93 protein-coding genes, 5 pseudogenes and 1 riboswitch (1 of these 99 running past the window's edge) are annotated in these 115,343 nt (G+C 71.6%); of the genes and pseudogenes, 30 read left to right on the forward strand and 68 right to left on the reverse strand.

Annotation, left to right across the window (positions count from 1 at the left end):
* The first annotated feature begins 263 nt into the window (after window positions 1-263).
* Window positions 264-1,133, forward strand: a complete 870-nt coding sequence (locus ACGFIO_RS29165; RefSeq protein ID WP_392830511.1) for a hypothetical protein — start codon at window positions 264-266, stop codon at window positions 1,131-1,133.
* A gap of 193 nt (window positions 1,134-1,326) precedes the next feature.
* Here the strand turns inward: ACGFIO_RS29165 and hisF are convergent, their stop codons facing one another.
* From hisF to hisD, 9 genes are all read right to left on the reverse strand, one after another.
* A complete protein-coding gene (gene hisF, locus ACGFIO_RS29170) occupies window positions 1,327-2,082 on the reverse strand; it encodes an imidazole glycerol phosphate synthase subunit HisF (RefSeq protein WP_392830514.1) in 756 nt (251 codons plus the stop codon).
* On the reverse strand, window positions 2,079-2,414 hold the full coding sequence (locus ACGFIO_RS29175; RefSeq protein WP_392830517.1) for a Rid family hydrolase: 336 nt from the start codon (window positions 2,412-2,414) through the stop codon (window positions 2,079-2,081). The genes hisF and ACGFIO_RS29175 overlap by 4 nt, the downstream gene beginning before the upstream one ends.
* Complete coding sequence (priA, locus tag ACGFIO_RS29180) at window positions 2,411-3,136, reverse strand: bifunctional 1-(5-phosphoribosyl)-5-((5-phosphoribosylamino)methylideneamino)imidazole-4-carboxamide isomerase/phosphoribosylanthranilate isomerase PriA (protein WP_392830520.1); 726 nt, start codon at window positions 3,134-3,136, stop codon at window positions 2,411-2,413. The genes ACGFIO_RS29175 and priA overlap by 4 nt, the downstream gene beginning before the upstream one ends.
* Before the next feature lie 16 nt (window positions 3,137-3,152).
* Window positions 3,153-3,470 (reverse strand): hypothetical protein, encoded by a 318-nt coding sequence (locus ACGFIO_RS29185; RefSeq protein WP_392830523.1) that lies wholly within the window; start codon window positions 3,468-3,470, stop codon window positions 3,153-3,155.
* A 295-nt stretch (window positions 3,471-3,765) separates the two neighbouring features.
* Window positions 3,766-4,392, reverse strand: coding sequence for an imidazole glycerol phosphate synthase subunit HisH (gene hisH, locus ACGFIO_RS29190; protein ID WP_392830525.1), 627 nt, complete (start codon window positions 4,390-4,392; stop codon window positions 3,766-3,768).
* A complete protein-coding gene (locus ACGFIO_RS29195; protein WP_392830528.1) occupies window positions 4,392-4,550 on the reverse strand; it encodes a hypothetical protein in 159 nt (52 codons plus the stop codon). The genes hisH and ACGFIO_RS29195 overlap by 1 nt, the downstream gene beginning before the upstream one ends.
* Window positions 4,550-5,161 (reverse strand): imidazoleglycerol-phosphate dehydratase HisB, encoded by a 612-nt coding sequence (gene hisB / locus ACGFIO_RS29200; RefSeq protein ID WP_392830531.1) that lies wholly within the window; start codon window positions 5,159-5,161, stop codon window positions 4,550-4,552. Before hisB ends, ACGFIO_RS29195 begins: the two co-directional genes overlap by 1 nt.
* Entirely contained in the window at window positions 5,158-6,348 is a 1,191-nt protein-coding gene (locus ACGFIO_RS29205) for a histidinol-phosphate transaminase (RefSeq protein ID WP_392830533.1), read from the reverse strand. Before ACGFIO_RS29205 ends, hisB begins: the two co-directional genes overlap by 4 nt.
* Window positions 6,345-7,655 carry a histidinol dehydrogenase gene (gene hisD, locus ACGFIO_RS29210; RefSeq protein WP_392830535.1) on the reverse strand — a complete coding sequence of 437 codons (1,311 nt, stop codon included), beginning with the start codon at window positions 7,653-7,655 and terminating at the stop codon, window positions 6,345-6,347. The genes ACGFIO_RS29205 and hisD overlap by 4 nt, the downstream gene beginning before the upstream one ends.
* Window positions 7,656-7,846: 191 nt before the next feature.
* On the opposite strand from hisD, the gene ACGFIO_RS29215 reads away from it, so the two are divergent.
* Complete coding sequence (locus ACGFIO_RS29215) at window positions 7,847-8,560, forward strand: LON peptidase substrate-binding domain-containing protein (RefSeq protein ID WP_392830537.1); 714 nt, start codon at window positions 7,847-7,849, stop codon at window positions 8,558-8,560.
* On the opposite strand, the gene ACGFIO_RS29220 is transcribed toward ACGFIO_RS29215, so the two are convergent.
* The 3 genes and pseudogenes from ACGFIO_RS29220 to ACGFIO_RS29230 form a co-directional block, all read right to left on the reverse strand.
* The gene (locus ACGFIO_RS29220) at window positions 8,475-9,203 is read right to left on the reverse strand and encodes a hypothetical protein (protein ID WP_392830539.1); all 729 of its coding nucleotides are present in this window, start codon (window positions 9,201-9,203) and stop codon (window positions 8,475-8,477) included. The genes ACGFIO_RS29215 and ACGFIO_RS29220 overlap by 86 nt on opposite strands.
* Before the next feature lie 22 nt (window positions 9,204-9,225).
* Window positions 9,226-12,753 (reverse strand): DNA polymerase III subunit alpha, encoded by a 3,528-nt coding sequence (dnaE, locus tag ACGFIO_RS29225; RefSeq protein ID WP_392830541.1) that lies wholly within the window; start codon window positions 12,751-12,753, stop codon window positions 9,226-9,228.
* A 78-nt stretch (window positions 12,754-12,831) separates the two neighbouring features.
* Window positions 12,832-13,959, reverse strand: a pseudogene (locus tag ACGFIO_RS29230) (MinD/ParA family protein); the annotation flags it as partial.
* A 62-nt stretch (window positions 13,960-14,021) separates the two neighbouring features.
* Here ACGFIO_RS29230 and ACGFIO_RS29235 point away from each other — a divergent pair.
* Window positions 14,022-14,102 (forward strand): annotated as a pseudogene (locus ACGFIO_RS29235) (hypothetical protein); the annotation flags it as partial.
* A gap of 544 nt (window positions 14,103-14,646) precedes the next feature.
* Here ACGFIO_RS29235 and ACGFIO_RS29240 read toward each other — a convergent pair.
* The 26 genes and pseudogenes from ACGFIO_RS29240 to ACGFIO_RS29365 form a co-directional block, all read right to left on the reverse strand.
* The gene (locus ACGFIO_RS29240; RefSeq protein ID WP_392830544.1) at window positions 14,647-15,624 is read right to left on the reverse strand and encodes a hypothetical protein; all 978 of its coding nucleotides are present in this window, start codon (window positions 15,622-15,624) and stop codon (window positions 14,647-14,649) included.
* Between the two features lie 18 nt (window positions 15,625-15,642).
* A complete protein-coding gene (locus ACGFIO_RS29245; protein ID WP_392831040.1) occupies window positions 15,643-16,527 on the reverse strand; it encodes an RluA family pseudouridine synthase in 885 nt (294 codons plus the stop codon).
* 38 nt (window positions 16,528-16,565) lie between these two features.
* Entirely contained in the window at window positions 16,566-17,114 is a 549-nt protein-coding gene (lspA, locus tag ACGFIO_RS29250) for a signal peptidase II (protein WP_392830546.1), read from the reverse strand.
* Window positions 17,115-17,134: 20 nt separating this feature from the next.
* The gene (locus ACGFIO_RS29255; RefSeq protein WP_392830549.1) at window positions 17,135-17,539 is read right to left on the reverse strand and encodes a TraR/DksA family transcriptional regulator; all 405 of its coding nucleotides are present in this window, start codon (window positions 17,537-17,539) and stop codon (window positions 17,135-17,137) included.
* A 312-nt stretch (window positions 17,540-17,851) separates the two neighbouring features.
* Entirely contained in the window at window positions 17,852-19,387 is a 1,536-nt protein-coding gene (locus ACGFIO_RS29260) for a potassium/proton antiporter (protein ID WP_392830551.1), read from the reverse strand.
* A 9-nt stretch (window positions 19,388-19,396) separates the two neighbouring features.
* Complete coding sequence (locus tag ACGFIO_RS29265; protein WP_392830554.1) at window positions 19,397-19,747, reverse strand: DUF167 domain-containing protein; 351 nt, start codon at window positions 19,745-19,747, stop codon at window positions 19,397-19,399.
* 144 nt (window positions 19,748-19,891) lie between these two features.
* Entirely contained in the window at window positions 19,892-20,041 is a 150-nt protein-coding gene (locus ACGFIO_RS29270; RefSeq protein WP_392830557.1) for a hypothetical protein, read from the reverse strand.
* 115 nt (window positions 20,042-20,156) lie between these two features.
* Window positions 20,157-21,656, reverse strand: coding sequence for a hypothetical protein (locus ACGFIO_RS29275; RefSeq protein ID WP_392831073.1), 1,500 nt, complete (start codon window positions 21,654-21,656; stop codon window positions 20,157-20,159).
* A 44-nt stretch (window positions 21,657-21,700) separates the two neighbouring features.
* Window positions 21,701-22,519: a DivIVA domain-containing protein gene (locus tag ACGFIO_RS29280; RefSeq protein WP_392830559.1), complete on the reverse strand. Its 819-nt coding sequence runs from the start codon at window positions 22,517-22,519 to the stop codon at window positions 21,701-21,703.
* 43 nt (window positions 22,520-22,562) lie between these two features.
* The gene (locus tag ACGFIO_RS29285; protein WP_392830561.1) at window positions 22,563-22,871 is read right to left on the reverse strand and encodes a YggT family protein; all 309 of its coding nucleotides are present in this window, start codon (window positions 22,869-22,871) and stop codon (window positions 22,563-22,565) included.
* A 23-nt stretch (window positions 22,872-22,894) separates the two neighbouring features.
* Complete coding sequence (locus tag ACGFIO_RS29290) at window positions 22,895-23,611, reverse strand: cell division protein SepF (protein WP_392830562.1); 717 nt, start codon at window positions 23,609-23,611, stop codon at window positions 22,895-22,897.
* A gap of 199 nt (window positions 23,612-23,810) precedes the next feature.
* Window positions 23,811-24,521, reverse strand: a complete 711-nt coding sequence (locus ACGFIO_RS29295; protein WP_392830564.1) for a YggS family pyridoxal phosphate-dependent enzyme — start codon at window positions 24,519-24,521, stop codon at window positions 23,811-23,813.
* A 54-nt stretch (window positions 24,522-24,575) separates the two neighbouring features.
* Window positions 24,576-25,706 (reverse strand): cell division protein FtsZ, encoded by a 1,131-nt coding sequence (ftsZ, locus tag ACGFIO_RS29300; RefSeq protein WP_392830567.1) that lies wholly within the window; start codon window positions 25,704-25,706, stop codon window positions 24,576-24,578.
* A gap of 304 nt (window positions 25,707-26,010) precedes the next feature.
* Entirely contained in the window at window positions 26,011-26,778 is a 768-nt protein-coding gene (locus ACGFIO_RS29305) for a cell division protein FtsQ/DivIB (protein WP_392831043.1), read from the reverse strand.
* Between the two features lie 7 nt (window positions 26,779-26,785).
* On the reverse strand, window positions 26,786-28,279 hold the full coding sequence (gene murC / locus ACGFIO_RS29310) for a UDP-N-acetylmuramate--L-alanine ligase (protein ID WP_392830569.1): 1,494 nt from the start codon (window positions 28,277-28,279) through the stop codon (window positions 26,786-26,788).
* Window positions 28,276-28,509, reverse strand: coding sequence for a hypothetical protein (locus ACGFIO_RS29315; protein WP_392830571.1), 234 nt, complete (start codon window positions 28,507-28,509; stop codon window positions 28,276-28,278). The genes murC and ACGFIO_RS29315 overlap by 4 nt, the downstream gene beginning before the upstream one ends.
* Window positions 28,506-29,615 carry an undecaprenyldiphospho-muramoylpentapeptide beta-N-acetylglucosaminyltransferase gene (murG, locus tag ACGFIO_RS29320; RefSeq protein ID WP_392830574.1) on the reverse strand — a complete coding sequence of 370 codons (1,110 nt, stop codon included), beginning with the start codon at window positions 29,613-29,615 and terminating at the stop codon, window positions 28,506-28,508. The genes ACGFIO_RS29315 and murG overlap by 4 nt, the downstream gene beginning before the upstream one ends.
* Complete coding sequence (locus ACGFIO_RS29325) at window positions 29,615-30,988, reverse strand: FtsW/RodA/SpoVE family cell cycle protein (RefSeq protein ID WP_392830576.1); 1,374 nt, start codon at window positions 30,986-30,988, stop codon at window positions 29,615-29,617. Before ACGFIO_RS29325 ends, murG begins: the two co-directional genes overlap by 1 nt.
* 64 nt (window positions 30,989-31,052) lie before the next feature.
* The gene (gene mraY / locus ACGFIO_RS29330) at window positions 31,053-32,156 is read right to left on the reverse strand and encodes a phospho-N-acetylmuramoyl-pentapeptide-transferase (RefSeq protein WP_392830579.1); all 1,104 of its coding nucleotides are present in this window, start codon (window positions 32,154-32,156) and stop codon (window positions 31,053-31,055) included.
* Window positions 32,153-33,505: a UDP-N-acetylmuramoyl-tripeptide--D-alanyl-D-alanine ligase gene (gene murF, locus ACGFIO_RS29335; protein WP_392830581.1), complete on the reverse strand. Its 1,353-nt coding sequence runs from the start codon at window positions 33,503-33,505 to the stop codon at window positions 32,153-32,155. Before murF ends, mraY begins: the two co-directional genes overlap by 4 nt.
* Window positions 33,502-35,004 carry a UDP-N-acetylmuramoyl-L-alanyl-D-glutamate--2,6-diaminopimelate ligase gene (locus ACGFIO_RS29340; RefSeq protein ID WP_392830583.1) on the reverse strand — a complete coding sequence of 501 codons (1,503 nt, stop codon included), beginning with the start codon at window positions 35,002-35,004 and terminating at the stop codon, window positions 33,502-33,504. The genes murF and ACGFIO_RS29340 overlap by 4 nt, the downstream gene beginning before the upstream one ends.
* A 21-nt stretch (window positions 35,005-35,025) precedes the next feature.
* A complete protein-coding gene (locus ACGFIO_RS29345; RefSeq protein ID WP_392830585.1) occupies window positions 35,026-37,266 on the reverse strand; it encodes a penicillin-binding transpeptidase domain-containing protein in 2,241 nt (746 codons plus the stop codon).
* Between the two features lie 134 nt (window positions 37,267-37,400).
* Window positions 37,401-37,949: pseudogene (locus tag ACGFIO_RS29350) on the reverse strand (hypothetical protein); the annotation flags it as partial.
* The gene (gene rsmH, locus ACGFIO_RS29355) at window positions 37,946-39,013 is read right to left on the reverse strand and encodes a 16S rRNA (cytosine(1402)-N(4))-methyltransferase RsmH (RefSeq protein ID WP_392831045.1); all 1,068 of its coding nucleotides are present in this window, start codon (window positions 39,011-39,013) and stop codon (window positions 37,946-37,948) included. The pseudogene ACGFIO_RS29350 and the gene rsmH, both read right to left, overlap by 4 nt.
* Window positions 39,014-39,204: 191 nt before the next feature.
* Complete coding sequence (gene mraZ / locus ACGFIO_RS29360; protein WP_392830588.1) at window positions 39,205-39,636, reverse strand: division/cell wall cluster transcriptional repressor MraZ; 432 nt, start codon at window positions 39,634-39,636, stop codon at window positions 39,205-39,207.
* Window positions 39,637-40,028: 392 nt separating this feature from the next.
* Window positions 40,029-40,832 carry a C40 family peptidase gene (locus ACGFIO_RS29365; RefSeq protein ID WP_392830590.1) on the reverse strand — a complete coding sequence of 268 codons (804 nt, stop codon included), beginning with the start codon at window positions 40,830-40,832 and terminating at the stop codon, window positions 40,029-40,031.
* Window positions 40,833-40,838: 6 nt separating this feature from the next.
* A riboswitch (cyclic di-AMP (ydaO/yuaA leader) is annotated at window positions 40,839-41,020 on the reverse strand.
* Between the two features lie 363 nt (window positions 41,021-41,383).
* Here ACGFIO_RS29365 and ACGFIO_RS29370 point away from each other — a divergent pair.
* The 4 genes from ACGFIO_RS29370 to ACGFIO_RS29385 all read left to right on the forward strand — a co-directional run bounded on the left by ACGFIO_RS29370 (window position 41,384) and on the right by ACGFIO_RS29385 (window position 45,353).
* Window positions 41,384-42,607, forward strand: coding sequence for a MurT ligase domain-containing protein (locus ACGFIO_RS29370; RefSeq protein ID WP_392831047.1), 1,224 nt, complete (start codon window positions 41,384-41,386; stop codon window positions 42,605-42,607).
* Window positions 42,597-43,310, forward strand: a complete 714-nt coding sequence (locus ACGFIO_RS29375; RefSeq protein WP_392830593.1) for a type 1 glutamine amidotransferase — start codon at window positions 42,597-42,599, stop codon at window positions 43,308-43,310. The genes ACGFIO_RS29370 and ACGFIO_RS29375 overlap by 11 nt, the downstream gene beginning before the upstream one ends.
* Before the next feature lie 42 nt (window positions 43,311-43,352).
* Window positions 43,353-44,090 carry a TVP38/TMEM64 family protein gene (locus tag ACGFIO_RS29380; protein ID WP_392830595.1) on the forward strand — a complete coding sequence of 246 codons (738 nt, stop codon included), beginning with the start codon at window positions 43,353-43,355 and terminating at the stop codon, window positions 44,088-44,090.
* A gap of 639 nt (window positions 44,091-44,729) precedes the next feature.
* The gene (locus ACGFIO_RS29385) at window positions 44,730-45,353 is read left to right on the forward strand and encodes a maleylpyruvate isomerase N-terminal domain-containing protein (protein WP_392830597.1); all 624 of its coding nucleotides are present in this window, start codon (window positions 44,730-44,732) and stop codon (window positions 45,351-45,353) included.
* A gap of 282 nt (window positions 45,354-45,635) precedes the next feature.
* On the opposite strand, the gene leuS is transcribed toward ACGFIO_RS29385, so the two are convergent.
* Entirely contained in the window at window positions 45,636-48,449 is a 2,814-nt protein-coding gene (gene leuS, locus ACGFIO_RS29390) for a leucine--tRNA ligase (protein WP_392830600.1), read from the reverse strand.
* Between the two features lie 209 nt (window positions 48,450-48,658).
* On the reverse strand, window positions 48,659-51,499 hold the full coding sequence (locus tag ACGFIO_RS29395; protein ID WP_392830603.1) for a M36 family metallopeptidase: 2,841 nt from the start codon (window positions 51,497-51,499) through the stop codon (window positions 48,659-48,661).
* 342 nt (window positions 51,500-51,841) lie between these two features.
* On the opposite strand from ACGFIO_RS29395, the gene ACGFIO_RS29400 reads away from it, so the two are divergent.
* From ACGFIO_RS29400 to ACGFIO_RS29410, 3 genes are all read left to right on the forward strand, one after another.
* Window positions 51,842-52,891 carry an AAA family ATPase gene (locus ACGFIO_RS29400; RefSeq protein ID WP_392830605.1) on the forward strand — a complete coding sequence of 350 codons (1,050 nt, stop codon included), beginning with the start codon at window positions 51,842-51,844 and terminating at the stop codon, window positions 52,889-52,891.
* 3 nt (window positions 52,892-52,894) lie between these two features.
* Entirely contained in the window at window positions 52,895-54,199 is a 1,305-nt protein-coding gene (locus ACGFIO_RS29405) for a DUF58 domain-containing protein (protein WP_392830607.1), read from the forward strand.
* Between the two features lie 77 nt (window positions 54,200-54,276).
* Window positions 54,277-56,718 (forward strand): DUF3488 and DUF4129 domain-containing transglutaminase family protein, encoded by a 2,442-nt coding sequence (locus tag ACGFIO_RS29410; protein ID WP_392830609.1) that lies wholly within the window; start codon window positions 54,277-54,279, stop codon window positions 56,716-56,718.
* Between the two features lie 84 nt (window positions 56,719-56,802).
* On the opposite strand, the gene ACGFIO_RS29415 is transcribed toward ACGFIO_RS29410, so the two are convergent.
* Complete coding sequence (locus ACGFIO_RS29415) at window positions 56,803-57,762, reverse strand: aldo/keto reductase (protein ID WP_392830611.1); 960 nt, start codon at window positions 57,760-57,762, stop codon at window positions 56,803-56,805.
* A gap of 97 nt (window positions 57,763-57,859) precedes the next feature.
* On the opposite strand from ACGFIO_RS29415, the gene ACGFIO_RS29420 reads away from it, so the two are divergent.
* Window positions 57,860-58,489 carry a TetR/AcrR family transcriptional regulator gene (locus ACGFIO_RS29420; RefSeq protein ID WP_392830612.1) on the forward strand — a complete coding sequence of 210 codons (630 nt, stop codon included), beginning with the start codon at window positions 57,860-57,862 and terminating at the stop codon, window positions 58,487-58,489.
* 299 nt (window positions 58,490-58,788) lie between these two features.
* Here the strand turns inward: ACGFIO_RS29420 and ACGFIO_RS29425 are convergent, their stop codons facing one another.
* The 8 genes from ACGFIO_RS29425 to ACGFIO_RS29460 form a co-directional block, all read right to left on the reverse strand.
* Complete coding sequence (locus tag ACGFIO_RS29425; RefSeq protein WP_392830614.1) at window positions 58,789-59,178, reverse strand: DUF3040 domain-containing protein; 390 nt, start codon at window positions 59,176-59,178, stop codon at window positions 58,789-58,791.
* 175 nt (window positions 59,179-59,353) lie between these two features.
* The gene (dinB, locus tag ACGFIO_RS29430; protein ID WP_392830617.1) at window positions 59,354-60,649 is read right to left on the reverse strand and encodes a DNA polymerase IV; all 1,296 of its coding nucleotides are present in this window, start codon (window positions 60,647-60,649) and stop codon (window positions 59,354-59,356) included.
* Between the two features lie 12 nt (window positions 60,650-60,661).
* Complete coding sequence (locus ACGFIO_RS29435) at window positions 60,662-61,870, reverse strand: alkaline phosphatase family protein (RefSeq protein ID WP_392830620.1); 1,209 nt, start codon at window positions 61,868-61,870, stop codon at window positions 60,662-60,664.
* Window positions 61,867-62,523 carry a methyltransferase domain-containing protein gene (locus tag ACGFIO_RS29440; RefSeq protein ID WP_392831050.1) on the reverse strand — a complete coding sequence of 219 codons (657 nt, stop codon included), beginning with the start codon at window positions 62,521-62,523 and terminating at the stop codon, window positions 61,867-61,869. The genes ACGFIO_RS29435 and ACGFIO_RS29440 overlap by 4 nt, the downstream gene beginning before the upstream one ends.
* A 577-nt stretch (window positions 62,524-63,100) precedes the next feature.
* Window positions 63,101-64,828, reverse strand: a complete 1,728-nt coding sequence (locus ACGFIO_RS29445; protein ID WP_392830622.1) for a protein kinase — start codon at window positions 64,826-64,828, stop codon at window positions 63,101-63,103.
* A 10-nt stretch (window positions 64,829-64,838) separates the two neighbouring features.
* Entirely contained in the window at window positions 64,839-66,044 is a 1,206-nt protein-coding gene (locus ACGFIO_RS29450) for an ABC transporter permease (protein WP_392830624.1), read from the reverse strand.
* Entirely contained in the window at window positions 66,041-66,700 is a 660-nt protein-coding gene (locus ACGFIO_RS29455; RefSeq protein ID WP_392830626.1) for an ABC transporter ATP-binding protein, read from the reverse strand. Before ACGFIO_RS29455 ends, ACGFIO_RS29450 begins: the two co-directional genes overlap by 4 nt.
* Window positions 66,697-67,950 (reverse strand): hypothetical protein, encoded by a 1,254-nt coding sequence (locus ACGFIO_RS29460; protein WP_392830627.1) that lies wholly within the window; start codon window positions 67,948-67,950, stop codon window positions 66,697-66,699. Before ACGFIO_RS29460 ends, ACGFIO_RS29455 begins: the two co-directional genes overlap by 4 nt.
* A 459-nt stretch (window positions 67,951-68,409) precedes the next feature.
* Between ACGFIO_RS29460 and ACGFIO_RS29465 the strand changes: the two genes are divergently transcribed.
* Window positions 68,410-68,691, forward strand: a complete 282-nt coding sequence (locus tag ACGFIO_RS29465; RefSeq protein ID WP_392830628.1) for a hypothetical protein — start codon at window positions 68,410-68,412, stop codon at window positions 68,689-68,691.
* Window positions 68,688-69,224, forward strand: coding sequence for a hypothetical protein (locus ACGFIO_RS29470; protein WP_392830629.1), 537 nt, complete (start codon window positions 68,688-68,690; stop codon window positions 69,222-69,224). The genes ACGFIO_RS29465 and ACGFIO_RS29470 overlap by 4 nt, the downstream gene beginning before the upstream one ends.
* Here the strand turns inward: ACGFIO_RS29470 and ACGFIO_RS29475 are convergent.
* From ACGFIO_RS29475 to ACGFIO_RS29505, 7 genes and pseudogenes are all read right to left on the reverse strand, one after another.
* Complete coding sequence (locus tag ACGFIO_RS29475) at window positions 69,214-70,986, reverse strand: sensor histidine kinase (protein ID WP_392830632.1); 1,773 nt, start codon at window positions 70,984-70,986, stop codon at window positions 69,214-69,216. The two genes, ACGFIO_RS29470 and ACGFIO_RS29475, sit on opposite strands and share 11 nt — an antisense overlap.
* On the reverse strand, window positions 70,983-71,660 hold the full coding sequence (locus ACGFIO_RS29480; protein WP_392830634.1) for a response regulator transcription factor: 678 nt from the start codon (window positions 71,658-71,660) through the stop codon (window positions 70,983-70,985). The genes ACGFIO_RS29475 and ACGFIO_RS29480 overlap by 4 nt, the downstream gene beginning before the upstream one ends.
* A 65-nt stretch (window positions 71,661-71,725) precedes the next feature.
* On the reverse strand, window positions 71,726-72,139 hold the full coding sequence (locus ACGFIO_RS29485; RefSeq protein WP_392830636.1) for an SSI family serine proteinase inhibitor: 414 nt from the start codon (window positions 72,137-72,139) through the stop codon (window positions 71,726-71,728).
* A gap of 226 nt (window positions 72,140-72,365) precedes the next feature.
* A complete protein-coding gene (locus ACGFIO_RS29490) occupies window positions 72,366-75,713 on the reverse strand; it encodes an error-prone DNA polymerase (RefSeq protein WP_392830639.1) in 3,348 nt (1,115 codons plus the stop codon).
* 618 nt (window positions 75,714-76,331) lie between these two features.
* A pseudogene (locus ACGFIO_RS29495) lies at window positions 76,332-77,789 on the reverse strand (DNA polymerase Y family protein); the annotation flags it as partial.
* A gap of 737 nt (window positions 77,790-78,526) precedes the next feature.
* A pseudogene (locus tag ACGFIO_RS29500) lies at window positions 78,527-79,345 on the reverse strand (hypothetical protein); the annotation flags it as partial.
* A gap of 73 nt (window positions 79,346-79,418) precedes the next feature.
* Window positions 79,419-79,922 carry an SAV_6107 family HEPN domain-containing protein gene (locus ACGFIO_RS29505; protein ID WP_392830641.1) on the reverse strand — a complete coding sequence of 168 codons (504 nt, stop codon included), beginning with the start codon at window positions 79,920-79,922 and terminating at the stop codon, window positions 79,419-79,421.
* Window positions 79,923-80,438: 516 nt separating this feature from the next.
* Between ACGFIO_RS29505 and helR the strand changes: the two genes are divergently transcribed.
* Window positions 80,439-82,445: an RNA polymerase recycling motor ATPase HelR gene (gene helR / locus ACGFIO_RS29510; RefSeq protein WP_392831051.1), complete on the forward strand. Its 2,007-nt coding sequence runs from the start codon at window positions 80,439-80,441 to the stop codon at window positions 82,443-82,445.
* On the opposite strand, the gene ACGFIO_RS29515 is transcribed toward helR, so the two are convergent.
* A complete protein-coding gene (locus ACGFIO_RS29515) occupies window positions 82,387-84,342 on the reverse strand; it encodes an amino acid transporter (RefSeq protein ID WP_392830643.1) in 1,956 nt (651 codons plus the stop codon). The two genes, helR and ACGFIO_RS29515, sit on opposite strands and share 59 nt — an antisense overlap.
* A 71-nt stretch (window positions 84,343-84,413) precedes the next feature.
* On the opposite strand from ACGFIO_RS29515, the gene ACGFIO_RS29520 reads away from it, so the two are divergent.
* The 6 genes from ACGFIO_RS29520 (at window position 84,414) to ACGFIO_RS29545 (ending at window position 90,061) form a co-directional block, all read left to right on the forward strand.
* Window positions 84,414-85,223, forward strand: a complete 810-nt coding sequence (locus ACGFIO_RS29520; protein ID WP_392830644.1) for an SDR family NAD(P)-dependent oxidoreductase — start codon at window positions 84,414-84,416, stop codon at window positions 85,221-85,223.
* 101 nt (window positions 85,224-85,324) lie between these two features.
* Window positions 85,325-85,942 (forward strand): monooxygenase, encoded by a 618-nt coding sequence (locus tag ACGFIO_RS29525; protein ID WP_392830647.1) that lies wholly within the window; start codon window positions 85,325-85,327, stop codon window positions 85,940-85,942.
* A complete protein-coding gene (locus tag ACGFIO_RS29530) occupies window positions 85,939-86,514 on the forward strand; it encodes a GNAT family N-acetyltransferase (RefSeq protein WP_392830650.1) in 576 nt (191 codons plus the stop codon). Before ACGFIO_RS29525 ends, ACGFIO_RS29530 begins: the two co-directional genes overlap by 4 nt.
* Complete coding sequence (locus tag ACGFIO_RS29535) at window positions 86,514-87,236, forward strand: carotenoid biosynthesis protein (protein WP_392830652.1); 723 nt, start codon at window positions 86,514-86,516, stop codon at window positions 87,234-87,236. The genes ACGFIO_RS29530 and ACGFIO_RS29535 overlap by 1 nt, the downstream gene beginning before the upstream one ends.
* 76 nt (window positions 87,237-87,312) lie before the next feature.
* Window positions 87,313-88,380, forward strand: coding sequence for a glycosyltransferase (locus tag ACGFIO_RS29540; protein WP_392830654.1), 1,068 nt, complete (start codon window positions 87,313-87,315; stop codon window positions 88,378-88,380).
* A 40-nt stretch (window positions 88,381-88,420) separates the two neighbouring features.
* Window positions 88,421-90,061, forward strand: coding sequence for an FAD-dependent oxidoreductase (locus ACGFIO_RS29545; protein WP_392830656.1), 1,641 nt, complete (start codon window positions 88,421-88,423; stop codon window positions 90,059-90,061).
* Window positions 90,062-90,296: 235 nt separating this feature from the next.
* Here ACGFIO_RS29545 and ACGFIO_RS29550 read toward each other — a convergent pair whose 3' ends face one another.
* Window positions 90,297-91,169, reverse strand: coding sequence for an AraC family transcriptional regulator N-terminal domain-containing protein (locus ACGFIO_RS29550; protein ID WP_392830658.1), 873 nt, complete (start codon window positions 91,167-91,169; stop codon window positions 90,297-90,299).
* A gap of 22 nt (window positions 91,170-91,191) precedes the next feature.
* Entirely contained in the window at window positions 91,192-92,127 is a 936-nt protein-coding gene (locus ACGFIO_RS29555; protein WP_392830660.1) for an alpha/beta hydrolase, read from the reverse strand.
* A gap of 255 nt (window positions 92,128-92,382) precedes the next feature.
* Here ACGFIO_RS29555 and ACGFIO_RS29560 point away from each other — a divergent pair, with 255 nt between their 5' ends.
* The gene (locus ACGFIO_RS29560) at window positions 92,383-93,891 is read left to right on the forward strand and encodes a diguanylate cyclase (protein WP_392830663.1); all 1,509 of its coding nucleotides are present in this window, start codon (window positions 92,383-92,385) and stop codon (window positions 93,889-93,891) included.
* A 234-nt stretch (window positions 93,892-94,125) separates the two neighbouring features.
* Here the strand turns inward: ACGFIO_RS29560 and ACGFIO_RS29565 are convergent, their stop codons facing one another.
* A complete protein-coding gene (locus ACGFIO_RS29565; protein ID WP_392830665.1) occupies window positions 94,126-95,103 on the reverse strand; it encodes a DUF5937 family protein in 978 nt (325 codons plus the stop codon).
* A gap of 58 nt (window positions 95,104-95,161) precedes the next feature.
* Between ACGFIO_RS29565 and ACGFIO_RS29570 the strand changes: the two genes are divergently transcribed.
* A complete protein-coding gene (locus ACGFIO_RS29570) occupies window positions 95,162-96,541 on the forward strand; it encodes an MFS transporter (RefSeq protein ID WP_392830667.1) in 1,380 nt (459 codons plus the stop codon).
* Window positions 96,542-96,761: 220 nt separating this feature from the next.
* Here the strand turns inward: ACGFIO_RS29570 and ACGFIO_RS29575 are convergent, their stop codons facing one another.
* A complete protein-coding gene (locus ACGFIO_RS29575; protein ID WP_392830668.1) occupies window positions 96,762-98,513 on the reverse strand; it encodes an alpha/beta hydrolase in 1,752 nt (583 codons plus the stop codon).
* A gap of 87 nt (window positions 98,514-98,600) precedes the next feature.
* Window positions 98,601-99,212 (reverse strand): TetR/AcrR family transcriptional regulator, encoded by a 612-nt coding sequence (locus ACGFIO_RS29580; RefSeq protein WP_392830670.1) that lies wholly within the window; start codon window positions 99,210-99,212, stop codon window positions 98,601-98,603.
* Window positions 99,213-99,288: 76 nt separating this feature from the next.
* Between ACGFIO_RS29580 and ACGFIO_RS29585 the strand changes: the two genes are divergently transcribed.
* On the forward strand, window positions 99,289-99,756 hold the full coding sequence (locus ACGFIO_RS29585) for a nitroreductase family deazaflavin-dependent oxidoreductase (protein ID WP_392830673.1): 468 nt from the start codon (window positions 99,289-99,291) through the stop codon (window positions 99,754-99,756).
* Between the two features lie 45 nt (window positions 99,757-99,801).
* Here the strand turns inward: ACGFIO_RS29585 and ACGFIO_RS29590 are convergent, their stop codons facing one another.
* Together ACGFIO_RS29590 and ACGFIO_RS29595 are read right to left on the reverse strand one after the other, a co-directional pair.
* On the reverse strand, window positions 99,802-101,784 hold the full coding sequence (locus ACGFIO_RS29590) for a tachylectin-related carbohydrate-binding protein (protein ID WP_392830675.1): 1,983 nt from the start codon (window positions 101,782-101,784) through the stop codon (window positions 99,802-99,804).
* Window positions 101,785-101,862: 78 nt separating this feature from the next.
* Window positions 101,863-102,798 (reverse strand): LysR family transcriptional regulator, encoded by a 936-nt coding sequence (locus ACGFIO_RS29595; RefSeq protein WP_392831053.1) that lies wholly within the window; start codon window positions 102,796-102,798, stop codon window positions 101,863-101,865.
* An 81-nt stretch (window positions 102,799-102,879) separates the two neighbouring features.
* On the opposite strand from ACGFIO_RS29595, the gene ACGFIO_RS29600 reads away from it, so the two are divergent.
* Genes ACGFIO_RS29600 through ACGFIO_RS29610 form a run of 3 tightly spaced genes read left to right on the forward strand, consistent with a single transcriptional unit; the run spans window position 102,880 to window position 106,258 of the window.
* Window positions 102,880-103,584 (forward strand): succinate dehydrogenase cytochrome b subunit, encoded by a 705-nt coding sequence (locus ACGFIO_RS29600; RefSeq protein ID WP_392831055.1) that lies wholly within the window; start codon window positions 102,880-102,882, stop codon window positions 103,582-103,584.
* Between the two features lie 2 nt (window positions 103,585-103,586).
* The gene (locus tag ACGFIO_RS29605) at window positions 103,587-105,515 is read left to right on the forward strand and encodes a fumarate reductase/succinate dehydrogenase flavoprotein subunit (RefSeq protein WP_392830677.1); all 1,929 of its coding nucleotides are present in this window, start codon (window positions 103,587-103,589) and stop codon (window positions 105,513-105,515) included.
* The gene (locus ACGFIO_RS29610; RefSeq protein ID WP_392830680.1) at window positions 105,515-106,258 is read left to right on the forward strand and encodes a succinate dehydrogenase/fumarate reductase iron-sulfur subunit; all 744 of its coding nucleotides are present in this window, start codon (window positions 105,515-105,517) and stop codon (window positions 106,256-106,258) included. The genes ACGFIO_RS29605 and ACGFIO_RS29610 overlap by 1 nt, the downstream gene beginning before the upstream one ends.
* Window positions 106,259-106,392: 134 nt before the next feature.
* Here ACGFIO_RS29610 and ACGFIO_RS29615 read toward each other — a convergent pair whose 3' ends face one another.
* A complete protein-coding gene (locus ACGFIO_RS29615; RefSeq protein WP_392830683.1) occupies window positions 106,393-106,953 on the reverse strand; it encodes a TetR/AcrR family transcriptional regulator in 561 nt (186 codons plus the stop codon).
* Window positions 106,954-106,981: 28 nt separating this feature from the next.
* On the opposite strand from ACGFIO_RS29615, the gene ACGFIO_RS29620 reads away from it, so the two are divergent.
* The gene (locus ACGFIO_RS29620) at window positions 106,982-108,361 is read left to right on the forward strand and encodes an FAD-dependent monooxygenase (protein WP_392830686.1); all 1,380 of its coding nucleotides are present in this window, start codon (window positions 106,982-106,984) and stop codon (window positions 108,359-108,361) included.
* On the opposite strand, the gene ACGFIO_RS29625 is transcribed toward ACGFIO_RS29620, so the two are convergent.
* Complete coding sequence (locus tag ACGFIO_RS29625; protein WP_392830688.1) at window positions 108,334-108,993, reverse strand: TetR/AcrR family transcriptional regulator; 660 nt, start codon at window positions 108,991-108,993, stop codon at window positions 108,334-108,336. The genes ACGFIO_RS29620 and ACGFIO_RS29625 overlap by 28 nt on opposite strands.
* 102 nt (window positions 108,994-109,095) lie before the next feature.
* Between ACGFIO_RS29625 and ACGFIO_RS29630 the strand changes: the two genes are divergently transcribed.
* Window positions 109,096-109,875: an SDR family NAD(P)-dependent oxidoreductase gene (locus ACGFIO_RS29630; RefSeq protein WP_392830691.1), complete on the forward strand. Its 780-nt coding sequence runs from the start codon at window positions 109,096-109,098 to the stop codon at window positions 109,873-109,875.
* A 239-nt stretch (window positions 109,876-110,114) separates the two neighbouring features.
* Here the strand turns inward: ACGFIO_RS29630 and ACGFIO_RS29635 are convergent, their stop codons facing one another.
* Window positions 110,115-111,776 carry a discoidin domain-containing protein gene (locus ACGFIO_RS29635; protein WP_392830693.1) on the reverse strand — a complete coding sequence of 554 codons (1,662 nt, stop codon included), beginning with the start codon at window positions 111,774-111,776 and terminating at the stop codon, window positions 110,115-110,117.
* 298 nt (window positions 111,777-112,074) lie between these two features.
* Between ACGFIO_RS29635 and ACGFIO_RS29640 the strand changes: the two genes are divergently transcribed.
* Entirely contained in the window at window positions 112,075-112,539 is a 465-nt protein-coding gene (locus ACGFIO_RS29640) for a MarR family winged helix-turn-helix transcriptional regulator (protein WP_392830696.1), read from the forward strand.
* Window positions 112,540-112,587: 48 nt separating this feature from the next.
* The gene (locus tag ACGFIO_RS29645; RefSeq protein ID WP_392830699.1) at window positions 112,588-113,958 is read left to right on the forward strand and encodes an MFS transporter; all 1,371 of its coding nucleotides are present in this window, start codon (window positions 112,588-112,590) and stop codon (window positions 113,956-113,958) included.
* 355 nt (window positions 113,959-114,313) lie between these two features.
* On the opposite strand, the gene ACGFIO_RS29650 is transcribed toward ACGFIO_RS29645, so the two are convergent.
* Window positions 114,314-115,343, reverse strand: the 3' portion of a protein-coding gene (locus ACGFIO_RS29650) for an alpha/beta hydrolase (RefSeq protein ID WP_392830702.1). Its footprint extends 734 nt past the window's final position; 1,030 of the gene's 1,764 nt are visible here — the last part of the coding sequence; its start codon lies beyond the right edge, outside the window; the stop codon is at window positions 114,314-114,316.

A 115,343-nucleotide genomic window follows, 5' to 3' on the forward strand; every position in this document is an offset into this window, starting at 1 on the left:
CGATCAACGCCTTCGCCATCACATTCGGTGACCGCTGGCCGGCCGCCGAAACTTACTAACCGAAGAGCCAGAAACACCGTCCACGTTACGGACCCGGTGCGGCGGGCGAGGGGGTGGTAGCGGATGTGCGGCGTGACTGGGGTTGCGTGGCTCTCGCTGTGAGGGTGCTGAGTGTTCGGCGGGATGTCGGATCGGCGACGGTTTGGATGGGGGTGGGCTTCTAGGCTCTGCTGTGGACTCGTCTGCCCATGGGAGGAGACCTGATGTCGTTGCGTTCGCGGGTGCCTGTCGCGTTGACCGCCGCGGCTGCGGCTGTGCTGGTCGGTGCGACGGCGGCTGGCGCCGAGGATCGGGCCATCGAGATCACGGGGGTGTCGTTCAGCGTTGCGCACGTCGACGTGACGAGTGGCGACGCCGATGTGGTGCTGACCTGGACGGTTACCGACGTCGACCCGGCTGCGCTCGAGGTCAGCGGGTCGGTGGAGCTTCGGCAGTTCGCGGGGGCCACGGCGGTGGGGGCGACCACGTTCATCCCGTACGACGCGGTGCTGGTCGGTGTCGCGCCGGGTGAAGCGCCCCGGGCCACGTCGCGGGTGCACCTGCCGGTGCCACGGTACGGTTCCACGTCCGAGGCGGTCTGGCGGGTCACCAAGCTGACCGCGCACGACGGGAACGGGAACTTCCGGGCATTGCGAGGTGACGGGGTGGCCGAGTTCGGGGTGACCCAGCTGGTCGAGACGGACGGGCCGGTGCTCGACCAGATCGCGCTCGCCCCTGGCCAGAACGCGAAAGTCGTCGACACCGGCGGCGGGGTGACGCTCGACTACCGGATCACGGCGTCCGATCTGCAGGCGGGGCTGTGGAAAGGACGGCTGACGCTGGCGGGGCCGGACGGGCGGCGGGTCAGTTCGCTGTTCTCGGTCGCGTCCGACGGGCGTCACCTGACCTGCGGCTTCGGGAGTCTGATCAACAACATCTACGACCGGGTCGAATGCGCCGCCCAGGTCGACATTCCGGCCGGTACGCCGGCGGGGACCTGGACGCCGGCCCGGCTGGCACTGACCGATCAGGCCGGCAACACCCGGATCCTCAACCACCTGTCCGGTCCGGCGATAACCGTCACCGCTGCCTGAGCGGCGGGCAGAGCAAGGCCATCAAACCGTCACCGCTGCCTGAACGGCGCGAAAAGCAAGGCCATCAAACCGTCACCGCTGCCTGAACGGCGCGAAAGCAACGCGATCGAAGAGCCAGGCGGCAGTGCGGAAAGCGGGCAAAGTGCACGGCGCCCGGCGAGAACCCTGACCGATTGGCCGCCCGCGGATACCGTCAGCGGACCGGACTGCCCGCCTCGCGTAGCGCGTCCTTCACCTCGCCGATCGAGAGGTCTCCGAAGTGGAAGACGCTCGCCGCCAGCACCGCGTCAGCCCCGGCCTCGACCGCCGGCGGAAAGTGGGCCACCGCCCCGGCCCCGCCGCTGGCGATCACCGGAATGTCGACCACCGAGCGGACCGCCTGGATCAGCGGCAGGTCGAAACCGGCCTTCGTGCCGTCGGCGTCCATCGAGTTGAGGAGGATCTCGCCGGCACCGAGGGTCGCCACCCGCTCGGCCCACTCGATCGCGTCCAGGCCGGCGCTGCGGCGGCCGCCGTGGGTCGTGACCTCCCATGATCCGTCGTCCTTCTCGCGGACGTCCAGGGACAGCACCAACACCTGGTTGCCGAAACGGTCGGCGATCTCGCTGATCAGGGACGGGCGGCTGATGGCGGCGGTGTTGACACCGACCTTGTCCGCGCCGGCACGGAGCAGCACGTCGACGTCGTTGACCGAGCGGACTCCCCCGCCGACGGTCAGCGGGATGAACACCGTCTCGGCCGTGCGGCGTACGACGTCCAGCATGGTGCCGCGGGCGTCCGACGAGGCGGTCACGTCGAGGAAGGTGAGCTCGTCGGCGCCGGCCGCATCGTACGCGGAAGCAAGCTCGACCGGATCGCCCGCGTCGCGCAGGTCGACGAAGTTGACGCCCTTGACCACCCGGCCGGCGTCCACGTCCAGGCAGGGGATGACCCGCACCGCGACCGTCACAGCTGCGCCTCCACCTCGACCTCGACCAGCAGCGACTCGTCGATCAGGCCGGCCACGACCACCATCGTGGTGACCGGCCGGACCGCGCCGAACAGCGAACTGTGCACCTGCCCGACCTCGTCCGCGAACGCGCGATCGGTGATGTACATCCTGGTCCGCACCACGTCGGAGGCCGAGGCGCCGTGAGCGGCCAGGGCGTCCAGCGCGATGCCGAAGGCGGCGGTCGCCTGCGCCGCGGCGGTGGGACCGGGCGCGGTGGTGCCGGAGGTGATGATCCGGTCACCGGTACGCACGGCCCGCTGGTAGCCGTACAGCGACTCCCACCTGCTCATGCGCCGGCCAGCACGTCGAGCGCGGCACGGACGGTGAACGCGCCGGCGTAGAGCGCCTTGCCCGCGATCACGCCCTCGACCCCGACCGGCTCCAGCGCGGCCAGGGCGCGCAGGTCGTCCAGGGTGGACACGCCGCCGCTGGCGATCACCGGGCGGTCGGTCTGCTCGCACACCGAGCGCAGCAGGTCGACGTTGGGGCCGCGCATCGTGCCGTCCTTGGTGATGTCGGTGACGACGTAGCGTGCGGCGCCGGCCTTGTCCAGACGGGCCAGCACCTCGTACAGGTCACCGCCGTCGCGGGTCCAGCCCCGGGCCGAGAGGGTACGCCCGCGCACGTCGAGCCCTATGGCCACGCGGTCGCCGTACTCGCCGACGATCCGGTCGCACCACTCGGGGTCTTCGAGGGCGGCCGTGCCGATGTTGACCCGTGCCGCGCCGGTGGCGAGCGCCCGGGTGAGCGACTCGTCGTCCCGGATCCCGCCGGACAGTTCGACCTTCACGTCCAGCCGGCCGACCACGCCGGCCAGCAACGCCGCGTTGGACCCGCGGCCGAACGCGGCGTCGAGGTCGACCAGATGCACCCACTCGGCACCGTCGGACTGCCACGCCAGCGCCGCGTCCAGCGGATCGCCGTAGGCCGTCTCCGACCCGGCCGCCCCCTGGACCAGGCGCACGGCCTGACCGTCAGCGACATCGACAGCGGGCAGCAGTTCGAGCGTCACAACAACTCCATCTTTTTCACCGGCGGCCGAGGATGACGGCCGTCAGAGCGGGCAGAACCAACAAGATCAATGCGATGAGTACGATGCGGAGCGCGATGTCCGGCACCAGTGACCAGACCGCCGCGGCCGCCACCAACGGCACCACGACCAGCCCGATTCGCTCGGCCCGGCGGAATCGGTAGACGGTCCCGGTCCGCCCGCGCCGCTTCGGGGTGATCTTGCGCACCACCTCGCGCCGCGCCTGCCGCCGGGCGACCTTGCGCGCCCGCACGGCTTTCTCCCGCTCCAGCACGGCCAGCCGCTCGGCCCGCCGCTTCGCCCTTTCCTTGCTCATCGAACGAGCCCCGCAAGCGAGACGCCCACGACCAACCCGCGCGGGAACCCCGCACCCAAGACCATTCGGCGCAGCGAACGCGCACCGCCGACCAACCCACGCGAGAACCCCGCACCCAAGACCATTCGGCGCGACGAACGCGCACCGCCGACCAACCCACGCGAGAACCCCGCACCCACGACCAGCGCGTCACCGCGGGCGAGTTCCGGGTCGACGCGCAAGAAATCCGCGCCCCCGGCCACCGCGCGCAAGGAACCCGCACGCGCGGCCGCACCACGAGAGAGGACCGGCCGCCTCATGACAGCTGCGCGACCCAGTTGCGCAGCAGCGCGTACCCGGCGTCGCCGGATTTCTCGGGATGGAACTGGGCAGCGCTGAGCGACCCCAGTTCGACGGCCGCCGCGAACGGCTCGTCGTGGGCCGCCGTCGTCACGAGCGCGCCGGCCCCGGTGAGCAGATCGAGATCCGAGGCCGCGTACGAGTGGACGAAGTAATACCGCTCCCCCGCCGGCGCGTCACCCAGCAGCCTGGAGGAAGACGGCGCCGAGACAGTGTTCCAGCCCATGTGCGGGATGCGCGTGGCGGTGAGCCGGGTCACCGCCCCGGGCAGCAGCCCGATGCCCTTGGTCTCGACCCCGTGCTCGACCCCGGACTCGAACAGGATCTGCATGCCGACACAGATGCCCAGCACCGGCCGGCCCCGCTCCACCCGGGAGGCGATGACCGGCCCGGCGCCGAGCGACTCGATCCCGGCCATGCACGCGGCGTAGGCGCCGACCCCGGGTACGACCAGGCCGTCGGCGGTGGCCGCCTCGGACAGGGACGACGTGACGGTCACCGCGGCGCCGGTGCGGGCGAGGGCCCGCTCGGCCGAGCGGAGGTTGCCCGAACCGTAGTCGAGGACCACGACGGAGGGTGGCATCAGCTGTCCCCGGGCATCAGCCAGAGCACGCCACCGGTCGCGGCCAGCACCGCCAGCACCGCGACGACCCCGATGCTGAACTTGGTGGCGCCCTGCCTGACCAGCGAGATCACGCCGCCGAGGAGGATGCCGGCGAGGGCGAACAACGCGATCGCCATCAGAGCACGCCCTTGGTCGACGGCAGCTGGCCGGCGTTGCGCGGGTCGATCTCGACGGCCTCGCGCAGCGCCCGGCTGAACGCCTTGAACTGTGCCTCGACCACGTGGTGGGCGTCCGGTTTGCCGCCGTCACGGGCCGCCCGGAGCACGCTGACGTGCAGGGTGACCTTGGCGGCGAGGCCGAACGACTCGAAGATGTGCCGGGTCATGCTGGTCGGGTAGACCGGGCCGATGTACGGCGCCAGCTCCGGTTCGTCGTGTACCACGTACGCCCGGCCGGAGAGATCCACGGCGGCCCGGCACAGCACCTCGTCCATCGGGATGGTGGCCGACCCGTACCGCCGGATGCCGGCCTTGTCACCGAGCGCACGCGCGAACGCCTCGCCCAGCGCCAGCGCGGTGTCCTCCATCGTGTGGTGGGCGTCGATCTCCAGGTCGCCCTCGCAGCGCACCAGCAGGTCGAAGCCACCGTGCTTGGCCAGCTGGTTGAGCATGTGGTCGTAGAAGCCGACACCGGTGGCCAGGTCGCCCTGCCCGGTCCCGTCGAGGTCGATCTCGACGAGCACCTTGGTCTCGTTGGTGACGCGCTCGACGCGCGCGGTGCGGCTCACGGCAGTGCCTCCAGAAACGCTGAATTCTCGGCGGGGGTCCCGGCGGTCACGCGCAGCCAGCCGGGCAGGCCGACGTCACGCACCAGCACCCCATTGTCCAGCATCTGCTGCCAGGCGACGCGCTGGTCACCGCCGACCTCGAAGAGCACGAAGTTGGCGTCGCTGTCGGCCACCCGGAACCCGCGGGCGCGGAGGGCGCCGACGATGCGGTCACGCTCGGCCTTGATCGCGTCGACGTTCGCGAGCAGGGCGGTGCGGTGCGCGAGGGCGGCGCGGGCGGCGGCCTGGGTGAGGGACGACAGGTGGTACGGCAACCGTACGAGCTGCACGGCGTCGACCACGGCGGGCGAGGCGGCCAGGTAGCCCAGCCGGCCGCCGGCGAACCCGAACGCCTTGCTCATCGTCCGCGTCACCACGAGCCGCTTGTGCGCGGGCAGCAGCGTCAGCGCCGGCACCGTGCCGGGCCGGGCGAACTCCGCGTAGGCCTCGTCGACGATCACCATGCCCCGGGCCGCGTCCAGCACCGCGTCGATCACCGCGGGGTCGAGCGCGGTGCCCGTCGGGTTGTTGGGCGAGCAGAGGAAGACCAGGTCGGGATCGTGCTCGGCCACGGCCTCGGCGGCCGCGGAGGGCGACAGACCGAAGTCGGGGTCGCGGAAGGCGCCGACCCAGCGGGTGCCGGTCCCGGCGGAGAGGAGCGGATGCATCGAGTACGACGGGCCGAATCCCAGTGCCGTGCGCCCCGGGCCGCCGAAGGCCTGCAGCAGCTGCTGCTGAACCTCGTTCGACCCGTTGGCCGCCCACACGTGGGCGGCCGTCAGACCGTGCCCGGCGTAGGCGGCGAGGTCAGCGCGCAGCAGGGAGGCGTCGCGGTCGGGGTAGCGGTTGAGGTCGCGCAGCTCGGCCCGCAGCGCCTTGCCGATCGCGTCCACCACCTCGTCCGGCAGCGGGTACGAGTTCTCGTTGGTGTTGAGGCGCACCGCCACGTCGAGCTGCGGGGCGCCGTAAGGCTGCTGGCCGCGAAGATCGTCGCGGATGGGGAGGTCGTCGAGGGTGGGGCGCGCCGTCGGGGAGCCGGCCGCCGAGGCCGAGGCGGCTCCCGAGGCGGGGGCGGAGGCGGAGGACGCAGCCGCCGAGGCAGAGGAGGCTACCGAGGCGGAGGACGCAGCTGCGGAGGCGGCGCTCATGACGGGAACCGTGCGGTGACGGCTTGGCCGTGGGCGGGCAGATCTTCCGCGTTGGCCAGGGCGACGACGTGCGGGGCGGCCTCGCGCAGGGCGTCGCGCGTGTAGTCGACGACGTGGATGCCGCGCAGGAACGACTGCACCGACAGCCCGGACGAGTGCCGCGCGCAGCCGCCGGTGGGCAGCACGTGGTTGGACCCGGCCGCGTAGTCGCCCAGCGACACCGGTGACCAGGCGCCGACGAAGATCGCGCCGGCGTTGCGGACGCGCAGGGCCAGGTCGCGCGGGTCACGCGTCTGGATCTCGAGGTGTTCGGCCGCGTACGCGTCGACGACGGCGAGCCCCTGGTCGAGGTCGGCCACGAGCACCACCCCGGACTGCCGGCCGGTCAGCGCCTCGCGTACCCGGGCCTCGTGCTTGGTCGCCGGCACCTGGCGTTCGAGCTCGGCCTCGACCGCGATGACCAGGTCGAGCGAGTCGGTGACCAGCACCGAGGCGGCCAGCGGGTCGTGCTCGGCCTGGCTGATCAGGTCGGCCGCCACGTGTACCGGGTCGGCCGTGTCGTCGGCCAGCACCGCGATCTCGGTCGGGCCGGCCTCGGCGTCGATGCCGACCCGGCCCTGGAGCAGGCGCTTGGCCGCGGTGACCCAGATGTTGCCGGGGCCGGTGATCACGTCGACCGGGGCGCAGCGGTCGGCCTCGTCGGCGCCGGTCGAGCCGTACCCCAGCATGGCGATGGCCTGGGCGCCGCCGACGGCGTAGACCTCGTCGACGCCGAGCAGGGCGCAGGCGGCGAGCACGCGCGGGTCGGGCAGGCCGCCGTTGGACGGCTGCGGCGGGCTGGTCACGACCAGCGAGCCGACGCCGGCCTCCTGGGCCGGTACGACGTTCATCACCACGGTCGACGGGTAGACGGCCAGGCCGCCGGGGACATAGAGGCCGACCCGGCTGACCGGCACCCACCGCTCGGTGACCGTGCCGCCCGCGACGACCTGGGTGGTGACGTCGGTCCGCCGCTGGTCGGCGTGCACCCGGCGGGCGCGGCTGATGACTTCCAGGAGCGCCGCTCGTACATCGTCATCGAGCTCTTCCGCGGCAGCGGCGATGGCGGCGGGCGGCACCCGGAGGCGGGACAGCTCCACCCCGTCGAACCGATGGGTCGCCTCGCGGATCGCCTCGAAACCATGCTCCCGGACCGCCTCGACGGTCGGGCGGATGCGCTCGACCGCGACGGAGACGTCGAGTTGAGCGCGGGGCAGCAGGTCGCGCGGGTCCGCCTGGGAGCCGCGCAGGTCGATCCGATTCAGCACGGGGCAAGTCTATGGCCTGTCTCAAATCCAGTATCGGGGCGATTCCAGCCAGCGGGAAGCCATCGAGAAAGCCGAGTTGGGCGGCGCGAAGGGCCGAGAAGGGCAACGAGATCGGCGGTATGCCCGAAAGGCGGAGACATCGCTCCACCCGGGGCGGGCGCGGACAGCGACCATGCCGATACGCTCCCCTCGTGGGCACGATTCTCCCGGTCTTCCCGTTGAGCACGGTGCTGTTCCCCGGGCTCGTGCTGCCCCTGCACATCTTCGAGGAGCGATACCGCGCGCTCGTGCGTGAGCTGGTCGCCAAACCGGAGGACGGGCCGCACGAGTTCGGTGTGGTGACGTTGCGGCACGGCTCCGAGGTGCAGGCCCAGGCCGACGGCGAGGCCGGGCCGCCGGTCGACGAGTCGCCGGTCACCGCCGAACAGCTCTACGAGGTGGGCTGCACGGCCGAGCTGCGCCAGGTGACCGAGCTGCCGGACGGGCGGTTCGACATCGTCACGGTCGGCCGGCGACGGTTCCGGGTGCTGGCGGTCAACTCCGGGCCGGAGCCCTACCTGACCGCCGAGGTCGAGTGGCTGCCCGATGAGGACGCGCCCGGCGAGACGGCCGACCTGCTGGCCCCGCGGGTGCTGGCCGCCTTCCGCACCTACCTCGACCTGCTGCGCCCGGCCACCGAGGTGCTCGACACCGTGCCCGACGACCCGACCGTGCTGTCCCACCTGGTCGCGGCGACCGCGCAACTGACCACCGACGAGCGGCAGCTGCTGCTGGCGGCACCGGACACGGCGAGCCGGCTGCGGACCGAGCTCAAACTGCTCAACCGCGAGGCGGGCCTGCTGGCTCGGGTCCGGGCGGTGCCGGTGCCGCTGTCGGATCTGGCCCGGCCGGCGAGCCCGAACTGAGCGGTTCCGGCGACGGCCCGGACGCGACCGGCGGTGCGGGAAGGGGCTCGTTGGCCAGGTCGTTCCCGTAGCCCGGGCGGGAGCCGGGCTGTTCCAGATCGGGGTCGTTGGCCCAGCCGGCCATCAGGGTCAGCACGATCGCCGCGCCGAAGGCGGCGACCAGCAGAGCACCGTGCGCGCTGAGGTCGGGCGGCGCCGCGTAGGTGGCGCCGGCGGCCGACGAGCCCCGCCAGTCCCGGTACGCGCCGAGACCGATCAACCGCCCCACCTGCCACGCCGCCACCGGGCCGGCCAGCGTGCCCAGGATCACCCCGCCGAGCAGCCACGGCCCCCGGTGCCGGCGCTGGGTCAGCCACACCACGACCGCCGCGACCACACCGAAGGCCAGGCCCAGGATGCTGAACCAGCCGTCGGCGGCGATGTACTCCTCGGGCGACGGGTCGTTCACCACGATCCGCCCCTGGCCCACGTTGATCACCGGCACGGTCGGCGAGAGGTAGTGCCACAGCAGGCCGAGGGCGGCGCCGGCCACCGCCAGCACCACCGCCGTCAGGACGGCCACGAGCAGCTCGCGGCCGATCGGGCGGCGGGGCGGCGGGGGCGGTGGCTCAGCCACCCACGAGTACGGGGCCTCCGGATTCACCCTTCGATCCTGCCAGGCCCGCTCAGGCCACCGCGGACGGGCCGAGAATCATCTTCAGGTCGGCCCGCAGCGCCGGGGTCGGCGCCACCTTGAAGCCGCCCAGCCGCATCACCGTGGTGCGGCTGCCGTTCACCAGGTTGACGTGCACCTCGCAGCTGCCGGGGTGGCTGACCAGGATCTCCTTGAGCTCGTTGACCAGCGGAGGCGTGCACCGGGTGATCGGCATGGTCAGGGTGACCGGCTTGGTGTCGGGGTTGTGGGTGACGTCCGGCATGGACATGTCCATGGCCATGATCCGCGGGGTGTCGTCGCGCCGGTCGACCCGGCCCTTGACCACCACGATCGCGTCCTCGGCGATGTACTGGCCGATCACCTCGTACGTGTTGGGGAAGAACAGCGCCTCCACGCCACCGTTCAGGTCCTCCAGCGTCGCCGACGCCCACGCCCGGCCCTGCTTGGTGATCCGCCGCTGGACGCCGGTGAGGATGCCGGCCAGCGTGACGACCGAGCCGTCCGGGACCGAACCCTCCTCGTTGAGCGAGGCGATAGTGGTGTCGGCCGCGTTGGCCAGCATCTGCTCCAGGCCGGCGAGGGGGTGGTCGGAGACGTACAGGCCGAGCATCTCGCGCTCGAAGGCCAGCTTGTCACGCTTGTCCCACTCCCCGTCGGGGATGACCGGCATCACGGCGCTGGTCGAGATCTCGACGTCACTGCCGGACCCGAAAAGGTCGAACTGCCCGGTGGCTTCCTTGCGCTTGACGTCGGTGTAGCCGTCGATCGCTTCCGAATGGATGGCCAGCAGGCCCTTCCGAGTGTGCCCGAGCGAGTCGAAGGCGCCGGCCTTGATCAGCGATTCAATCGTCCGCTTGTTGCAGGCGACCGCGTCGACCTTCGACAGGAAGTCGTAGAAGTCCTGGTACTCGCCCTTTTCCTGACGGCACCGGACGATCGCCTCGACCACGTTGGCCCCGACGTTGCGGACCGCGCCCAGGCCGAAGCGGATGTCCTTGCCGACCGGGGTGAACGGCCCGGCCGACTGGTTGACGTCGGGCGGCAGGACCTGGATGTGCATCCGGCGGCACTCGGCCAGATACATCGCCATCTTGTCCTTGTCGTCGCCGACGCTGGTCAGCAGCCCGCCCATGTACTCGGCCGGGTAGTGCGCCTTCAGGTACGCGGTGAAGTAGGAGACCAGACCGTACGCCGCCGAATGGGCCTTGTTGAACGCGTACCCGGCGAACGGGACCAGCACGTCCCACACCGCCTGGATGGCCTCTTTGGAATACCCGTGCTCGATGCAGCCCTGCTGGAACGGGCCGAACTCCTTGTCGAGAATCTCCTTCTTCTTCTTACCCATCGCGCGGCGGAGCAGGTCGGCCTGGCCGAGGGTGTAGCCGGCCAGGATCTGCGCGGCCCGCTGCACCTGCTCCTGGTAGACGATCAGGCCGTAGGTCGGTTCGAGGATCTCGCGCAGCGGCTCCTCGAGCTCCGGGTGGATCGGCGTGATGTCCTGCAGGTTGTTCTTGCGCAGGGCGTAGTTGGTGTGCGACTCGACGCCCATCGGGCCGGGCCGGTAGAGGGCCAGGACGGCCGAGATGTCCTCGAAGTTGTCCGGCTTCATCAGTCGCAGCAGCGAGCGCATCGGGCCGCCGTCGAGCTGGAACACGCCCAGGGTGTCGCCCCGGGCCAGCAGCTCGTACGACGCCTTGTCGTCCAGTGGCAGGGCCAGCAGGTCGAGGTCGAGGTCGTGGTTGAGCTTGATGTTCTTGACCGCGTCGTCGAGGATCGTCAGGTTGCGCAGGCCCAGGAAGTCCATCTTGAGCAGGCCGAGCGTCTCGCAGGTGGGGTAGTCGAACTGCGTGATGATTACGCCGTCGGAGGCGCGGCGCATCAGCGGGATGTGGTCGATGATCGGCTCGGCGCTCATGATCACGCCGGCCGCGTGCACCCCGGTCTGCCGGATCAGGCCCTCGATCCCGCGCGCGGTGTCGATCACCTTTTTGACATCCGGGTCCTGCTCGTACAGCGTCCGGACCTCGCCGGCCTCACCGTAGCGCTTGTGGTCCTTGTCGAAGATGCCGGACAGCGGGATGCCCTTGCCCATCACATCGGGCGGGAGCGCCTTGGTGATCCGGTCGCCGACCGCGAACGGGTAGCCCAGCACCCGGGCCGAGTCCTTGATCGCGGCCTTCGCCTTGATCGTGCCGAAGGTGGCGATCTGGGCGACCTTGTCCTCGCCCCAGCGGTCGGTCACGTACTTGATGACCTCGCCGCGCCGGCGCTCGTCGAAGTCGATGTCGACATCCGGCATCGAGATGCGCTCGGGGTTGAGGAACCGCTCGAAGATCAGCCCGTGCGGGAGAGGGTCGAGGTCGGTGATGCCCATCGCGTACGCGACCAGGGAACCCGCTGCCGAACCACGGCCCGGGCCGACCGCGATGCCGTTGCGTTTCGACCACTGGATGAAGTCGGCGACGACCAGGAAGTACGACGGGAAGCCCATCTGGATGATGACCCCGAGCTCGTACTCGGCCTGCTTGATGTGCGTGTCCGGGATGCCGTCGGGGAAGCGGCGCCGCAGCCCCTCGAAGGCCTCGTGCCGGAAGTACTCCTCCTCGGAGTACCCGTCCGGGATCGGGAACCTCGGCATCAGGTTCTTGAAGGTGAACATGCCGTCGGTGTCGACCCGCTCGGCCACCAGCAGCGTGTTGCGGCAGCCCTCCTGCCAGGCCTCGGACTCATCGACGGCGCGCATCTGATCGGCCGACTTGACGAAGTAGCCGTTGCCGTCGAAGCGGAACCGGTTGGGGTCGGCCACGTTGCTGCCGGTCTGCACGCACAGCAGCACGTCGTGCGCGGCCGACTGTTCCTCGTGCGTGTAGTGGGAGTCGTTGGTGACCAGCGGCGGGATGCCGAGCTTCTGGCCGATCTCGAGCAGGCCGTCGCGGACCCGCTTCTCGATCGACAGCCCGTGGTCCATGATCTCGAGGAAGTAGTTCTCCTGGCCCAGCGCCTCCTGGTACATGGCGGCGGACTTCAGGGCCTCGTCGAACTGGCCCAGCCGCAGCCGGGTCTGCACCGCGCCGGACGGGCACCCGGTGGTGCCCATGATGCCCTGGGCGTGCTCGGCGATGATGTCGAAGTCCATCCGCGGGTACTTGCCGAGCTGGCCCTCCATCGACGCCCGGGAGTTGAGGCGGAAGAGGTTCTTCAGGCCGACCGCGTTGCGGGCCCACATCGTCATGTGGGTGTACGCGCCGTTACCGGAGATGTCGTCGCTCTTCTGCTCGGGGCGGCCCCACTTGATCCGGCTCTTGTTGAAGCGGGACTCGGGTGCGACATACGCCTCGACGCCGATCAGTGGCGTGACCTCGGCCGCCTTGGCCTGGGTGTAGAAGTCGTACGCCCCGTGCATGTTGCCGTGGTCGGTGATCGCGGCGGCCGGCATGCCCAGCCGTTTCGCCTCGGCGAGGAGTTCCTTGACCCGGGCCGCTCCATCGAGCATCGAATACTCGGTGTGCACGTGTAGATGCACGAAGGAGTCAGACACCCTGGGGCCCCTCTCGCCGGTTTTGAACGACCCCGAGCCTAAACCCGATCACCGCCCGGCCGACGGACGGGCGCGCCCTTATTCGGCGAACGGCTCGATCATCATCGACGCCGCCTTGATCCAGGCGGCGCGGGTCTCCGGCTGCAGGTCGCCGTACTCGATCGACGACCCGACCTCGAGCGACGGGTCGTACGGAACCACCGCGACGGCCCTGGTCCGGGTGCCGAAGTGCTTGACCAGATCGTCCAGCAGCGGAGGCTTGCCCTGCGACGGGCAGGAGATCAACGTCACGGCGTTCTTGACCAGATCCTCCTGGCCGGTCTCGTCGAGCAGGTCGAGCATCCAGTCGGCGGTGAACGCCGCGTCCTCGCGCGGGACCGTGGTCACCACCAGCTGGTCGGCCGCCCGCATCACGGTCTGCCAGTTGACGCTCTCGACGTTGTTGCCGGTGTCCACGCAGATCACGTCGTGGGTGCGGCGCAGCAGGTCCATCACCCGGCGCACGGTGTGCTGGTCGAGCCGCTGGGCGAACCGCGGGTTCTCCTCGCCGGCCAGCACGTCGTACGAACCGTCCGCCGCGTGGCGCAGATAACCGTCAAGCTCCTGCAGGAGGGCGTCGCCGTGCATGTTCTCGATCTGGAGGAGGTCGTGCAGCAGGTGCCGGATGGTCCGGGCGTGCCGGGCGCTGCCGGCCCGCAGGCCGAGCGTGCCCCGCAGCTCGTTGTCGTCCCAGGCGAGCACGCCGCGGCCGCGGACACTGCCGATGGTCGCGGCGGCCAGGACGGTCGCGGTCGTCTTGTGTACGCCGCCCTTGGGGTTGGCGAAGGCCAGCACCCGCGGCTGGCCGACCTTGCGCCGCAGGATCGACACGGCCCGGTCGGACTCCTGGGCCGGCGCCGCCTGCCGCCACTCGATCCGGGCCGGGGCGGGTGACTGCTGCGCGACCGGCGGACGCGTGGGCAAGGCGGCCGGCTGGCGCGTGGGCGGAGCGACCGGCGGCGCGGCCGGCTTGGCGACCGGGGGCGTCACCGGCGGCGCGGGCGACGGCACAGCGGCGGCCGCGCGGTAGGCCTGCGGTTGCGGCCCCGGGTTGAAGTAACTGTGCGGCTGCTGCGGGGCCGATGCCGAGGTGGGCGCGGCGTCGGCCCGGCCCTGGAAGCCCTCGGCGATCCGCGAGCGGCGCGGCTCCAGCGGATTGACCGGGCGCTGATCGAGCGGGTTCGCGCGCTGATCGAGCGAGTTCTGGCGCTGATCGAGCGGATTCGCGCGCTGATCGAGCGGATTCGCGCGCTGATCGAGCGGATTCGCGCGCTGATCGAGCGAGTTCTGGCGCTGATCGAGCGGGTTGACCGGGCGCTGCTCGAGCGGGTTCTTGGGGCGCGGCTCGGCCGGTGGCGGCAACGGCCGGGCCTGGGTACGCCGGTCCAAGGGGTTCACCGGGCGGCGGTCGAGCGGGTTCACCGGGCGGTCGTAGCCGTTCGGCTGCGGGGCCGGAGCCGGCTGCTGACCGGGCCCCTCGGGGCGGGCCGTCTCGGGCAACCACGAGCGGCGGTCGAGCGGGCGCATCGGCAGAGGCTGCGCGGGCGTCGCCGGGCGGCGGGGCTCCGGCGCCGACTCGGGCTCCGGATCGTCGGTCTCGTCGGGGTGGGGACGTGACCCATGCCGGGCGCGGTCGAGCAGAGCCCGCCAGCGGGGCCCGGAGTCCGCAGGCCGGCCCCAGCCGGACTCGGTCCCGTCCACGGGTCATCCTCCCTGCTCGACTCGGTTCTTCCTCGGGGCCACGGGCGTCGCCGCCACGCAACAGGCTACGGAGCCGAACCCCGTTCGGGCCACTCCCCGGCCGACCATCCCTGGCCGCCGGGCGGTCCATCGTGATCTCGGCCGACGAGGTTCTTAACGCGCGGAAGCCCCGCCGGGTTCGCCCGCCGCGGTCGCTGATGCGCCAGGAGGGGAGGTCGGGGCAGGTTCGGCGGGTACGGCAGGGCTTTCCTCCGAACTCGGGAGTGAAGAACCGGGTCCCGCCGAGGGGACAGCGGGCTGCGGGGGTGAGGCAGATTTCACAGTCGCCCCGAGCGACGAGGGTACTGGCGTCGGGGTTGCGGCGGCAACCGTCGAAGTGCCCCCGGGTGCCGGGCTGATCGCCGTCTGTCGATCCACATCCTGGTCAGACGTGGATTGCTCGGGCAAAGGTGGGCGAAATTCAACCCGGTCCAACCGCCGCACTTCGGGCGCCGGGTCGACCGCGCGGACCTCGGCCCGGCCGGCGATGCCGCGCAGGGCGGCCGGGTCGGCCTGCACCACCGCCGCGAACACACAGGCGCAGTGGGCGCGGTAGGCGTGCGCCTCGGCTGCGGCGGTGCTGGCGGCGTCGTCGTACGCCCGGCGCAGCCGCTCCTGATCGTTCCCGGCGCCCCGCAGACCCTGACTCAGGCGGCCGTAGTCGGCGCGTTCCTGATCGCGTTGACCGGCCGTCGCCAGCATCCCGGCCACCACGTCGTCCGGCACCCGGTACGCGGAAATGCGTACCACCCTGGTCTCGCTCTCGGGCAGTGGCGCCCGGGCGTAGACCTGCGCCACGGCACCGCCGCTGAGCACCGACGACAGCTCAGCGGGTGGGACGTACCCGGTCAGCGACACCAGCGCCCAGGTCGGCGCCCCGGGCGTCAGGGACGCCAGCTCGCCCCGGCTGTTCTTCAGGTATCCCGGCACGGTCTGGCCCTCGACCACCCCGACCCGGACCACGTCACCGACCGGCGGAGCGGCCGTGGAGGGTGGATGGTTGCGGTCGGCCGCCCAGATGATCAGCACCAGCAGCGACGCCGCGGAGGACAGAGCGAAGCCGGTCGCGATGCGCTGACCGGCCGCGGTCATCGGACAACCCCCTGGGTGTCAGTTCGCTTCCCTCAGCACGTTGAGCGCGTGCTGCAGATCATCAGGGTAGTCCGATACGAAGCGGACGACATCCCGAGTGGCCGGATGCTCGAAGGCCAGCTCGCGAGCGTGCAGCCACTGCCGGGTCAGGCCCAGCCGGGTGGCCAGGGCCGGGTCGGCGCCGTAGGTCAGGTCGCCGGCGCACGGATGCCGGAGGGCGGAGAAATGCACCCGGATCTGATGGGTACGCCCGGTCTCCAGCCGTACGTCGATCAGGCTGGCCGAGCGGAACGCCTCGAGCGTGTCGTAGTGCGTGACGCTGGGCTTGCCGGCCGAGATCACCGCGAACTTCCAGTCCGAAGTGGGGTGCCGGTCGATCGGGGCGTCGATGGTGCCCCGCAGCGGGTCGAGGTGGCCCTGCACCACGGCGTGGTAGCGCTTCTCCACCTCGCGCTCCTTGAACGCGCGCTTGAGGTGCGAATAGGCCTGCTCGCTCTTGGCCACCACCATCAGCCCGGTGGTGCCGGCGTCGAGGCGGTGCACCACACCCTGCCGCTCGGCCGCGCCGCTGGTGGCGACCCGCTGGCCCATCGCGGCCAGCCCGCCGATCACGGTCGGGCCGGTCCAGCCCGGGCTGGGGTGCGCGGCCACACCGACCGGCTTGTCCACCACCACGATGTCGTCGTCGCTGTAGACGATGGTCAGGCCGTGCACCGGTTCGGCCACCACCGCCGGGGCCGCGACCGGCGCCGGCAGCGTGACCTCGAGCCAGGCGCCGGCCGAGACCTTGTCGGACTTGGGCCGGGGCACGCCGTCGACCATCGCGTCGCCCGCCTCGACCAGCGTCGCGGCGGCGGTGCGGGACAGGCCGAAGAGCCGCGAGACGGCCTGGTCGAGGCGCATGCCGTCGAGGCCGTCGGGCACGGGGAGAGATCTGGAGGTCACGGTGCTTTCTTTTTCGCAGGGGTACGGCTGCCGTCGCGCTGCCGCCCGGTCAGTTCCAGCAGCACGGCCAGCACCACACCGACGCTCAGGCAGGCGTCGGCGATGTTGAACACGGCGAAATACTTCGCGTACGGGCCGAACAGGCTGATCATGTCGACCACGTGGCCCTGCAGGAAGCCCGGCGCCCGGAACAGCCGGTCGCCCAGGTTGCCCAGCGCCCCGCCGAGCACCAGACCCAGCGCCACCGCCCACGGCACCGAGCGCAGCTTGCGGGCCATGACCCCGATCCAGGCCACCACGGCCACCGTCACCAGCGGGAAGACCCAGGTGTAGCCGGTGCCCAGGCTGAACGCCGCGCCGCTGTTACGCAGCAGCGACAGGTAGATCAGGCCGCCCAGGATCTTGACCGGCTCGCCCTCCACCAGCTCGTTGGTCGAAACCTCCTTGACCAACTGGTCCACGACCACGGCGAGCACCGCGATCACGGCGAGCACCAGCAGGACATGGCCGGCACTCCGTCGCCCGGCGACCGGCTCGTCGGTCACCGTGGCCTCGTCAGCGTCGTTCAGCGTCGCTCCTCAAGCTGCTTGCAGGACACACACAGGGTCGCGGACGGGAACGCCGCCAGCCGTTCGACCGGGATGGCGTTACCGCACTTCTCGCACCAACCGTAGTTCCCCTCGCCGAGGCGGTCGATGGCGCGTTCCACCTGAGTGATCCGTTCGAGCAGATTGTTCGCCAGAGTGATCTCCTGCTCACGCTCGAACGTCTTCGTCCCGGTGTCGGCGGTGTCGTCGCCGGCCGAGTCGTCCAGGCGGTCCCGCTGCAGCTCGGCGATCTCGGTGAGCGTCTGGTCGTACTCCGTCTGAAGCTCGTGGCGACGCTCCTCGAGCGCGGTCCTGATCTTCTTCGTCTCGGCCGCGCTACGGGTCCGCTTGGTGGCGGGCTTCGTCTCGGTTGCCTTGGCCATGGTCGCTCCCTCGGCCGCGCGCCCGGCGCGGATCTCTGCCCCCTACGTACCAAAACGGCGCGGCGAACAGGGTCGCACACACCGATGGCACGCAACGATACGGAACGTGAAGACCAGCGACAACACGGCGCACCGGCCCCGGGGTTCCCAACCGGGGTGAAACGCCCTGCTCACCGGCCCTCTCACGTCGGATACCCGACGATGTCCGGTTTACGCGCGGCTCCTTCTTTTACGCGTCGCGGCCCGCCGTCCCTTTCACGCGCCGCGCTCCCCGTCGCTCCTTTCAGGCGCGGGGCTCCCCGCCGTCTCGCTTCACGCGCGGGGCTCCTCGCCCTTCTCCCCGAACCACCTCGCGAGGCGGCCACGGCGGCTCACCGCCCGGAGCCGCCTCTCGGCCGCGTCCCGGGCGTCGGCGGTCGCCACGATCAGCAGCGCGTCGCCCGACCGCAGCCGCGTGTCCGGGCCCGGGACAAAGCCGGCACCCTCCCGCACGACCAGCGTGATCGCGGCGCCCACGGGCAGCCGCAGCTCATCGATGAACACGCCGGCCAGCCGGGACCCCGGCGGGACGTCGACCTGCAGCAGGTCGGCGTTCATCTTCTCCAGCGGGGCCGTCTCAACATGCAGCTCCGTCGCCTCGCCCGGTGCCGTCACCCCGAGCAGCCGGGCCGCCGGGGCCAGCGTGCCCGCCTGCACCAGAGTGAAGATGATCACGAGGACGAAGACGGCGTCGAACAGGCGGTCGGCGCCCGGCGTACCCAGCGAAAGAGGAATCGTGGCGAGCACGATCGGCACCGCGCCGCGCAGGCCCGCCCACGACAGGAAGGCACTCCCCCGCCAGCCGATCCGCGACTCCGGGCGCCGCGGCCCACGCACCGGCCGGGCCAGCACCGCCGACACCACCACCGACAGCGGCCGGGCCAGCAGCACCAGAGCCACGCCGACGACCAGGGCCGGCACCAGCGCCCCGCCCAGCCGGCTCGGCGACACCAGCAGCCCGAGCAGCACGAACAGACCGATCTGGGCCACCCACGCCAGCCCGTCGGCGAACCCGAGGATGGACCGGCGATGCGGCAGCCGCGCGTTGCCGAGCACCACCCCCGCCACGTAGACAGCCAGGAAGCCACTGGCGTGCGTGACCGCGCCGGCGGCGTACGCGAGGATCATCAGCCCGACCGCCGCGATCGGATAGAGCCCCGACGAGGGCAGCGCGGCGTTGCGCAGCAACCAGCGCCCCACGGTCGCCACCAGCCAGCCCACCGCGACGCCCGCGACCAGCTCGTAGAGCACCAGAATCAGCTCGTACCACCACGGGTGCGGCATAGGCCCCGCCGTCGACAGCAGCACCACGAGCAGAACGACCGGCGCGTCGTTCATGCCCGACTCGGCCTCGAGCGTCGCCACCAGCCGCGGTGGCAGCCGCAGCCGCCGCAACGTGGCGAACACGGCCGCCGCGTCCGTCGACGACAGCACCGCGCCGTAGAGCAGCGACAGCCGCCAGCCCAGACCGAGCACGAGATGCACGGCCACCCCGACGACCGCGATGCTGACCGCCACCCCCAGCGTCGCCAACACGGCCGACAACCCCAGCACGGGCCGCAACGTGGTCCAGCGCGCGGTCAGGCCACCCTCGGCGATGATCATGATCAGGGCGCAGAAGCCGAGCGTACGGGTCAGCTCCGCATCATCGAACCGGATCCCGAAGCCCGACTCCCCCAGCAACATCCCGATGAGCAGGTAAAGCAGAAGACTGGGCAGCCCCAGCCGCGTCGACAACCGCACCGCGGCCACCGCGACCAGCAGTACCGCCGCCCCGATCAGCAGCCCCTGGTCGAGATTCCCGCTCACCCGCCGCCGTCACCCATCCGCCGCGCCCCGCCCGCCGGCACCATCACGCAGAGCGGCGATCCGGCCGGCCACAACCGACCCGTCGGCATCGAGGGCGAAGACTTTGTCCCGACTGGTGGCGCCGACCTTCAGCTCGACCGCAGCCGGCCGCAGCCCCAGAGCCTCGGCCAACGCCTTCCGCACCGCCTCGGTGGCCTTCCCGTCCACCGCCGGCGCACCGACGGCGACGATCAGTGCCGCCCCGTGCGGCCCGTCGTAGCGTCCACCCACCGCCGTGCGGCCCGCACCCGGCCGCACTCGAACGGCGACCGTCAGACCGGCATCGGGGCCGTTCCGGTCCGGACTCCGCCGCTTGGCCATGGCCCCATTGTCTCGATCTTTGTCATCGACAGCGCACCGGGGTCACGAGGCGACGATCCGTAACGCCGATCGACCGGGATGGCGTGGCGGCCCAGCACTCCCGCCACGACCGCGTCCGCCGCACCGCTTGTTGGCGGATCACCGCTATGCCCGTAGCGCGACGCGCGACGCGCGCGGCGCGGGCGCCGTGGCGCGACGCGGGGTCAGCGGGGTCAGCGGGGTCAGCGGGGTCAGCGGGGTCAGCGGGGTCAGCGGGGTCAGCGGGGTCAGCGGGGTCAGCGTCGAAATCGACAATTGTTGCCGCCGCGCCGCCACCTCCCCCCGCCCATCACTGGGTGGGCGTCACCATAGCCCGGCGGGAATGGCGTCAGTCGCGGTTGTCCACAGGGGCGCGGATTGTGGAAAGCGGTCAGCGCTGGGCGGAATGGGCGACCAGGCGGTCGACCGGGCGGCACAGCCCACACGGGTTGAACCCGAGTTCGACCGCCTCGCTCACCGGGAGGGCCTCGGTCAGGCGGCCGACCAGGTGCGGGCAGTCGGCCATGTGATAGCGCGGGCGGCCGTCGACGACCAGGACCTCGGCGTCCATCCGGGCCACCTGGACGGCGTCGCCGGGGCGGACCGCCTGGGGCAGGGGCTCGTCCTCGGGGTCGTCATCGTCGGCCTCGGCGAACTCCTCCTCGGCCGGAGCGGTCGAGGAGCCGGGGGTTGCCGACCCGGCAGAGGAGGCAGGACCGGGAGGGGAGGCAGGACCGGCAAAGGAGGCGGAAGCGGCGGGATCGGCGGGATCGGCGGGATCGGCGGAGGAGTCGGAGGCAGCGAAATCGGCGGAGGAGGCCGAGGCGGCGGGAGGTGTGGAGGAAGCAGGGTCGGCGGCGGCTCTGGTGGGGGCCGGGTCGGGGTCGTCGAGCAGGAGGGGGAGGTCGTCGTCGAGGGGCTCGGCCTTGCGGGTGCCAGGGTCGGTCAGCGTGGGGTCGGTGCGCCAGGCCTCGGAGGCGGTGGCGCGGGCCGCGTCGATGGTTGAGGAGGCGTGGTTGTAGTCGGCCGGCTGCGGGGTGCGGCGGGTGGGGTCGGGGTCGAGGAGGTCGTCGTCCTCGTCGTCCAAGATCGGGTCAGACGCGGAGAAATCGGAATCCACGTCACGTTCAGCGCGGGTCGAGGACGCCGAGTAGCCACCCAGCGGGGCGCCGGCACGGGACTGCTCGGCGTGAGAAGCGCTGAACTGCTCGGCATCAGACGCACGGGACTGCTCGCTGCCGGACGCGCGGGACTGCTGGGCACCAGACGTGCGGGACTGCTCAGGACGGGACGGCTCGGCCTGTGGCGGGGGTGGGAAGTCCTCGTGGAGGCGGCCCTCGGTCGAGCCGGGCGGCGGAGGAAGCAGGTCCTCACGGCCGGGCGGCATGTAGTCGGCGACGGGGCCGGGCGGCGGCGGGAAGTCCTCGTGGAGGCGCGCCGCGGCCGGCTTCGGCGGGGGCGGGAAGTCCTCGTGGAGGCCGGCGGCCGGCGGCGGGGGCGGCGGGAAGTCGTCGAAGGCGGCCTCGGCAGCCGAGCGACGGGCCGCACGGGCGCCCTGCGTGGTGTGGGTGCCGGCGGGACCGGGGCCGGCGTCGGGGGCCGGGCGGGAGCCGGCGGCGGCATTGGACGGGCCGGGGCCGGTCGAGGTGCGCGCACCGGCGGTGGCGAATTCCTCGGCGGGTGCGGCCTCAGCGGCGGAGGGGCCTGCGGCGGACGGGCCGGCGGCGGCACGGCGGCGGGTGGCCGCTCGGCGGGCGCCGATGACCAGCGCGACCGCGGCCAGCAGGCTTGTCACGATCGAGCCGATCAGCAGCAGGCTCGAGCCGTCGGCCAGGCCCAGGACGAGCAGCGTCACCGCGACGAGGATGAGCAGCAGGGTAACAACGATCATGGCTCATCCTCGTCGAGGTGCAGCCGACCGACTGACAGGAGCTGTCAGCGGCCGGATTCGATGGAGTTGGCGCGGCTGCCGCCGTACGAACCGGCGAGGCCGGCGGCGGCGAGGCCACCGGAACCGCCGACCGAACGACCGGCGTCGGCGCGGGCGATCTCGGCCTCCAGGCCCTGCCCACGGCCGTCGAGGTCGCGCAGCTGGCTCTCCAGGTACGCCTTCAAGCGGGTGCGGTACTCCCGCTCGAACTGCTTCAGCTCCTCGATGTGCTTCTGCAGCGCGGACCGCTTGGCGTCGAGGCCGCCCATGGCCTCCTGGTGACGCTGGCGCGCGTCCCGCTCGAGGGCGTCGGCCTTGGCGCGGGCCTCGCGGGTGACCTCCTCGGCCTTGGACCGCGCGTCGGACAGCAGCTTGTCGGCCTCGCGCCGGGCGTCGGACACGTGGTCGTCGGCCGTGCGCTGGGCCATCATCAGGACCCGGAGGGCCTGCTGCTCGCCGTCGCCGCCGGCTGAGGTGGCTCCGGCGCCGACCGGACCCTGTGCGCGCACCTGGTCGAGCTCGGCCTGCATCTGCCGGGCGGCCTGCTCGGCGGCCGCCTTGTCCCGCTGGATGCGGTCCAGTTGGGCCTTCATGTCGTTGAGCTCGGCGGCCATGCGGGGGTCGGCACCCGGGACGGCTGGCGCGCCACCCCGGCCACCGCGCTCCACCTGGGCGCGCAGCTCGTTGTTTTCCTCGATCAGACGGGCGAGTTCGCGCTCGACCTCGTCCAGGAAGGCGTCGACCTCCTCCTCGTCATACCCCCGCTTGCCGATCGGAGGCTTCTTGAAGGCGACGTTGTGCACGTCGGCCGGGGTCAGCGGCATCGAAACTCCTCGGGTCAGTCGCGGCCGCGTGGGGCGGACCTCATCAGACGCTGAAGGTCGCGATGAGGCTCGCTAACACGAAGTTCAAAAGCACGAACAGGATAACCAGCAGGACCAGGGACGCCAGGTCCACGCTCACGTTACCAATTCGCAGCGGTGGGATCACACGCCTCAACGCCTTGAGGGGCGGATCAGTGACGCTCCACACCGACTCCAATACCGCCGACGCGCCCCGCCCGGGCTGCCAACGGCGCCCGTACTGCAGCACCGCGCCCAGGACGAAGCGCGCCAGCAGAGTCAGAAAGAAGACGTAAACCAGTAGATATAGAACCTGGAACAAAATCGACAGCACCTGGGCGGTTTCCCTCGTTCGGGTCAGCTCTGGGTGAAGAACCCACCCTCAGCGATCTTGGCCTTGTCTTCGGCGGTGACCTGGACATTCGCCGGGGAGAGCAGGAAAACCCGGTTGGTCACGCGCTCGATCGTACCGCGCAGGCCGAAGGCCAGTCCGGCGGCGAAGTCAACCAGCCGGCGAGCGTCGCCCTCGTCCATCTCGGTGAGGTTGATGATCACGGGTACGCCGTCCCGGAAGTGCTCACCGATCGTCCGCGCCTCACGGTACGTGGTCGGGTGCAGAGTGGTGATCTGGTAGCGCTGGTCCTCCTCGGCCGCCCGCTGGTGCACCTGCACCTGGGGCGCGAGGGCCAGATCGCCCCGGGTGGGGTAGTTGTCGGAGTTCGAGGAGCCCGAGTTGTGGTTGTGCGAACGCGTGATCGGACGCACGGTGGCCCGCTCCTCACGCTGGGCGGCGGCCCGCTCCTCTTCCTCCTCGAGCTCGGCGACAGCGCGCTGGAGCCGACCGGGGCCGCGGTCGCGGTCACGCTCGCGGCCGGACGGACGGGTCCGCTGCACCGGCGCCGGCTCCTCGACCTCTTCGTCCTCGTCGGCGAACTCGTCCGCGTAGCGGTAGCCCGAGTCGCGGTCGCGCTCCCGGTAGCCGCTGGTCTCGCGATAGCCACGGTCGTCGTACGCGCGATCGTCGTCCTCCTCGACGAGACCGAGCCACACACCGGCCTTACGCAGAGCACTCACGCTGTCACCTCGTTCCGCTCGGCGCCGAACCGACCGTCCATTGCCCCCACCTCGTTTCCATCGCGGCCCGCAACCCCCATGCCGGGGCCGCATCCCCCCTTGCACGCGCCTTACGCACACGTGCGCTGCGCTGTCCGGGCGCATCCCCCGAGGGAGAGCGCGTAAACAACACCTATGTAGTTTGCTGCCCGCCGCAAGGCTACCGCAGGCTGTTTCGCATCCCGAGTAAAGAAGTGCCGATCCGCACGTGTGTCGCTCCGTGCCGAATGGCCTCCTCCAGGTCCCCGCTCATGCCGGCCGAGACGACCGTCGCGTCGGGGTGGCCGGCCACCAGTCGACCGGAGAACGACCGCAACAATTCAAAGGCCGGTCCGGGGGGTACGCCCAGAGGCGCGACCGCCATCAGTCCGCGCAGCCGGAGCGACGCGGACTCAGCGACGGCGTCGACGACCTCCCAGAGCTCGTCCCCGTGGGCGCCCCCACGCCCGGGCGACGAGTCGAGACTGGCCTGGACCAGCACGTCGAGTGGTGCGTCGCGCAGCTCGGCGGCGGCGCGATCCAGGGCGGCGGCCAGCCGGACCGAGTCCACCGACTCCACGACGTCCGCGTAGCCGACGACCGAGCGAGCCTTGTTGCGCTGCAACTGCCCGACGAAGTGCCAGCGCGGCGACGCGCCTTCCGCCCGTACCGAAGCGGCTTTGGGTCCTGCTTCTTGATCTTTGTTCTCGCCCACATCAGTAATGCCGAGTGAGTGGAGAAGAACAACATCGCTGGCCGGGTACGTCTTGGTAATGGCCACCAGCGTGACCTCGTCGACGGACCGGCCGGCGGCGGAACAGGCGCGCGCGATCCGCTCCCGCACCTCGTCGAGGTTCGAGGCCAATTCGGCGCGCCTGTCGATGTCAACCACCGATGCCCGGTCCTCCGGACGGCATGGAGAATCAGGACCCTTCGGGCTCGAGCATCAGGACCCGTTCTTCAGAAAATCCGGCACGTCCACGTCGTCGAAGAGGACCCGGCGCGGCGGCGGCGTGGTGGCGGCCGGCGGCGCCGAGGGCACCGGGACCGGCGAGGCCGGCGCGGCGGCGGGCGGCGTCGACGGCTGCTGCACCACCTTGCGCGCGGGCTCGGCCGGCTTGTACGAGGGCGCGCCCCCGTCGAAGCCCGCCGCGATCACGGTGACCCGCACCTCGTCGCCGAGCGCGTCGTCGATGACCGCACCGAAGATGATGTTGGCGTCGGGGTGGGCCGCGTCGGTGACCAGCTGCGCCGCGTCGTTGATCTCGAACAGGCCGAGGTCGGAACCGCCGGCGATGGAGAGCAGCACGCCGCGGGCGCCGTCCATGCTCTGCTCCAGCAGCGGGCTGGAGATCGCCTTTTCGGCCGCCTCGACCGCACGGTTGTCGCCGCGAGCCGAGCCGATGCCCATGAGCGCGCTGCCGGCCCCGGACATGACGCTCTTGACGTCGGCGAAGTCCAGGTTGATCAGGCCCGGCGTGGTGATCAGGTCGGTGATGCCCTGCACGCCGGAGAGCAGCACCTGGTCGGCCTGCCGGAACGCGTCCATCATGCTGATGCCGCGGTCGCCCAGGGCCAGCAGCCGGTCGTTCGGGATGACGATCAGCGTGTCGCACTGGTTGCGCAGCTCGTCGATGCCGGCCTCGGCCTGCACCTGGCGGCGCTTGCCCTCGAACGAGAACGGCCGGGTGACCACGCCGATGGTCAGCGCGCCGAGCTTGCGGGCGATGTTGGCCACGACGGGCGCGCCGCCGGTGCCCGTGCCGCCGCCCTCGCCGCAGGTCACGAAGACCATGTCGGCCCCCTTGAGGACCTCCTCGATCTCGTCACGGTGGTCCTCGGCGGCGTTCTTGCCGACCTCGGGCTGGGCGCCGGCGCCGAGGCCCCGGGTCAGCTCGCGGCCGACGTCGAGCTTGACGTCGGCGTCGCTCATCAACAGCGCCTGCGCATCGGTGTTGATCGCGATGAACTCGACGCCCTTGAGCCCGACCTCGATCATGCGGTTCACGGCGTTGACGCCGCCGCCCCCGATGCCGACGACCTTGATAACGGCAAGGTAGTTGTGTGGAGGAGTCATCGGGCTCAGCCTTCCCTTCCAGGGTTAGTGGCAGAAGAAGGCCCCTGCGGACCGGTTCTCCAACCGGGCCGCACTTCGACTGCCGCTGCCGTACAAGGGAGGGCGAGGAAACCCTCACCCTCTACTAGAGGCTTAGTCTTATGTCAACCATCGAACCTCTGGTCGCTACGTAAGCAGCCGTCACTCCGCAAACCAAGGACCCGCGCGGCGTGTCGTTGACCGCTTACGTGGCGGAATTCCGACGAAGCCGTAACCTCCGCCGTAAAGCTCCGTTTGTGCGCGAGTGTCCGGTTGATCCTACGGACTAACGGATCGTCACGACCGTCGGGGCGCTGACGTCGATCGTCTGCCCCTTCCGTTTCAGCAAAGCCGTCGAGACCTGGGCCTTCGTCTCGCTGGCGGAGTCGTCACCCCAGATCACCCGTCGGTCCTTACGCAGGGTGAGCTCGATACGGGCCGGCGCCGGCACCGAGATCTGCAGCAGCTGACCGCGAAGGTCGTCGGTCAGCGCGTCCAGCACGGTCAGCATCGCCCGGGTGTTGACGTCCGACGGACCGGGCTGGGGCAGGGCGGCCAGCGGAATGCCGGACGGCTTCCGCGCGACCGTCCGGAACGGCACGCCCTGCCCGTCGATCAGCCGGAACTCCTTGCCGGCCCGGATCGCGGCCACCGGCGTCCGCTCGACCACCTCGACCACGACCGAGGTCGGCCAGCTGCGCGACACGGTGGCGTGGTCGACCGCGGCCAGGCTCTGCACCCGGGCGCGCACCGCGTCCAGGTCGACCCGGGCCAGGGGCTCGCGCATCGGCACCGCCGCCGCGGTCTCGACCTCGGTGGCGGTCAGCGACTCGGTGCCGACCACCCGCACCTCGCGAACGCCGAGCACCGGGGTCGCGTACACCATCCAGAGCAGACCGCCGATGACCAGCACCATGCCGAAGCCGACAGCCCAGGGCAGGGCCGCCTGGAGCCGGCGCTGACGGGCGCGGGCCATGAACCGGCGCACCGACGACGGCACCGCGTCGGTGTCGGCCCGGACCAGCCGCCAGTTCCGCCCGCCCCCGCCGGCCATCATGACGTCAGCCCCGGTCCGCGGCCGCGGCGGAGCCGCCCGGAGAAACTGCGGCCGAGCCGTCCGGGCCACCCGGGAGATCCGGCGCGGCGGCCAGCGCGGCCAGCAGCTCGTCGCCCATCAGCGAGATCGGCGGCGCGCCCATGGTCACCACCACGTCGCCCGGGCGGCTGCGCTCGACCACCTCGGCCGGCACCTGCTCCCAGCCCGGCACGAAGACCTTGTGCTCGGCGGGCAGATCGATCGCCGCGGTCAGCGCGACGCCGCCCTCGCCCGGCTGCCGGGTCTCGCCCGGGCCGAACACCTCCATGCAGATCACCTCGTCGGCCAGCGCCAGCCCCTCGGCCAGCTCGGCCTGCAGGTCGCGGGTGCGATAGACGCGGTACGGCTGGAACACCACCAGCAGTCGCCCGTCCCCGGCCACCTCACGCAGCGTCCGCAGCGCCGCCTTGACCGAGGTCGGGTGGTACGCGTACTCGTCGTAGACCCGGACACCGGCCGCGATGCCCTTGCGCTCGAACCGGCGACGGACCCCCGGGAACGACCGCAGCGCCTCGGCGATCGAGGTCAGCGGGATGCCCAGCTTGAGGGCGGTCAGCACGGCGGCGGCGCTGTTCAGGCCCATGTGCGTGCCGGGCAGGGCCAGCTTGAGCTCGCCCAGCGGCTGCCCGTCCAGCGACGCCTGGTAGCGCACGCCGCCGGTGGCCGAGGAGACGTCCCAGATCCGCAGGTCGGCGCTCTCGCTCACCCCGTACGTGTAAACGGTCCGGCCCTCAGCGCGCAGCGCCGCGATCAGCTCCTGCGTGCCGTCGTCGTCGGCACAGGTCACCACGAAGCCGTCGGCGTCGGTGAGCCGGGCGAAGTCGAGGAACCCGGCCTTCAGGCCGTCGAGGTCACCCCAGTTGTTGAGGTGGTCGCCCTCGATGTTGGTGATGATCGCGACGTGCGGGCGGTAGATCAGGAAGGACTTGTCGCTCTCGTCGGCCTCGGCCACGAAGTGCGGACCGGTGCCGTGGTGCCCGTTGGAGCCGGCCTCGGAGATCTCGCCGCCGATGACGAACGACGGGTCCTGACCGGCGTGCTGCAGGATCACCGTCATGATCGACGTCGTGGTGGTCTTGCCGTGGGTGCCGGCCACCGCGATCGTCTGCCGGTTGGTCATCGCCGCCGCGAGCGCCTCGGACCGGTGCAGCACGCGCAGCCCGCGCCGGCGCGCCTCGGCCAGCTCGACGTGGTCGTGCGGGATCGCGGTCGAGTAGACGACCGTGTCGACCCCGTCCAGGTTGGACTCGACGTGGGCCATGTGCACGGTGCCGCCGAGCGCCCGCAGCGCGGCCAGGGCCGGCCACTCGCGCAGCTCGCTGCCGGAGACGGGTACGCCCCGGGTCAGCAGCAGCCGGGCCAGCCCGCACATGCCGACCCCGCCGATGCCGATCAGGTGCACGCTGCCCAGATCCTCGGCGGTCAACTCGCCGGCCGGCGTCAGTTCCGCCGTGTTCACGCTGCCACTCCCCTGCTCGTCATCGATCCACCGCCGCTGCGCACACGGAAACCGCTCGTCATCGATCCACCGCCGCTGCGCACACGGAAACCGCCCGTCATCGACCCGCCGCCGCTGCGCACACGGAAACCGCCCGTCATCGACCCGCCGCCGCCGCGCACACAGAAGCCGCCCGTCATCGACCCGCCGCCGCGCACACGGAAACCGCCCGTCATCGATTTGGTCGTCATCGGTTCGCCACTGCCTCGCACACGAAGTCGACCAGCGCGTCGTCGCCGTCGCGCCGGCCGTAGCCCGCCGCGGCCCGGCTCATCGCGGTGAGTCGCTGCGGGTCGCGCATCAGCGGGATCACCGTACGCTCGACCCACTCCGGGGTGAGGTCGCCGTCCTCGACCATCAAGCCGCCGCCCGCCTCGACCACCGGCAGCGCGTTGCGTTTCTGCTCGCCGTTGCCCCAGGGCAGCGGCACGTAGATGGCCGGCGCGCCGACCGCCGTGGCCTCGGCGACGGTCATCGCGCCGCCGCGGCAGACGATCAGGTCGGCCACCGCGTACCCGAGCTGCATGTCGGAGAGGTAGGGCACCACCACGTAGGGCGCCGGCAGGCCCGGCGGCACCTCGAACGGGTCGCGCCGGCCACCCTGGACGTGCAGCACCTGGACGCCGGCGTGGGTCAGCGCCTTGGCCGCGCCGGACACCGCGTCGTTGATCGACCCGGCCCCCTGCGACGCGCCGAACACGAACAGCACCGGCAGATCGGGGCGGAGTCCGAAGTGGGCCAGCGCCTGCGGGCGCATCGCGGCCCGGTCCAGGCGCGAGATCGAGGTGCGGATGGGTACGCCCACCACGCGAGCATCCCGCAACGCCTCGGACTGCTGGGGCTGGTGCGGGAAACCGACTGCCACATTCTTGGTGAACTTCATGCCCAGCTTGTTGGCCACACCGGCCGGGACGTTCACCTCGTGGATCACCATCGGCAGCTCGCGCCGCCAGCCGGCCAGGTAGGCCGGGACCGACACGTAACCACCGAAGCCGACGATCACATCCGCCTGGACCTCGTCGATGATCCGGCCGGCGGCGTGCGCCGACTTCCACATCCGGTCCGGGGTGCGGATCAGGTTCAGGTTCAGCGACCGCGGCAACTGGTGCACGGGGATGATGCGCAGGTCGTACCCGGCGGCCGGGACGATCTCCTTCTCCATGCCCTTCTCCCCGCCCAGCGCGGTGATCCGCACCTGGGGGAAGGCCCGGCGCAGCGCGTCGGCGAAGGCGAGCAGCGGGTAGATGTGACCACCGGTGCCTCCTCCGGCGACCACCACCGACCGCAGCGAAGCCATCACCGTCTCCTGTCTCCCCCCGCCTTGGCGGGAACCCGACCGGCCGGCGGGCGCGGCTGCCGCGGCGGGGGGAGCGGCGGCAGCGGGGCCCAGACTAGCCGTACCCATCGGGCGGGCGGACGGGCGTTCAGAGCTCGCGCGGCGTCCGGCTCGGAGCGGGCGAAGGAGGCGAGCATGCCGATCGCCGCGAGGGTGACGACCAGGGCGCTGCCGCCTGCGGAGATGAACGGCAGCGGCAGGCCGGTGATCGGCAGCAGACCGACCACGCCGCCGATGTTGATCACGGCCTGGGCGACCAGCCAGGTGGTGATCCCGGTGGCGGCCAGCCGGCGGAACGGGTCGTCGACCCGGCGGGCGATCCGGAAGCCGGTGTACGCGAGCACGGACAGCAACGCCAGCACCACGAAGCAGCCGACCACGCCCAGCTCCTCGGCGACCACGCCGAAGATGAAGTCGTTGTCCGCCTGCGGCAGCCAGTCCCACTTGAGCGCGCTCTTGCCCAGCCCGACGCCGAACCAGCCGCCCTCGTAGATCGCCGAGCGGGCCTGCATCAGCTGGTAGCAGGCACCTTGGACGCAGTCCGGCGGCGGGTCGAGCCAGGCCGTGAGCCGCTCCAGCCGGTAGTTGTCCTCGCCGACGGCGCCGGATCCGGCCCCCCGGGACGCGGCGGCGACCAGCAGGCCGACGCCGGAGAGGCCGAGCACGCCGAGCGCGGCGAAGACGCGCAGGCGTACCCCGGCCGCCCAGAGCAGGCCGACGATCAGCGCCAGCATCACCAGCATGGTGCCCAGGTCGTTGTAGCCGACCAGGACGAACAGCAGGCCGACGAGCGGGAACAGCGGCATCGCGAGCTCGCGCCAGTGGCCGAGGGCGGCGCCCTTGCGCGCGATGACGTCCGCGCCCCACAGCACCACGCCCAGTTTGGCCAGCTCGGACGGCTGGATCGCGATCGGGCCGACGTAGAGCCAGAGCAGGTTGGCCGAGAACGGGCCGAGCTTGGCCGTGCCGATCACCTTGGCCGACTTCAGCGCCACCAGCAGGTCGAGCAGGGCGAGCAGCGCGATGGCCAGCACCAGCACGTACCGGCCGAGGACGCGCAGGGTACGCGCGGGCAGCCGCTGGCAGACCCAGAAGCCGAGCAGGCCCAGGGCGGCGAAGATGGCCTGGCTGCGGATCGCGCTGAACGCGTTGCCGTGTTCGCCGTACGACTTCACGCTGGTCGCCGAGAAGACCATGGTCAGGCCGATCAGGAGCAGCAGGCCGCTGCTCGCGATCAGCAGGTAGTACGACGACAGTGGCCGGGCCAGCAACCCGTGGATCGCGGGCAGGTACTGCCGGCTGAGCGACTGCCTAGGCTTCTGGTCCTCCCCCATGAGAAACATCATCGCTTTCGCCGGGGTCGGTACGGCTCAGCCTCGTTGGCGTGTCGCGTCTCGATTAGCCCATGACCGCCAGGAAGTCGGAGTAGAACAGCCCCAGGCCGATGGCGACGCAGATGCCGGCCACGATCCAGAACCGGACCACGATGTTGACCTCGGACCAGCCGGCCAGCTCGAAGTGGTGCTGCAGCGGCGACATCCGGAACACACGTTTACCGGTGGTCTTGAACGAGATGATCTGGATCACCACCGACATCGTGATGATCACGAAAAGCCCGCCGATGATGATCGACAGCAGCGTGGTGCGGGTGGCCATGGCCAGGCCGCCGATCAGGCCGCCCAGGCCGAGCGCGCCGGTGTCGCCCATGAAGATCCGGGCCGGGTTGGTGTTCCACCACAGGAAGCCGACACACGCCGCCGCCGCCGCGGCCGCGATCATCGTGACCTCCAGCGGATCTCGCACCTCGTAGCAGTAGGTGGCCGCCCGCGAGTAGTCGGTGTCACCGCACCAGTGCCGGTACTGCCAGAACCCGATCAGGCTGTACGCGCCCAGCACCGCGATCGACGCGCCGGTGGCCAGGCCGTCCAGGCCGTCGGTGAGGTTCACGCCGTTCGACATCGACATGATCACGAAGACGAAGACCAGCACCGAGCCGACCTTGCCGACGTCGAGCCAGCTGATGTCCCGGATGAACGAGATGTGCTCGCTGGCCACCGTCTGCCGGTTGGTGCTGGGCACGTAGAGCGCGGCCACGGCGAAACCGACACCGACCAGCAGCTGGCCGAACAGCTTGCCCCGGGCGCTCAGACCGCCGGAGTGGCGGCGGCGGACCTTGAGGAAGTCGTCCAGGAAGCCGATCGCGCCGCAGAACACGAACAGGCCGAGCAGGACCAGTGCGGTCATGGTCGGCTTCTCCTGCGCGATCTGCCGCTCGGGCAGCGTCGTCAGCGCCAGGTGACCGGCCGCGTAGGACAGCACCGTGGCCACGATGAAGGCCACGCCGCCCATCGTGGGCGTACCCCGCTTGCCCTGGTGGGTCTGCGGGCCCAGGGTACGGATCGGCTGTCCGGCCTTGAGCGCGGTGAACACCCGGATGGCGATGGGTGTGCCGAACAGCGAGATGATGAACGCGACCGCGGCCGCGACGATGACTGCCCTCACGGGCGAACCCCCTCGGGCCGCAGTGCGTCGACCACGTCCCACGTCCGGTAACGAGAAGCCTTGACCAGGAAGACGTCGCCCGGCTCGGGCCGCAGCAACGCGATCGCCGCCGGCTGGTCGGCGGCGAACTCGGCCGTACCGGTCCAGCCCGGCACCTCGGCCGCGCCGTCGAGCACCGGCCGGGCCTCCTCGCTCACCGCGATCAGCCGGTCCACGCCCAGCTCGGCGGCCAGCCGGCCGACCTCGCGGTGCCCGGCGTCCTCCTGATCACCCAGCTCGGCCATGTATCCGAGCACGGCCACCGTGCGCCGGCCGGCACCCAGTGTGGCCAATGATCGCAAGGCGGCCACGGTCGACGACGTGTTGGCGTTGTACGTGTCGTCGATGACGGTGACGCCGTCGGGCCGGTCGAAGACGTCCATCCGCCGCTCGGACCGGATGGTGACCTCGCTCAGCGCGGCGGCGGCGTCGGCCACCGGCATCCCGGCGGCGACCGCCACGGCGGCGGCGGCGAGCGTGTTCGACACCTGGTGCCGCCCGCTGACCTTGAGGTGCACCGGGTGGCCGTCGAGGGTGAAGGAGGCGCGGTCGCGCTCGTCGACCCGGATGCCGGCGACATCCGACTCGCTGAAGAACACCACCCGCGCCTGGGTCCGCGTGGCCATCGCCGACACCAGCGGGTCGTCGGCGTTGAGCACCGCGACGCCGTCGGCCGGCAGCGCCTCGATCAGCTCACCCTTGGCCAGCGCGGTCTGCTCGATCGAGCCGAACTTGCCGATGTGCGCCGCGCCGACGTTGAGCACGGCGCCGATCTTCGGCGGGGCGATCTCGGCCAGGTGCCGGATGTGCCCGACGTTCCGGGCGCCCATCTCGAGCACCAGGAAGCGGGTGCTCGCGGTCGCCTTCAGAGCCGTGTACGGGAACCCGAGCTCGTTGTTGAGCGACCCCGGCGGCGCGATCGTCTCGCCCAGCCGGCTCAACAGCTGGCCGATGAAGTCCTTGGTCGTGGTCTTGCCGGACGACGCGGTCACGCCGACCACGGTCAGGCCGGGCAGCCGGTCGACCGAGTGCCGGGCCAGCCGGGCCAGCGCCTCGATCTGGTCGTCGACCACCACGCCGGGCTGTCCGGTGTCCCGGGCGCCGAGCACGCCCGCCGCGCCCGCCGCCACCGCGGCGCCTGCGAACGAGTGCCCGTCGACCTTCTCGCCGTCGAAGGCGACGAACAGGCCACCGGTCAACGTGCGCCGGTTGTCGAACTCGACCGGCCCGTCGACCAGCGTGTCCGGCGCGGCGTTGACCAGCCGGCCGCCGGTGATCGTGGCGATCTCGCCGAGGGTCAGCGGAATCATGCGGCACCTCCGAGCGCCTCGGTCAGCTCAACCCGGTCGTCGAACGGCAGCATCGCGCCGCCCACCTCCTGGCCACGTTCGTGTCCTTTGCCCAGGACGGCCACCACGTCGCCGGGGCCGGCCATCCGGACCGCCTCGTCGATCGCGGCCCGCCGCCCGGGCACCTCGATGATCTTCGCAGCCGAGCCGGCCTCCTCGGCGCCGGCGCGGACCGCGGCCCGGATCGCCGCCGGGTCCTCGGTACGCGGGTTGTCGTCGGTCACCACGACCACGTCGGCGCCGCGGGCCGCCGCCGCGCCCATCACCGGCCGCTTGCCGGTGTCGCGGTCACCGCCCGCCCCGATCACGCACAGCAGCCGGCCGCCGCGGGCGGTGGCCAGCTCGCGCAGGGCGGCCAGGGCGGCGACGATCGCGTCGGGCTTGTGGGCGTAGTCGACCACCCCGAGCACCTCGCCCGGCGCCTCCACCTGCTCCAGCCGGCCCGGCACCCCCTTGCAGGCGGCGACGCCGCGGGCCGCGGTGACCGGGTCGACCCCGGCGGCGGTCAGCGCGGCCAGGGCGAGCAGCGCGTTGGCCACGTTGTGCCGGCCGGGCATCGCGACGCCGGCCTCGATCTGGGCCGCCGGGCCGTGCGCGGTGAAACGCTGGCCGTACGCCGAGGGCCGGATCGCGCTGGCCCACCAGGACGCCCCGGTGTCGCCGCCGGCCGAGTAGGTGACCGTGGCCGGCTTGATCAGCCTGGTCAGCGCCGTGTCGTCGAGGTTGAGCACCTCGACCCGGCAGCGGCCGTCGAAGAGCTTGGCCTTGGCCGCGAAGTAGTCGTCGGCGTCGGCGTGGAAGTCGAGGTGGTCGAGGCCGAAGTTGGTCCAGCCGCCGACGTCGAAGCGCACGCCGCCGACCCGGCCCATGGCCAGCGCGTGGCTGGACACCTCCATGACCACGGCGGTCACACCCTGCTCGAGCGCGGCGGCCAGCAACGCGTGCAGATCGGTCGCCTCGGGCGTGGTCCGGACACTGTCGACGGTCAGGTCGCCGAGCCGGGTCTCGACGGTGCCGATCAGCCCGGTGGTCATTCCGGCGGCGCGCAGTCCCGACTCGATCAGGTACGCGGTCGAGGTCTTGCCGGCGGTGCCGGTGATGCCGATCATCGTCAGCCGCGCCGTCGGGTCGCCGTAGACGGCCGAGGCGGCCTCGCCGAGCACCGCGCGCGGGTCGTCGACGACCAGGACGGGCAACCCGGCGGCGACCGCGGCGTCGCGGCCGGCCGGGTCGGTCAGCACCGCCGCGGCACCGGCCGCGGCGGCCTGCGCGACGAACTCGGCGCCGTGCCGCCGGGCGCCCGGCAGCGCCGCGTAGAGATCACCGGGACGCACCTCGCCGGAGGCGTGGGTGGCACCGGTGATCTCGACATCACCACCGGTCAGATCGGCTCTGAGCAGGGTCGCGAGGGCGGCCAGCCGGTGCGGCGGAACACTCTGGGGGCGGGGAATGCCGGGCACGGCGTCAGACCCTACCCGGCGTCAGGGATACAGCTTCACATTGGGCGGCTTGGTCGCCGAAAAAGGCACCCGGTAGTGCAGCAACGTCGCCTTCATCATCTCGCTGAAGGCCGGTCCGGCCACGCCGCCGCCGGCGCCGGTGGGCACGTCGGCGAAGACCGCGATCACGAACCGGGGGTTGTCGACCGGCGCCATGCCGATGAACGACCCCGCGTTGTACTTCGTGTACTGACCGTCGATGAGCCGTTTGCCGGTGCCGGTCTTGCCGGCCACCAGCCACCCGTCGACCCGGGCCAGCGAGCCGGTGCCGCCCTTGGCGTAGACCGGCGACTCCAGCAGCACGCGCAGTTGCTGGGCCACCTCCGGGCGCAGCACCTGGCGTGTGGCCGCGGCCGGTGCGGAGACCGCCGGGCCCTCGAACGGAATGGTCGCCTTGATCAGGTGCGGCTGGATGTACGTGCCGTTGTTGGCGATGGCGACGTAGGCGGCCGCCATCTGCAGCACGGTGGCGTCGACGCTGTGCCCGACCGGGATCGACCCGGCGGCCGAGCCGCTCCACTCGTCCGGCGCCAGCAGCCGTCCCTCGGCCTCGCCGGGCATGCCCTCGCCGGTGGCCTTGCCCAGGCCGAACCGCTGCTGGTATTCGTACAGCTTCTGCGGGCCGAGCTTGCGGGCGACCAGGATGGTGCCGACGTTCGACGAGTAGGCGAGCAGGCCCGACATCGTCATCTTGGTGCCCTTGGGCTGCGGGTGTGTGTCGGCGAAGGGCTTGCCGCCGATGGTCAGGCTGGGTCCGATGACCTGGACCGAGTCGGGCGTGATCAGCCCCTCCTGCAGGGCCGCCCCGAAGACCAGCGCCTTGTGCGTCGAGCCGGGGTCGGCGATCACGCTGCTGACCACGTCCTCCCGGTCGGTCGCCTTGGCGTCGAAGGGCTTGGCCGCGTTGTACGCCGGATAGCTGGCCTGGGCCATCACCTCGCCGGTGTGCGCGTCGATGACCACCGCGCCGGCGATCTTGGCGTTCACGTCGCGCATCTTGGCGGCGAGGATCCGCTGCACCTCGAACTGCAGGTCGCGGTCGATGGTCAGCTGCAGCGACGTGCCCGGGGAGGCGCGCGTCACCTTGTGGTAGCCGCCCGGGATCTCCTTGTCCAGGTCGCCACGGCCGGCCTCGTACACCTTCTTGCCGTCGACACCGCGCAGCAGCTGGTCGTAGCGCGCCTCCAGCCCCTCCAGGCCGGTGTGGTCCTCGCCGGTGAAGCCGATCAGGTTGGCCGCCAGGTCGGCGCCGGGCAGGTCCCGCCGTTCGTCGCGGTCCTCGCCGATGCCGGCCAGGTTCATCGCCCGGATCTGGTCGGCCACCCCGACGTCGACGCCCCGGGCCAGGTAGACGAAGCGGACCGCGCCGCCGCCGGGCCGCTTCTTGGCCATCAGCTTGGTCAGCTTGGACGGCGCGACGCCGAGCAGCGGCGACAACCGGGCCGCCACCGTCACCGGGTCCTTCACCAGCTCGGGGTCGGCGTAGACGTAGCGGGCCTCGACGCTGTGCGCCAGCACCTCGCCGTTGCGGTCCAGGATGCTGCCCCGCGCCGCCGGGAGCAGCACCTCGGTGAGGCGGTCGCGGCGCTGCTTGTTGAGTTGCTCCAGGCTTTCCGGCGACTCGACCGACTGCAGCACGACCAGGCGTACACCGATGGTCGCGAACAGGGCGAGGGCCAGCACGGTGCCCAGCCGCAGCCGCCGGGTGCTGTTGGCCAGCCGGGGCGGTTCGGCCGGCACGACCGGGAGCGGACGCCGATTGGCCGGGCGGCGCGGTGGCGGAGGCGGCGCGGCCTTGGCCGGCCGTCCGCCCGCGGTCCGCCGGGGTGCGGGTGGGACGGCGACCTTGCGCTCCCGGGCGGCACGACCGGTGGCTTCGGTACGCGTACGCCCGGCGCCCGCCGTGGCCCGCTTCCGGGGCGCCGCCTTGGCCGGTGTCTCGTCCCGGGTCTCCTGGGGTGGGGCCGCCCGGCGCTCGCGCGGCTTGCCCCCCTCGAGCAGTTGCAGCGCCGGCCGGAAGGGGTCGGTGTTGCGACCGGCCCGCGGCGACCGGGTCCGCTGGTCGCGTTCGGCCACCGTCCGTCCGCGCGGGGTGTAGGCCCGGGCCTCGCCGATGCCGCCGAAGCCGCGCCGGCCCTCCTCGTCGCCGGCCGGTACGTCACGCGACGCACCGCGCCGGGGCTGCTGACCCCGGCGCGGTGGCTCGTCGTTTCTCGGCGGCATGGCGGTTACCGCCCGGTGCCCGGCGCGCCGGCCGCGGTGTCACCCGCGGCGTTGCCACCGGCCGGGCCGCCCGGGCTGGTCCCCCCGGCCGGATCGCCGGCGTTGGTCCCACCGGCCGGCTTGTCCGCCTCGTCCTGCGCGGTCACCGCCGGCTTGCCCTGACCCGGCACGGCGACGCCGATGATCTGCCCGTCGGGCAGCCGGATGTAGGCCGGCTCGCCCTTGACCAGACCGGCCCGCTTGGCCGCCGCGTCCAGGTTGCCCGCGCTCTCGTAGGCGGCCAGCTGGTTCTCCAGCTGCTGCTGCCGTTTGTCCAGGTTCGACTGCTCGTCCTCGAGCCGGCTCAGCTCGAACGAGTTCTCCATGGTCTTGGTGTTGATCAGCAGGATGCCCAGCACCCCGGCGACCACCACGACGATGACCAGCGCGATGAACGGCGCCCGCGGCGCCCGGATGGCCGCCGGCGGCGCGACCCGCAGCCGCGGCGCCGGGCTGTCGGCTTTGACCCGCGACCGTTCGGCCGGCGCCTGGTCCAGCCGCAGCGCGGCCGTGCCCTCGGTGCGGACCGGCTGAGCCGTCCGGGTCACCTTGGCCGGGTGCCGGCGCGCGCCGGGCGTACTCGTCGTGCTGGTCTGGTCCGCGGTCCGGCCCCCCGACCGCGAAGCGTACGTGCGCTCGCTCATGACCCCTCCCCCTCCGTGCGTTCCCCCGGGCGTCGCCGCCCTCTTCCCCCGTGTGGTGCGGGCATCCGGAGCCGTTCGCGGCCGGTCACCGGTGCCTGGTTCTGTTCGACGCGCTCGACCGCCCGCAGCTTCACCGAAGCCGCTCGCGGGTTCGCCGCCACTTCCTCCGCGCTCGGCGGCTCCGACCCCTTCGTCAGAAGCCGCACGGTCGGACCGGTACCGGGCAGCTCGACCGGCAGATCGATCGGCCCGGTGCTGCGCGCCCTCGCGGCGATGGCGCGCTTGACGATCCTGTCTTCCAACGATTGGTAGCTCATCACCACAAGGCGCCCATAAGGGGCCAGCGAGTCGAGAGCCGTGGGCACCGCGGACTCGACCGCGGCCAGTTCGCCATTTACCTCAATGCGTAGTGCCTGAAACGTTCTTTTCGCGGGATTTCCACCCGTTCGTCGCGCGGCGGCCGGGATCGCGTCCTTGATCAGGTCCGCGAGCCGGGTCGTGGACGTGATCCGTCCCCGCTCCCGCTCCCGGACGACGGCCGAGACGATCCGCGAGGCGAACTTCTCCTCGCCGTACGTTCGCAGCACCCGGACCAGATCGCCCGGCTGGTAGCCGTTCACGACCTCCTCGGCCGTGATCCCCCGCGACTGGTCCATCCGCATGTCCAGGGGCGCGTCCTGCGCGTAGGCGAACCCCCGGTCGGGCTCGTCCAGTTGCAGCGACGACACACCCAGATCGAACAGGCCACTCTGGATCGCCCCATGACCCAGATCGGCCAGCACCGCCGGCAGCTCGTCGTAGACGGCGTGCACCAGGTGCGTACGGTCCGCGAACCGCACCAATCGCCGCCGGCTGTGTTCCAGCGCCTCCGGGTCCCGGTCGAGTCCGATCAGGACCACGTCCGGGTAGCGCTCGAGCACCGCCTCGGCGTGACCGCCGAGGCCCAGCGTGAAGTCGACGTGCACGGCGTCCGGCCGGGCCAGCGCGGGAGCGAGCAGCTCGAGACAGCGCTCGAGCAGCACCGGCACATGCGTGCCACGTTGCTCCCCCACGTCGACCCCCAGTCGCCAGGCTTCCTGCGTCACCCGGTCCGACCGACGTCGAATCCGTACCGCCAGATCCCCATCCGCTCGTGCCCGCTGCCGGCGGGCGTCGCGCCTGGCACCGGGGAAGAGGCGCCAGGAACTCAAGCGGCTGGAGATCTCGCGTTACGGGCGGCAGCGACGTCTTCTCGAGGCCCGTCCGTGTCACGCCGTCACAGTCCTCCGGGCAGCACCCCCTCCTCGATGTCGGCGAAGTCGTCCTCGCTCGCCGAGAGGTACTGCTCCCAGGACTGCTTGTCCCAGATCTCCACCCGCGTGCTCGCCCCGATGACCACCAGTTCACGGTCGAGTGCGGCGTACTCCCGCAGGTGCGCCGGGATGGTGACCCGGCCCTGCTTGTCGGGAACCTCGTCGTGCGCGCTGGCGAAGAACACCCGGCTGTAGGCCCGGGCGGCCTTGTGCGTCACCGGCTGCTCGCGAAGCTGCCCAGCGATGCGCTGAAACTCCGGCATCGGGAACACGTACAGGCAACGTTCCTGCCCCTTGGTGATCACGACACCTCCCGCCAGCTCGTCCCGGAACTTCGCCGGAAGAATCAGCCGGCCCTTCTCGTCCAGGCGTGGGGTGTGCGTGCCGAGAAACATCGGCCAACCCCCCAACGCCCTGCCGGCGGTTCGCGGTCCGCCGAGTCGAATCGGGCCGGCAGGTCCCCCCTGCCACTGCGCTCCACTCTACTCCACTTCCCTCCACCCGCAACCGGAATCGTGCCGTCCATGAGGCCCATTCGCAGACGAAAGCGCTGGTAGACGCGGTGGAGTGCCAGTGGAGGGCGGAGCGGCGATCATGGCGTCCGCTTTCCGACATGACGCCCAGGCGGGCATGAAAAGCTGCCCGATTCGCAGGTTTGAGCGCGGCGGAAGACGATCGGGGAGGAAAAGGGAGGACAGACGAACGCCGGCGGGGTGCGACCCAGGAACCCCGGGTCGCACCCCGCCGGTGCGAAAGTGGTTACGCCTTACTTACTAGGGCCACTGGATCAGACCAGGCGGCGCACCACGTAGTTGCCACCGAACATCTTGCGCTTGGAGACCCGGGCACCGGAGTGCGGCGAGTCCCAGATCCGCCCGTTACCCGCGTAGACCGCCGCGTGGTAGCCGTAGGAGCCGGAGCGATAGATGATCAGGTCACCGACCTGCTTGCTGCCCTTGCGGATCGCACGGCCGTACTTCTGCTGCGAGTTGGCCTTGTGCGGCAGCTTGCGCCCGGTGGTCTTGCGGTAGATGTACATCGTGAAGCCGGAGCAGTCGAAGCGCTTCGGACCGGCCGCACCGTAGAGGTACAGCGCGCCCCTGTGCCTCGCGGCCTCAGCCAGAACCTTCGCACCACTGTTGGTGACCTTGACGAGCGAGGTTCCGCTGGTGCCCGCGCCGACTCCCGAGCTGCCCAGGAAGACAGTGCGGTACCTGCCGAGACCCGTGGGCTTGAAGGAGAAGGCGTAGGCGCCGGACTTGCCGAGGGACTTGGTCGTCCAGGTCCTCCACTTGCCGCCGGAGTATGCCTGGAGGCGTACCCGGCCGGTGGTGACCTTCTTACCGGTGGCCGAGTTGGTCACCTTGGCGGTGATCTTGACGGCCGAGCCCCACTTCACCGATTTCGCGCTGGCCGACTGGGCTACCTTCGCCTTCGGCCGCGCCGCCTGAGCGGCGGTGACCACCGAGGTGGTCGCGGCGACGGCCGGCTGCGCGGCCACGAGCTGACCGGCGCAGAGGCAGAGACCCAGGGACAGGGCGATGCCGCCGGTGCCGAACTTGCGGCGCCGACTCGAGGTGTTTCCGTGCACGGTAGAGAGATCCCTCCGGCACGCCTGCGAGGTTAGCTGTCGGGTTCGGGCGGGAAGGTGTGCCCGGCCGCTCGCGCGGCTTCACCCCAAGGTCCTCAGGTCACCGCCGGTAATGGCGGAGCCGTGAGAGGACCGGAAATGGGTCCCCCGTCCCTGCCCCTCGTTGCCTTGTGTGGTGGTCATCGTTCTCGGGTCGTGGGACCGGTCGGGGCAGGGCTCGGCGTTGACCCGCATCTCCACGAGCCGTGAGCGGTTGCTCGCGGCCAGACCTTGATAACCGAATTTCCGTACGGTTGCAGACGGTGACCAGTCACTCAGCGTGATTGGCATTCCGCCCGTTGTCCGGTTTGGGCACCCCTCAAAACAAATGCCGATGCGGTACGCGATGCCACGGCTACAGAACGTCGAAGGTAACGGGTGAGTCTCGCCACACAATTAACAAACTTTGCAATGATCTTGAAGGGCGGAATGTCCGCTACTTCCGTCCCGCCGCCGCACCCATCGACCGTCTGTCCGGTTCGGGTACTGTCGCCACCGTGACGGACGGGAAGATGCCTCTACGCGCGAAAGTGGCGAGCTCCGTCTCGCGGACGGCCGCGGCGCTCTCACGGGCCGCGGGCCGCGGCGACGGCTCGGTCATCGGCGGCTGGATCGGTCTCAAGATCGACCCTGACCTGCTGAAAAACCTTGCCTCCGGGCGTGCCATCGCGCTGGTCTCGGGCACCAACGGCAAGACCACCACCACCCGGCTCACCGCCGCCGCGCTCGGCGTGCTCGGCCCGGTGGCCACCAACTCGTTCGGCGCCAACATGCCCACCGGGCACACCTCGGCGCTGGCCAAGGCCGGCACCACGCCGTTCGCGGTCCTCGAGGTGGACGAGCACTACCTGGCCCGGGTGATCGACGAGACCACCCCGCGCGCGGTCGCGCTGCTCAACCTCAGCCGCGACCAGCTCGACCGGGCCAAGGAGGTGTCGATGATGGCCCAGCTCTGGCGCACCGCCCTGGCTGACCACCAGGACATCCGGGTGATCGCCAACGCCGACGACCCGATGGTGGTCTGGGCGGCGACGGCCAGCCCGCACGTCGTCTGGTTCAGCGCCGGCCAGCGCTGGCACGACGACTCCTGGGTCTGCCCCGAGTGCGGCTCCTCGATCGAACGCCGCGAGGGCGAGTGGTGGTGCGTCGGCTGCCCGCTGCGCCGCCCGCGGGCCCAGTGGGTCGTCGAGGACGAGGGCGTCACCGACCCCAACGGCGACTGGCACCTGATCAAGCTGCAGCTGCCCGGCCGGGTCAACCTCGGCAACGCGGCCGCCGCCCTGGCCACCGCGGCCGAGTTCGGCGTACGCGCGCTCGAAGCCGTGCCCCGGCTGGCCACGGTCAGCTCCGTGGCCGGGCGGTACGCGCAGGTCGACCGGGACGGCCGCAACATCCGCCTGCTGCTGGCCAAGAACCCGGCCAGCTGGCTCGAGGCGTTCGACATGGCCGAGCAAGCGCCGACCCTGCTCTCCATCAACGCCCGCGACCCCGACGGCCTGGACACCTCCTGGCTCTACGACGTCGACTTCTCGCCCCTGCGCGACGGCCGGCCCGTGCTGATCACCGGCGACCGTGCCTACGACCTGGCCGTCCGCCTCACGGTGAACGGTGTGCCCTTCCGCCACGTAACTACCTTCGACGAGGCGATCCAGGCATCCCCACCCGGACGGCTCGAAGTGATCGCGAACTACACCGCGTTCCAGGACATCCGAGCGGAGCTTGACCGTGTCAACTGAGAGCGTCCTGCGGATCGTCTGGATCTACCCGGACCTGCTGTCCACCTACGGCGACCGCGGCAACATGCTGATCCTGGCCCACCGGGCACGGATGCGCGGCATCCCGGCCGAGACCTACGAGGTCCGCTCCGACCAGCCGATGCCCTCCACCGCCGACATCTACCTGATCGGCGGCGGCGAGGACGGCCCGCAGGCGCTGGCCGCCCAGCGGCTGATCGCCGACGGCGGCGTGCACCGGGCGGTCGCCCAGGGGTCGGCCGTGCTGGCGATCTGTGCCGGTTATCAACTGTTCGGGCACTCCTTCTTCGCCAAGGGGGCCAAGTACGCCGGCCTCGGCCTGCTCGACCTCGACTCCGACCGGGGCGAGACCCGAGCCGTCGGCGAGCTCCAGGGCGAGATGGACCCGCGGCTCGGGCTGCCTCCGCTGACCGGTTTTGAGAACCACGGCGGGCGTACCCACCTGGGGCCGGGCGTTTCGCCCCTGGCTCGAGTGTCCGCCGGCATCGGCAACGACGGCCAGACCGAGGGGGCCTGGCACGGCAAGATCCTCGGCACCTACAGCCACGGCCCCGCGCTCGCCCGCAACCCAGCGATAGCCGACCTGCTACTGCGTTGGGCGACCGGCGCGGATAGTCTTGCCCCCGTCGACGACACCTGGGCCGACGCGCTCAGAGCCGAACGACTCGCCGCAGCAAGCGTCTGACCAGCCCAAACAGCCCGACGACACCAGGAGCGGTAAGCCTTTATGACTGACACCCTGATCGCCCCGCAGGCCATCACCCCCGCGGACCCTCAGGTTGCAGCCCCGGAGCCCAAGCTGACCTGGCGGCGTCGCCTGGTCCGGTTCGGCATCCTCGGGCTGGTCGTCGCCGGGCTGGCTGTGGCCGCCGCCGTGCTGCCGCTGCGCGACATCGCCGACTCGGTCGCCGCGCTCGGCCCCGCCGCCGCCGTCGGGGTCGCCGTGGTCGGCGGGCTGCTCCTCTCGGTGCTCGTCCCCCGCACCGCCATCACGCTGGCCTGCGGCGCTCTGCTCGGCGCGGCCACCGGTGCGGCGGCCGCCCTGGCCGCCGCGGTGATCGCCGCCGCCGCCACCTACTACGCCGGGCGCTGGGCCGGGCGGGGCGCCCTGGGCGCCAAGGCCGACGGCCGGATGAAGCGCCTGGACGGCTGGCTCAACCGCCGCGGGCTGGCCGCGGTGCTCCTGGTCCGTTTCCTCCCGCTGGCGCCGTTCGGCCTGATCGGGTACGCCTACGGCACGACCAGCGTCTGCCGCAAGCGCTACCTCCTCGGCACCACCTTGGCGTCGATCCCGTCCGCGGTGTCGTACGCGGTGATCGGCGCCGCCGTGACCGCCCCCGGTTCGCTGAACCCGCTCTCCCTGGCCCCCGCCCTGATCGGTTTCGCCCTGACCACCACCATCGTCGTCCGCTGGCGCCGAGCCGCCCGCCGCGACGCCGCCCTCGCCTCCACCGCCACCGCCTGACCCACCGCGCCTCCGCGCCACGCCGCGCCCTCCGCTTGACCCGCCGGGCCCCCGCGCCCAGCGCTTGACCCGCCACGCCCCACCGCGCCGCGCGCCGCGCCCACCGCCCCACCGCCTAACCCGCCGCGCCCCACCGCCTAACCCGCCACGCCCCCGCGCCCTCCGCTTGACCCGCCACGCCCCACCGCGCCGCGCGCCGCGCCCATCGCCCCGCCGCCTAACCCGCCGGGCCCCCGCGCCGCGCCCCCGCGCCCCGCTCCCGCGCCCACCGCCTAACCCGCCGCGCCCACCGCCCACCATCTAATTCGCGGCGCCCCCGCACCACGCCACGCCCCCGCACCACGCCACGCCCCCGCGCCACGCCGCGCCCGCGCGCCACGCCGCGCCCCCGCACCACGCCGCGCCCCCGCACCACGCCTCCACCACGCCACGCCCCACCCGCCGCGTCCTCACCGCCACACCGCGCCTCGCCCTTTGCTCTGAGCACAAATACGCATCGGGCCGGGGTGATGCATATTTGTGCTCAGAGCAAAGGGGCCCGAGCGGGGTAGGTCTGGGCGGTATCCGGGCCCGAAATACCGCTCTGGACTACCACTGACGGGGTCCTTCGGGCTGGTGCTCTTCTGACAGGGTGGGCGGATGAACTTCCGTCACGCCTACCGCGCCGCCGCCGTCTCCTTCGCCGATCTGATCACCCGGGTCCCGGCCGACCGGTGGGACGCGGCCGCCCTGGGCGAGTGGAGCCTGCGCGACCTGGTCGGGCACGTCACCACCGAGTTGCGCGACGTCCCCGAGGTCCTGGCCACCCCGGCCGACGCGGTCGAGGTGCCGTCGACCGAGGCGTACTGGGCGTTCGCCCGGGTCACGCCGGTCGACGTGGTGGCCAAGGCGCACGCCGAGTCGGGGCGGGCCGCCCGTGAGGCCGGCCAGGCGCTGGGGGACGATCCGGCGAGTGTGGTCAACCAGCTGATCGGCCGGGCCACGCAGGCGCTGGCCGGGACCAAGGACAACGACGTGGTGAGCACGGCGGCCGGTGGCATGCGGGTCCGCGACTGGCTGCCGACCCGCACGTTCGAGCTGGTGGTGCACGGTCAGGACGTGGCCGACGCGGCCGGCCGGGACTTCGCTCCCGGTCTGGACGCGATGGCCGAGGCGGTGACCCAGGCGACGTTCGTGGCCGTGGCGGTCGGCGACGGCCCGCTGCTGCTGCGGGCCCTGACCGGACGCACCGCGCTCCCCGACCGCTATTCGGTGATCAGCTGACGAGCCAGTGGTTGGCAAATCGGGCATCCGTGTCACGGATGCCCGATTTGCCAACCACTCCGAAGACGGCCCCCAGCACGGCCGACCGGCGGACGAACCGACCGGCGAACCCGCGCACGAACCGACCGGCGAACCCGCGCGCGAAACAGCCTGCCAACCCGCGCGCGAAACAGCCAGCCAACCCGCGCACGAACCAGCCGACGGGCTCGAGCGCGATGCGGCCTGCGAACCCGCGGGTGGCGGACCCGGGTGCGGGGCCGCCGGCGAACCGCGTGGAGCAGGTCAGACGACGACGCTGACCAGGCGGCCCTTGACGACGATGACCTTCTTGGGGGCGCGACCGGCCAGCGCTTCGGCCACGGTGGCCAGGGCGGCCTCGCGTACCGAATCCTCGGACGCGTCCGGCTGCACCTCGACCCGGCCCCGGACCTTGCCGTTGATCTGCACCGGATAGGTGATCGACTCGGCCACCAGCTGGGCCGGGTCGGCCGCCGGGAAGTCGGCGTAGGTCAGCGTGCCCTGGTGGCCCAGCTTGCCCCACAGCTCCTCAGCCATGTGCGGGGCGAACGGCGCCAGCATCAGAGTCAGCGGCTCGACCGCCTCCCGGGTGGACACGGCCTGCGGGGTCAGCGCGTTGGTCAGCTCGATCAGCTTGGCGATGGCCGTGTTGAACCGCAGCTCGTCCATGTCCTCGCGGACCCCGGCGATGGTGCGGTGCAGGTGTTTGCGCAGCTTCGGGTCCAGCTCGGTGTCGGTCACGCGGACGGCGCCGGTCTCCTCGTCGATGACCAGGCGCCACACTCGCTGCAGGAAGCGCTGGGAACCGACCACCGCCCTGGTCTCCCACGGCCGGGAGACGTCCAGCGGGCCCATCGCCATCTCGTACACCCGGAAGGTGTCGGCACCGTAGGCGTCGCACATCTCGTCGGGCGTAACGACGTTCTTCAGCGACTTGCCCATCTTGCCGTAGCTGCGGGTGACCTCCTGCTCGCCGTAGAAGTATTTGCCGTCGCGCTCGACGACCTCCTCGGCGGGCACATAGAAGCCCCGGGCGTCCTGGTAGGCGTACGCCTGGATGTAGCCCTGGTTGAACAGCTTGCGGAACGGCTCGAACGACGACACGTGACCCAGGTCGTACAGCACCTTGTGCCAGAAGCGGGCGTACAGCAGGTGCAGCACGGCGTGCTCGACCCCGCCGACGTACAGATCGACGCCGCCGCAGTCGCCGGGCTGCTGCGGGCCCATCCAGTAGGCCTCGTTCTCGGGGTCGGCCAGCACCTTCTGGTTGTGCGGGTCGGTGTAGCGCAGCTCGTACCAGCACGAGCCGGCCCACTGCGGCATGGTGTTGGTCTCGCGGGTGTACATCCGCGGCCCGTCGCCCAGGTCCAGTTCGACCTCGACCCAGTCTTTCTTGCGCGACAGCGGGGTCTCGGGCTCGGTGTCGGCGTCGTCCGGGTCGAAGGTACGCGGGGAGAAGTCGTCCACGTCGGGCAGTTCGACCGGCAGCATCGACTCGGGCAGCGCCACCGGCAGGCCGGTCTCGTCGTACACGATCGGGAACGGCTCGCCCCAGTAGCGCTGCCGGCTGAACAGCCAGTCGCGCAGGCGGTAGGTGGTGGCGCCGCGGCCCTTGCCCCGCTCCTCCAGCCAGGAGATCATCGCCGCCTTGGCGTCGGCCACGTCCATGCCGTCCAGCCAGTCGCTGTTGACCGCCGGGCCGTCGCCGGTGAACGCGCCCTCGAAGCCTTCCGGTGCCCGTACCGTACGGATGATCGGCAGGCCGAACACCTCGGCGAAGGCCCAGTCGCGCTCGTCCTGGCCGGGCACCGCCATGATCGCGCCGGTGCCGTAGCCGGCCAGCACGTAGTCGGCGATGAACACCGGCACGCGGGCGTCGTTGACCGGGTTGACCGCGTACGCCCCGGTGAAGACGCCGGTCTTGACCTTGCCGTCGGCGGTTCGTTCCTCCTCGGTCTTGGCGGCCGCCTGGGCGCGGTAGGCCGCCACCGCCGCCGCGGGCGTGTCGTGCCCGCCGGTCCACTTCTGGTTGACATCCGTGGGCCAGGCCGCCGGGATGATCTGGTCGACCAGCTCGTGCTCGGGCGCCAGCACCATGTAGGTGGCGCCGAACAGCGTGTCGGGCCGCGTGGTGAACACGGTGATGGCCTGGTCGGCGACCGGGAAGTCGACGTGGGCGCCACGCGAGCGGCCGATCCAGTTGCGCTGCATGTGCTTGACCGGCTCGGGCCAGTCCATCACGTCCAGGTCCTCGACCAGCCGGTCACCGTACGCGGTGATCCGCATCATCCACTGCTTCAGGCTGCGCTGGAAGACCGGAAAGTTGCCGCGCTCGCTGCGCCCGTCCGGCGTGACCTCCTCGTTGGCCAGCACCGTGCCCAGCCCCGGGCACCAGTTCACCGGCGCCTCGCTGACGTAGGCCAGGCGGTACCCGTCGACGATCTTGCGACGCTCGACCGCGGACAGGCTCGCCCAGGCGCGGCCGCCGGGCGTTTCGCGTACCCCGGTCTCGAACTCCGCGATCAGGTCGTCGATCGGCCGGGCCTTGCGCGCGTCGGGGTCGAACCACGAGTTGAAGACCTGCAGGAAGATCCACTGGGTCCAGCGGTAGTAGTCCGGGTCGGTGGTGGCGAAGGCGCGGCGGTTGTCGTACGCCAGACCCAGCCGGCGCAGCTGGCCGCGGTAGCGCTCGACGTTCGCCTCGGTCGTGGTGCGCGGGTGCGTGCCGGTCTGGACCGCGTACTGCTCGGCCGGCAGCCCGAACGCGTCGAAGCCCATCGGGTGCAGCACGTTGAACCCGGCCATCCGCTTGTACCGGGTGTAGCAGTCGGTGCCGATATAGCCCAGCGGGTGCCCGACGTGCAGACCGGACCCCGACGGGTACGGGAACATGTCCTGGACGTGCAGCTTGGGCGCTCCGAACCGGGGGTGGCCGGGGTCGGCCAGGTCGCCCACCGGGTTGGGCGCGGCGAAGGTCTCGTGCTCCGCCCAGAACGTCTGCCAGCGCGGCTCGATCTCGTTCGCGGTCGCCGCCGTGTAGCGGAACGGCGGGGTCTCGGGGTCGCTCATCGTCACCATCTCGTCTTCAAGTCAATAGGCCTCGGACGTCGTTTCAGGCCTGCTTCAGGGCACAAAAAAGCCCCTCTCGCAGGAGGGGGCGCCGCGCTGCCGTCAGGAGTGACGGGTCAGCACGGCCGGCTAAGGAGCAGGAACGACCGGACCATGCGTTGCATGATACCGGTCGCCGCCTCGCGACGGCGACCGGTATCACCCTTGCCTCAGCTCACCTATGCGGTGGGTGCTCCGTAGAGCGCGAGCTCGGTCGAGTCGAGGAAGGTGCAGCCGCTGACCGCGGCCGGGCAGAGGCCCGCCGCCTGCGCCTGCGAGTTGACCATCGTGAACCGGACGTACCCGACATTGGTGCCCCCGGCGGTGACCGGGACGACCTGCGGGGTCACCGTGTTCAGCGGGAACCGGCCGCTGGCGGCGACGGTCCAGGTGGCGCCGTCCGCGGACGTCTCCACCCGGAAGTCGCCGGTGCCCGCGGTGCTGTCGTCGCCGCAGGTGGCCGACGGGTTGATCACCAGCTGGCTGATGTTCACCGCGGCCGGCAGCTTGATCACCGCGTTCTGCCCGCCGGCGGCGACGTCCGAGCCCCAGCCGGAGCCCTGACTCTGGTCGATCAGGCCGATCGGTCCGCAGCCGAAGGACGTGTAGTCCGGGCCGGTGGCCGACACGATCGAGGCGCCACCGCTGGCGGCGGCCCAGTCCCGGCGTACCGCCCAGTCCTTGCGGTTGACGTTGCCCGACCGGATCGAGATGGCCGCGATCGAGTTCGGGTCGTAGCCCGCACCCTGCGCGAACACCTTCGGGTAGGTGCCGGGGATGATCCCGCTGATGGTGTACGTGCCGTTGGCCGCCGTGACGGCCGAGTAGTCACCGGCGAAACCGGAGGCGTGCCCACCGAAGGCGACCGTGACGCCTGCCGCCGGGCGGCCGGAGTCCTGGTCGGTGACGGTGCCGGAGAGCGAGCCGCGCGGGCTGTCCGGGTTCGGCGGCAGCGAGAAGTCCTCGGCCGGCTGGGTGTCGGCCGCGTTCAGCGCACCGGCGAAGTAGCCCATGCCCCGGTCGGCGAAGACCTTCCAGATCTTGCTCTGCAGCTTGCCGTCCTCGACGACCAGGTCGGCCTGCAGGATCGAGTTGCGCATGTCGAGGAAGGTCGGGTCGGCCGGCGACAGCTCCATGGCCCGGGTGACCAGCGAGCGGGCCTTCTGGCTGCCGACCACCTTGCGCAGGTCCCACAGGGTCTGCGCCCAGATCGTGCCGTCGGCGTGCACCTCGGGGGTGCCGGTGGAACGGATCCGGCCGTAGTCGCCGTACGTGTAGCCGCCCTTGCCCGCGGCCGGGGTGCCCGCACAGTCGGCGACCGTGCTGTTCACCGTGCAGTCGACCGGCTCGGTGCGGATGGTGCCGCCCGCGGCCCAGTAGACGCCGACCCGCATCTCGCCGTCGGCGGCGGTGTCCGGGAGCAGGCCCTGCGTGGCGAGGTAGTCCATGGCGTACCAGTCGCTCCAGGCCTCGCCCATGGCGCCGGCCTGCTGGCTGCTCAGCGTGGAGTTGCCGGTCGCGTCCACGACCAGGCGGTTGGACAGGCCGTGGGTGTACTCGTGGTAGACCACGTCGGCCTCGTCGCCGGTGTTCGACGCGATGAACGTCGCACTCGGCTTGGTCAGGTACATCTGCATCAGCGGCGAGGTGCCGTCGGGCGGCGTGGCCATGTTGGCGTTGTCGTCGTGGTCGGCGTCGGGCAGGCCGTTGGCGGTGTTGGCGCCGTCCATCGCGTTGCCGATGACCGGGTCACCGTCGACCGCCTCGAAGTTGCCGGCGGCGCGGGTGAACCCGATCGGGGCGGCGGCCAGGTGGTCGTGCCAGTTGCCGAGGAACCAGTACATCTGGGTCGCGTTCTGGGCCCGGTTGGTCTGCCACGAGTTCGGCACCGTCGGGTTCCAGGAGCACTTGTACTGCGCCGAGCACCGGCCGCCGACCTGGGCCGAGAAGTCGACGAAGGGGGAGTCGAAGCTGCGCTTGCCGGCCGGGAGGACCTCCTCCGAGGACTGGGCGGTGTTGTCGTCGTTGACGTCGGAGTAGACGTGCGCGACGTTGCCCTCGAGCTTCGGCGCGCCGAGGGGCAGCCACTTGTTCAGGTTGACCGTGTGCTGCGTGCCGCCGTTGGGGGCGCCCGGGTAGTTCTCCCAGGTCTGCGCGTGGTCGTTGGCGACGATGCTCTGCCGGAACAGGACCTTGCTGTCGGCCGCGTCGACCACGCTGAGGAAGCCCTCGGTCATGTTGAGGACCTGCCAGGCCAGTTTCGGGCCGGCGGCGGTGTTGAAGACGACCTGACGGGCGTTGCCGCCGTCGGCGAAGGTCGCGGCGGTCGCCGAGCTGGTGCGTACGGCGGCGGCCGAGGCGCCGAAGACGTCCTGCACGGCGGCCTTGCGGGCGGCCACGGCGTCGAGCTTGGCCGAGCCGGCCGAGGCGGGCAGGCCGGCCAGCGGGGCGCCGTCGACCGAGATCAGCTTGCCGCTCTTGGCGACGTGGGCCTTGACGCCGTTGCCGAAGACCTCCACGCCACCGACGCTCTGCGTGAAGCTCAGGTGGTGGGTGCCCTCAACGTCGACGTAGTCCTTGCGCAGCTTCAGCCCGGACTCGTCGGCCGAGCTGAGGCCGAAGACGTCGCGGTGCGCGGCGAGGTAGTCGCGGGCGATCTTCTCCGGGGCGGCCGTGCTGGCCGTGGTCAGGAAGCCGTCGACCTTGGCGACCTGGCGCGGCGTACCCGTCGTCTTGTCGATCTCGACGATGCCCTGGACGCCGAGGGCGGTCTTCAGATCGCGGGCCGGCGAACCGGTCCTGTCCGCGGCCAGTGAGCGTTTGGCCGCGGCGGTTCCGGGCTTGGCCGGGGCGAGTTCACGGGAGTCGAAGTTGGGCAGCTCCGGGTGCTGGGCGTTCGCCTGCGGCGGAGCCGGAGCCGGTGCTGCCTGGGCCGTGGCGGGCAGCAGTCCGGCGAGTAACACCACGCCTGCGGCGGAGGCCAGCCACCGCCGGCTGGATGGTGCATACAGATTCTTCATTCAGGTCCCCTTGACCTCTCGGGGCAAGCCGCCTGCCCTCGTGGAGCAAACCGGCGACCGATGACCCCGACTGAGTAGTCCATCGATCGCAGATCGTTGCGCTCCATCGACTTAGGTAACCAGATCGATGTCCGATTCTTTACCTGACCGTGATGTTCGTCCGGTTGACCGGGCCTGGCATCCTGTCCAGCGCCCGACTCGGCGCTTCGCTGTGACCGGGATAACCTGTGGAGAACGGGCGGCGAGCGCCGGAGGCCCACGGACCGCCGGCCGCCCGCGAACCTTCGGTGCCCTTTCGGCGTACACACGTAGGAAAGGGCGAGGACGACATGGAGGAGGCCCGTGACAACCCCCACCTGGGATGAGCCCGGCGGAGCGATGCCGCCGGAAGAATTCCGCCGCTCGACCGAGGCCATCATGGCCAACATCGAGCACGTCATCGAGGGCAAGAGCGCCACCGTGCGGCTCGCCCTCGCGGTGATGCTGGCCGAGGGCCACCTGCTCATCGAGGACGTGCCCGGCGTCGGCAAGACCAAACTGGCCAAGGCGCTGGCCCGCAGCATCGACTGCTCGGTCCGCCGCATCCAGTTCACGCCCGACCTGCTGCCCAGCGACGTCACCGGAGTGAGCGTCTACAACCAGGAGCAGCGCGACTTCGAGTTCAAGCCGGGCGCGGTGTTCGCCAACCTGGTCGTCGGCGACGAGATCAACCGGGCGTCACCCAAGACCCAGTCGGCCCTCCTCGAGTGCATGGAGGAGCGGCAGGTCACGGTCGACGGCACGACGTACGAGCTGCAGGCGCCGTTCATGGTCATCGCGACCCAGAACCCGATCGAGATGGAGGGTACGTACCCCCTTCCCGAGGCGCAGCGCGACCGGTTCACCGCCCGCATCGCCATGGGCTATCCCGACCCGCGGGCCGAACTGGCCATGCTGGGCGGGCACGGCGCCATCGACCCGCTGAACAGCCTGCGCCCGGTCGCCGACGCGTCGACGGTCCGGCGGCTGATCGCCACGGTCCGTGACGTGCACGCCGCCGACACCGTCCAGCAGTACGCGATCGCCCTGGTCACGGCCACCCGCGAGGCCCCCGAGATCCGTCTCGGCGCCTCCCCCCGATCCACCCTCCAGCTGCTGCGTACGGCCAAGGCGGTCGCCGCGCTCGAAGGCCGCGACTACGTCCTGCCCGACGACCTGCAGGCGCTGGCCGTCCCGGTGCTGGCCCACCGCATCATCCCCACCACCGACGCACAGCTGAACCGGCGTACCACCGACGCCATCGTGTCGGAACTCCTCCACCGGCTGCCGCTGCCGCTCGACCGGGCGCGGTCGCCGTACGACACCCGCCAGGCCGGCGATCGGGGGAGCACGTACGACACCCGGGGGCGGTGAGGCATGCGAGAGGCCATGCGGGGCCTGACCACCCGCGGCCGATCGTTCCTGGCCGCCGCGGCGGCGGCCGGGCTGTCCGCCTTCATCCTGGGCGAACGTGACCTGCTGCGGGTGGCGATCCTGCTGGCCGCGCTGCCGCTGCTGGCCGCCGCCTACGTGGGGCGCAGCCGCTACAAGCTCGCCTGCACACGATCGCTGGATCCCGGGCGCACCCCGGTCGGCTCCAGCGCACGGGTGATCCTGCGGCTGCAAAACCTCTCCCGGCTGCCCACCGGCACGCTGATGCTGGAGGACCGGCTGCCGTTCGCGCTCGGGTCCCGCCCTCGGGTCGTGCTCGAACGGCTCGGGCCGCACCAGGCCAGCTCGGTGGCGTACACCGTGCGGGCCGACGTCCGCGGCCGCTACCCGGTCGGCCCGCTGGTGATCCGCCTGACCGACCCGTTCGGGCTGTGCGAGCTCAACCGCTCGTTCCCCAGCATCGACCGGCTCACCGTCATCCCCCAGGTGCTGGCGTTGCCGGCGGTGCGGCTAGCCGGGGAGTACGCGGGTACGGGCGACAGCCGCGCCCGCTCGGTCGCGGTGCACGGCGAGGACGACGCGGCCACCCGCGAATACCGCCGCGGGGACGACCTGCGGCGGGTGCACTGGCGGTCGACCGCGCGTACCGGCGAACTCATGGTCCGGCGCGAGGAGCAGCCCTGGGAGAGCCGGGCCACCGTGGTCCTCGACACCCGGGTGTACGCGCACCGCGGCGAGGGCCCGGCCGCCAGCTTCGAGTGGGCGGTGTCGGCCGCGGCCAGCATCGCGGTGCACCTGCGCCAGGCGGGCTACAAGTTGCGCCTGGTCACCGGCACCGGCATCGACGTCGACGCGACCGAGGCGGCCGGCGACGGCGTCATCCTCGACACCCTGGCCGACGTCAGCACCGCGCAGAACGGCGACATCTCGGTGCTCGTCGAGCAGGTCCGCCGCCGCTCCGACGGTGGCCTGGTCATCGGCCTGTTCGGCAACCTGACCGTGGCCGAGGCCGAGGTGCTCAGCGGGCTGCGTGGCAACGGCGCGACCTGCATCGGGTTCGCGATCGACAGCACCACCTGGATCAGCCTGCCCGAGGCGGAACGCCAGGAGGCCGACCGCGCCCAGGAGGCGGCGGCGCTGGCCCTGGTCCGCAGCGGCTGGCGGTCGCTGCCGGTCCGGCACGGCGACACCCTGCCGACGCTGTGGCCGGCCGCGGCGCGCGGCTCCCAGGGCTTCGCGTGGCGGGCGGCGATGGCCGAGACGGTGGCCGGTGGCGGCGGCCGGCGATGACGTTGTCTGTGGCGGCGGGCGGCGATCACTTCGTCGGTGGCGGCCGGCGATGACCTTGACGGAAAGGAACCCGCGACGTGACCGGGCGTAGGCGACTCGGGCTGGTGGCGGCCAGCGCCACCCTGCTGGCGGCGGCGCCGCTCTCCGCGATCTTCGAGTCGTGGGTGTGGCTGATGCAGTGCATCCTCGCGGTCGGGCTGACCGCCGGGGCGGCGGTGCTCACCCGCACCCTCCGCTTCCCGCCCTGGGCCCAGGTCCTCGCCCAGGTGGTTACCCTGCTGTTCGCGCTGACCTGGATGTTCTCCAGCGGCGACGAGTTCCTGGCGCTGCTACCCAGCCCCGACACCTTCGAACACTTCGGGCAGCTGTTCACCCAGGCCGGCGAGGACACCCGCAACTACGGCGTACCCGTCCCCAACCGCGAGGCGCTGCAGTTCATCGCCGTGCTCGGCGTCGGCTCGTGCGCGGTCGCGGTCGACGTGATGACCGTCCTGCTGCGCAAGCCCGCCCTGGCCGGCCTGCCCATGCTCGCCATCTATTCGGTGCCGGTGGCGATCTACGTCGACAGCGTCCCGGTGATCCCGTTCATCGTGGGCGCGGTCGGGTTCCTCTGGTTGCTGGTCGCCGACAACGTCGATCGGGTACGCCGCTTCGGGCGCCGCTTCACCGGCGACGGCCGCGACGTCGACGTCTGGGAGCCGTCCCCGCTCGCCGCGGCCGGCCGCCGCCTCGCCGTCATCGGGGTCGCCGCCGCGATCCTGCTGCCGATCGTCGTACCCGGCCTCAACACCGGCCTGCTGTCCAGCCTGACCCAGGTCGGCACCGGCGCGGGCAGCGGCTTCGGCGGCGGAGGCAACGGCAAGGTCAACCTGTTCGCCTCGCTCAGCGGCTCGCTGCAGCAGAGCGAGACCAAGGACATGATCCAGGTCACCACCAACGAGGAGGAGCCGTTCTACCTCCGCCTCGCCGTGGCCGACACGGTGACCGCCTCCGGTTTCGCCAACCGCACCCCCAACGGGAGCCGGATCACCGGCACCCTGCCCGACCCGTCCCAGAACAGCCGCCCCGGCGTGCAATACGACCGCTACCACGCCAAGGTCAAGATCCTCGACCTCAACATGGCGTTCGCCCCGATCTACGCCACCCCCGTGGCCAGCGACGACCTGAAGGGCACCTGGAACTACGACGCCGGCTCGCAGATCGTCTACTCCACCCGGACGACCACGGCGAACAAGGAGTACGACTTCGACTACGTCCGGGCCAGCTACCGGCCGAACGCGCTGCGCCAGGCCGACGCGGTCCGCGACGGCTCGCTGCAGGCCCTCACCACTGTCCCCCAGGACCGGTACGTCGACCCGTTGGTCGAGCGGCTGACCAAGAGCAAGACCACCCAGTACGACAAGGTGATGGCCCTCTACAACTACTTCTCCAAGGACAACGACTTCACGTACAGCCTGCAGACCAGCAGCGGCACCAGCGGCTCCGAGATCGCCGACTTCCTGCAGAACAAGGCCGGCTACTGCCAGCAGTACGCGGCCGCGCTGGCCTGGATGGTCCGCGAGGCCGGCATCCCCGCCCGGGTGGCGTTCGGCTTCACCCGCGGCGGCGACCGCGACGGCAACACCTGGACCATCACCAACCGCAACGCCCACGCCTGGACCGAGGTCTACTTCGACGGCTTCGGCTGGGTCCCGTTCGACGCTACCCCGACCTCCGGCGTGGTCGGCGCCAGCCGCACCGACTGGGCCCCCGACGTCGACTCCCCCGACCCGGTGACCTCGGCGTCGACCGCCCCCGTGGCCCCCGGCGCCAGTTCCTCGGCCGGCCCCGCCGGCGCCGACCGCCCCAACCGCAACTTCGACGACCCCGGCCTCGCGGGTGGCTCCGGCACCACCGGCTCCGGCATTTCGACCACGGTCCTGTGGAGCGTCGCCCTGGTCGCCTTGCTGATCGCGTTGCTCTTGGTGCCGGCGCTACGCCGCGGCCTGATTCGCCGCCGCCGGCACACAGCCACGGTCAAGCCGGCCGCCCCCGCCGTGGTCTCGGCCACCGGCGCCGCCGACATCACCGTGACCACCGAGACCGGCCAGGCCCGGGCCGACGCCCACGCCGCCTGGGACGAACTCATCGACACGATGATCGACTACCGGGTCCCGATCGACCCCACCGAAACCCCCCGGGTGACCGCCCAGCGCCTGATCCGCGAGGCCGAGTTCGACCCCGAGCCGGCCGAGTCGGCCACCCTGCTCGGCCGGGCCGAGGAACGGGCCCGCTACGCCCGGCGCCCCCTGCAGGGCGGCGAGCTGACCGAGGCCCTGGGCCGCGTACGCAAGGGCCTGTCCCGCACCGCGACCCGCCGCACCCGCCTGGTGGCCGCCCTTCTGCCGCCGTCGGTCATGCTCCGCTGGCGCCTCGCCCTCGGCGACGCGTCGGCCGGGACGGTCGGCTTCTTCAGCCGCATCCGGGAGTCGCTGGTCCGCTTCAGTCCGCGCCGTCTGCTGACGTCCCGGGCACGCTGACCTCGCGGCCCACCCGCAGCGTGCGGGTGGGCCGGTGGGCGGGTCGTTTCTCAGCGCTGAACGACGTCGATGTCCGCCGGCGGCTCAGGTCCAGACCGGGCTGCCGTGCGCATACCGTTCACCGCGTGCACCGTCCGGGAGAATGCGGTGGATATGGTCGATGTCGGCCTGGTCGAGAATGATGCCGGCGGCAGCGACGTTCTCGGCCACTCGGGCGGCGTTGCGGCTGCCGGGGATCGGCACGAGGTCGTTTCGGCGTGTCAGCAGCCAGGCCAGGGCGAGTTGGGACACGGCGATGCCCTTCATCGCGGCGAACTCGGCCAGCCGATCGGCGGCGCGGGCGTTCGCCTCGAAGTTGCCCGGTTGCCAGCGCGGATCCGTACGTCGGATGTCCCCCTCCGGATAGGCCGACGCCGGGCGGGCGGCTCCGGTCAGGAAGCCGCGGCCGAGCGGTGAGTAGGCGACGAATCCGATGCCGAGTTCGTCGAGGGTCGGGAAGATCGCTTCCACCTGACGCGCGAACAAGGAGTACTCGGTCTGCAGGACCGAGACGGACTGGACGGCGTGGGCCCGGCGGATGGTGTCGGGTCCAGCCTCGCTGAGCCCGAAGTAGCGGACCTTGCCGGCTTGGATCAGTTCCTTGACCGCCCCGGCGACGTCCTCGATGGGCACGTCCGGGTCCGGGCGGTGTTGGTAGAAGAGGTCGAGGTGCTCGACCCCGAGGTTCCGCAAGCTGTTGTCGGCCACCTCGCGGATGTGCTCGGGCCGGCTGTCCTGCCCGAAGGTGGGCGTGATCCCGAACTTCGTGGCCAGCACAACCTCGTCCCGGAAACCCGCTACCGCCGCACCGATGACCTTCTCGTTCTCTCCCCAGCCGTACATCTCCGCGGTGTCGAACAAAGTGACGCCGAGTTCATACGCTCGCCGCACCGCGGCGATTCCCTCCTGCCGATCGCTTGGGCCGTAGAACCCGGTAATTCCCATGGAGCCGTACCCCATGGCGGACGACGTGAGTCCCTGACTACCCAGATGGCGTTGCCGCACGTTGCTCTCCTTAGGTCGCCGAAGCCGTCACAGTACATCGTTTCTGTCAGACTCTGACAAGTTAGTCTGGACATGCCGAAGATGTTAGGCTCGGCGCATGCCGGGTGAGGAGAAGCCGCGAGCCGGCGCGACCAGAGCGATCGCCAGGGAAGCGGTGCGCGCCTCCATTTCCGACGCGGCGCTCTCCTTGTTCGAGACACACGGGTTCGACGCGGTCACCATGGACCAGGTGGCCTCCGCGGTCGGCACTTCCGTCCGCAGCGTCCATCGCCACTTCCCGGCCAAGGAGGACCTCGTGGTTGGTGATCATCAGCACTGGGCCGGGGCGCTTCGCGACGCGGTCGCTGACCGGCCGGCCGGCGAGCCGATCTGGGAGAGCCTGCGGCGCGGTTTTCGCATGCTGTTGAGCCCGCCGTACGGCGACGGGACCAACAAGGGGCAACGGACTCTGGCGGTGGTCTTCGCCACCCCCGGCCTGCGCGCCCGGTTGTTCGAGAAACATCAGCGCTTCGCCGTGCTGCTCACTCCGGCCGTGCGCGACCGTCTGGGCCGACGGGCCGACGATCTGTCGGTGTCGGTATTGGTCAACGCGGCGATCGTCTGCTTCGAGACGACGCTGATGCAGTGGTCGACCGACCCGGATCCCGCCGGCGGGCCGGCGTTGCTGGACCGCGCCTTCAGTTCCCTACGGCCAGCCGGAGATCTCGAACGACCGAATCCCGCATGACCACCGACACCGGCAACGCATCTGAGACCTCCGCCTCGAGGAAACCGGGACCGCGCAGCCGGATGGAGCAGACAGCCGCGGACAGCCACCGCCAGGCGTGAACGTCACCACGAACGGACCGGCCGCGAGGCGGGACAGCCAGGCCCGACTCGCGTGCGGGTCGAGGACGCCGGTCTCGCAGCCACGGCCGGGCCTCGCCGACCCTGCCGGGATCGCGATGATCCCGATCACCCGGCCGGGAGGAAGAGCGGGCGGAGGAGGGCGCGAACGCAGGCGCGGAGGGGGAAGGACGGCTGTGGTTAGCGGTGGCCCTCGGGGCGGTTCTTCCACCGCTCCTCGAGCCGGTCGAGCAGCCCGCCGGACTTGCGCGAGCGGCCGGGGCGGCGGCTGGCCGTCCCGCCGACCGCGTGCAGGTCGGTGGTCTGCCCCTTGCGGCGGCTGTGCATGGCGAAGGCGGCGGAGCCCAGCATGATCACGAAACCGCCCACACCTAGCAGCGTGTTGCTGCTCACGGTGCCATAGACGAGAAGAGCCAGCCCAGCGATGATCATGAACGCGGCGATCACCAGGCGACGCCGAGCATGGAATCGCGGGTCGCTGGCCCGTACGGCCGAGGCGAACTTGGGATCCTCGGCAAGCGACCGCTCGATCTGATCGAACAGCCGCTGCTCGTGCTCAGAGAGCGGCACGGCTTTCCTCCCCGGGCGCATAGCCGGCCCCGAGGCCGGGGTCGGGTCCGGCCTAGTCTGACCGACACAACCAGTGTGACTGATATAACCACTCAGACCGCAACATCGCTGTGGCGGATGTACCAGTGTGACACCGCTGACAGGAGACAACCCACCGGCTGCCCCTCCCGCAAGTCTACGAGTGGGTCGGCGGGTCGGAAAGCGGGACGACCGCCGAGTGCGGGTGATTTTCGGTTCTGCGAAGATCCCGACGGCCGAGAAGACTGGCCGGTCCGACGACAGAACGGCCGAAACGGGCAGCCACGGCGTCGGCCGCGGCCTCCGCCTCACGCCAGCCGCGCTCGGGTTCACCCAGGGTGAGCTGCCGCGATGTGGTCGCGGCGGCGGAGAGGCCTTCGACGCGTACGCCGATCAGCCGAATCTTGTCGGCCGGCCCGAGCGCGGTGAACAGCCCCCAGGAGATCTCGAAGATCTCACGTGCCACATCGGTCGACGTCGCCACCGTGCGGGACCGGTTGACGGTCTTGAAATCGGCCAGCCGGACCTTGATCGCGACCGTACGCCCGACCAGCCCGGCCGCCCGCAGCCGCGCCCCGACCTTCTCGGACAGCGCCAGCAGGCTGCGTCGTAGCAGCTCACGGTCACCGACGTCGATGTCGAAGGTCATCTCGGCGCTGATCGACTTTTCTGCCTGCTCGGGCTCGACCCGGCGCGGGTCGCGGCCCCAGGACAGCTCGTGCAGGTGGGTCGCGGACGCCTCGCCGAGAGCCGAGCGCAGCAGGCTGACCGGCGCCTGGGCCACGTCGGCGACGGTGTTCAGGCCCAGCCGGCGCAGCGACTCGGCCGCCCGCTCCCCCACGCCCCAGAGCGCGTCCACCGGCAGCGGGTGCAGAAAATCGAGGACCATGCCCGTGGGTACGACGATCATGCCGTCGGGCTTGGCCCGGGTCGAGCCGAGCTTGGCCACGAACTTGCTCGGCGCCACCCCGACCGAGGCCGTGAGCTGCTCCTCCTCGAGGATCCGGCGGCGGATGTCGCGGGCGATCTCGGCCGGGCGCCCGAGCAACCGCTGCGCACCGGCCACGTCGAGGAACGCCTCGTCCAGCGACAGCGGCTCGACCAGCGGCGTCACGTCCCGGAAAACCCGCATGACGGCCCGTGAGGCGGATTCGTATGCCGCGAAATCGGGCGTCAGGAAGACCGCCTGCGGGCACAGGGCGCGGGCGCGCATGCCGGGCATCGCGCTGCGTACGCCGAACCGCCGTGCCTCGTAGCTGGCCGAACTGACCACCCCACGCGGACCCGCCCCGCCGACCACCACCGGCCGCCCCCGCAGCTCGGGCCGGCGGCGCACCTCGACCGACACGAAGAACGAATCCATGTCGGCGTGCAGGATCGTGCAACCGGTGTCGTCGGCCCCCGGCCCGAACCGCGGGTCACGACCGGTGCCGACCGCCTGACTACGCCCCATGATCTGCAGAGGCTAGTCCGACCCCCTGACAAAACTGAGCAGCGGAATCGTCAGCTCGGCCGCGGTCACCGAGCCGTGGTAGGCGACCAGCCGCCCGACCGCCGGCGGCTCGTACGCGGACGCGAGCGCGACGGTCCGCCCCGTGCAGATGATCACCAGGTCGCCGATGCGTTCCAGGTTGTCCCGGGTCACCGGCCCGAACAGGTCGAGGCTGATCGCCTGGAACCGGGTGAGCACCGCCGCCGACGAGCCGAACAGCGCCGTCGCGGCGGCTCGGACGTCGTCCAGCGCGCCTGGGACGACGTGGAGGTAGCGGACCCGCGGTTCACCGGCGACCGCGGCGAGGCCGGGGAGGGCCGAGATGTCGATACGTTCGTTGCCGGGCACGTTGAGCTGCCCGTGATCGGCGGTGACGAGCAGCGCCGAGCGCGGCGGCAGCCCGTCGGTGAGGATGCCGACGAGCCGTTCGACGTCACGTGCGGCGGCCGTCCACGCGGACGAGCCGACGCCGCTCTCGTGGCCGGCCTTGTCCAGGTCGGGGTGATATCCGTAGACGATTCCCGGGCCGGCCCGGAGCGCGCCGAGCATGCCCGCGGCTGTCTCCTCCAGGGTCGACGCGCCGACGAAGGCCGCGCCCCGGCCGGCCGCCACGGTCAACCCCGTGCCCTCGAACTCGGGCCGTGTGACCTGGGTGGACGGGACGCCGGCGCTCTCGAACACGGTCGGCCGCGGCTGCCACTCGGCCGGCGGCGGATCGTCGTTCCAGCGAATGTGGTTGAGGATCCGGCCGTCCGGCATCCGCGCGGTGAACCCCAGCACGCCGTGCTGCCCCGGCGGTTGCCCCGTGCCCAGAGTGACCAGGCTGACCGGTGTGGTCGAGGGAAACCCCGATGTGAGGGTACGAGCGGGAAGCCCGCTCAATCCCGGAAGCAACGGCAGCTGGTACGCCCCCAGCCCGTCCACCAGCAGCACCGCGACCCGATCGACGCCGTCCAGTTCGTCGCCCAGCCCGAGCCGGTCGTCGCCGGCCCCGCCGAGCACCGCCGCCACGCTGGGCAGCAGATCGGCCAGGCTGCCGGTCCCGTACGCGGGCCGCCCCTCCCGGAACGCCTCCGCCGGCAGCCCGTCGTCCGGCATCACGCCCGACCGTGGCACCTCCCGGGGCGGACCACCGCCCGGCGCCGCACGCCCTTCCCCCGGTCGGGCGCCGTCCGAGGTCATCCGCGGCGGGCGAAGACGTGCAGCTGGGAGGCGATGTCGCGGAACGGCGGCCGGGACGACAACGACATCTCCAGGTCGAGCAGAGCCTGCGGGTCGGCCTCGATCACCGCGGCCGGCAGGAGGTCGGCTACCACCCGTACCCCATGGATCTGCTCCACCTCGAGCCCCACCGAGCGCAACAGCCCCGCCGCGCCCTCGGCGTCGTAGCGCCGGCGCAGCTGATCGCGCGGCCCGGACCGGCCGTCGGCGTCGGTGACCAGCGCGGCCGCCGCGCCCAGCTGGCCGTTGACCGCGCGGCCGAGCACCGCCGCGGCCCGCCCGGCGACCAGCACGCTGACCGCTCCCCCAGAACGCAGGGCGGACGCGATCGCGGCGACCACCCCCGCCGGGTCGTCCACCACCTCGAGCACCGCGTGGCAGAGGATCAGGTCGACGCTGCCGGGCTCGATCAGGCCGGCCAGCGACTCGCCGTCGCCCTGCACGGCGCTGACCCGGTCGGCCACCCCCGCCTCGGCGGCCCGCCTGGTCAGCGCGGCCAGCGCGTCGGGGCTGGCGTCGACCACGGTGACCCGGTGGCCCGCCTCGGCGATCGGCACCGCGAAGCCGCCGGTGCCGCCGCCGACATCCAGCACGGTCAGCTCGCGGCCGGCCATCTCCCGGTGCAGGACGGCCCAGACGGCGGCGTTGCGCGCCGAGACGACGGGCTGGCGCGTCGGTGTGCTCTCCACCCGCGCAGCGTAGCGGGCCTGCGATAGCGCGGGATGAAGCGCCGCCGTAGTGGTTGCACAGCGCGCCGCCACCGTAGTGCTGGCACATGGCACCGCCGCCGGGGCACCGGCAGCCAGGCACCGCAGCCGAGCACCCACAGCCACCCACCGCGGCCGGGCACCCACAGCCACGCACCGCGACCTGGCACCCACAGCCACGCATCACAGCCGAGCACCCACAACCAGGCACCCACAACCACGCACCGCGGCCAAGCACCCACAACCACGCACCACAGCCGAGCACCCACAGCCACCCACCGCAGCCCCTTTGCTCTGAGCACAAATTTGCATCACCCATCGCCCGATGCATATTTGTGCTCAGAGCAAAGGGGGCGGGTCGCGGTATCCGAGCCCCGGCTACCGCCCAGGCCCCCGCCGCCGGGAACGGGGCGTCAGGGCGCATCTGACGGATCATCCAAGTGCGAGGCGAGGTCCAGCCCTGGGTGATTCCGTCAGATGCGCGCTAGTGCCAGTCGAGGCGGGTGTCGATGATGTCGGCGGCGTGCTGCCACCAGGCGGCGAGCATCCGGCGGTCGAGTTGCTGCCACTGTCTGATGTGGTTGCGGCGGGGGCGGTCGCCGGCCGTGCGCAGCAGGTCGTCGAGGTGGTCGAGCGCGGTGCCGGGCTCGAGGATCCGGTAGGCGTCCTCGATGTCCAGGGCCAGGACCAGCTCGTTGGCGATGGTGTTGGCCTTGACCATCAGGTCGGGCAGCCACCGCTCCGGCTCCAGTTCCAGGTTAACCGCGGGCAGGCCGAGGTCGTAGCGGTTGGGGTCGAGCAGCGGGAGGTACGCCCGGGTCATCGCGTCGCGCAGCCAGTGCCAGTGGGGAATGCGGGTGAGGTCGTGCTCGGGGGTGCTGAGCGCGTACCCGGCCGCCATCTCGGGCCGGGGCATCAGCGGGAGCCGCCCGGCGGTGCCGGCGAAGACGGGTGTGGCCCAGCCGTCCGATTCGGGCACGTAGGCACGCAGGGTGTAGCCGACGCGGTCACCGACGGTGAGTTCGACCAGCTGGACCGGGAAGTCGGACGGCAGGAACCCGGGCCGCGGACCGGGCGGCATGGACGGAACCGGCATGGACGGAATCGGCGCTTGGTGAGCCGGCGGCGTCTGATAGGACGGCGGCAAGGACGGCGCGGCATAAGCAGGCGGCGAGGACGAGACCGGCGGCGCGTAAGGGGGCGGCGAGGACGAGACCGGCGCCGCGTAAGGGGGCGGCAAGGACGAGACCGGCGGCGCGTAAGGGGGCGGCAAGGACGAGACCGGCGCCGCGTAAGGGGGCGGCGGGGGCTGATCGGCGGGTGGCGGGGTCTGATAGGCGGGAGGGGCCGGCGGCGGTGAGATCGGGGGCGGCGTGAAGGCGGGTTGATGGGCCGCCGCGAGGGTCAGCTGCTCCCGGGCCCGCGCGGCGGTCGAACGGCGCCCGGGGTCCTTCTCCAGCAGCCCGGCGATCACCTGCCACAGCGGCCCGATGTCGGGGGTGGGGGCCGGCGGGCTGGTCAGGATGGCGGCGATCGTGGCCTGGGTGTCCTCGCGCTGGAACGGTGACCGGCCGGTCACCGCGGTGTACAGCGTGACGCCCAGCGCCCACAGATCGGCCGGCGGCGCGGCCGGCACCCCGTTGATCCGCTCCGGCGCCATGAAGGCCGGCGAGCCGATCATCTGCCCGGTCATGGTCAGCGCCGACGCGTCGTCCACGGCCGCGATGCCGAAGTCGGTCAGCATCGCCCGGCCGGTCTCGATCAGGATGTTGGCCGGCTTGACGTCGCGGTGCACGGTCCCGCGCTGGTGGGCCGCGACCAGCGCGTCGAGCACCTGTAACCCGATCTCGGCCGTCCGGGCGGGGGTCAGCGCGCCGCCGGTCGCGATCACGTCGGCCAGCGACGGGCCGTCGACCAGTTCCATGACGATCCACGGCCGGCCGTCGTCGACCGCGACGTCGTGGACGGCCACGACGCCGGGGTGCCGGAGCCGGGCCGCCGCCTGCGCCTCGCGCATCGCCCGGCGTACCCGCGGGTCGTCGCTGTCGACCGGCGCGTCGCCGGCGCCGGGCAGATAGAGCTCCTTGATCGCGACGTCCCGGTCGAGCAGCGTGTCGCGGCCCTGCCAGACCGCGCCCATGCCGCCCCGGCCCAGGATCTTGTCCAGCCGGTAGCGGCCGGCGATCACCCGGGCGGCGTTCCCCTCCGTCACACGGGGCAATCTATAGGGCGAGTGCCTCCGTCGGGGGTAGCGCGGCCGCACGCATCGATGGATAGACGCCCGCCACCACGCCGACCACGACCGCGCCGCCGAGCCCGGCCATCGTCGACCACAGCGGAATGACCACCGGCCAGTGGTGGTACGCCGCATAGCCGACGGTGGCCAGCGCCCCCAGCATCGTCCCGGTGATCCCGCCCAGCGTGGCCAGCGCCACCGCCTCGGTCAGGAACTGGCCGCGGATCTGGCCCCGGTTGGCGCCCAGGGCGCGGCGCAGCCCGATCTCGCCGCGGCGTTCGAGCACCGAGATCACCATCGTGTTGGCCACCCCGATGCCGCCGACCAGCAACGCCACCCCGGCCAGGCCCAGGAACAGGGCGGAGAACGCGTTCTCGGTGGCCCGTTTCGCGGCCAGCGCGTCGGAGGGCCGGCTGACCACCACGTCGGCCGGCTGGGCCGGGTTGACCGTCTCCGGCAGCACCCCGCGGACCTGCTCGATCGACGGTTCGTCGGACTGCACGTAGACCACGGTGGGGTGGCCGTCGAAGCCGAGCTGGGCCTTGGCCGCGGGCCAGCCGACGAACACCGCCCGGTCGATCTCGGGCAGCAGCGGGACCGGGGCGAGGATGCCGACGACGGTGAACCACCGCTTGCCGATCATCAGTTGCTGGCCGGTGCCGGTGACGCCGAGGCGGGCGGCCGAGATCGAGCCGAGCACCACGGCCGGGAAGGTGGCTGTCGCGCCGTTCAGCCACTGCCCGGCCCGCATGTGCGCGTTGATCGCCGGCAACAGGTCGAGCTGGCTGGCCAGCACGGTCAGCCCGGAGCCGTCCGCCGGGTCGGTCCGGTCGGAGCGGCGGACCACGGTGTGCGTGTTGGCGACGGCGCTGGCCCGCTGCACCGGCCCGATCCGGCGCACCATGCCGACCGACTCCTCGGGCAGCAGCACCGGCGGATCGCGGTCGGGCATCGCCCGTACCTCGAGCATGTTGGTCCCCAGCGCGGACAGCTCGCGCATCAGCTGGGCCTGGCTGGACGCGGGAATGCCGGTGACCACGATCATGGTGGCGATGCCGATCGCGATGCCGAGGGCCGACAGCGCGGCCCGGGCCTTGCGCGTACGCAACCCGAGCAGCCCCAGGCCGAGCAGGTCGCTGACGGCCAGCCGGACCGGCCGGGTGGCCGCCGACGCCGAGTGCACGGAGGTCACGCGACCACCAGGCCGTCGCGCATCTCGATCCGCCGGGGCAGCGAGGCCGCGATGTCCCGGTCGTGGGTGATCACCGCGATCGTCGTTCCTTCCTGATGCAGCCGGTAGAGCAGGTCGAGCACCACCTGCCCGTTGCGGGTGTCGAGCGCGCCGGTCGGTTCGTCGGCCAGCAGCAGAGCCGGATGGTGTACGAGGGCCCGCGCGATCGCCACGCGTTGCCGCTCGCCCCCGGACAGCTGGTGCGGCAGATGCGAGACGCGATGCGACAGCCCGACCCGGTCGAGCGCCTCCAGGGCCAGCGGCCTGCGTTTGCGGCGGGGCACCCCGGCGTAGAGCAGCCCGGTGGCGACGTTCTCGGCCGCGCTGAGCCCGGCGGTCAGGTGGAACTGCTGGAACACGAAGCCCAGCCACCGGCCGCGCAGCGCGGAGAGCCGCCGGTCGGAGAGCCCGGCGACGTCCAGCCCGCCGAGCTCGACGGTGCCGGTGGTCGGCCGGTCGAGGGTGCCCATGATGTTGAGCAGCGTCGACTTGCCGGAACCGGACGGGCCGACGATGGCCAGCATCTCGCCCGGTTCGATGTCGAGCGTCACCCCGGCCAGCGCGGCGACGCCACCGGGGTAGCGCATCGTGACGTCCCGTACCGAGAGGACGGTCATGAGGTGGTCACCACCGGCACGCCCTCGTCGACACCGTCGCCGGTGACCTCGACCAGGCCCTTGGCGAACAGGCCGGTCTCGACGGCGACGAGGCGGTCGCCGGCCAGCTGGACCGCGTACCCGCCCTCACTGAGCGCGACCAGCGCGCCGACCGGGACCGCGAGAACGTCCTCGTGCGTCTCGCCGGCCAGGTCGACCTGCACGTTGGCCTGGTCGATGCCCTTGAGCTCCTTGACACTGTCCAGAGTGACGGTGACCGACCGTTTGGGCTCGTCGGTACCGGCGCCGCCCTCCTCGGCCGGCTGCACCTCGGTGCCGACGGCCGACACCTCGCCGGGCACCGCCTTGTCGCCCGGCAGCACCACGCTGACCTTGTCGCCGGGGCGGATGTTGCCGGCGTCGGCGACGGCGGCCGAGGCGGTGACCACCTTGGCCGTCGACGTCACGGTCAGCAGCGGGCCGGTCGAGCTGTCGCCCTTCTGCGCGGTGACCGAGTCGACCCGGACCGCGCTGGGCAGCACCACGACATCACCCACGCCGATCCGGCCGGTCTCCGGGAGCCCGGCGTCGCGTTGCCAGTGCTTGACCGCCTTGATCAGACCCGAGGTCAAAACCCCTTCCCCCGTACGTACGGTGGTCCGCACGGTTTTGGTCTCGGTCTTCCCGGTCTGGGGTTTGCCGGCCTTGTCATCCGACGCCGTCCCGTCGTCCGTCTTCGCGTCGTCCGTGCGGGCGGCCGGGGCCGGCGTCACCGGAACCGTTCGCGTGACCCTCGCCCCCGGCTCGGGCTGGTAGCCGATCGGGTAGCCCAGCGCCTTCAGGTTGGTGGCGACGATCCGCACGTCCCGGCCCACCGTCCCGGACTCGGCCAGGTCGCGGTAGAGCGGCATCGAGCCGTAGAACAGCTGCACCGGCTGGTCGTCGGCGCGGAACAGCTGCTGACCCCGCTTGACCGACGCGCCCGACCGGGGCAGCCAGGTGACGATGCCCTCTTTGCCGCCCTTGACCGGTTGCGCCTTGCCGAAGCCGAGGGTGCCGGTCAGCGACTCGGTGACCGAGAGGTCGGTCCGTACCACCGGCACGGTCTTCACCGCGGGAGCCGCATCGGCGGCCGGCCCCGGCGTGTCACGCCGCAGGAACCAGGTGACGCCGGCCGCGGCGACCAGGACCGGCACGACGACCAGGACCACGACGACGAGCCGGCGACGGGTCCGGCGGGGCGCCGGGGACAGGGGTTGGTCGGGATGCACGCCGAGATCATGCCGACCGATTGTCAGGACGCCGTTAGTTTCGCCGAACCTGACAGCCCTCTGACAATGCTCTGTGATCGTGCTCGCCATGCCTGAGTTCACGGTCCGCAGCGTCGCTATCGGCGGGGCCTCCGCGGCCCTCGCCGTCACCTATCTGCTCGGTGGCTGCTCCAGTTCGGAATCCGGCCGCGACGCGCAAGCCCCGCCGGTGGCGACACTGCGGAGTGCCGCCCCGTGGGGGGGCCCCGCCCGGGGGCGCCCCCCCCCCCCCCCCCCCCCCCCCCGGGGGGGGGGCCGGGGCGCCGGCCCCCCCCCCCGCCCCCCCCCGCCCCCCCCCCCCCCCACGACCTGCGCCCGCTTGTCCGGCTGGACGCGACCGACGAGGAGCGGACCGCCTTCCTCAAGGTCTGGGGGAACTGCGTGGCCAAGGAGGGCGGTCCCGGTTACGAGGAGCCAAAGATGATCTACAAGTACCTCAGCGAGAAGGACCCGAAGGCCAAGCGGGTGGAGGCGGCCTGCCACAACAAGTTCCCGGAGACCTTCGAGGAGCGGCAGAAGCGCACCGACAACACGGCGTTCCGGGACAACCAGCGGCAGTGGTACCAGTGCGCGCAGAAGGCCGGCTTCAAGCTCAACCCGCCGGACGAGGACGGCGAGTTCGGGCTGAGCGAGATCGGGCCGCAGGGCGACTTCGGTTCGGAGAAGATGGAGAACTGCCGTAAGGAGGCGTTCCGCGAGTGAGACCGCTACGTCACGCCGTGGCCGCGCTCGCCGTCGCCGGTCTGCTCGGCGGCTGCTCGGGCTCCGATGAGGACTTCCCACGGGTCGCGTCCCTGCGGACCTCCCCGCCGCCGGCCAGCACGGCGGCCACCGGCGAGGACCAGCGCCCCCTCGTGCCGGTCGACGCGACCAACGACGAACGCGAACGCCTGCAGAACGTCTGGATGGACTGCGTCGCCAAGACCTTCGGCCCCGGCTACGAGAACTCCAAGATCGTCGACAACCTGGCCTACAAGGGCAACGCCAAGGCCAAGAAGGTGCTGGCCGTCTGCGCGAAGAAGAGGCCCGAGTCGTACGAGGAACGGCAGAAGCGCACCGACATCTCGGCGTTCCGCGACAACCAGCGGCAGTGGTACCAGTGCGCGCAGAAGGCCGGCTACAAGCTCACCGCGCCCAACGAGGACGGCGAGTTCGGCCTGACCGAGATCGGACCGAACGGCGACTTCGAATCGCCCCGGATCGAGGCGTGCCGGGTCGAAGCGTTCAGGAACTGAGCGGCAGCCGCAGCGTCATCGTGGTGCCCGCACCGGGACGGCTCGCCGCGGACAACGTCCCCCCGTGTGCCTCGGCGAGCTTCCGGGCGATCGGCAGGCCCAGCCCGCTGCCGCCGGTCGCCCGGGTCCGGGACGAGTCGGCCCGCCAGAACCGGTCGAAGATCCTGGGCAGGTCCTCACGCGCGATGCCGATGCCGGTGTCCTGGACGGCGATGGTGAGCTCGTCGGAGCTCGCGGCGGCGGACAGGGTGACCGTGCCGCCGGCCGGGGTGTATCGGATCGCGTTCGACAGCAGATTGCCGACGGTTTGCCGCAGGCGTACCGGATCGGCGTCGGCGACCGGGTCACCGCGCAGGTCCGCGGTCAGCGTGACCTGCGCCTTCTCCGCCGCACCGCGCTGCGACTCGCAGACGTGCGTCAGCACGTCGCGCACGAAGATCGGTTCCCGGTGCAGCCGCAGGTCGCCCGCGTCGGCGGCGGCCAGGTCGCTGAGGTCGTCGATGATGTGGTGCAGCATGATCGCCTCGTCGTGCAGCAAGTCGAGCAGCGCCGGGTTGGCCGGCACCACCTCGTCCTGGGCCGCCTCCAGCCAGGCCCGGATGTTGGTCAGCGGGTTGCGCAGCTCGTGGGCCACGTCGCTGACCATCAGGCGGCGCTGCGTCTCGGCCTGCTCCCGGCGTTCGGTGGCGTCGTTGAGGGCCCGCGCCAGGAAACCGATCTCGTCCTTGCCCCGCACCGGCATCGGCGCCGGTTCGCCCGCCGGCGCCATCGCCGCCTCGGTCAGCGCCCGCAGCGGCCGGACCAGCCGGCGGCCGGTCAGCACGGTGAGCAGAACGGTGGCCAGCAGCACGGCGCCGGTCACCCAGGCGATCCGCAGCAGGTTCTCCCGGGACAGGCTGAACACCGGCTCGTCGGCGGTGCCGGCGTTCGGGTCGGTGACGTAGAGCAGAGCGGGCTGGGTCGTGTACGGCCGCAGCTGGCGCAGGCGGCTCTGCGTCACGCACGACGTCAGCTTGTTCGGGTCGACCGGCCGCACCTTGAGCGCGACGACCGCGAAGGTCCGGTCGAGCATGAGCACGCCGTGCCGGACGCCCAGGCACTCCTCGGTGTTCCACTCCAGCTCCTCGAGGGCCTGCTGCTCGCTGCCGGCCGGACCGATCGGCCACTTGAGCCGGCAGAGCCCGGCGGTGAACTGCGGGTCACCGGTGGTGGTCCGCACCACCGGCCGGCCGCTCGGATCGTCCATCACCTTGCCGTCCACCCCGCCCGACTGCCGCATGCAGTCCAGCTGGATCTGGGCCTGCCGGGTGAGCTTGCGGTGTTCCTGAGCGGTGAGCCGGTACGGGCCCAGCACCCGCGGGTCGATGCGGTCGGCGGTGTCGGTGAGGCCCGGGTCCAGGCGCAGCGGGTCGACGGTGGCCGAGGCCCGGGTCGTGGCCAGCGGCGTACCCGGATGGGAGTCGGCGATGACCTGCCGTTCGTCGGTCATCAGGGTGATCCGCCGGCCCAGCCGCGCCGCCTCGGCGTCGACGGTCTTCCGCACGCCGGTCCAGTCCTGGTGGGTGGCGGCGTACCCGATCAGTGTGTCGTAGATGCTCTTGTCGTCGGCCAGCGAGCGGCCCTGCTCCTGCCGGATGGCCCGGCTGGTCGACTGGACGGCCAGCCAGGCGGTGGCCACGATGGCCGCGACGGCGATCAGGACCGAGGTGGCGAGCAGGCGCCCGAGCAGGCTGCGGTGCAGGGGCACACGGCCCGGTCTCACGGTGGGCCACCGGTCAGTTTGTAGCCCACGCCGTACACGGTCTGCAGCAGTTGGGGGTCGATCTTGCGACGCAGGTTCATCACATGGACGTCGATGGTCCGGCCGGTCGAATTGCGATCGATACCGCGGGTACGGGTGAGCAACTGCGTCCGGGTGAAGACGCGGTCGGGTTGCCCCGCCATCGCGGCCAGGATCGCGAACTCACCGGGCGTGCACTCGACGGGTACGCCGTCGGCCTCGACCAGCCGTCGGCCCAGGTCGATGGTCAGCGTTCCGACGGACAGCACATCGCCCCCCGCCGGCGCCGTGGTCCGCCGGCGGCGCAGCAGCGTACGCACCCGGGCCACCAGCTCCCGCGGGCTGTACGGCTTGGTCAGATAATCGTCGGCGCCGACGTCGAGCCCGGTCAGCAGGTCGTCCTCGGTGGTCCGGGCGGTCACCATGAGCACCAGCACGTCGCTGTCGCGGCGCAGCCGCCGGCACACCTCCAACCCGTCCATCCCCGGCATCATCACGTCGAGGATCAGCAGGTCCGGTGCCTGCTGCCGGGCGCGTTCCAGCGCCGCCGCTCCGTCGTGCACCACGGTCACCTCGTGGCCGCCGGCCCGCAGGTATTGCCGCAGCACCTCGGCCTGCCGCCGGTCGTCCTCGGCCACCAGTACGTGCGCACACACGCCCGCGACTATAGGTCGGCCGGGCGATCAGACGCCCGGCCGCGACAAAGCTGACAGGAATCTGATCAGAACGTGAACAGCACGCCGGTCGCCCGGGCCATCTCGCAGGTGTTGCCGAACGTCCTCGACCAGTCGACCTTCCGGCCGCGCCAGGTGCCGGTGATCTCGGCGGTGACCGGGGCGTACTGCAGCGTGCAGATGCCGTTGACAGGTTTGAGCCGGGCCGGGTCGCCCTTCACCTTGCGCAGCGTCTTGCACACCTTCTTGACCTTCGGGTGTACGCCGCCGGCCGGGTCGCAGGTGACGACCACCGCGGCGGTGTAACCGGCGCCGGCCGTGTAGGCCAGGGTGAGCGTGGTCTTTCCGGCCCGGGCATCCTGGTCGGGGCCGCCGCCGGCCGCGTGGGCCGGGCTTCCCGCCGCCACGCTTCCCGTTGCCAGAACAATCGCCGTCACCGACGCGATCGCCATCGTGCGCATGATCGTCTCCCCCGTAGATGGCCACTCGCTGGTGCGCAGAGCAGCTCTGCTCACCAGCAGGAGCGGTGGCCACTCCTGGTGCGCAGAGCAGCTCTGCTCACCAGCAGGAGCGGCGGCCACTCCCGGTAGGCAGAGCAGCTCTGCTCACCAGCAGGAGCGGATGGTCCGCATCCGGTATAGGGCACCAAAGGTGCAAAAGTTGCGGAACCCGCAGAACTCCGACCGTTCAGCGGAAGTCGCGGGACGGCCCCACGATCGGCGGCGTGACCCCTTCGAGCCGGTCCGCGACCAGGTTGAGCACGCCCTCGGCCTTTTCCAGCCGCCCCCGCACGATCAGCGCCGCGGCCGTCTTCGCCACCTTCCGGTAGCGCTGCCACAACCCCGGCGAGCAGGTCACGTTGAGCATCCCGGTCTCGTCCTCCAGGTTGACGAACGTGACCCCACCCGCGGTGGCCGGCCGCTGCCGGTGCGTGACGATCCCGCCGACCCGGATCCGGGTGCCCGCCTCCACCGCGCCGAGGCGGGCGATCGGCAGCGCCCCGGCCGCGTCGAACTTCTCTCGCACGAACTGGGCCGGGTGCGCGTCCGGGGACAGGCCGGTGGCCCAGACGTCGGACACCAGCTTGCCCACGTCGTCCATCCCGGGCAGGGCCGGGGCGTCGGTGCCGGTCACCGTACCCGGCAATCGGTCGGGTTTGTCCTGTGCGGCAGCGCCCGCGGCCCACAGCGCTTCGCGGCGGGAAAGCCCGAAACCGGCGAAGGCGTCGGCGGTGGCGAAGGCCTCCAGGTTGGCGGTGGAGCATCCGGTACGCCGGGCCAGATCAGACATGCCACGGTAGGGGCCGTTCGCGCGGCGTTCCTCCTCGATGCGTTTCGCCAGATCGTCGCCGATCGTGCGTACCCGCTGAAGCCCTTGCCGCACCGCGGGCCCGTGCAACCCCCACGCGTGCGGCGGCTCCCCGGCCATCGACCCCCACCGGGTGCGCTCGTCCGACTCGAGAGTGGCCGCGGCGTCGCTCAGGTTGATGTCGGGGCGGCGCACCTCCACCCCGTGCCGGCGGGCGTCGTCGACCAGCGTCTGCGGCGAGTAGAAGCCCATCGGCTGGGCGTTCAGCAGGGCCGCGCAGAAGGCGGCCGGGTGGTACCGCTTCAGCCACGCGCTCGCGTACACCAGGTAGGCGAAGCTCATCGCGTGGCTCTCCGGGAAGCCGTAGCTGGCGAACGCGGACAGCTTGAGGAACAGGTCGTCGGCCAGCTCTCCGGTGATGCCCCGCTCGGCCATGCCGTCGTAGAGCCGCTTCTTGATGCGCTCCATCTTTTCCATCGACCGTTTGGAGCCCATGGCCCGGCGCAGCTGGTCGGCCTCGGACGGGTCGAAGCCGGCCACGTCGATGGCCAGTTGCATCAGCTGCTCCTGGAAGAGCGGCACCCCCAGGGTTTTCTCCAAGGCGTTGCGCATCAACGGATGCGGGTACGTGATCGGCTCTTTCTTGTTCTTGCGGCGGATGAACGGATGCACCGAGCCGCCCTGGATCGGGCCCGGCCGGATCAGCGCCACCTCGACCACCAGGTCGTAGAACTCGGTCGGCTTGAGGCGGGGCAGGGTGGCCATCTGGGCGCGGGACTCGACCTGGAAGACGCCCACCGAGTCGGCGCGGCACAGCATCTCGTACACCTCGGGGTCGTCCAGGCGCATCGTGCTGATGTCCAGATCGGACTCCAGCATGTCGTACGCGTAGTGCAGCGCCGACAACATGCCCAGCCCCAGCAGGTCGAACTTGACCAGGTCGATCGCCGCGCAGTCGTCCTTGTCCCACTGCAGCACGGTCCGCCCCGGCATCCGCCCCCACTCGACCGGGCACACCTCGATGATCGGCCGGTCGCAGATGACCATGCCGCCGGAGTGGATGCCCAGGTGCCGCGGGAAGCTCTGCACCTCGTTGGCGAACTCCACCACCTGCTCCGGGATGTCGTCCACGTCCAGCGTCGCGATGCTGCCCCAGCGGTCGATCTGCTTGCTCCAGGCGTCCTGCTGCCCGGGTGAGAATCCAAAGGCCTTGGCCACGTCGCGTACGGCCGACCGTGGGCGATACGTGATCACGTTGGCGACCTGGGCCGTGTGTTCCCGCCCGTACTGCCGGTAGACGTACTGGATGACCTCTTCCCGGCGGTCCGACTCGATGTCCACGTCGATGTCCGGTGGCCCGTCCCGCTCCGGCGCCAGGAACCGTTCGAACAGCAGGTCGTACTCGACCGCGTCGACGTTGGTGATGCGCAGCGCGTAGCAGACCGCCGAGTTGGCCGCCGATCCCCGCCCCTGGCAGTAGATCTTCTCCTCCCGGCAATACCGGACGATGTCGTAGACGACCAGGAAATACCCCGGGAAGTTCAGCTCCTCGATCATCTTCAGCTCGTGTTCGATCTGCGCGTACGCCCGGGGATGCGCTTCCGGCGGCCCGTAGCGTTCCCGGGCCCCCTCCATGGTCAGGTGCCGCAGCCAGCTCATCTCGGTGTGCCCCGCGGGCCTTTCGAAGTCGGGCAGCCGGGGGGCGACGAGCCGCAGGTCGAAGGCCAGGTCCCCGCCGAAGATGGCGGCGTTCTCGACCGCCCCCGGCCAGTTCCGGAAACGCCGGGCCATCTCGGCGCCGGACCGCAGATGCGCGGTGCCCGCCGCCGGCAGCCAGCCGTCCAGCTCGTCCAGGCTGCGCCGGGCCCGCACCGCGGCCAGGGCGGTGGCCAGCCGCCGCCGGCGCGGGGTGGCGTAGTGCACGTTGTTCGTCGCCACGTTCAGCAGGCCGCGGCTGCGGGCCAGGTCGTGCAGGAAGTCGTTGCGGTCGTCCTCGTACGGGTCGCCGTGCGAGCTGAGTTCCACCGCGACGTTCTCCCGGCCGAACAGGCGCGTCAACCGGTCCAGCTCCCGGGCCGCCGCCTCGGGCCCCCGCTCGGTCAGCGCCTGCGGCACACTCCCCTTGCGGCAGCCGGTCAGCACCAGCACGTGATCCTTGAGCTCGGCCGCGACCTCCTCCAGGTCGCCGTAGTCGGGCTTGCCCTTCTCGGCCCCCCGCAACTGAGCCCGGGAGATGGTGCGGGCCAGCCGGGCGTAGCCTTCCGAGCCGTGGGCCAGGCACAGCAGGTGCCGGCCTTCCGGGTCGGCCTCGCCGTTCTGCGGTCTGGTCAGGTCGAGCGACAGCTCCGCACCCACCACGGTCGGCAGTCCCAGCTCCCGGGCGGCCTCGGAGAATCGCACCACGCCGTAGAACCCGTCGTGGTCGGTGACGGCCAGCCCCGTCAGCCCCAGCCGCGACGCCTCCTCGGCCAGTTCCTCCGGATGGCTGGCCCCGTCCAGGAAGCTGAAGTTGCTGTGGCAGTGCAGTTCCGCGTAGTCCACAGTGGCGGCGGACCGGACTAGGGCCGGCGCTTCGTAACGCCCCCGCTTGCGGCTCCAGGCCGGCGAGTCCCCGCCGTCCCCGTCGCCCGCCAACGGATCGACCACCGCCGGCTCACCCCGCGGCCATCCCCCCGACAGTGTCTTCTCCAGCTCCGACCAGGGCACCCTGGGATTGTTGAAGCCCATCACCGCACCGCCCTAGTCATAGACGGCCTCCACCACCCAGTGCCCTCCGGCCAGCGACAGCAGCAGGGCCCGCCCGTCCGCGAGCGCCACCTGGAACCGGGCCCGCCGCCGCGTCTCCGCCGCCGCCCACCACCGTTCCTCCACCGGCCAGGGTCCCGCCCACCCGACGATCTCCACCGCGGGCGCCCGCTCCAGCAGCAGGGCGGCCGGTTCCCCGGTCAGCTCCAGCCGGGCACTGACCCGAACCGCCTCCCCCGCCGCGTCCACCACCACCGCCCCCACCGGCTGCAGCAACACCACCGCCGGCGCCGGCTTGGGCAGCCGCCCCGGCCACGGCGCCAACGCCGCCACCACGCGCCCTTTCCGCCCCCGCTTCCCGCCTTCCACCCGGGCGTCCCCCGCACCGCTTCCCTCCGCGCCCTTCACCTCCACACCCTTCCCCGCGCTCACCTCCGCGCCCCGCGCCGCGGCATCACCCTCCGCCGCTCCTTCTCTCTCGGGCTGGGGGAGAAGCGACAGAGCCGCGCGCCGATCCTCGGTGTCCGATGAGGACACCAGATGAAGGCCACCGGCGCCGCGCTTCCCGTGCCCGTCGATGACCCGAAGCGCGGGCCGCCCCGATGGCTCCTCCTCGCTCTCGGCCGACGCCCGCGATCCGGCCAGGCTGGTGACCGCGACGGGCTCGGCGATCAGGCCACCGGCGTCCCTGTCCGATCCGGCCCTGCCGGGGATCGCGCCGGACCCGTCGGCGTCATCAGCATCGGCGTCCGCCTCACCGGCGGGATCGGGCTGGGTGGTTCGCGGGAACGGGATCGGGTCGGGGGCCACGGCGGTGACGGGGATGGTGGTCAGGCCCGGGTAAGGGTCCCGGGGTGGGGCGGTCGCGCGGGGCGGGGTGCGTTCGTCGCCCCAGGGGATGAGGGCGGTCTGGTCGTCGGCGGAGCGGCCCCCGGTGCGGATCGCGGTCATCACCGCTTCGGGGCCGAGCAGTCCCTGGATACGGCTGAGGGCGCGGTGCGCGCGTTCCCGTTCGGCGCCGGCGTCGCCCCACAGGCCGGGTTGCAGTCCGAGGTGTACGAGCACCCCGTCCGGTACGAGCCGCAACCGCACCAGTCCGGCGGTGGGCCGGTTGACCGCCCCGCGCCGGGCGCCGGTGAGCCAGCCGTCGAGTTGCCAGCGGACCCGTTCGGCGATCGCGGCCGCGGTGAGGGTGCCGTCGTGCCGCCACACCCGGTGCAGTTCCTGGCCGTCGGCGGTGACCGCCTCGATGCCGAGCCGGGTGCAGGCCAGCCCGTGCGCGGCCAGTCCCTCGTGCAGTTTCTCGGCCAGCGCCCGCCCCGCGAACGCGGCGACGTCGACCCGTTCCAGGGGTTCGTCGTACGTCTCGGAAACATCAAGGTCCAGCGGCGGCCGGCGCACCGCCAGCGGCCGATGGTCGAACCCGGCGGCGAGCCGATGAGCCAGCGCCCCGTCGAAGCCGAACCGCGTCAGCACGTCGGACGGCGGCAACGCGGCGAACTCCCCCAGCGTCGTCACGCCCAGCCGCCGCAGCAGGTCGGTCAGTTCGGGCCGGTCGAGCGCCTCCACGGCCACCCCGGAGAGAAATTCCCGGGTACGCCCCGGCGCCACGATGCGCCCCGCCCGGGCCGCCAGCCCCGCCGCGAAGACCCCTTCGGCCACCCCGGCCTGGCTCTCCACCTCACAGACCTGAGCCACCTGCTCGACTATCCGTTCGGCGGCCGCCTCCTCACCCCCGAAGTACCGTGCCGGCCCCCGGGCGGCCAGCGCGCAGGCCCCCGGCCGAATCACCTCGACCCCCACCGCGACCTCTTCGATGGCGGCGACCACCGGCTCGAACGCCCGAGCGTCCCGCCCCGCGTCATGGTCGACAACAACCAGCCGCGAGCACCGCCCTTGCGCCTCCCGCCGCCGCAGTCCCCTGCGCACTCCTTCCGCCCGGGCCGCCTCCGAGCACGCGACCACCCGATTCGCGTGAAGCACCGCCACCGGCCCGGCCGAAGCCACCCCGTCAACGATCTCCGCGGCCACCACCGGCCAGTCCGGACACCAGATCATCAGCGTCCGAACCCCGGCCCCCTCACTCACCCCGCCTCGACGACAGTGACCGGAGCCGGAACAAACTCCCACCACACGGGTACGGCCGGCGCCGGATACGCCGAACTCCCACCCCGCGACACTCCGCCCGGCCCCGGACCAGAGCGCCCACCAAGCGACACCCCATCCCGCCGTGGACCAGGAGGCCCCCCAAACGGCAACCCACCCGGCCGCACACCAGAACGCCCGCCACGCGGCAACCCACCCGGCCGCACACCAGAACGCCCAGCAAGCGGCAACCCACCCGGCCGCACACCAGAACGCCCAGCACGCGGCAACCCACCCGGCCGCACAACAGGGCGCCCAGCACGCGGCAGCGCAGCCGGGCGTGGAACAGGCCGAGGGCGTGGAACAGCGCAGGGGCGCGCCCGAGCCGGACGACGATGAGCGCCCAGCCGCGAAGCGGGACCGATGAGCAGCCGGCTCATGATCGACCGGTCACGGGTGTCAGGCCGTCGCGCCCCCACCGGACGAACCCACCGCCGAACACCGGTCACCCGTCTCGGCACCCACCACCCGAAGTCCGGCGAACCCGGCACTCCCCGATCCGCGACATGATCCACGGACAAATCCACCACATTGTCCGGCCACTCCGGCCCATCCGGCTCAAGCCCCCCGGCACCCGCCCCGGACCCGCCACGCCCGGAAGAAACAGAGGGCGAAAGCTCCCCGGAGGAAGCCGAGAGCGGAAGCGCCCCAGAGGAAGCCGAGAGCGGAAGCAACCCGGGAGCAACGGAAGGCGGAAGCGACGCGGAGGAAACGGAAGACGCCGAGGGCGACGCCGAAGGGCCGGCAGGCAAGGAGGGAGCGGGATCGGCCGAGGCCTGCGTCCCCGGGAGGGTGATCGGACCGGCCGGGGTCAGCGGCGGGACCGACGGCGGACGGGTCGCGCCGGGCATCCACATGGTCAGCTCACGCGGGCGGTCGGCGGCGCCTCGGCCGCGGGCCAGGACGGTTACGCGGCGGCGGCGCAGGCGGCCGTGGCCTTTGGTCAGTCCCTCCCAGGCGCCGGCGGTCACGCGCAGGGTGACGTCGGCGCCGGGCCAGGTGCCGAACGGCATCAGGACGCTGCCCCGCTGGCGCGCCCGGGCCACCAGCCGGGCCGCCACCGGCGCGGCGACGGGGCCGGGGATCGCCATCACCACCACGTCGACCCCGTCGATCAGGGCGCCGGTCACCGTAGGCCAGTCGGGCCCGGGGTTGGGAATCAGGGCCAGCCGATCGAGGGCGACGCCGTTCTCCTCGGCGGCCAGGGCTCCCAGGTCGGGCAGGCCGACCACCGCGCACCAGGAGCCCGCCCGCGAAGCCGCCGACAGCAGCGCCAGCATCAGCGACGTGGAGCCGCTGCTCGTGGCCACCGCCACCGTGCTGCCCCGGCGCAGCCCCCGGCCGGGCAGCAACGCCCCCAGTTCGGGCACCACCGGCAGCATCCGGTGCAGGCCGGGCGCGTCGGTCTCGCTCGCCGGACGAACCAGCTCGGACAGGGCGGCCGCCCCCTTGATCAGGCGTCCCGCCATGTAGCTCGCCTCTTCTCGGAAGAACTGATGGGTCGCGGCCGGGTCACCGGTCGCGGCCGGTGGCCACGAACCGTCAGGCGGCCAGGCGACCGGCGGCCGGCAGGGTGGGCTGGTAGGCGATGCCCAGGGCCGACTCGACGACAGCCACGAACTGTTCGGCGGCGCGGAGGAGATCGTCGGCCTCGCGGGGGCTGACCACGCGCGGGATGCCGGCCTCGGCGGCCGCTCGCTTGCCCGCGCCGAGGGCGAAGTAGCCGGCCCACTCGCTGAACTCGGGGGCGACCAGCACCAGCAGGGACCACACGCTGGTCACCCGGGTACGCCGGCCGGGCGCGGCGGGACGGGCCCGGGCGGCGAGCACCGCGGCGGCGGCGCGCAGGGCGGCCATGTGCGCGGTGGCGTACCGCAGCCCGTCGGGACCGGTCTGGGCCGCCTCGGCCAGGCCACCGCGCGCGATGCTCAGCAGCTGGGCGGGCGTGCGGTGCGGCAGCATGTGGGCGGGCACGGTGGGCGCGTCCGCGGATCGGGCCGCGGCGGTCGGCGCGTGGGCCAGGCCGGGAGCCGGGTTGCTCGCCATGGTCGTTCTCCTCTGTACTACGTCGCATCCGATGACTACGTCGCATCGATGGCAGCGGCCGCCGCGGAGGAAGAACACGGCGGAGAGACCGTCGGCCGGGTGCGGGAGCTTCCCCACAACCACACCCGGCCGGACAGCGCCGGCGGGATCCGTCGCCCGCCCCCGGGGGTCGGAGGGGGCGGACGACGGTCCTGCCTTTGAGCAGGCCCGGATCCGCGAAAATCCGGACCGCCACGCGACGCTTCGCGGGCGCCGCACCGGGGCGGGAGCCGCGAATCTCCATCCCCGATCGCTAGTACGGCCGTTCGAATGATTCGAACAGACGTTCTAACTACGGAAGAGAGTAACACCCGGGTACGACAAAAAAGCAAGGCCGGAAAGAGGACCGAGGGGAAGGTGGCAGAAGGAGGACAACAGCACTCCCCGCCACTTCGAACGTATATCAGACATAGGGTCTTGCCGCAAGACCCCCATGACCTCGCAAAATGGTCAACCGTGAGCGTTTTCGACGTACCCATGGCCAAGGCCGGACCGAATCTCATCGCCGGTGACGAGCAGCACTTCACGGTCATGGCCGAGAGCCTGGACCGGATCATCGCCGACCTGGAGACCCGCCTCGAGACCGAGCGCAAGCGGCCCGCGGGCAAGGGCCGGCAGGCGGTGGACCGCGACGAGGAGGTGCAACGGCTCTCGGCCCGGCTGCGTACCCTCCGCCGCTTCAGCCTCGACCTCTGCCTGGGCCGCATGGTGAGCGAGGAGGAAACCGTCCACGTCGGCCGCCTCGGCCTGACCGCCCCGGACGGGCGCCGCCTGCTGGTCGACTGGCGCTCCCCGGCGGCCGAGCCGTTCTTCGCCGCCACCCATGCCAACCCGCTCGATCTCATCAGCCGGCGCCGGTACCGCTGGGCCCGGGGACGGATCACCGACTACTGGGACGAGGTGTTCTCGCTGAGCAGCCTGGAGGGGCTGGAGGGCAACGCCGCGCTGGACGACCAGTCGGCCTTCATCGCCAGCCTGGGCAGCGCCCGTGAGCCCCGGATGCGCGACGTCCTCAGCACCATCCAGGCCGACCAGGACGCCATCATCCGCGCGTCGTCGAACGGCGCCCTGGTGGTCGACGGCGGCCCGGGCACCGGCAAGACGGTGGTGGCGCTGCACCGCACCGCGTACCTGCTGTATGCCGATCCTCGTCTGGGTCAGCGGCACGGTGGTGTGCTGTTCGTCGGCCCGCACCAGCCCTACCTGGCCTACGTGTCGGACGTGCTGCCCAGCCTGGGCGAGGACGACGTGCAGACCTGCACGCTGCGTGACCTGCTGCCCGAGGGCCGCACGGCGAAACCGGAGACCGATCCGGAGGTCGCCCGGCTGAAGTCGTCGGCGGACATGGTCCGGGCGATCGAGGCAGCCGTGCGCTTCTACGAGGAACCTCCGACGGGAGAGCACTGGGCCGAGGCGTTCGCGTCGGTGTCCCCCGGCACCCCGCACAACGAGGCCCGCGAGGAGATCTGGGAGGAACTGGTCGCGATCGCCGGTGCGGGTGATCGGGAGCTGCGGACCCGGCTGAACCGGGCCTGGCCCATGCTCGACCCGGCCGACATCGTCGCTGACCTCTGGTCGGTGCCCGCCTACCTGCGCAGATGCGCGCCCTGGCTCACCACCGAGGAAATCAGCGAACTCCAGCGCGAGGCCCCCACGGATTGGACCGACGCGGACCTCCCGCTGCTGGACGCGGCCCGGCAGCGCCTCGGCGACCCCACCCGCAGCGAGCGGGAACGCGAGCGCGAGACGAGCAGGCGCAGCGAGCGCAGACGGATGGACCGGGTGGTCGAGGAGCTGATCGCCGCGCACGAGATGGACGACGGCCAGGGTCTGATGCCGATGCTGGTCCAGCCGGATCTGCGCGAGGTGCTGGACGACGACCCCGCGCTGCTGCGGAAGGATCCGGATGTGCTGGCCGGCCCGTTCGCGCACATCGTGGTGGACGAGGCGCAGGAGCTGACCGACGCCGAGTGGCAGATGCTGCTGCTCCGTTGCCCGTCGCGAAGTTTCACGATCGTCGGCGACCGGGCCCAGGCGCGGCGCGGCTTCGGAGAGTCGTGGGCGGAACGACTCAAGCGCGTCGGCCTGGATCACGTGACGATGACCGAGCTGACCATCAACTACCGGACACCGGCCGAGATCATGGCCGCGGCCGAGCCGGTGATCCGGGCCGCCCTGCCGGACGCCAACGTGCCTACCTCGATCCGCACCGGCGGCATCCCGGTCCGGTACGGCGACGTGGACGAACTCGAGGCGATTCTGGCCGCGCCGGCCGAAGGCACCCGCTGCGTGATCGGCGGACCCGACCACCTGACGCCGGAGCTGGCCAAGGGCCTCGAGTTCGACCTGGTCGTGCTGATCGACCCGGAGCGGTGGAGCGCGGCCGACCGCTACGTCGCGATGACCCGCGCGACGAGAGAACTGATCATCCTCCGACGTGGATTCCGGGACGCTGAGCCGGATCCGGTTCGCACGAGCGGATGATCTCGCGTACGACCGGCGCGGTGTCGCCCCGGCCGAGGAGCAGGTACCGGAACAGGTGCACCAACGGACTGCCCTCGGCCCACTCGAAGTAGCAGTGCGGTCGTACCCCGGTCGCGTCACGCAGCGCCAGCAGCACCGCGGCGATCGCGTTGGGCGCGGCCGGGCTCTGCACCCGCATGATCCGGTAGCCGCCGACCTCGATCCCACGCACCTGCAACGTGTCGCTGAACTCGGACGGATCGACCACGTCGACCTCGAGGAAGATGATGTCGGCGACGCCGGGCACCGGGTTCATGCCGCGCTGCTCACGTTCCTTGCCGGTGTACTCGGCCTGGTCGCCGGCCTGGCGGCGGTTGGCGATGATGTTCAGCTCGCCGTCGTGGGCGATCGAGTCGGCGACGAACGTACGCGCCGCCTGGTCGAACTCGATCTTGTCGGCGCGCAGTTCGGTGGTGCGGGCGACCCGGGAGACGAGCGACACGACGATGATCCCGCCCACGAAGACGGCGGAGATCGCGATGCCGTCCGGCTTCTCAATGATGTTGTCGCCCAGGGCGTACAGCAGGACCAGGGTGAGCGCGGCGAAGCCGATGCTCGCGCCGCGCTTGCGGGACCGGATCGCCGAGATCATCACCGCGACCGCCCCGGAGACCATCATCGCCAGGATGCCGGTGGCGTAGGCACCGGCCTGCGCGTTCACGTCGGCCTTGAACACGAGCGTGATGCCGATGCTGATCGCGGTATAGACCAGCACGACCGGCCGGACGGCGCGGGCCCACTCGGGCGCCATGCCGTACCCGGGCAGGTAGCGCGGCACGATGTTGATCAGGCCGGCCATGGCCGAGGCGCCCGCGAACCACAGGATCAGGATGCTGCTGATGTCGTAGACGGTCCCGAACCCCTCGCCCAGGAGCTGATGCGCCAGGTACGCGAGAGCACGCCCGTTAGCCTGACCACCCGGCTGGAACTGCTCGGAGGGAATCAGCACGGTCGTCACGAAGCTGGTCAGGATCAGGTAGACGCTCATGATCAGCGCGGCCGTGGTCAGCAGTTTGCGGGTGTTGCGGATCCGCTCCTCCTTGTCGGCCGACTTGATCAGCGGCATCATGCTGACCCCGGTCTCGAAGCCGGACAGGCCGAGCACGAGCGCGGGGAAGGCGAGCACGGCCGGGCCGAACATGCCGAAGAAGCCGCCGTGGCCCTGGGTCAACGCCTGCGTCCAGTCGGTCAGGTGCGCCGGAACGTGGGTCAGGCCGACCACGGTGACCACCGCGTTGAGGCCGAGGAAGATCGCGACCAGCGGGATCGCCACCACGACGGCCTCGGTGAAACCGAGCAGGAAGACGAAACCCAGGATCAAGAGCAGGACGATCGTGATGAGTACGTTGTGTCCGTGCAGGAAGCCCGGCAGCATCGGGTTCTCGGCCATGTGCACGGTGGCGTCGGCGCCCGACAGGGTGATCGTGACGATCCACGACGTCGCCACGAAACCGAGCAGGACCAGCACGAACAGCTTGCCCCACCAGAACGGCAGCAGCTTCTCCAGCATCGCCACCGAGCCCTGGCCGTTCGGGCTCTCGTGGGCCACCCGCCGGTACATCGGCAGCATGCCGACCAGGGTCAGCGCCACGATCAGCAGCGTGGCCAGGGGCGACAGCGCGCCGGCGGCGAGCGCGGCGATGGCCGGCAGGTAGGACAGTGTGGAGAAGTAGTCCACGCCGGTCAGGCACATGACCTTCCACCAGGCCTGCTGGTGGGTGCCCTCGCCGGACTCCGGCCCGACCGGCTGGACCCGGTGGGCGAGCAGCCATCGGCTCAGCGCGCGGCGCGGGACGTACGGCCGGACCGGGCTGTCGACGGACGCCGGAACATTGATGTCGGTACTCACTGTGCTCATTCCGTTACGGATCAGCTGCGAGACTGATCGTTCGGTGCCAGGATGCACCAAGGAGTCCCATGGGGGTACGCATGGCACGCGTGATCGTGATGACCGGCGGTAGTTCCGGGATCGGCCTGGCCGCGGCCGAGCAACTCGTCGCGCTGGGCGACGACGTGGTGCTCGTCGGTCGCGACGAAGCGCGCCTGGCCGCGGCGGTCGAGCGGGTCACGGCGGCCGCGAAGGGCATCACGCCACGGTGGTTCCGGGCCGACTTCGAGCGCCTGTCCGACGTCCGTGCGCTCGCCGATCAGCTGCTCACCGCGTACCCCCGGATCGATGTTCTGGCCAACAACGCGGGCGCGCTGGTGCCGAAACGCCGGATCACCGAGGACGGCTTCGAGGCCACCATGCAGGGCAATCACCTGGCCCCGTTCCTGCTCAGCGAGCTGTTGCGGGAACGGCTGCGCGGCGGGCGGATCGTCACCACCGCGTCCGACGCACACAAGGGCGCCCGGGTGGAGCCGTCGTCGTTCACCGGCCCGATCGGCCGCTACCTGGGCTTCCCGGTCTACGGCCAGAGCAAGGCGGCCAACATCCTGTTCGCGGCCGAGGCGGCGCGGCGCTGGCCGGATGTCACCAGCGTCAGCTTCCACCCGGGCGTGGTGCGGTCCAACTTCGGCGGCGGGCCGTTGCTCAAGCTCGCCTTCCGGTACACGCCATGGCTGCGCAGCACGCGTTCGGCCGGCGCCGACCTGGTGCACCTGATCACCGAGCCCACCCTTGTCAACGGCGCCTACTACTTGCGGGGCAGACCGGTCCGGCCGTCGTCGAGCGTGGCCGATCCGGCCCTGGCGGCGCGGCTGTGGGAGGCCAGCGAGCAGGCGGTTCAGGCGCGGTAGAAAGGGTTGACGCGCGCCGGCCGGGGCATGATGGCGGGGTGCCGGTTCGTCTCCATGTCTGGCGGGTGCCAGGGCGCCGGCTCGGCGCGGCCTTCCTGCGGATGGCGCGCGATCCGCGGCGGGTGCGCACGCTGCCGGGTGTCACTTTCGCCAAATTCCTGGGTACGGGTAAAGGCGTGACGTTCGGGCCGGGAGACGCTGACCTCACGCGGTTCGCCGCCGTGATCGTGTCGGCGGCGCCGGTGGCCCTCCCTGAATGGGATCACCTCTCATCGACGTCCGCAGTTGTTTCCCTGACTCCGCTGCACAGCGTCGGCACGTGGTCGGGACGTGCGCCGTTTACCCCTAATGCCGACAAATCGGATGGCATGGTGCTGGCCCTGACCCGGGCCCGGCTGCACCCCCTGCGCGCGCTGACCTTCTACAACGCCGTACCCCCGGTGGTGGCCGAACTCGACCGCGCGCCCGGGCTGCTCGCCCGGTTCGGAATCGGCGAAGCGCCGATCGGCTGGCAGGGAACGGTCAGCGTGTGGCGAGGCGCGGCGGACCTCCGGGACTTCGCGTACCGTCAGCCGGAACACCGTGCGGTGATCGATCGAACACCCACGGACAAGTGGTATGCGGAAGACCTGTTCGCACGGTTCGCGGTACGGGACGTCACCGGCGACCGGGCCGTGCTGGGCTGGATCACCGAACAGAAGGGGCGGGAGCGGCGATGAGGCTCGTGCCGTGGCAACCGGACGATCTGCTCCGGCGGCTCGACGACGTGGTGGCGGTATACGGCGAGGCGATGGGCTATCGCTCCGAACTGCTGCAGACCCGTCGCGGGTACATCGCCGCGCACGTACGCCGGCCCGGGTTCCGGTCGGTCGCCACGCTCACCACCGAAGGGGCGCTCGCCGGTTTCGGGTACGGCTACGCGTCCGGCCCCGGCCAGTGGTGGCACGATCAGGTCCGCGCGGCGCTGCCCGCCGACGCCCGCGAACAGTGGCTGGCCGACTGCTTCGAGGTGGTCGAGCTGCACGTCAAGCCGGCGGCGCAGGGGCACGGCGTTGGCGCGCGACAGCTGCGGGCGCTGCTGGCCATGGCCGACGGGCGTACGGTGCTGCTCTCCACCCCCGAGGCCGACGAGCAGAAGTCCCGGGCCTGGCGCCTCTACCGTCGCTTCGGGTTCGTCGACGTGCTGCGCGACTTCATGTTCCCCGGCGACGAGCGTGCCTTCGCCATCCTCGGCCGGGAACTGCCGCTGGCCGAACGCCCGGTGGACGCGCCGGGCATCGTCGGCATCTGATGCGCCGACTGCCCTGGGTGCTGCTCGGCGCCCTGGTCGGAGTCCAGATCGGTTATCCACTGGCGTCCGACCGCGCGCTGTTCTCGGTGATCACGGTCGTCCTGGGCTACCTGTTCTCGCTCACCGACGCGTTTCCGCGCCGCGGACTCCCGGCCCTCCTGGCCGTGACCGTGGGCGGCTTCCTGATCGAGGCGCTCGGGGTGGCCACCGGTTTCCCCTTCGGCTCCTACTCGTACTCCGGCGCCCTCGGCCCGCAGTTGCTCGGCGTGCCGCTGATCATCCCGCTGGCCTGGACCTGGATGGCCTGGCCGGCCTGGCTGGCGGCGACCCGCCTGTGCTCCGGCCGCTTTCCCCGCGTCGCGGTGGCGGCGTTCGGGCTGGCCGCCTGGGATCTGTTCCTCGACCCGCAGATGGTCGCCGAAGGCTACTGGCGGTGGCTCGACCCGGTGCCCGCCCTGCCCGGCCTGCCCGGCATCCCGGCCTCCAACTTTCTCGGCTGGCTGGGCTTCGCGGTGCTCGTGATGATCCTGTTGTCGCAGGTCAGCGGGTTATCCACAGGAGACGACCGGCCGGCCCTGGCCCTCTGGTTCTGGACGTACGCTTCCTCCGTGCTCGCCCACGCCGTGTTCCTCGACCTCCCCGCCTCCGCGGCCTGGGGCGGCGTCACCATGGGCCTGGTCGTCATCCCCCTGGCCGTCCGTCTGCTCCGGCGGCCCTCATGACGGCCGCTCCTGGCGCCGCTGCTCCGGCGGCCCTCATGATGTGGCCGTTCCTGGCGCCGCTGCTCCGGCGGCCCTCATGATGTGGCTGCTCCTGGCGCCGCTGCTCCTGCTGACCGCGCACACGATCGTCAATGCGACGCTGCTCCGGCGGCCGCCCCGCGACGCGGTGACCGACCGGCGGGTGGCCGTGCTGCTCCCGCTGCGCGACGAGGCCTCCCGGGTCACGCCCTGCCTGGAGGCCTTGCTCGGCCAGCGTGGGGTGCCCGGCCTCGAGATCGTCGTGCTCGACGACGGTTCCACCGACGGGACGGCCGAGGTCGTGCGGTCGGTCGCCGGCGACAAGGTGCGGCTGCTGACCGGTGCCGCCCCGCCGGCCGGCTGGCTGGGCAAACCGCACGCCTGCGCCCAGCTCGCCGCCGCGGTGCCGTCGGCCGAGATACTGGTCTTCGTCGACGCCGACGTGGTGCTCGCGCCCGACGCGGTGGCCGGTGGCGTCATCGCGGCCGACGGCTTCGACCTGCTCTCGCCGTACCCCCGGATCGTGGGTTCCGGCCGCCTGATCCAGCCGCTGCTGCAGTGGTCGTGGCTGACCTTCCTACCGCTGCGCGCGATGGAGCGGTCGCCCCGGCCGTCGCTGGCCGCGGCCGGTGGGCAGTGGCTGGTGGCGACGCGCGCGGGCTACGACCGCGCCGGCGGCCACACGGCGGTCCGCGACCAGGTACTGGAAGACATCGCCCTGGCCCGGGCGGTCAAACGCGCCGGCGGCCGCGTCGCCCTGGCCGACGGCTCGGCGCTGGCCACCTGCCGCATGTACGACTCCTGGACCGGCCTGGTCGACGGCTACACGAAATCCCTCTGGGCATCGTTCCCGACGCCGTTCATCGCCGGCGCCGTCGTGGTCCTCCTCCTTCTGCTGTACGCCCTCCCGGTCGCGTTCCTGGCCACCCCGTGGTGGCCGGTCGCCGCCGCGGCGTACCTGCTGGGCGTGGCCGGCCGCCTGGTCACCGCCCGCGCGACCGGCGGCCGCGCCCTCCCCGGCGCCCTCGCCCATCCCGCCTCGATCATCGGCTTCGCCTACCTGATCACCTTGTCCTTCCACCGCCACCGTCAAGGCACCCTGACCTGGCGAGGCCGAGCCGTATGACCCACACCGGCGACCTTCCCGCCCACCCGGGGCGGCCTCGATGAGTCGCGTCGTCGTCATCGGCGCCGGGGTCGGCGGGCTGGCCGTCGCGATCCGGCTCGCGCAGGACGGGCACCAGGTGGTCGTCCACGAGAGATCCGGTGTGGTAGGCGGGAAACTCGGCGTCCACGAGCGGGACGGCTACCGCTTCGACACCGGGCCGAGCCTGCTCACGCTGCCGCAGGTGTTCGAGGACCTGGAGCTCGGCCTGGACACCGAACGGCTCGATCCGGTGGTGCGGCACGTCTTCCCGGACGGCACGGTGCTCGACTCGTCCGCCGACCACGACGTGTTCCTGACCCGCATCGCCGACGTACTCGGGCCGGCGGCGGCCGACGACTGGGCCGCCTTCTGGGTCCGCGCCGAGCGGATCTGGGCCGCGTCCTGGGGCCCGGTGCTGCAGCAGCCGGTCACCGCGGCGACGCTCCTGCGCCTCTCCTGGCGGCTCGGCGACCTGCGGGCGATCGCCCCTGGCACGTCGTTGCGCGCGCTCGGCCGGCGTTACCTGCGCGATCACCGCTTGCGGATGCTGCTCGACCGCTACGCCACGTACACCGGCACCGACCCCCGCCGAGCACCCGCCGCCCTGGCCGCGATCCCCTACGCCGAGCTCGCCTTCGGCGGCTGGTACCTGCCCGGCGGCCTCGGCACCATCGCGTCGGCGCTGGCCGCCCGGGCCCGTGCCCTTGGCGTCGAGATCGTGCTCGACTCCCCGGTCGCCGCCATCACGGTCTCCGGCGGCCGGGTCTCCGGCGTCCGACTCGCCCGCCCACCCGTCGCCGGTCTTCCGCCACCGACCGCCGCCGACAGCCTTCCGCTCACCGCCGCCGACAGCCCTCCGCTCACCGCCGCCGACTCCTTTCCGCCACCGACAGCCACCGACAGCCCTCCGCCGGCACCCGCCGACCTCACACCCGACAGCCTTCCGCCGGCACCCGCCGACCTCACACCCGACAGCCTTCCGCTGGTGCCCGCCGACTTCGTCGTGTCCAACGTGGACGCCCTGACGACGTACCGTGATCTGCTGCCCACGCCCGGCCGTCTCGGGCGGCTCGCCGATCGGAGCCTGGCCGGCTTCGTGCTGCTGCTCGGGGTGCGGGGCGAGACCCCGGCGCTGGCCCATCACACCGTCTTCTTCCCGCGCGATTACGACGCCGAGTTCGACGCGATCTTCGGCGACCCCGGGCGAGGGCGGCGCGCCCGCCCGGCCGGCGACCCGGCCGTCTTCGTGACCCGGGCGAACGACCCGGCCGTCCGACCGAGCGGGCGGGAAGCCTGGTTCGTGCTGGTCAACGCACCGCCGCACGGCACCGGGGGGAACGCGGTCGACTGGCGGCGGCCCGGTTTGCCGGAGGCGTACCGGGACCGGATCCTCGCGGTGCTGGCCGCCCGTGGCCTGGACGTGCGCGACCGGCTCGAGTTCGCCGAGATCCGCACCCCCGCCGATCTGGCCTCGGCGACCGGCGCCCCCGGCGGTTCGATCTACGGCACCGCCGGTGGCCTGCTGCGGCCGCCCAACCGTGGCCCCGTGCCCGGCCTCCACCTGGTCGGCGGCTCCACACACCCCGGCGGCGGCCTGCCGATGGTCACCCTGTCGGCCCGCATCGTCGCCGGCCAGATCGCCGCCGACCGGCGCCGCTGACCCACCCCTGGCCACCGACACCCGACCCTGACCGCCGACCCAGGCACGACCGCCGACCCAGGCACGACCGCCATCCCAGGCACGACCGCCATCCCAGGCACGACCGCCATCCCAAGCACGACCGCCATCCCAAGCACGACCGAGAGTCGGAGCCACCACCCCGGACGCAACCGACGGCCGGAGCAACCGCCCGGCGCGACCGAGAGCCGACCCTGGCCGCACGCGGCGCTGGCTCTCACCGTGGCAGAGGCGCGGACAGCGGGAAGTCGATCGTCGGCGCCGCTCCGAACAGTCGCCGATAGTCGCGCGTGAACTGTGCCGGGCTCGCATACCCCACGGTGGCCGCGATTCGCTGGATCGTGTCCGACCGCTCGGCGACGCGGCGCCGGCCCTCCATGAGCCGCAACCGCTTGTGGTAGGAGCCCGGGCTCTCGCCGGTCGCGGCCTTGAAGAGGCGGTACAGCGACGTGACGCTCACGTTCGCCAGCGCCGCGACATGGCCGGCGTCGAACGGCTCGCCCAGGTGCCCCCGCATCCACGTGGTCACTTCGTGAACGCGGCCCAGAACGGAATTGGTTCTCGTCAGGTCGATGAACGTCGCGCCGTTGGGCCCGGTGAGGATGCGGTACCAGATCTCCCGCTTCACGCCGTCGGCCAGGATCCTCGCCGCGCCCGGGTCGCCGGCCAGCTTCAGCAACCGGAACACCGGATCCAGGACCGGGGCGGGCAGGGGGTGGACCGAGACCGCCTCGGCCGGGGCCGGGGACAGCTCACCCAGTTCGGCGATCAGGGCCGAGACCAGCTGCCGGTCGAAGGGGATCTCCAGAGCCCGGTACGGCCTCTCCGCCGAGGCGACCACCACCTCGGCCAGGGCGGGGATGTGAACGGCCGTGGTCACCAGGTCGCCGGCGCCGTAACGGATCTCCCGGGCGCCCAGCAGAAGTCGTTTCGCCCCCTGGAAGACCAGGTAGAGCATCGGGTCGAAGACGACCGCGGCCGGCGGGGCGGGGCTCAGGGCCACGTGGACCCGGACGCCCAGCTGGGGAACGTCGGTGGTGGTGCTGGGCGCGAGGTCGGCGAGTTGCCGGTTGATCTCTTCCAGGCTCACGTCACGCTACTTCCCGTGCGCGTCACTTCAGATACGCCGCGAACCAGTCGAGGATGCGGCCGGGGTGACGCTGGAACCATTTGTAGCCGTCCCAGCGGCGCGGGGTGTCGTGAATCCAGAACATGTCCTTCTCGGACGCGCCGATCGCCGCATACGCCTCTTCGAGGTCGGACGGCCTGGTCAGCACATCATCGTGGACGCCGTACGTGAGAGTGGGCATCAGCACCGAAGGTGCCCACGCGCTGGTTGCGCCGTCCGTCAGCCGGGCGCCCGTGATCAGGTGGTACCGGTGGTCGACCTCGTCGGCGTACGCTCCGAGACCGGCGCTGTCCAGACCCGTCTCCAGAAACGCCCGCGGGGAGAGCAGCAGCGGCGCCACCAGGCAGCGCACACCCTCGAAGGCGGCCGGGTCGGTGTGGATCGCGCGGAACGTGGCGTTCGCCCCCATGCATCGGGCGAAGATCCCGGTTTCCATCCGGGCGAGATCGGCTCGTTCCCGGAGGTACCTCATGGTCCCGATGACGTCGCGCGCCTCGAACAGGTTGTTCAGCGACAGCCCGCCGTTGGCGTCGGCGCTGCGGCCGTGGTTCCGGAAGTCGAACGCCAGAACGTTGTACCCGGCCTCGTGGAGGATCTTGTAGTCCCGGATGAAGTCGATCTCGGTGTCGTTGCCGGGGCCGAAGGCCGACCGCCACGGCTCGACGTGGGCGGGAAAGCCGTACCGGTTGAAGCCGAAGGCGTGCATGGCCACGATCAGCCTGGTGGAGCCGGTGCGGGGGATGAACCATGCCTCGAGGGGCACGCCGTCGGCCGACGGGTAGGTCAGATCCTGGTAGTCGAGTCCTTCGTCCGAGGGCGCGCGCAGAACGGGCGACCGTGAGGTGTACGCCAGTCCCCGGGCGAAGGCATCGAGGGTCGCATCCCGATCTTGGTCAATGGTGCTCGATGGTGCGGTCATGCGAGAAAAGCTATGGCCGCCGACGGTGATCGCACAGGTCCGCCGTTCCCACCTTCTTGCCTGATCCTTCCAACCCGGCCCGCGGCCGACACGCCGACGCCCCTCACGAAACACCTTTGACCTTGGCCACACGCAGGGGGTCGTACTCACCGTAGAGGGAGTCGTCACGCTACGGTTGTGGCAACGCGACGGCAACCTGGGTGAACCTGGAATGCCATCCGCGGTGCGCGGCGATGAGTGACGGAGGCGGGTGAGATGACGGCGGAAGTGGCGGCTCGCGACCACCTCACGGATCTCATCGAGCTCGAGTGCGACAGCAGCATCGACGAGTTCGCCACGGTCCGGGCGCGCGCCATCGAGCTGCGTTTCCTCGCCGCCACGGCCGGCGACGACGAGGCCGTGCGCCGGTGCGACATGCTCATCGCCGACGTGCTGCTGCGCGAAGGGCAGCTCGGGGCGGGCGGCCACAGCGCCCACCAGACGCTGGCCTGGGCCGAGCAGCACGGCCAACCGTACGTGCGGGCCCGCGCCCACCGCGTCCTGGCCAACTTCTACCGGCTCCTCGGCGACTTCACCGAGGCGCTCACCCACGCCTTGCAGGGTGTGTCGTTCCTGCCGGCCGACGCGCCGCCCGCGGTCCGGGCCCGGCACCTGGTCATGCTCGGCTGCACCCTGGACGACAACGGCTCGTTCGACGAGGGTGAGCTGCGCTATCGCGAGGTGCTGCGGATCGCCGGTGAGCTCGGCGACGACGGGCTGACGCTGCGGGCGCTGAACAACATGACGTACAACGCGTACGAGGCCGGCGACGAACCGGCCGCCCGCGCGCTGGCCGGGCGGATGTGGGAGGTGGCCCGGCGCGGGCGCCCGCTCGCGGCCAAGGAACTCGACACCATCGCGCGGGTGGCGATGATGGCCGGCCGCTACGACGAACTGGAAGCGGCGCTGGCCGGGGCGCTCGACGGCACCATCCTCGACACCGACGGCGACGGCGCGGCCGAGTGCCTGCTCACCCTGGCCGAGGCGCGTCGCGAGTCCGGGCGGCCGGCGGCGGCGCAGGCCGCGTTGGACGGTGCGGTGGCGTTGTGCGAGCGCAACACCCTGACCCGGGTACGCGTGCAGGTGCAGCGCGAGCAGGCCGCGCTCTACGCGGCGATGGGGCGTTATCAGGACGCGTACGAGGAACTGCTCCGTTTCAACGCCGGCCAGGCGACGCTGCAGAGCACCCAGCGGGAGGCCCGCGCCCTGGCCATGCAGGCGATCTACGAGGCCAACGAGTTCCGCGAGATGGCCCAGCGGGACGCGCTGACCGGCATCTACAACCGGCGGTACATCAACGAGCAGCTCCCCGCCCTGCTCCGGCGGGGCGAGCCGCTGGCCGTGGCCATCCTCGACCTGGACCACTTCAAGCAGATCAACGACACGCTGTCGCACGCGACCGGCGACGCCGTGCTGCAGCAACTGGGCCGGCTGCTGCCCGACGGCACCGCCGGCCCGGCGGTCGCGGCCCGGCTCGGCGGCGAGGAGTTCCTGCTGATCATGCCCGGCCTCGACGCCGCCGCGGCGACCCTCTACTGCGAACGGCTGCGGCGCCAGATCCGCGACTTCCCGTGGTCCCCCATCACCGCTTCCCTCCCGGTGACCACCAGCATCGGCGTCGCCACCACGGCCGACGGCACCACCACGGTCGCCGCCCTGCTGGCCGACGCCGACCGCAACCTGTACGCCGCGAAACGAGCCGGCCGCGACCGCGTAGTCGCCTGACGCCACCAGCCCCGCACGCCCAGCACCCTGGCCTACCACCCTCACCACCAGTGGTAGCCCCGAGCGGCATCTACGACCACAACACCGCCCTGGGCTACCACTGTTCGAGCCACGACGGCGCGTGGGCCGGGCGGGCGGCAGTCAGACTGGGCACGCAACCCGCCCGCCCGGCGACCCCCGCACGGCCCCATGGCGGGCTCGGGGGAACCTCCGCACCAGACATCGGGAGAGCGGTCAGGTTCGGGCGGACAGCAGGGAAAGACCCAGATCATTCGCCGCGTACGTGACCGAGCGCCCGGTTCGCGTGCGGTCGACCAGCCCGGCCCCGTGCAGCACGGACAGGTGCCCGCTGACCGTGCCGAGGCTCAGCCCCAGCTGCGCGACCAGTTGGCTGGTGGTGGCCGGGGCGGCCAGTGCCCGCAGCACCGAGGCGCGCCCGCCGCCGAGCAGCGGGCCGAGTGCGTCGTCGCGCGGCGGGGACGGCGGCCCGATCGTGTCGGCGACGCCGCGGGCGCGGTACACGATCGTGAACGGCTGCGGCGGCTTGTGCCGGACCACCAGCTCCCCGAAGACCGTGGGCACGAGCATCAGCCCCTGGCCGGCGACCTGGTAGGTGTCGCGGTCGGAGATGCCGAGCGTGATGCCGCCGCCGGCCCACGTCACCCGCGGGTGCAGCTGGTCGACGGCGGCGCCCCACCCGTAGGCGGCGAGCCGCCCGGCGCGCTGGACGATGTCCCGCTGGAGGACGGCGCGCAGCCGCGACCACTCCGGCTCGATCAGCTGCCGCCACACCGCTTCCATGGCGTCGGCCAGGCGGTCGACCACGTCCGGGCCGTCGAGGATCCGCTGGGTCTCGGCCGATGGACGCCGGTGCCCGTCGAGGGTGCAACCGATCTCGGTGCGGGCCAGCGCGGGCGGCGTGGCCCGCAGGCCGGCCAGCTCCTCGGCGAAGGTGCCGTGCGGCCCGACCGGCGGCGGCAGCAGGAAGTCGGCGTTGTATCCGCCCTTGCGGAACAGCGCGATGAGCGCGTTCACGTGCGGGTCGGTGTGGCGCAGCTCAGCCAGCCGGGGCCGGTGGCGTTCCACCCAGGGCCTCAGCACGCCGGCCGGGTCGATGCCGCTGAGCAGGCGCAGGCCCAGGTGCGTCTCGATCATCGGCGAGATCGCGTAGGAACACGAGGCGAGGTCGCTCTCGTCCAGCTTGATCAGCATGTTTCGGCCACGATCAAAACCTTAGACCTGATGGGTACGCGGTGCCGACAGTGTTCCCATGACGACCTACCGGCAGATCTTCGCCGTGGGCGAGTTCCGTGCCCTGCTCGGCGGCTTCGCCCTGATGCTGACCGGCGAGACCGTGAAGATGCTGGCCCTGGCCGTGCTGGTCTACGCCGGCACGGGTTCGCCGCTGCTGGCCGCGCTCGCCTACGTGGCCGGGTTCCTGCCCCAGGCCCTGGGCGGCACTCTGCTGCTGTCGCTGGCCGACCGCTGGCGGCCGCGGACGGTGCTGGTCGGCTACGACCTGCTGCGCCTGGCCGCGGGCGTGGTGCTGGCGGCGGGCTGGCTGCCGCCGCTCGGGATGATGCTGGTGGTGTTCCTGACCGGCGGCCTCGCCCCGATCGCGATGGCCGCCCGCACGGCCATCCTGCCCGACCTGCTGTCGGGCGACGAATTCGTACTCGGGCGTTCGCTGTTCACCCTGGTCTCGGCGGGAATGCAGGTAGTTGGCGCCGGTGTCGGCGGATTGCTGCTGGCGGTCACCGGCCCGACCGGCGCGTTGTGGCTGGCGGCGGCCTCTTGCGCCGCGTCCGCCCTGATGAGTCGCTTCGGCGTGCGCGACTGGCCGGTCCGCTCGGCCGACACGACGGTCCGGCCTCCCAGCGGGACGGGCGGGTCTCCCTCCGGGGCGGTTCGGGAGACGTGGCGGGTCAACCGGATGCTGCTGCGGGACGAGCGGATGCGGGGACTGTTGCTCGCCCACTGGGGTCCCGTGGTGCTGATGGTCGGGGCCGAAGGCGTGGTCGTCCCCTACGCCGCCGGGCTGGGACGGGAGTCGGCGTCGGGGGTTCTGCTGGCCGTGGCGGCCGGCGGGATGCTGGGCGGCGAGTTCCTGGTCGGCCGTTTCCTGCCGCCGCGGCGCCGGGAACAGCTCACGCCGTGGCTGGCCGTGCTGCTGGGCGTACCGTTGTTGATCTTCCTGGCGCGGCCGGGCGTGCTCGTGGCCGCGGTCGCCCTGGGCCTGGCCGCCGCCGGCATGTCCTACCACCTGGGTCTGGCCCGGCGGTTCCTGGAGGCGGCGCCCGAGGCCCACCGCGGTCAGGCGTTCGGGCTGCTCAACACCGGCATGATGACCTTCCAGGGGTTGACCATGGCCGGGGCGGGCGCCCTGGCCGAGGTCCTCGCCCCCGGCAGGGTGATGGCCGTCGCCGGCGTGGCGTCGCTGCTGGCCACGGCCGTGCTGTGGCCAAGGCTGGCGCCGGTTCAGTCCTCCATCTCGACGTCCGAGGCGTCCGAATCCGAGGCGTCCGAGTTCAAACCGTCGCTGTCCAAGGCATCGGTGTCCGAGGCGTCCGAATCCAAGCCGTCGCTGTCCAGGACATCGGTGTCCGAGGCGTCCGAGACGGAGGCGTCCGCATCCGAGTCGCTGCCGTAGCCGGAGGTGCTGCCCTTCTGATCGGCCGACGGCGCGTCGGCGGCCCGGCCCCGGCCCCGCATCTCGGGGTGTCCCTGAGCACCTTGCCGACACCGGCCTCGGACACCTCGCGCGGCCGGGCGAGTCGCGCCCGCTGCACGAGAGCGCGGGCCGCGGTGGCAGCGGCGTGACGCGAAGCGCCGGGAGCAGGCCCGATGATCGAGCCTGCTCCCGGCTCCCCTCACGGTGTGGGCGACGGCTGGCCGGTGTTCGGGTCGAGCTCCTGGTCGCGCAGCATCCGGTGGACCATCAGGTTGGCCCGGCGCACCTCGCCGGTCACCAGTCGCATGTGGATGGTCCCGCCCGGCCCGATCCGCCCACCGACGTCGTAGGCGCGGTCCTCGCCGGGCAGCGGCAGAGCGGGGCACGCGCTGTACTTGGCGGCGGGGATCGAGCCGTGCCGGAAGTAGCTGATCACCGGGTCGTCGACGCACGTGGTGAGGTACGGGAAGACGCCGTGGCTGCCCTCGTTGTCGACGCTGATCATGCGGGCACCGGGCAGGTAGCGGGCGGTGTCGTGAGCGCCCTCATAGGCGGTGGCCGCGTCCATCTCGCTCTGCACGACCATCACCTTGGGGAAGGTTCTCGGGTTGGGCAACGGCATCCGGTTGCGGGTCGGCCAGAACGCGCACGCGGGGTAGAGCGTGTCGTCGCCGTTGCGGCTGAGCGGGGCGATGAACGTGTAGTTGCGGTCCAGGTCGCGCTGGTTGAGCCGCCAGTGGGCGAGGCTCTGGTTCCACTGGCCGTCCTGGCAGCGGATCGCCTCGAAGACGGCGTTGGTCTGGCGGGTCTCCTGCTCGGCCCGGCTGCGCGCCTTGTTCAGGAACGTCCGCTCGACGCCGGTGGCGGGGGCCCGGTCGACCAGTTCGCGGAACGCGGCGACGGCGGCGTCCTCGGGGTCACCGCCGCCGATCTGCCCTTTGTCGGCGATGAAGCCCTGCAGGACCTCGGCGGCCAGCGGGTAGATCTCCTTGCTGTACATCGCCGGGATGATGATCAGGGCGGTGATCAGCTTGCCGTAGAGGCCGCGGTTGCCGCCGTACCGCTCGAACTGCCGGCGGATCGCCTGCGGGTCGGTGCCGAGGTGGTAGGTCGCATCGTGCCGCGCGACGTAGGGCAGGAACTGGTTCTGGAAGGCGCGGTCCCGGCTGCGGGTCTGCAGGTCCCAGGTCTTCTGCAGGGACGGTTCGGAGACGTCGGTGGAAGAATCCAGGAGCATCCGGTGTACGCGGCTCGGGAAGGTCGTGGCATACCAGGTGCCGAGCCAGGTGCCGTACGAGTAGCCGACGTAGCTGGTCTGCCGCTCGCCGAGCAGCGCGCGGAGGAAGTCCATGTCGTAGGCGGTCTGCTCGGTGGTGATGTACCGGGCCAGCGGGGTCATCGTCCGGCAGCCCGACACCACCGCCTTGGTCTGCACGTTCGGGTCGGTGTTGGCCGGGTCGATCTGGTACGAGCAGCTCAGCGGCGTGCTGGCGCCGACCCCGCGCGGGTCGAACCCGATGAAGTCGTACGACGCGGCCAGTTCCGGGGACCGGACCGCCATGGCCGCGCCCCAGGCGAGCCCGGAGCCGCCGGGGCCACCGGGGTTGACCAGCGCGATGCCTTGCCGATCGGCGCCGGGCCGGCTGGTCGCGGTCTTCGACACCCGAAGCGTGATGGTGTTGCCGTCCCGGGGGTGGTGCCAGTCGCGCGGCACGGTCACGGTCGCGCAGGCCAGGCCGGGTACGGCGTGCAGCAGTTGGTCGGTCTCGGGGTCGGTGCTCAGCTTCTCGCAGTTCTCCCAGCCGATCCGCTGGTGGATCAGGTCACCGGCGAGCTGGGCGGTGTCCGGTTCGGCCGGTCGGCGTGGCGCGGCCCCGGCCGGTGAGGCTGGGACGAGGCCGCCGAGCAGGACGACGGCCGACACGATGCACAACGATGCTTGGGAACGCATGCCCGTCAGCGTCGCGAGATTCCCGCCGGGAATCGACGGCCGATCGATGTATCTCGCTACGTCCGGAATGGCACGAAAGTGCCATCGTCACCGGTCCAGCAGGGCGTGCGTCAGTTGCCGGCCGATCCAGGCCGCCGCGTCCGGCAACGACCAGCCGAGGTCGTCGACGAGCGTGAAGAACGACGCGTTGCCGGTGTAGTACCAGAGGACGGCGGCGGCCCGGTCGGCGGTCAGGCCGGGTCGCAGCGCCTCCATGTCGGCGAGCCGGCGGGCGACGCCGGCCAGGCCGGCCCGGATCGCGGCGTCGGTCATGTCGAGGCTCTCCCGGACCGATGCCTCCTGGGGTGCGGCCGCGACGACCGCGCGCAGGAGGCCGGCCCACTGGTCGAAGCGCCGCTGCCGGGCCTCGACGAGCAGGGCGAGCAGCCGGTTGGGGTCGGGTTCGGCCTCGAGGTCCCGTTTGATGCCGGCGATCTGCTGGTCCGCCATGCCCGCCTGGAGCAGGTCCCGGAGCAGGCCGCTCTTGCCGCCGCCGACCGCGTAGACGGTGGCCGGGGACACCCGGGCGGCCGCGGCGATGTCGGCGACCTTGGTGTCGAAGTAGCCGTTGGTCACGAACAGGCGCCCGGCGGCGTCCCGGATCGCCTCGCGGGTGGCCTGGGCGTATTCGGCTTGCCGGCTGATCGGGCGTGCGGTCACGACGCCATCGTAGAGGCGGACGGTCTGGAGTTGGCTCTGTCGGCTAGAGTCGGCTCTGATCTGCCGAGGAGGATCTATGAATGACGACGCCGAAGACCTGTTGGATCGCGCTCAGGACGCGCCGACCGACAACGCGGTCGTGGAGGAACTGAACGTTCGGGTCATCGCCGAATTCCGGGCCAACGGCGGACAGGTGAGCGGCTGGCTGGCCGATTCGGACCTGTTGCTGCTGCATCACCGCGGCGCCCGGAGCGGCGTCGAGCGGGTCAGCCCGCTGGGCTACCTGCGGCACGAGGGCGCGCTCCTGGTCGTCGCGTCGCTCGGCGGCGCTCCCGTCAACCCGGCCTGGTTCCACAACATCCAGGCCAACCCGGACGTGACCATCGAGATCGGCGGCGAGACGGCGGCCATGACGGCGTCCGTGGTCTCGGCGGACGAGCGTGCGGTCCTCTGGCCGCTGATCACCGCCCGGTACCCGGGCCAGGCCGAGTATCAGACCAAGACCACCCGGATCCTGCCGGTCGTCCGCCTGACCAACCGCTGACCGGGCATCGGGCGCTCGCCGGGACGAGCGCCCGATGCCGGTCGGTTACGCCGGCGGGGCCGGGATGGTGTGCGGCGTGTAGGCCGGCGTCGCCGTCCGGGCGGCCTTGGCCGACACGTTGTCGCGCACGTAGACGCGGTGCCGGTCCTCCGGGCCGCGGAACACGATCAGGTACGAGTCGCCCGTTCCGTCGGCGAACTCGCTGATCGTGGGATTGGAGACGGCCGGGTCGGAGCGGTCGCCGCTCAGCCTGGTCCAGTCACCCCAGACACCCGAGCCGGCCGCGGTCTCGAAGACCCGGTAGACCTCGTTGTCCACGCCCCGGGCGACCACCATCAGGCGACCGGTCGGCGAGTCGAGCACCGCCGCCGGCGGGCCCGCGGCGGTGAACGAACCCAGCGGCGTCCACGTGCCGGGGAAGGTGCCGTTGGCCCCCTGCTGGACCAGGATCCGGCCGTCGGCCGCCCGGGCGAACACCCGCAGCGCCTGGGCCGGCAGCTTGACCACGGCCGGGGTGGCGGTGAAGCCGCTGCCGCCGAGCTCGGTCCAGGCCGAGACGGCGCCGTCGGCATAGGTGGCCGTGACCGGCGTGCCGTCCGCGTCCAGGGCGAAGATCGAGACCTTCCGGTCGGCCCCGGCCACCAGGGTCAGTTCCCCGGTCAGGCCGCTGCCACCGAGCTTGCGCCAGACGAGCAGGTCGTTGATCGAGGTGTCGTACCGGCGGTGCCACAGCGCGCCCGCGGCGTCCAGGCCGAACGCGGCCGTGGTGCCGTCGGAGAGACGGACCATCGCCGGCCGGCTCTTCAGCGCGCCGCCGAGGTCGACACCGGCCGTGAATGTCGTGCTCGGCGCGGCCTGCCGGGTGAACGACCAGGCGTCGCTGTCCGTGTTGTGCGCCATCAGCCGGACGTTCCCCTGCGGGTTGACCACGAGGGACGGACGGCCGGTGAAACCTTCGTCGCCGCCCGGCACGACCGACCACTGCACGTTGCCGAACACGTCCGGCTGGGGCTGGTAGCCGTGCCGGAGGCGGCCGATGCCGTCCGCGTACACGTACTCCAGCGCACCCAGCGCCGTGCCGGTCGCCGAGTCCTGGATCATCACCGTCGGGTTGTTCGGCTGGAGCGGCGCGGGCGGGCGGGCCGGCGTCTTGCGGTCGGTCAGCCGGCAGGTGTCGGTGAGGGCGTACACGTTGGCGAAGTTGTGCCAGTCGTTGCCCACGTCGACGCCGCCGAACACGAACCGGTTCTCGTCCTCGAGCCACCGGTAGTGGAACATGTCGCCGTCGGCCTGGATCCCGAAGAGCGTGTCGCCACCGGCCGAGAAGACCCCCAGCGGGAAGTTGTCCCAGCTCCCGGTCTGGATCCGCTGCTCCTCGACGATCCACCGCTGGCTGTTCGGCTCGAAGCGGCTGCGGTAGAGCTCACCGGCCGGCGTCCGGCTGTAGAGCACGCCCGGTCCGGCCGCCACGATGAGGTTGTACCGGGCCCAGCCGGTGTCGATGGTGCGGTTGATGACGAAGCCGTTCGCCGCGTCGTCGTAGCGGTACCAGCGAAGTTCACCGTTGCCGTCGATCAGGTAGATGTCACCGATCTCGTCCACCGTGATCTTGTCGCGGAAGGCCGCGGTCGCGTACTGGGTGAAGCCGGTGCTGATCTTCTTGTACTGGTTGCCGTCCGGGTTGGTGTCGAAGCTGGTGCCGTTCCACCGATAGCGCCAGAGGCCCTGGGAGTTGATGCCATAGATCTTGCCGCCCGGGCCGCCCAGCAGGCGGGGGTAGGTGTTGAAGCTGTGACCGGCCGGGACACGCGTGCCGAAAGCGCCCTGCGCGGTGCCGGGGTTGTTGAACGGGTACATGAGCTGGTCGCCGGAGGTCCGCTCGCCGAACACCGACGCCGAGCCGGAACAGGCGAACGTGTCGGCCGCCACCGCTCCACTCGCGACACTGCTGAGAGTGATCGGGGCGGTCAGACCGGCCACGGCGACCGCCGCCGCCAGTATCCGCCCACCGCTTTTGCCGCCAAACATACGTTTCCCCCACGGTTCGCCAACAATCCGTGCAGGACCGTATACGTAGGGTGTGACAAGTATCAATGCGTCGGAGCGTCAGGCTCCCGTGAGGACTGTCACGCCGGACGGGAGTGCGCCGGGCAGGGAAATATGGGTCAGCAGGACATCGCGGAGGGCGGCGGCCGCGTGCGGGAGGACGGCCCGGCGGCGGTGGGCCAGGGCGACCGTGCGGCGCAGGCCCGGCGCGGCCAGCGGGGTGGCGCGGAGCAGCGGACGGTTGGCCAGGACCATGCTCGGCACCAGGGCGACACCCAGGCCGGCCTCGACGAAGGCCAGCACGGCGTCCATCTCGCCGCCCTCGACCGCGAACCGGGGCGTGACACCGGCCTCGCGGCAGGCGGCCAGGGTGACCTCGCGCAGGTCGTAGCCGGGCCGGAACATCACCAGCGGGGTGTGCGCGAGTTCGGTCAGTTCGAGGTGCGGCGAGATGGTCGGCGGCGGACCGCTCCGCCGGGAGGCCACGACCAGGCTCTCGGTGAGGATCGGCTCGGCCCGCAGCGCCGGGTCGGCCCCCTGGCCGGGCTCGACCAGCAGGGCCAGGTCGAGGGTGTGTTCGAGCAGGCCGGCGCTGAGGTCGGGGGATCCGCCCTCGGTGACGTGCAGGCGGATGCCGGGGTGGGCTTCCCGGTACGTACGCAGGACCGCCGGCACCAGCGACGAACAGAGGCTGGGGGTGGCGCCCAGCCGTACCTCGCCCCGGCGCAGCCCGACGACGTCGCCCACCGCGCCCACCGCGGCGTCGGCGTCGGCCACCATCCGCTGGGCCATCGGCAGCAGCGTCTCGCCGGCCGCGGTGAGCGTGACCGCCCCGCGCACCCGGTCGAACAGCGGCGCGCCGAGCGACGCCTCCAGGGTGTGAACCTGCTTACTCAGGGTCGGCTGCGTCACACCCAGAAGATCAGCCGCTTGAGTGAAATGCCGGGTTTCTACCACTGCGAGGAAGTAACGCAGCTGTTGCAACTGCATCTGGATAGCCTCCGTCTATGAAAACCTCCCCCATCATGCATTGGACGCATGGCTGACGGGAGACCTACCGTCCGGGTCGTGGCGGTAATGACGAAAGCGCCGGCTCGAAAGCGGACCCCGGTCCCCGCGGCGCGCAGCACGGTCTCGCTGAAGCTCCTCATGGCGGTGACCGGCATTCTGCTGGTCCTGTTCCTGTTCGCGCACATGGCCGGCAACCTCAAGATCTTCGTTGGGCCGGCCAACTTCGACCACTACGCGGCCTGGCTGCGCACGCTCGGCGCCCCGGCCCTGCCGGACACCTGGTTCCTGTGGATCCAGCGGGCAGCACTGACGGTCGCGCTGATCGGGCACGTCACCGCCGCCGTGATCCTGGCCCGGCGCGCCCGCCGGGCCAGGCCCGTCCGGTACGCCCACCGTCCCAAGGTCCAGGGCTCCTACGCGGCCCGGACCATGCGCTGGGGCGGAGTCATCATCCTGCTCTTCGTCATCTGGCACATCCTCGACCTGACCGTCGGCGTGGTGAACCCGGCCGGCGGCGACAGCGAGCCGTCCGAGCGGGTGATCGCCGGCTTCGCGCCCGACCGGTGGTACGTGACGCTGTTCTACGTGCTGGCCGTCGTGGCGGTCGGATTCCACCTGCGGCACGGGCTGTTCAGCGCCGTGCGTACCCTCGGCCAGCGCTCCCCCCGCGGTGAGCGACGCGCCCGGCAGGCCGCGCTGGCCCTCTCCACCGTCCTGGTCATCGGCTATCTGTCGGTGCCCTTTGCCGTCCTCACGGGATTGGTGAAATAGCCATGGATCTCTGGCAGACCGGCGACCCCATTCGCGACCAGGCCGCCCCGGACGGGCCGATCGAGACCCGCTGGGAGCGGCGGCGGTTCTCGGCCAAGCTGGTCAACCCGGCCAACCGCCGCAAACTGTCGGTGATCGTGGTCGGCACCGGGCTGGCCGGTGGATCGGCCGCCGCCACGCTGGCCGAGGCCGGCTACCGGGTGCGGTCGTACTGCTATCAGGACAGCCCGCGGCGGGCGCATTCGATCGCGGCGCAGGGCGGCATCAACGCGGCCAAGAACTACCGCAACGACGGCGACTCGGTCTACCGGCTGTTCTACGACACCGTGAAGGGCGGCGACTTCCGGGCCCGCGAGTCCAACGTGTACCGGCTGGCCGAGGTGTCGGTGAACATCATCGACCAGTGCGTGGCCCAGGGTGTGCCGTTCGCCCGCGAGTACGGCGGACTGCTGGACAACCGGTCGTTCGGTGGCACGCAGGTGTCCCGCACGTTCTACGCCCGGGGGCAGACCGGACAGCAGCTGCTGCTCGGGGCCTACCAGGCGATGGAACGGCAGATCGCGGCCGGCAACATCGAGATGCACAGCCGGCACGAGATGCTCGAGCTGATCGTGGTCGACGGCCGGGCCCGTGGCATCGTGGTCCGCGACCTGGTCACCGGCGAGATCACCACCGACCTGGCCGACGCCGTCGTGCTGGCCTCGGGCGGGTACGGCAACGTCTTCTTCCTGTCCACCAACGCCAAGGGCTGCAACGTGACGGCGACCTGGCGGGCCCACCGCAAAGGCGCGCTGTTCGCCAACCCGTGCTACACGCAGATCCACCCGACGTGCATCCCGGAGTCGGGCACCCACCAGTCCAAGCTGACGCTGATGAGCGAGTCGCTCCGCAACGACGGCCGGGTCTGGGTCCCCCTGGCCGCCGCGGACAAGCGTGCGCCCGGGGACATCCCGGAGGACGAGCGCGACTACTACCTGGAGCGGATCTACCCGTCCTTCGGCAACCTGGTCCCCCGCGACATCGCGTCGCGCGCGGCCAAGAACGTGTGCGACGAGGGCCGCGGCGTCGGGCCCGGCGGTCTCGGGGTCTACCTGGACTTCGCCGACGCGATCGAGCGGCTCGGCCGGGACGCGGTGGAGGCCAAGTACGGCAACCTGTTCGAGATGTACCAGCGGATCACCGGCGAGGATCCGTACGAGGTGCCGATGCGTATCTACCCGGCCGTGCACTACACGATGGGCGGGCTCTGGGTCGACTACGACCTGCAGTCCACGATCCCGGGCTTGTTCGTGATCGGCGAGGCCAACTTCTCCGACCACGGAGCCAACCGGCTCGGCGCCTCGGCGCTCATGCAGGGGCTGGCCGACGGCTACTTCGTGCTGCCCAACACGATCAACAACTATCTTGCCGGCGGTCCGTTCCCCGATATTTCGGACAGCCCCGAGGTGACGGCGGCGACCGAGGCGGTGCAAGACCGCGTGGCCAAGCTGCTGAAAGTCGACGGGGACCGGACAGTCGACTCGTTCCACCGCGAACTCGGCCACATCATGTGGGAGTACTGCGGCATGGAACGGACCGAGGAAGGCCTGACCAAGGCGATCGGCCTGATCCGCGGCCTGCGCGACGAATTCTGGACCCGGGTCAAGGTGCCCGGCACCGGCGAGCAGCTCAACCAGAACCTGGAGAAGGCCGGCCGGGTCGCCGACTTCTTCGAGCTGGCCGAGCTGATGTGCATCGACGCGCTGCACCGCAACGAGTCGGCCGGCGGGCACTTCCGGGCCGAGTCGCAGACCTCCGACGGCGAGGCGCTGCGCCACGACGACGAGTTCTCGTACGTCGCGGCCTGGGAGTTCGGCGGCGACGTACCGACTCTCCACAAGGAAGACCTCAACTTCGAGTACGTCCACCCGAGCACGCGGAGCTACAAGTAATGGACATCCAGGTTCGCGTCTGGCGCCAGAGTGGCCCTTCCGACAAGGGCCGCATGGTCAGCTACGACGTCAAGGACATCTCCCCCGACGCGTCGTTCCTGGAGATGCTCGACGTACTCAACGAGAAACTGATCCTCGACGGCGATGACCCGGTCGCCTTCGACCACGACTGTCGCGAGGGCATCTGCGGCATGTGCGGCATGATGATCAACGGCGTGGCGCACGGCCCCGAGCGGGCCACCACCACCTGCCAGCTGCACATGCGCCACTTCAACGACGGCGACGTGATCGACGTCGAGCCGTGGCGGGCCGCCGCCTTCCCCGTGGTCAAGGACCTGGTCGTCAACCGCGGCGCCTTCGACTCGATCATCCAGGCCGGCGGCTACATCTCGGCACCGACCGGCACCGCCCCCGACGCGCACGCGACCCCGGTGCCGAAGGCCGACGCCGACGCCGCCTTCGAGGCCGCCACCTGCATCGGCTGCGGCGCCTGCGTGGCTGCCTGCCCGAACGGCTCCAGCATGCTGTTCACCGCGGCCAAGGTCGCCCACCTGGGCCTGCTCCCCCAGGGCCAGCCCGAACGCGACACCCGCGTGATCGACATGGTCGCGGCCCAGGACGAGGCCGGCTTCGGCGGCTGCACCAACGCCGGCGAGTGCACCACGGTCTGCCCCAAGGGCATTCCGCTGACCCTGATCGGCCGCCTCAACGCCGACTACCGCAACGCCCTCCGCAACCGCTGACCCACCAACCTTTCGAGTGGTAGCCCCGGGCGGCATCCACGTCCGCGACACCGCCCTGCTCTACCACTGCCCTTTCGAGTGGTAGAGCAGGGCGGTTTCCCGGGGCACGACACCGGCCTGCGCTACCACTGTGGTCAGTCCTTTCCGCCGATCGCCGCGTAGACGAAGTCGGTGAGGGTGTCGACGACCTCGTCGCCGCCCTCCCAGGTGGCGATGAAGCCCTGCAGCAGCGTGGTGACCATCCGGGCCGTGGTCAGCGGATCGCTGGTGAGCGGCAGCCCGGCCAGATGGTCGGCGATGTGCCGCAGGTCGGGCTCGGTCATCGCCTGAGACCGGCGCGCGAACGCCTCGTCGACCGCGGCCGCCTGCTGCAGCGCCACCATGACCGTGCGGTGCCGCCGGAAGAAGCCCCAGTACGACGCGACGTGCCAACGGACCGCGCCCCGGTCGCGGAAGTCGTCACTGTGCCCGGGCGCCGCCAGTACGTCGGCGTCGGTCTCGGCCAGCAGGTCGGCCAACAGCGCCTCGAGCAGCGCCTCCTTGTTGGCGAAGTGCGTGTAGAACGAGCCCGCCGCCCGTCCGGCCTCAGCCGTGATGTCGGTGATCTTGGTGTTCAGGTAGCCGAGGCGGGCGAAGGCTCGCACCGCCGCCGCTTTCAGCTCCACCCCGGTCTGGGCCGCCTGCTCCTTGCGCACGGGTTCGATCCTACCGTACGGTGAATCCATGTTCACTGAATCCGCATTCACTGAATCTTCCGTCACCATTGTCGGGGCGGGTCCGACCGGACTCACTCTGGCGATCGAACTGCTTCGTCGCGGCGTACCCCATCGGATCTTCGAAGCCCTGCCCGCGCCCTTCGCCGGCTCGCGCGGCAAGGGCCTGCAACCGCGCACCCTCGACGTGCTCGACGACCTCGGCGTGCTCGACCGCTTCCTGGCCCACGGCTGCGAATACCCGGCGATGCTGGCCCACCTCCCCGACGGCGGGACGCGCGAGTGGCGGATGGCCGAGCTGCAGGCGCCGACACCCGAGGCGCCCCGGCCCAACGGGCTGATGATCCCGCAGTGGCGCACCGGGCAACTGCTGCTGGAACGGCTGACCGAGCTGGGCGGCCGGGTCGAGTTCGGCTCCCCGGTGACCGCTCTGGAAGACACCACGATCACGCTGGGTACGGGTGAGAAGGTGCACGCCGGCTACGTGGTCGGCTGTGACGGCGGGCGCAGCACCATCCGCAAACTGCTCGGTGCGACCTTCGAGGGCGAGACGTCCGACTCCGAGCGGATGCTGATCGCCGACGTGCGACTGTCCGGACTGGACCGCGAGTTCTGGCACGTGTGGCCGGCCGGTCAGCACTTCCGCCTCAGCGTGTGCCCGCTGCCCGGCACCGACGACTACCAGCTGTTCGCTCCCGACGCGACCGTCGACCAGCTCGAATCCCTGCTCCCGCCCGGCGTCACGCTGGAGCACGTCGGCTGGACGTCGGAGTACCGCCCCAACGTGCGGATGGTGTCGAAGTTCCGGCACGGCAACGTCTTCCTGGCCGGCGACGCCGCGCACGTGCACCCGCCGACCGGCGCGCAGGGCCTCAACACCGGCATCCAGGACGCGTACAACCTGGGGTGGAAACTGGCCACCGGCGACTCGGCGCTGCTGGACACGTACGAGGCCGAACGCCTGCCCGTCGCCGCCGGCGTGCTCGGCATCAGCACCCGGCTGCACCGCTCGAAGTCGACCGACCGCGACGACCCGGCGCTGCGGCAGCTGTCACTGTCCTATCGGGAGGGTCCGCTGGCCGGCCCCACGCTGCCCGGCCCGGTGCAGGCCGGCGACCGGGCCCCCGACGCGCCGTGCGGTTCGCTGCGGGTCTTCGACGCGTTCCGCGGCCCGCACGCGACGGTGCTGGCCTTCGACGTTCCCGACGCCGCCCTGCCGGCCGACACGCGTGACCGGCACGTCCGCCGGGTCGTGCGGCCCGACGCCCCCGCCGGTCCGCGCGCGCTGGTCGACGTGGCCGGGCACGCCCACCGGGTCTACGGCGCCACGTCGCCGCGCCTGTTCGAGATCCGGCCGGACGGCTACGTCCGCAGCGTGACCAGCGCCTGAGCGTCGCCGCCGAGCGCGCCGATCACGGTCCGGACGGTCAGGTCGGTGCGCGCGCCGACCTCATCGCCGGCTTTGTCGCCGCCCACCTCCGGAGCGCCGGCTTCTTCGCCGGCCGGGCCCGGGGTGGCGGCCTTCTCACCGGCCAGGTCCGGGGCGGCGGCGGCGAGCCGGTCCACCTCGCACAGCACGGCCAGATAGATCCGGCGACTCCACTCCGGCGCCGCGGCGGTGATCACCCCGGCGGCGCGCAGTCGCTCGAACAGCCGGTCCAGCCCCCGCTCGACCGCCGGACTGAGCGTCGGGAGGGCGGTCACCGGGTCCGAGGCGGCGTTTATCGCGAACCGGTGGCTGATCTTGAGCTCGAAGACCGTCTCGGTCAGCCGGTGCAGGGCGACCAGTGGCGGCGCCGTCTCCACCCGGGCCTGCCGGATCGCCTCCAGATAGCGCTCGTTGAGCTGCACGGTCAAAGCCTCGACGAGCGCTTTCCGGGACGCGAAGCGCCGGTGCACGGTGGCCCGGGCCAGCCCCGCCGCGTCGGCGACGCGTTCCAGCGAGGCGTTCACATCCTCGGCCAGCACCGCCTCGGCCGCCTCCAGGATCCGCGCCGTGCTGCGTTCCGCGTCCGCCCTCACTGCACCCTCCATGCGTCACCGCACACTCTACTAGGCCAGCAAATGAGACTTGTGTGACTCATTTGTTGACCGTACTACGACTTACGTGATGCACTTTCTCTCATGGATCTCAAACTCGCCGGCAAGCGCGTCCTCGTCACCGGGGGCAGCAAGGGCATCGGCCTCGCCACCGTCCGCGCCTTCCTCGCCGAGGGGGCCGACGTCGTCGCCGTGTCCCGCACCAAGACCCCCGAACTGGAGGCCACCGGCGCCACCTTCATCGCCGCCGACCTGGCCGAGCCCGACGCTCCCGCCCGCGCCGTCCTGGCCTCCGGCCCGCGGCTGGACGTGCTGGTCAACAACGCCGGCGGCGGAACGATGCCGGACGGCGCGTTCGACGACCCGCTGGACGGCGACGACCAGGCCTGGGCGTACGCCTTCGGCCTCAACCTGGACTCCGCCATCCGCACCACCCGCGCCGCCCTGCCCGCTCTGCTCGCCGCACGCGGCGCCGTCATCAACATCGGCTCCACGGCGGCCCGCGACCCCCGCGGCGGCCCGATGCCCTACGCGGCGGCGAAGGCGGCCCTCACCGCGTTCACCCGGGGCCTGGCCGAGAAGTACGCCGGCGCCGGCCTCCGCGTCAACGTCGTCACGCCCGGCCCCACCCGTACCGACGTCTTCGAGAGCAAGGAGGGCTTCATCGCCCAGGTCGCCGACCACCTGGGCCTGGACCACGCGGCCGTGGTCGAGGCTTTCCCCCGCCAGAACGGCATGCTCGTCGACGCGATCATCGAACCGGCCGAGATCGCCCGCGCCATCGTCCTGCTCGCGTCCCCCACCATGCCCAGCGTGATCGGCGCCAACTGGATCATCGACGGCGGCACCCTCAAGGCCGCCTGACCCAGATCAAAATCAAGATCAGAATGTCGTAGCCGGGTGGGTGGTACAGACCGCAGCTCCCGCCGAGGTCGCTCCGCTCCACCTGCGTGCGTGGTCACCCCAGACCCCGCCCAGGGCTACCACTGGCGGGAGCAGCGGTCGGCAGGAGCGGGGTCCGGCCGCCCGATACCGCCCAGGGCTACCGCTGGCAGCAGAGGTGGGACCGGCGTGGACCTCTGGGCCGCCGGTGGGGTGGCGGCTCAGGAGGCGTGGACCTCGAGGGCGGAGAGTTGGGCGGCCGGCCAGCCCGTGTTGGCGGTGACGGTGACCCGGATGTGACGGGCCGACGACGGCGGGCAGGTGATTGCCACAGTGTTGGCGGAGGACGGGTCGAAGGTGCGGGGGGCGGATCCGGCGAGCGTCGCGAAGGATGTGCCGTCGGTGCTGCCGGCGACGGCGAGCGTCTGGATGCGCGCACCCCAGGCGGGCGGCAGCTTGAGCACCACCCGCGCGACCGTGCGCGCCGCGCCCAGATCGACCTGGATCCATTGGGGGAAGGCGTTGTTCGTGCTCTCCCAATAGGACGCGCCGTCGCCGTCGACCGCGTTGGCGGGGACGTAAGCCTGAGTGTGGCCGCTGGCCGAGGTGGGGCGGCCGCGAGCCAGGTCGCCGGTCGGCGGCGGCGGGGTGCCGGTGGTCGGTGGGGTCGGGCGCACGGGAGTGAGGGGGATCTGCCCCTTGAGCATGCGGCCGCCGTCGGTGGTGATCCGCAGGTAGTAGTCGGCCGAGCAGGAGGTGCCGTCCTCGTCGAGGGCGCGGATGCCGCTGCCGGCGGGGACGGAGGCGGCGGTTTCGGCGGTCTTCGCGATCTGGTTGCCCTCGTTGTATTCGTCGAACATGGACACGTAGAGGCCCTGGGCGCCCAGCCGCACCATGTTGTAGATGCTGCGCCAGTAGAAGTCGCCGTGCCGGCGGGCGCCGGAGGACAGGTCGCCGGGCAGGACACAGGGCTGGTAGTCGATGCCGTGTGCGTCGCAGTCGACCTGGTCGGCGGTGTTGACGTTGGTGTAGAACCAGTCGAGCCCGTCCAGGGTGCCGGTGCGCCCGACCATCCACGGCGAGATCATGTGGAACGCGTGGTAGACGTCGAGGAATCCGGCCCGGCTGTCGTTCTTGCCCTCCCGCCAATAGGTGGGCACACCCCCAATCACGTAGAGGCCGAGCGCCTCAAGCCGGTTGATCACGTCGAGGCAGGCGGCCGGCGTGAACGGGCGGCCGTCGTCGTTGAAGCCGAAGCCCCACACGCAGACGACCGGTTTGCCGTTCTGCCGGGCGTAGGCGGGCGACGAGGCATGCGCCGACATCTTGGTGACCCAGTCGTTGACCAGCTCGGACCGCATGTTGGTCCAGCCCGTCACGTCGTACATGACATAGAACTTGCGACCGGTCGCCTCGGCCGCCGCACGCACCTTGACCGCCATGGCGTCGCGGGTGGGGCCCTCGTCGCCGACCGGGTTGAACCGCTGCAGGGCGGCGGTGTCGATGCCGTAGGTCTGCATCCAGCGGAAGTGCGTGTCGACCACCTGCTGGTCGTACGAGGAGAACAGGGTCGCGGGCCGCCCGTCGCCGAGGTTGGGGTACGCCGTGGGATAGACGTGGGCGTAGTCCCGGGTGTCCGGCCAGGACACGATGGTCGTGTTGCCGGGCGACGGCGGCTGGAACCGGTCGCGGCTCCAGTGCCACCATCCGCCGATCGGCGCGCCGTCTCCGGGGCAGGCGAACCATCCCTGATAACCGACGCTGATCTTGCCGACCACGTCGCCCGGCGGCGAGGCGGCGCGGGCCGGTGCCAGGTCGGTGAGCAGGCCGGCGACGGGGGCGAGGGTGGCTGCGGAGAGGACGGTACGGCGGGAGACGGCCATGGCGAAACTCCAGCGATCCGGGTGCGGGGATGGTGGGGATGAGCCGGATCGACAACCATCATTACAATCCCGTCACCTGCCCGCAATACTTGGACTGTTCACTGCAAAAATTGGCGCCTCTCGCCGGAAAACCACCGCAGGCCGAGCAGGCCGCACCGCACCGCACCGCACACGATGATCGCCAGCCCGAGGACGACCGGCGCCCCAGCCGCACCAGGGCCGCGCCCAGCGGATCGGTCAGCGCGAACGCCCAGTCGGGATTATCTACAAGGAGATAATCCCGCGATAGACTCACCGGATGGCCACCAACGCCCCCGAACGCACCGAACGCGACATCACCGGCCTGCTCAACATCGCCGGCCACGCCATGGCCAACCGGCTGGCCGCAGCCCTGGACGAGATCGACCTGACCCCCCGCGTGCAATGCGTCCTGATTCACGCCCTGGAGGCCGACCGGACCCAGATCCAGCTGGCCGCCCTGGCCGACCTGGACAAGACCACCATGGTCACGACCATCGACGAGATGGAACGCCGTGGGCTGGCCGAGCGCCGGCAGTCGGCCACCGACCGTCGCGCCCGGATCATCGCCGTGACCGATCGTGGCCGGGCCGCAGCCGCAGAGGGTCAGCGCATCGTCGACGCCGTACACGCCGAGGCCCTATCCGCCCTCTCCCCCGCGTCCCGCAAGGCCTTCCTGGAGGCTCTGTGCACGCTGGCCGACAACCGGGACACCGGTCCGGTACGCCGGGCCCGCGGCAGATAGGTGACTACTGGATAGTCCACTACCGGATCATCTGTTACGGTCGGAGCCATGAGTGCTCCGACCGATCACCGCCGCGCCGCCCTGACCGTCCTCTGCGCCATGTCCCTGATGATCGTCCTGGACAGCACCATCGTCGCCGTCGCGCTCCCCGACATCCAGCGCGACCTGGGCTTCTCCGAGGCCGGCGTGGCCTGGGTGGTGAACGGCTACCTCATCTCCTTCGCCGGCCTGCTGCTCCTGGCCGGCCGGCTCGGCGACCTCGTCGGCTCGTGGCGCGTCTTCCTCGCCGGCCTCATCGTCTTCACCGTGGCCAGCGCACTCTGCGGCCTCGCCGGCACCCCGTCCCTCCTGATCGGAGGCCGGTTTCTGCAAGGGGCCGGCGGCGCCCTGGCCAGCGCGGTGGTGATCGGCATGATCGTCCGCCTCTACCCCGGCCCGGCCGAGCAGGCGCGCGCGATGGGCGTCTACAGCTTCGTCCAGGCCGGCGGCGCCGCGGCCGGGTTCGTCCTCGGCGGCATCCTGACCGAGGCGGCCGGGTGGACCTGGATCTTCCTGATCAACGTCCCGATCGGCGTGGTCGTGGCGGTCCTGGCCGTGCGTACCCTGCCCCGCGAACCCGCCCCCGGCCTGGGCCGTGACCTGGACATCCTGGGCGCGGCGCTGATCACCGCCGGGCTCTGCGCCGGCGTCTACGCGATCGTGCGGGCCTCGTGGCCGCCGGCCCTGGTCGCGCTCCTGTTGATCGCCGGTTTCGTCCTGCGGCAGAGCCGGACCGCGGCCCCGCTCGTCCCGCTGCGCCTGCTCGCCCGCCGCTGGCTGCTGCTGGTCAACGCCGCCGTCATCCTGATCTTCGCGACCGGCATGGGTTTCCAGTTCCTCAACGCCCTGTACGTACAGCGCGTGATGGGCTTCGACGCACTGGCGACCGGACTCGCGTTCCTGCCCACACCGATCGTGATCGGCCTGGTGTCACTGTTCGTGGCGCCGCGCCTGACCGCCCGCTTCGGCCCGCGGCCGGTGCTCACGGCCGGACTGTCGCTCCTGCTAGCCGGTCTGTTGTTGCTGGGTCAGACCCCGTCCGGGTACGCGGCCGGCATGCTGCCCGCCCTCATCGTCATGGGCCTGGGCGTCGGAGTCACCGTCCCGTCGATCATCATGCTGGCGATGGCCGGCACGGCGCCCTCCGACACCGGGCTGGTGTCCGGCCTGACCAGCACCGCCCAGCAGGCGGGCGGTGCCCTCGGCCTGGCGGTGCTGGCCGCGACGGCGGCCGCGGTGTCCGGCCCGCACCCCACAGTGGACGCACTGCGGGCCGGTTATGGGGTCGCCTTCCACGTGGACGCGGCCTTCGCGCTGGGCGCGCTCCTGCTGACCGTGTTCGCCCTGCGCCGCCGACCGTCGCTGATCGCCGTACCGTGAACCGCCGAGCCGGGCTGCCATGCCCAGCCCGCCGCCTCACGTGCACTTCAAACGCCGGTCGATCTTCAGCCGCCGCTCGACCTATCGCACCAGGTCAGTCCCGCCCAACGCGGCGTCCACTCGGCTCGGCGCTCACCCACTCAGCGCGGCGCTCACCCACTCAGCGCGGCGCTCACCCCGAGCTCTCCTGTCTCACTCGGCCACGGTGGGCAGGTGGCGGGCCAGGAATTCCTTGTCGACACCGACCCAATCGCGCACCGTCGTCGCCGAAGCCTGCCGGGTGAGTCCCGCGCACCGGCCCTCCCTTGCGAGGTGGTCCCGCGGCCACCCGGACCACGGGACCCACCCCTTCTGATCAGCGCAGGGCGGTGACCGGCGGGAGAAGCTTCGCGTCGCCCGCGGCCGGCGGGGTCAGCTTGGCCACGTCGGCCAGGTCGGCCGGCGCCCGCTCGGTGCGGGTCTGCTTCGCGCCGCGGGCCTTCGCTTCCGGCGCCGGCTGGAACGGCTGCACGTCGCCGACGCAGACCGTGCCCTCGGCCGGCACGGCGCCGGTCAGCAGGTACTGGTCGACGGCGCCGGTGGCGCACTCCGACGTGCCGTACGCGGTATGCCCCCAGCTGTCGTTGGACAGCAGGCGGCTGTTCGGCAGCAGGGCGGCCGACGACACCGCGTCGTTGTAGTTGGTCGCCGGGTCCCAGTAGTTGCCGACGACCAGGACCGGCGCCGAGGTCCGCCTGGTGAAGGGACCGGTGTACGCGTCCTCGTCCTGGACGGTCCAGGTGTCGCGGGCGCACATCGCGTCGCCCCAGCCCCAGGCCCGCCCGAAGTACGGGGCACGCTCGTCGGCGGCCGCGGTCAGCTGCGCCCACCGCGCGGCACCGGCCGGGTGCAGGCCGTCGGTGCAGATGACCGCGGCGTTGGCCTCGGCGTCGTTGTAGTAGGGGAAGTCCCGGCCGGGCCGGCCGCCGTGCCCGGCGAGGCGCTCGGTCAGGGCCTTCGCGGCGGCGTCCCGGCGGTCGGCCGAGGTGCCCGGGTCGGTGAGGGTCAGCAGGTCCTGGGTCATCAGGACGATGATCTCGGAGCCGGACGGGTCGTACAGCATGCCCAGCGCCTGGCCGACGAAGTCGGAGTAGCGGAAGTAGTACTTGCCGGCCTCGTCCTCGAGTTCGAGGGGCTTGGCCCGCAGCCGGTCGGCGACCAGCGCGAAGTCGGCGGCGAACTTCCCGGATTCCGGGCACAGCTCGGCGCCGGCGGCGTCGCACCGCTTGAAGATCTCGGTCAGAGCCTTGTACGCGCCGTCCGCGCTGCGGATCCGGTCGTCCAGCGTCTGGTCCTGGGTCTGCTGGTCGCCGGTCCACTTCGTCGGGTCGATGACGCCGTCGACG

The sequence above is a fragment of the Actinoplanes sp. NPDC049265 genome (assembly GCF_043197135.1).
Taxonomy (GTDB): Bacteria; Actinomycetota; Actinomycetes; order Mycobacteriales; family Micromonosporaceae; genus Actinoplanes.

What these genes read in the sequence shown, in the direction of transcription:
- ACGFIO_RS29165 (WP_392830511.1), top strand. Translation starts at nt 264, where the DNA reads ATGTCGTTGCGTTCGCGGGTGCCTGTCGCGTTGACCGCCGCGGCTGCG.
- ACGFIO_RS29175 (WP_392830517.1), bottom strand. Translation starts at nt 2,414, where the DNA reads ATGAGCAGGTGGGAGTCGCTGTACGGCTACCAGCGGGCCGTGCGTACC.
- ACGFIO_RS29185 (WP_392830523.1), bottom strand. Translation starts at nt 3,470, where the DNA reads ATGAGCAAGGAAAGGGCGAAGCGGCGGGCCGAGCGGCTGGCCGTGCTG.
- hisH (WP_392830525.1), bottom strand. Translation starts at nt 4,392, where the DNA reads ATGCCACCCTCCGTCGTGGTCCTCGACTACGGTTCGGGCAACCTCCGC.
- ACGFIO_RS29195 (WP_392830528.1), bottom strand. Translation starts at nt 4,550, where the DNA reads ATGGCGATCGCGTTGTTCGCCCTCGCCGGCATCCTCCTCGGCGGCGTG.
- ACGFIO_RS29205 (WP_392830533.1), bottom strand. Translation starts at nt 6,348, where the DNA reads ATGAGCGCCGCCTCCGCAGCTGCGTCCTCCGCCTCGGTAGCCTCCTCT.
- ACGFIO_RS29240 (WP_392830544.1), bottom strand. Translation starts at nt 15,624, where the DNA reads ATGACCGCGGCCGGTCAGCGCATCGCGACCGGCTTCGCTCTGTCCTCC.
- ACGFIO_RS29245 (WP_392831040.1), bottom strand. Translation starts at nt 16,527, where the DNA reads ATGCGCCTCGACCAGGCCGTCTCGCGGCTCTTCGGCCTGTCCCGCACC.
- ACGFIO_RS29255 (WP_392830549.1), bottom strand. Translation starts at nt 17,539, where the DNA reads ATGGCCAAGGCAACCGAGACGAAGCCCGCCACCAAGCGGACCCGTAGC.
- ACGFIO_RS29265 (WP_392830554.1), bottom strand. Translation starts at nt 19,747, where the DNA reads ATGGCCAAGCGGCGGAGTCCGGACCGGAACGGCCCCGATGCCGGTCTG.
- ACGFIO_RS29275 (WP_392831073.1), bottom strand. Translation starts at nt 21,656, where the DNA reads ATGATCGTTGTTACCCTGCTGCTCATCCTCGTCGCGGTGACGCTGCTC.
- ACGFIO_RS29280 (WP_392830559.1), bottom strand. Translation starts at nt 22,519, where the DNA reads ATGCCGCTGACCCCGGCCGACGTGCACAACGTCGCCTTCAAGAAGCCT.
- ftsZ (WP_392830567.1), bottom strand. Translation starts at nt 25,706, where the DNA reads ATGACTCCTCCACACAACTACCTTGCCGTTATCAAGGTCGTCGGCATC.
- ACGFIO_RS29305 (WP_392831043.1), bottom strand. Translation starts at nt 26,778, where the DNA reads ATGGCCGGCGGGGGCGGGCGGAACTGGCGGCTGGTCCGGGCCGACACC.
- ACGFIO_RS29315 (WP_392830571.1), bottom strand. Translation starts at nt 28,509, where the DNA reads ATGACGACCAAATCGATGACGGGCGGTTTCCGTGTGCGCGGCGGCGGG.
- murG (WP_392830574.1), bottom strand. Translation starts at nt 29,615, where the DNA reads ATGGCTTCGCTGCGGTCGGTGGTGGTCGCCGGAGGAGGCACCGGTGGT.
- ACGFIO_RS29325 (WP_392830576.1), bottom strand. Translation starts at nt 30,988, where the DNA reads ATGGGGGAGGACCAGAAGCCTAGGCAGTCGCTCAGCCGGCAGTACCTG.
- murF (WP_392830581.1), bottom strand. Translation starts at nt 33,505, where the DNA reads ATGATTCCGCTGACCCTCGGCGAGATCGCCACGATCACCGGCGGCCGG.
- ACGFIO_RS29345 (WP_392830585.1), bottom strand. Translation starts at nt 37,266, where the DNA reads ATGCCGCCGAGAAACGACGAGCCACCGCGCCGGGGTCAGCAGCCCCGG.
- mraZ (WP_392830588.1), bottom strand. Translation starts at nt 39,636, where the DNA reads ATGTTTCTCGGCACGCACACCCCACGCCTGGACGAGAAGGGCCGGCTG.
- ACGFIO_RS29370 (WP_392831047.1), top strand. Translation starts at nt 41,384, where the DNA reads ATGCCTCTACGCGCGAAAGTGGCGAGCTCCGTCTCGCGGACGGCCGCG.
- ACGFIO_RS29380 (WP_392830595.1), top strand. Translation starts at nt 43,353, where the DNA reads ATGACTGACACCCTGATCGCCCCGCAGGCCATCACCCCCGCGGACCCT.
- ACGFIO_RS29385 (WP_392830597.1), top strand. Translation starts at nt 44,730, where the DNA reads ATGAACTTCCGTCACGCCTACCGCGCCGCCGCCGTCTCCTTCGCCGAT.
- leuS (WP_392830600.1), bottom strand. Translation starts at nt 48,449, where the DNA reads ATGGTGACGATGAGCGACCCCGAGACCCCGCCGTTCCGCTACACGGCG.
- ACGFIO_RS29395 (WP_392830603.1), bottom strand. Translation starts at nt 51,499, where the DNA reads ATGAAGAATCTGTATGCACCATCCAGCCGGCGGTGGCTGGCCTCCGCC.
- ACGFIO_RS29405 (WP_392830607.1), top strand. Translation starts at nt 52,895, where the DNA reads ATGCGAGAGGCCATGCGGGGCCTGACCACCCGCGGCCGATCGTTCCTG.
- ACGFIO_RS29420 (WP_392830612.1), top strand. Translation starts at nt 57,860, where the DNA reads ATGCCGGGTGAGGAGAAGCCGCGAGCCGGCGCGACCAGAGCGATCGCC.
- dinB (WP_392830617.1), bottom strand. Translation starts at nt 60,649, where the DNA reads ATGGGGCGTAGTCAGGCGGTCGGCACCGGTCGTGACCCGCGGTTCGGG.
- ACGFIO_RS29435 (WP_392830620.1), bottom strand. Translation starts at nt 61,870, where the DNA reads ATGACCTCGGACGGCGCCCGACCGGGGGAAGGGCGTGCGGCGCCGGGC.
- ACGFIO_RS29440 (WP_392831050.1), bottom strand. Translation starts at nt 62,523, where the DNA reads ATGGCCGGCCGCGAGCTGACCGTGCTGGATGTCGGCGGCGGCACCGGC.
- ACGFIO_RS29455 (WP_392830626.1), bottom strand. Translation starts at nt 66,700, where the DNA reads ATGACCGTCCTCTCGGTACGGGACGTCACGATGCGCTACCCCGGTGGC.
- ACGFIO_RS29465 (WP_392830628.1), top strand. Translation starts at nt 68,410, where the DNA reads ATGATCTACAAGTACCTCAGCGAGAAGGACCCGAAGGCCAAGCGGGTG.
- ACGFIO_RS29485 (WP_392830636.1), bottom strand. Translation starts at nt 72,139, where the DNA reads ATGCGCACGATGGCGATCGCGTCGGTGACGGCGATTGTTCTGGCAACG.
- ACGFIO_RS29490 (WP_392830639.1), bottom strand. Translation starts at nt 75,713, where the DNA reads ATGGGCTTCAACAATCCCAGGGTGCCCTGGTCGGAGCTGGAGAAGACA.
- ACGFIO_RS29505 (WP_392830641.1), bottom strand. Translation starts at nt 79,922, where the DNA reads ATGGCGAGCAACCCGGCTCCCGGCCTGGCCCACGCGCCGACCGCCGCG.
- helR (WP_392831051.1), top strand. Translation starts at nt 80,439, where the DNA reads ATGGCCAAGGCCGGACCGAATCTCATCGCCGGTGACGAGCAGCACTTC.
- ACGFIO_RS29515 (WP_392830643.1), bottom strand. Translation starts at nt 84,342, where the DNA reads ATGAGCACAGTGAGTACCGACATCAATGTTCCGGCGTCCGTCGACAGC.
- ACGFIO_RS29520 (WP_392830644.1), top strand. Translation starts at nt 84,414, where the DNA reads ATGGCACGCGTGATCGTGATGACCGGCGGTAGTTCCGGGATCGGCCTG.
- ACGFIO_RS29525 (WP_392830647.1), top strand. Translation starts at nt 85,325, where the DNA reads ATGGCGCGCGATCCGCGGCGGGTGCGCACGCTGCCGGGTGTCACTTTC.
- ACGFIO_RS29530 (WP_392830650.1), top strand. Translation starts at nt 85,939, where the DNA reads ATGAGGCTCGTGCCGTGGCAACCGGACGATCTGCTCCGGCGGCTCGAC.
- ACGFIO_RS29535 (WP_392830652.1), top strand. Translation starts at nt 86,514, where the DNA reads ATGCGCCGACTGCCCTGGGTGCTGCTCGGCGCCCTGGTCGGAGTCCAG.
- ACGFIO_RS29540 (WP_392830654.1), top strand. Translation starts at nt 87,313, where the DNA reads ATGATGTGGCTGCTCCTGGCGCCGCTGCTCCTGCTGACCGCGCACACG.
- ACGFIO_RS29545 (WP_392830656.1), top strand. Translation starts at nt 88,421, where the DNA reads ATGAGTCGCGTCGTCGTCATCGGCGCCGGGGTCGGCGGGCTGGCCGTC.
- ACGFIO_RS29555 (WP_392830660.1), bottom strand. Translation starts at nt 92,127, where the DNA reads ATGACCGCACCATCGAGCACCATTGACCAAGATCGGGATGCGACCCTC.
- ACGFIO_RS29560 (WP_392830663.1), top strand. Translation starts at nt 92,383, where the DNA reads ATGACGGCGGAAGTGGCGGCTCGCGACCACCTCACGGATCTCATCGAG.
- ACGFIO_RS29565 (WP_392830665.1), bottom strand. Translation starts at nt 95,103, where the DNA reads ATGCTGATCAAGCTGGACGAGAGCGACCTCGCCTCGTGTTCCTACGCG.
- ACGFIO_RS29570 (WP_392830667.1), top strand. Translation starts at nt 95,162, where the DNA reads ATGACGACCTACCGGCAGATCTTCGCCGTGGGCGAGTTCCGTGCCCTG.
- ACGFIO_RS29575 (WP_392830668.1), bottom strand. Translation starts at nt 98,513, where the DNA reads ATGCGTTCCCAAGCATCGTTGTGCATCGTGTCGGCCGTCGTCCTGCTC.
- ACGFIO_RS29585 (WP_392830673.1), top strand. Translation starts at nt 99,289, where the DNA reads ATGAATGACGACGCCGAAGACCTGTTGGATCGCGCTCAGGACGCGCCG.
- ACGFIO_RS29590 (WP_392830675.1), bottom strand. Translation starts at nt 101,784, where the DNA reads ATGTTTGGCGGCAAAAGCGGTGGGCGGATACTGGCGGCGGCGGTCGCC.
- ACGFIO_RS29600 (WP_392831055.1), top strand. Translation starts at nt 102,880, where the DNA reads ATGACGAAAGCGCCGGCTCGAAAGCGGACCCCGGTCCCCGCGGCGCGC.
- ACGFIO_RS29605 (WP_392830677.1), top strand. Translation starts at nt 103,587, where the DNA reads ATGGATCTCTGGCAGACCGGCGACCCCATTCGCGACCAGGCCGCCCCG.
- ACGFIO_RS29610 (WP_392830680.1), top strand. Translation starts at nt 105,515, where the DNA reads ATGGACATCCAGGTTCGCGTCTGGCGCCAGAGTGGCCCTTCCGACAAG.
- ACGFIO_RS29620 (WP_392830686.1), top strand. Translation starts at nt 106,982, where the DNA reads ATGTTCACTGAATCCGCATTCACTGAATCTTCCGTCACCATTGTCGGG.
- ACGFIO_RS29630 (WP_392830691.1), top strand. Translation starts at nt 109,096, where the DNA reads ATGGATCTCAAACTCGCCGGCAAGCGCGTCCTCGTCACCGGGGGCAGC.
- ACGFIO_RS29635 (WP_392830693.1), bottom strand. Translation starts at nt 111,776, where the DNA reads ATGGCCGTCTCCCGCCGTACCGTCCTCTCCGCAGCCACCCTCGCCCCC.
- ACGFIO_RS29640 (WP_392830696.1), top strand. Translation starts at nt 112,075, where the DNA reads ATGGCCACCAACGCCCCCGAACGCACCGAACGCGACATCACCGGCCTG.
- ACGFIO_RS29645 (WP_392830699.1), top strand. Translation starts at nt 112,588, where the DNA reads ATGAGTGCTCCGACCGATCACCGCCGCGCCGCCCTGACCGTCCTCTGC.